This is a genomic window from Paenibacillus assamensis DSM 18201, assembly GCF_000422445.1.
Classification (GTDB): Bacteria; Bacillota; Bacilli; order Paenibacillales; family Paenibacillaceae; genus Paenibacillus_B; species Paenibacillus_B assamensis.
On sequence record NZ_AULU01000013.1, the window covers coordinates 1 to 115,343 of the forward strand.

General features: G+C 42.3%; 104 protein-coding genes, 1 tRNA gene, 1 pseudogene and 1 riboswitch. Of the genes and pseudogenes, 73 read left to right on the forward strand and 33 right to left on the reverse strand.

What is annotated here, in order from left to right; all coding sequences use genetic code 11:
* Positions 1–475: 475 nt before the first annotated feature.
* Entirely contained in the window at positions 476–1,621 is a 1,146-nt protein-coding gene (locus tag H580_RS0109190) for an HD-GYP domain-containing protein (protein WP_028594512.1), read from the reverse strand.
* Between the two features lie 178 nt (positions 1,622–1,799).
* Positions 1,800–4,307, reverse strand: coding sequence for a DNA gyrase subunit A (gene gyrA, locus H580_RS0109195; protein WP_028594513.1), 2,508 nt, complete (start codon positions 4,305–4,307; stop codon positions 1,800–1,802).
* A 414-nt stretch (positions 4,308–4,721) separates the two neighbouring features.
* On the opposite strand from gyrA, the gene H580_RS23835 reads away from it, so the two are divergent.
* The gene (locus H580_RS23835; RefSeq protein ID WP_051217362.1) at positions 4,722–5,624 is read left to right on the forward strand and encodes a YheC/YheD family protein; all 903 of its coding nucleotides are present in this window, start codon (positions 4,722–4,724) and stop codon (positions 5,622–5,624) included.
* Positions 5,625–5,703: 79 nt separating this feature from the next.
* On the opposite strand, the gene gyrB is transcribed toward H580_RS23835, so the two are convergent.
* From gyrB to dnaA, 6 genes are all read right to left on the reverse strand, one after another.
* Positions 5,704–7,614: a DNA topoisomerase (ATP-hydrolyzing) subunit B gene (gene gyrB / locus H580_RS0109205; RefSeq protein WP_028594514.1), complete on the reverse strand. Its 1,911-nt coding sequence runs from the start codon at positions 7,612–7,614 to the stop codon at positions 5,704–5,706.
* A 43-nt stretch (positions 7,615–7,657) separates the two neighbouring features.
* On the reverse strand, positions 7,658–7,915 hold the full coding sequence (gene remB / locus H580_RS0109210; RefSeq protein WP_028594515.1) for an extracellular matrix regulator RemB: 258 nt from the start codon (positions 7,913–7,915) through the stop codon (positions 7,658–7,660).
* A 12-nt stretch (positions 7,916–7,927) separates the two neighbouring features.
* Entirely contained in the window at positions 7,928–9,040 is a 1,113-nt protein-coding gene (gene recF / locus H580_RS0109215; protein ID WP_028594516.1) for a DNA replication/repair protein RecF, read from the reverse strand.
* Between the two features lie 3 nt (positions 9,041–9,043).
* The gene (gene yaaA, locus H580_RS0109220; protein WP_028594517.1) at positions 9,044–9,268 is read right to left on the reverse strand and encodes a S4 domain-containing protein YaaA; all 225 of its coding nucleotides are present in this window, start codon (positions 9,266–9,268) and stop codon (positions 9,044–9,046) included.
* Positions 9,269–9,298: 30 nt separating this feature from the next.
* The gene (gene dnaN / locus H580_RS0109225) at positions 9,299–10,438 is read right to left on the reverse strand and encodes a DNA polymerase III subunit beta (protein ID WP_028594518.1); all 1,140 of its coding nucleotides are present in this window, start codon (positions 10,436–10,438) and stop codon (positions 9,299–9,301) included.
* A 184-nt stretch (positions 10,439–10,622) separates the two neighbouring features.
* The gene (gene dnaA / locus H580_RS0109230) at positions 10,623–11,975 is read right to left on the reverse strand and encodes a chromosomal replication initiator protein DnaA (protein WP_028594519.1); all 1,353 of its coding nucleotides are present in this window, start codon (positions 11,973–11,975) and stop codon (positions 10,623–10,625) included.
* Between the two features lie 871 nt (positions 11,976–12,846).
* Between dnaA and rpmH the strand changes: the two genes are divergently transcribed.
* The 12 genes from rpmH to H580_RS0109290 all read left to right on the forward strand — a co-directional run bounded on the left by rpmH (position 12,847) and on the right by H580_RS0109290 (position 25,072).
* Positions 12,847–12,981, forward strand: a complete 135-nt coding sequence (gene rpmH / locus H580_RS0109235; protein ID WP_028594520.1) for a 50S ribosomal protein L34 — start codon at positions 12,847–12,849, stop codon at positions 12,979–12,981.
* 216 nt (positions 12,982–13,197) lie between these two features.
* Positions 13,198–13,536, forward strand: a complete 339-nt coding sequence (gene rnpA / locus H580_RS0109240) for a ribonuclease P protein component (RefSeq protein ID WP_028594521.1) — start codon at positions 13,198–13,200, stop codon at positions 13,534–13,536.
* Between the two features lie 92 nt (positions 13,537–13,628).
* Positions 13,629–14,402, forward strand: coding sequence for a YidC/Oxa1 family membrane protein insertase (locus H580_RS0109245; protein ID WP_051217363.1), 774 nt, complete (start codon positions 13,629–13,631; stop codon positions 14,400–14,402).
* A complete protein-coding gene (jag, locus tag H580_RS0109250; RefSeq protein ID WP_028594523.1) occupies positions 14,399–15,184 on the forward strand; it encodes an RNA-binding cell elongation regulator Jag/EloR in 786 nt (261 codons plus the stop codon). Before H580_RS0109245 ends, jag begins: the two co-directional genes overlap by 4 nt.
* 161 nt (positions 15,185–15,345) lie before the next feature.
* Positions 15,346–16,722 (forward strand): tRNA uridine-5-carboxymethylaminomethyl(34) synthesis GTPase MnmE, encoded by a 1,377-nt coding sequence (gene mnmE / locus H580_RS0109255; protein WP_028594524.1) that lies wholly within the window; start codon positions 15,346–15,348, stop codon positions 16,720–16,722.
* 170 nt (positions 16,723–16,892) lie between these two features.
* Complete coding sequence (gene mnmG, locus H580_RS0109260; protein ID WP_028594525.1) at positions 16,893–18,800, forward strand: tRNA uridine-5-carboxymethylaminomethyl(34) synthesis enzyme MnmG; 1,908 nt, start codon at positions 16,893–16,895, stop codon at positions 18,798–18,800.
* A gap of 76 nt (positions 18,801–18,876) precedes the next feature.
* Positions 18,877–19,599, forward strand: coding sequence for a 16S rRNA (guanine(527)-N(7))-methyltransferase RsmG (rsmG, locus tag H580_RS0109265; RefSeq protein ID WP_028594526.1), 723 nt, complete (start codon positions 18,877–18,879; stop codon positions 19,597–19,599).
* Between the two features lie 699 nt (positions 19,600–20,298).
* On the forward strand, positions 20,299–21,114 hold the full coding sequence (noc, locus tag H580_RS0109270; protein WP_028594527.1) for a nucleoid occlusion protein: 816 nt from the start codon (positions 20,299–20,301) through the stop codon (positions 21,112–21,114).
* A gap of 406 nt (positions 21,115–21,520) precedes the next feature.
* Positions 21,521–22,285, forward strand: a complete 765-nt coding sequence (locus H580_RS0109275) for a ParA family protein (RefSeq protein WP_036604983.1) — start codon at positions 21,521–21,523, stop codon at positions 22,283–22,285.
* A complete protein-coding gene (locus H580_RS0109280) occupies positions 22,278–23,123 on the forward strand; it encodes a ParB/RepB/Spo0J family partition protein (RefSeq protein WP_028594529.1) in 846 nt (281 codons plus the stop codon). Before H580_RS0109275 ends, H580_RS0109280 begins: the two co-directional genes overlap by 8 nt.
* Before the next feature lie 248 nt (positions 23,124–23,371).
* Positions 23,372–24,535 carry an aminotransferase class V-fold PLP-dependent enzyme gene (locus H580_RS0109285; RefSeq protein ID WP_028594530.1) on the forward strand — a complete coding sequence of 388 codons (1,164 nt, stop codon included), beginning with the start codon at positions 23,372–23,374 and terminating at the stop codon, positions 24,533–24,535.
* 39 nt (positions 24,536–24,574) lie between these two features.
* Positions 24,575–25,072 carry a DUF4446 family protein gene (locus H580_RS0109290; protein WP_028594531.1) on the forward strand — a complete coding sequence of 166 codons (498 nt, stop codon included), beginning with the start codon at positions 24,575–24,577 and terminating at the stop codon, positions 25,070–25,072.
* 28 nt (positions 25,073–25,100) lie between these two features.
* Here the strand turns inward: H580_RS0109290 and yyaC are convergent, their stop codons facing one another.
* Positions 25,101–25,694, reverse strand: a complete 594-nt coding sequence (gene yyaC, locus H580_RS0109295) for a spore protease YyaC (RefSeq protein WP_028594532.1) — start codon at positions 25,692–25,694, stop codon at positions 25,101–25,103.
* Positions 25,695–25,853: 159 nt separating this feature from the next.
* Between yyaC and H580_RS0109300 the strand changes: the two genes are divergently transcribed.
* The 4 genes from H580_RS0109300 to H580_RS0109315 all read left to right on the forward strand — a co-directional run bounded on the left by H580_RS0109300 (position 25,854) and on the right by H580_RS0109315 (position 27,470).
* Entirely contained in the window at positions 25,854–26,090 is a 237-nt protein-coding gene (locus H580_RS0109300) for a putative Se/S carrier protein (RefSeq protein ID WP_036605000.1), read from the forward strand.
* A gap of 10 nt (positions 26,091–26,100) precedes the next feature.
* A complete protein-coding gene (locus H580_RS0109305) occupies positions 26,101–27,045 on the forward strand; it encodes a mechanosensitive ion channel family protein (RefSeq protein WP_028594534.1) in 945 nt (314 codons plus the stop codon).
* Positions 27,035–27,247 (forward strand): DUF951 domain-containing protein, encoded by a 213-nt coding sequence (locus H580_RS0109310; protein WP_028594535.1) that lies wholly within the window; start codon positions 27,035–27,037, stop codon positions 27,245–27,247. The genes H580_RS0109305 and H580_RS0109310 overlap by 11 nt, the downstream gene beginning before the upstream one ends.
* A 132-nt stretch (positions 27,248–27,379) precedes the next feature.
* Positions 27,380–27,470 (forward strand) — tRNA-Ser (locus H580_RS0109315).
* 541 nt (positions 27,471–28,011) lie between these two features.
* Here H580_RS0109315 and H580_RS26995 read toward each other — a convergent pair.
* Both H580_RS26995 and H580_RS0109325 read right to left on the reverse strand, forming a co-directional pair.
* Positions 28,012–28,101, reverse strand: a complete 90-nt coding sequence (locus H580_RS26995; protein ID WP_425414124.1) for a putative holin-like toxin — start codon at positions 28,099–28,101, stop codon at positions 28,012–28,014.
* A 324-nt stretch (positions 28,102–28,425) separates the two neighbouring features.
* Positions 28,426–28,620, reverse strand: a complete 195-nt coding sequence (locus H580_RS0109325) for a YjzC family protein (protein WP_028594536.1) — start codon at positions 28,618–28,620, stop codon at positions 28,426–28,428.
* 228 nt (positions 28,621–28,848) lie between these two features.
* Here H580_RS0109325 and rpsF point away from each other — a divergent pair, with 228 nt between their 5' ends.
* From rpsF to rpsR, 3 genes are read left to right on the forward strand one after another with little or no spacing between them, the layout of a single operon-like run.
* A complete protein-coding gene (rpsF, locus tag H580_RS0109330; RefSeq protein WP_028594537.1) occupies positions 28,849–29,133 on the forward strand; it encodes a 30S ribosomal protein S6 in 285 nt (94 codons plus the stop codon).
* A gap of 44 nt (positions 29,134–29,177) precedes the next feature.
* On the forward strand, positions 29,178–29,675 hold the full coding sequence (gene ssb / locus H580_RS0109335) for a single-stranded DNA-binding protein (RefSeq protein WP_028594538.1): 498 nt from the start codon (positions 29,178–29,180) through the stop codon (positions 29,673–29,675).
* Positions 29,676–29,695: 20 nt separating this feature from the next.
* On the forward strand, positions 29,696–29,971 hold the full coding sequence (rpsR, locus tag H580_RS0109340; protein ID WP_028594539.1) for a 30S ribosomal protein S18: 276 nt from the start codon (positions 29,696–29,698) through the stop codon (positions 29,969–29,971).
* Positions 29,972–30,069: 98 nt separating this feature from the next.
* On the opposite strand, the gene H580_RS0109345 is transcribed toward rpsR, so the two are convergent.
* Complete coding sequence (locus H580_RS0109345; RefSeq protein WP_028594540.1) at positions 30,070–30,435, reverse strand: DnaJ family domain-containing protein; 366 nt, start codon at positions 30,433–30,435, stop codon at positions 30,070–30,072.
* A 343-nt stretch (positions 30,436–30,778) separates the two neighbouring features.
* On the opposite strand from H580_RS0109345, the gene H580_RS23840 reads away from it, so the two are divergent.
* The 16 genes from H580_RS23840 (at position 30,779) to H580_RS0109425 (ending at position 48,575) form a co-directional block, all read left to right on the forward strand.
* Positions 30,779–31,522 (forward strand): DUF421 domain-containing protein, encoded by a 744-nt coding sequence (locus tag H580_RS23840; RefSeq protein WP_051217364.1) that lies wholly within the window; start codon positions 30,779–30,781, stop codon positions 31,520–31,522.
* A gap of 129 nt (positions 31,523–31,651) precedes the next feature.
* Complete coding sequence (locus H580_RS0109355) at positions 31,652–32,641, forward strand: LCP family protein (protein WP_036604985.1); 990 nt, start codon at positions 31,652–31,654, stop codon at positions 32,639–32,641.
* 134 nt (positions 32,642–32,775) lie between these two features.
* Positions 32,776–33,195: a CBS domain-containing protein gene (locus H580_RS0109360; protein ID WP_028594542.1), complete on the forward strand. Its 420-nt coding sequence runs from the start codon at positions 32,776–32,778 to the stop codon at positions 33,193–33,195.
* 57 nt (positions 33,196–33,252) lie between these two features.
* Complete coding sequence (locus tag H580_RS0109365) at positions 33,253–33,555, forward strand: MazG-like family protein (RefSeq protein WP_028594543.1); 303 nt, start codon at positions 33,253–33,255, stop codon at positions 33,553–33,555.
* A gap of 5 nt (positions 33,556–33,560) precedes the next feature.
* Entirely contained in the window at positions 33,561–34,481 is a 921-nt protein-coding gene (locus tag H580_RS0109370) for a DUF2232 domain-containing protein (RefSeq protein WP_028594544.1), read from the forward strand.
* 11 nt (positions 34,482–34,492) lie between these two features.
* Positions 34,493–36,454 carry a DHH family phosphoesterase gene (locus H580_RS0109375; protein ID WP_028594545.1) on the forward strand — a complete coding sequence of 654 codons (1,962 nt, stop codon included), beginning with the start codon at positions 34,493–34,495 and terminating at the stop codon, positions 36,452–36,454.
* The gene (gene rplI, locus H580_RS0109380) at positions 36,451–36,894 is read left to right on the forward strand and encodes a 50S ribosomal protein L9 (protein ID WP_028594546.1); all 444 of its coding nucleotides are present in this window, start codon (positions 36,451–36,453) and stop codon (positions 36,892–36,894) included. The genes H580_RS0109375 and rplI overlap by 4 nt, the downstream gene beginning before the upstream one ends.
* A gap of 1 nt (position 36,895) precedes the next feature.
* Positions 36,896–38,251 carry a replicative DNA helicase gene (dnaB, locus tag H580_RS0109385; RefSeq protein ID WP_028594547.1) on the forward strand — a complete coding sequence of 452 codons (1,356 nt, stop codon included), beginning with the start codon at positions 36,896–36,898 and terminating at the stop codon, positions 38,249–38,251.
* 293 nt (positions 38,252–38,544) lie between these two features.
* Positions 38,545–39,828, forward strand: coding sequence for an adenylosuccinate synthase (locus tag H580_RS0109390; protein ID WP_028594548.1), 1,284 nt, complete (start codon positions 38,545–38,547; stop codon positions 39,826–39,828).
* 240 nt (positions 39,829–40,068) lie between these two features.
* The gene (locus H580_RS0109395; RefSeq protein WP_028594549.1) at positions 40,069–40,827 is read left to right on the forward strand and encodes a hypothetical protein; all 759 of its coding nucleotides are present in this window, start codon (positions 40,069–40,071) and stop codon (positions 40,825–40,827) included.
* 402 nt (positions 40,828–41,229) lie between these two features.
* Positions 41,230–42,765 carry a peptidoglycan DD-metalloendopeptidase family protein gene (locus H580_RS0109400; RefSeq protein ID WP_028594550.1) on the forward strand — a complete coding sequence of 512 codons (1,536 nt, stop codon included), beginning with the start codon at positions 41,230–41,232 and terminating at the stop codon, positions 42,763–42,765.
* Between the two features lie 232 nt (positions 42,766–42,997).
* Entirely contained in the window at positions 42,998–43,723 is a 726-nt protein-coding gene (gene yycF / locus H580_RS0109405; RefSeq protein WP_028594551.1) for a response regulator YycF, read from the forward strand.
* The gene (walK, locus tag H580_RS23845; RefSeq protein WP_084509104.1) at positions 43,723–45,657 is read left to right on the forward strand and encodes a cell wall metabolism sensor histidine kinase WalK; all 1,935 of its coding nucleotides are present in this window, start codon (positions 43,723–43,725) and stop codon (positions 45,655–45,657) included. Before yycF ends, walK begins: the two co-directional genes overlap by 1 nt.
* Before the next feature lies 1 nt (position 45,658).
* Positions 45,659–46,981 (forward strand): YycH family regulatory protein, encoded by a 1,323-nt coding sequence (locus H580_RS0109415; RefSeq protein ID WP_028594552.1) that lies wholly within the window; start codon positions 45,659–45,661, stop codon positions 46,979–46,981.
* 29 nt (positions 46,982–47,010) lie between these two features.
* Complete coding sequence (gene yycI, locus H580_RS0109420) at positions 47,011–47,757, forward strand: two-component system regulatory protein YycI (RefSeq protein WP_028594553.1); 747 nt, start codon at positions 47,011–47,013, stop codon at positions 47,755–47,757.
* Positions 47,754–48,575 (forward strand): MBL fold metallo-hydrolase, encoded by an 822-nt coding sequence (locus H580_RS0109425; protein ID WP_028594554.1) that lies wholly within the window; start codon positions 47,754–47,756, stop codon positions 48,573–48,575. The genes yycI and H580_RS0109425 overlap by 4 nt, the downstream gene beginning before the upstream one ends.
* Here H580_RS0109425 and H580_RS0109430 read toward each other — a convergent pair.
* Positions 48,562–48,813: a hypothetical protein gene (locus H580_RS0109430; protein WP_425414122.1), complete on the reverse strand. Its 252-nt coding sequence runs from the start codon at positions 48,811–48,813 to the stop codon at positions 48,562–48,564. The two genes, H580_RS0109425 and H580_RS0109430, sit on opposite strands and share 14 nt — an antisense overlap.
* Positions 48,814–49,070: 257 nt before the next feature.
* On the opposite strand from H580_RS0109430, the gene H580_RS0109435 reads away from it, so the two are divergent.
* From H580_RS0109435 to H580_RS0109475, 8 genes are all read left to right on the forward strand, one after another.
* Positions 49,071–50,333: a S1C family serine protease gene (locus H580_RS0109435; RefSeq protein WP_028594556.1), complete on the forward strand. Its 1,263-nt coding sequence runs from the start codon at positions 49,071–49,073 to the stop codon at positions 50,331–50,333.
* 157 nt (positions 50,334–50,490) lie between these two features.
* Positions 50,491–50,661, forward strand: coding sequence for a CxxH/CxxC protein (locus H580_RS25820; RefSeq protein ID WP_084509106.1), 171 nt, complete (start codon positions 50,491–50,493; stop codon positions 50,659–50,661).
* Positions 50,662–51,125: 464 nt separating this feature from the next.
* On the forward strand, positions 51,126–52,295 hold the full coding sequence (locus H580_RS0109450) for a MalY/PatB family protein (RefSeq protein WP_028594557.1): 1,170 nt from the start codon (positions 51,126–51,128) through the stop codon (positions 52,293–52,295).
* Between the two features lie 134 nt (positions 52,296–52,429).
* A complete protein-coding gene (gene rlmH, locus H580_RS0109455; protein WP_028594558.1) occupies positions 52,430–52,909 on the forward strand; it encodes a 23S rRNA (pseudouridine(1915)-N(3))-methyltransferase RlmH in 480 nt (159 codons plus the stop codon).
* Positions 52,910–53,161: 252 nt separating this feature from the next.
* Positions 53,162–53,503, forward strand: coding sequence for a helix-turn-helix domain-containing protein (locus H580_RS23850; protein WP_036604988.1), 342 nt, complete (start codon positions 53,162–53,164; stop codon positions 53,501–53,503).
* Positions 53,504–53,506: 3 nt separating this feature from the next.
* On the forward strand, positions 53,507–54,337 hold the full coding sequence (locus tag H580_RS0109465) for an ImmA/IrrE family metallo-endopeptidase (protein ID WP_028594559.1): 831 nt from the start codon (positions 53,507–53,509) through the stop codon (positions 54,335–54,337).
* A complete protein-coding gene (locus H580_RS0109470) occupies positions 54,334–54,912 on the forward strand; it encodes a PIN domain-containing protein (protein ID WP_028594560.1) in 579 nt (192 codons plus the stop codon). Before H580_RS0109465 ends, H580_RS0109470 begins: the two co-directional genes overlap by 4 nt.
* 340 nt (positions 54,913–55,252) lie before the next feature.
* Positions 55,253–55,458, forward strand: a riboswitch (cobalamin riboswitch).
* Positions 55,459–55,619: 161 nt separating this feature from the next.
* A complete protein-coding gene (locus tag H580_RS0109475; protein WP_028594561.1) occupies positions 55,620–56,561 on the forward strand; it encodes a LysR family transcriptional regulator in 942 nt (313 codons plus the stop codon).
* 20 nt (positions 56,562–56,581) lie between these two features.
* On the opposite strand, the gene metE is transcribed toward H580_RS0109475, so the two are convergent.
* Positions 56,582–58,921: a 5-methyltetrahydropteroyltriglutamate--homocysteine S-methyltransferase gene (gene metE / locus H580_RS0109480; protein WP_342663185.1), complete on the reverse strand. Its 2,340-nt coding sequence runs from the start codon at positions 58,919–58,921 to the stop codon at positions 56,582–56,584.
* 228 nt (positions 58,922–59,149) lie between these two features.
* On the opposite strand from metE, the gene H580_RS0109485 reads away from it, so the two are divergent.
* Complete coding sequence (locus H580_RS0109485; RefSeq protein ID WP_028594563.1) at positions 59,150–60,889, forward strand: ABC-F family ATP-binding cassette domain-containing protein; 1,740 nt, start codon at positions 59,150–59,152, stop codon at positions 60,887–60,889.
* 227 nt (positions 60,890–61,116) lie between these two features.
* Positions 61,117–61,587, forward strand: coding sequence for an HAD family hydrolase (locus H580_RS0109490; RefSeq protein WP_211224399.1), 471 nt, complete (start codon positions 61,117–61,119; stop codon positions 61,585–61,587).
* A gap of 213 nt (positions 61,588–61,800) precedes the next feature.
* On the opposite strand, the gene phnX is transcribed toward H580_RS0109490, so the two are convergent.
* The 6 genes from phnX to H580_RS0109520 form a co-directional block, all read right to left on the reverse strand.
* Positions 61,801–62,622 carry a phosphonoacetaldehyde hydrolase gene (gene phnX / locus H580_RS0109495; RefSeq protein WP_028594565.1) on the reverse strand — a complete coding sequence of 274 codons (822 nt, stop codon included), beginning with the start codon at positions 62,620–62,622 and terminating at the stop codon, positions 61,801–61,803.
* The gene (gene phnW / locus H580_RS0109500) at positions 62,622–63,719 is read right to left on the reverse strand and encodes a 2-aminoethylphosphonate--pyruvate transaminase (protein WP_028594566.1); all 1,098 of its coding nucleotides are present in this window, start codon (positions 63,717–63,719) and stop codon (positions 62,622–62,624) included. The genes phnX and phnW overlap by 1 nt, the downstream gene beginning before the upstream one ends.
* A gap of 12 nt (positions 63,720–63,731) precedes the next feature.
* Positions 63,732–64,730 (reverse strand): extracellular solute-binding protein, encoded by a 999-nt coding sequence (locus H580_RS26505; RefSeq protein ID WP_028594567.1) that lies wholly within the window; start codon positions 64,728–64,730, stop codon positions 63,732–63,734.
* 30 nt (positions 64,731–64,760) lie between these two features.
* A complete protein-coding gene (locus tag H580_RS26510) occupies positions 64,761–66,377 on the reverse strand; it encodes an ABC transporter permease (RefSeq protein ID WP_028594568.1) in 1,617 nt (538 codons plus the stop codon).
* Entirely contained in the window at positions 66,370–67,122 is a 753-nt protein-coding gene (locus tag H580_RS0109515) for an ABC transporter ATP-binding protein (protein ID WP_028594569.1), read from the reverse strand. The genes H580_RS26510 and H580_RS0109515 overlap by 8 nt, the downstream gene beginning before the upstream one ends.
* A 339-nt stretch (positions 67,123–67,461) precedes the next feature.
* Positions 67,462–67,794, reverse strand: coding sequence for a DUF1904 family protein (locus H580_RS0109520; RefSeq protein WP_028594570.1), 333 nt, complete (start codon positions 67,792–67,794; stop codon positions 67,462–67,464).
* 254 nt (positions 67,795–68,048) lie between these two features.
* On the opposite strand from H580_RS0109520, the gene H580_RS0109525 reads away from it, so the two are divergent.
* The 10 genes from H580_RS0109525 to H580_RS0109570 all read left to right on the forward strand — a co-directional run bounded on the left by H580_RS0109525 (position 68,049) and on the right by H580_RS0109570 (position 79,674).
* On the forward strand, positions 68,049–70,091 hold the full coding sequence (locus tag H580_RS0109525; RefSeq protein ID WP_028594571.1) for a methyl-accepting chemotaxis protein: 2,043 nt from the start codon (positions 68,049–68,051) through the stop codon (positions 70,089–70,091).
* A 542-nt stretch (positions 70,092–70,633) separates the two neighbouring features.
* A complete protein-coding gene (locus H580_RS0109530) occupies positions 70,634–71,398 on the forward strand; it encodes a hypothetical protein (RefSeq protein ID WP_157282822.1) in 765 nt (254 codons plus the stop codon).
* The gene (locus H580_RS0109535; protein WP_028594573.1) at positions 71,391–71,849 is read left to right on the forward strand and encodes an SMI1/KNR4 family protein; all 459 of its coding nucleotides are present in this window, start codon (positions 71,391–71,393) and stop codon (positions 71,847–71,849) included. Before H580_RS0109530 ends, H580_RS0109535 begins: the two co-directional genes overlap by 8 nt.
* Before the next feature lie 252 nt (positions 71,850–72,101).
* Positions 72,102–72,758 carry a response regulator transcription factor gene (locus H580_RS0109540; RefSeq protein ID WP_028594574.1) on the forward strand — a complete coding sequence of 219 codons (657 nt, stop codon included), beginning with the start codon at positions 72,102–72,104 and terminating at the stop codon, positions 72,756–72,758.
* 4 nt (positions 72,759–72,762) lie between these two features.
* On the forward strand, positions 72,763–74,202 hold the full coding sequence (locus H580_RS0109545; protein ID WP_028594575.1) for a sensor histidine kinase: 1,440 nt from the start codon (positions 72,763–72,765) through the stop codon (positions 74,200–74,202).
* Positions 74,199–74,978 (forward strand): hypothetical protein, encoded by a 780-nt coding sequence (locus H580_RS0109550; protein WP_028594576.1) that lies wholly within the window; start codon positions 74,199–74,201, stop codon positions 74,976–74,978. Before H580_RS0109545 ends, H580_RS0109550 begins: the two co-directional genes overlap by 4 nt.
* A gap of 229 nt (positions 74,979–75,207) precedes the next feature.
* Positions 75,208–76,653: an ABC transporter substrate-binding protein gene (locus tag H580_RS0109555; RefSeq protein WP_028594577.1), complete on the forward strand. Its 1,446-nt coding sequence runs from the start codon at positions 75,208–75,210 to the stop codon at positions 76,651–76,653.
* Between the two features lie 78 nt (positions 76,654–76,731).
* Complete coding sequence (locus tag H580_RS0109560; RefSeq protein ID WP_028594578.1) at positions 76,732–77,625, forward strand: carbohydrate ABC transporter permease; 894 nt, start codon at positions 76,732–76,734, stop codon at positions 77,623–77,625.
* A 19-nt stretch (positions 77,626–77,644) separates the two neighbouring features.
* Positions 77,645–78,514 (forward strand): carbohydrate ABC transporter permease, encoded by an 870-nt coding sequence (locus H580_RS0109565; RefSeq protein WP_245583527.1) that lies wholly within the window; start codon positions 77,645–77,647, stop codon positions 78,512–78,514.
* A 20-nt stretch (positions 78,515–78,534) separates the two neighbouring features.
* Positions 78,535–79,674 carry an efflux RND transporter periplasmic adaptor subunit gene (locus H580_RS0109570; protein WP_028594580.1) on the forward strand — a complete coding sequence of 380 codons (1,140 nt, stop codon included), beginning with the start codon at positions 78,535–78,537 and terminating at the stop codon, positions 79,672–79,674.
* Positions 79,675–79,875: 201 nt separating this feature from the next.
* On the opposite strand, the gene H580_RS0109575 is transcribed toward H580_RS0109570, so the two are convergent.
* Both H580_RS0109575 and H580_RS0109580 read right to left on the reverse strand, forming a co-directional pair.
* The gene (locus H580_RS0109575) at positions 79,876–81,045 is read right to left on the reverse strand and encodes a DUF418 domain-containing protein (protein ID WP_036604991.1); all 1,170 of its coding nucleotides are present in this window, start codon (positions 81,043–81,045) and stop codon (positions 79,876–79,878) included.
* A 263-nt stretch (positions 81,046–81,308) separates the two neighbouring features.
* A complete protein-coding gene (locus H580_RS0109580; protein WP_028594582.1) occupies positions 81,309–83,660 on the reverse strand; it encodes a M13-type metalloendopeptidase in 2,352 nt (783 codons plus the stop codon).
* Positions 83,661–83,806: 146 nt separating this feature from the next.
* Here H580_RS0109580 and H580_RS26185 point away from each other — a divergent pair, with 146 nt between their 5' ends.
* Positions 83,807–84,052, forward strand: a complete 246-nt coding sequence (locus H580_RS26185; protein ID WP_157282825.1) for a hypothetical protein — start codon at positions 83,807–83,809, stop codon at positions 84,050–84,052.
* A gap of 189 nt (positions 84,053–84,241) precedes the next feature.
* Here H580_RS26185 and H580_RS0109585 read toward each other — a convergent pair whose 3' ends face one another.
* The 3 genes from H580_RS0109585 to H580_RS0109595 all read right to left on the reverse strand — a co-directional run bounded on the left by H580_RS0109585 (position 84,242) and on the right by H580_RS0109595 (position 88,884).
* Positions 84,242–86,596, reverse strand: coding sequence for a M13-type metalloendopeptidase (locus H580_RS0109585; RefSeq protein ID WP_028594583.1), 2,355 nt, complete (start codon positions 86,594–86,596; stop codon positions 84,242–84,244).
* Positions 86,597–86,834: 238 nt separating this feature from the next.
* Positions 86,835–87,851, reverse strand: a complete 1,017-nt coding sequence (locus H580_RS0109590) for an agmatine deiminase family protein (RefSeq protein ID WP_425414125.1) — start codon at positions 87,849–87,851, stop codon at positions 86,835–86,837.
* Positions 87,852–88,053: 202 nt separating this feature from the next.
* Positions 88,054–88,884 carry a MerR family transcriptional regulator gene (locus tag H580_RS0109595; RefSeq protein WP_028594585.1) on the reverse strand — a complete coding sequence of 277 codons (831 nt, stop codon included), beginning with the start codon at positions 88,882–88,884 and terminating at the stop codon, positions 88,054–88,056.
* 622 nt (positions 88,885–89,506) lie between these two features.
* On the opposite strand from H580_RS0109595, the gene catA reads away from it, so the two are divergent.
* Positions 89,507–90,166 carry a type A chloramphenicol O-acetyltransferase gene (gene catA, locus H580_RS0109600; protein WP_028594586.1) on the forward strand — a complete coding sequence of 220 codons (660 nt, stop codon included), beginning with the start codon at positions 89,507–89,509 and terminating at the stop codon, positions 90,164–90,166.
* 196 nt (positions 90,167–90,362) lie between these two features.
* Here the strand turns inward: catA and H580_RS0109605 are convergent, their stop codons facing one another.
* The 3 genes from H580_RS0109605 to H580_RS0109615 all read right to left on the reverse strand — a co-directional run bounded on the left by H580_RS0109605 (position 90,363) and on the right by H580_RS0109615 (position 93,100).
* On the reverse strand, positions 90,363–90,794 hold the full coding sequence (locus H580_RS0109605) for a hypothetical protein (protein ID WP_051217365.1): 432 nt from the start codon (positions 90,792–90,794) through the stop codon (positions 90,363–90,365).
* Positions 90,795–91,102: 308 nt separating this feature from the next.
* Positions 91,103–92,311 (reverse strand): spr1629 family repressor/antitoxin, encoded by a 1,209-nt coding sequence (locus tag H580_RS0109610; protein WP_028594588.1) that lies wholly within the window; start codon positions 92,309–92,311, stop codon positions 91,103–91,105.
* A gap of 30 nt (positions 92,312–92,341) precedes the next feature.
* Complete coding sequence (locus tag H580_RS0109615; RefSeq protein ID WP_028594589.1) at positions 92,342–93,100, reverse strand: spr1630 family ClpXP-sensitive toxin; 759 nt, start codon at positions 93,098–93,100, stop codon at positions 92,342–92,344.
* 206 nt (positions 93,101–93,306) lie between these two features.
* Here H580_RS0109615 and H580_RS0109620 point away from each other — a divergent pair, with 206 nt between their 5' ends.
* Positions 93,307–94,050: a hypothetical protein gene (locus tag H580_RS0109620; protein WP_245583534.1), complete on the forward strand. Its 744-nt coding sequence runs from the start codon at positions 93,307–93,309 to the stop codon at positions 94,048–94,050.
* 160 nt (positions 94,051–94,210) lie between these two features.
* On the opposite strand, the gene H580_RS0109625 is transcribed toward H580_RS0109620, so the two are convergent.
* On the reverse strand, positions 94,211–95,218 hold the full coding sequence (locus tag H580_RS0109625) for a DUF4303 domain-containing protein (RefSeq protein WP_028594591.1): 1,008 nt from the start codon (positions 95,216–95,218) through the stop codon (positions 94,211–94,213).
* A gap of 238 nt (positions 95,219–95,456) precedes the next feature.
* On the opposite strand from H580_RS0109625, the gene H580_RS0109630 reads away from it, so the two are divergent.
* A complete protein-coding gene (locus H580_RS0109630) occupies positions 95,457–96,536 on the forward strand; it encodes an ankyrin repeat domain-containing protein (protein ID WP_028594592.1) in 1,080 nt (359 codons plus the stop codon).
* A 91-nt stretch (positions 96,537–96,627) separates the two neighbouring features.
* On the opposite strand, the gene H580_RS23855 is transcribed toward H580_RS0109630, so the two are convergent.
* Complete coding sequence (locus H580_RS23855) at positions 96,628–97,542, reverse strand: AraC family transcriptional regulator (protein ID WP_051217366.1); 915 nt, start codon at positions 97,540–97,542, stop codon at positions 96,628–96,630.
* 301 nt (positions 97,543–97,843) lie between these two features.
* Here H580_RS23855 and H580_RS0109640 point away from each other — a divergent pair, with 301 nt between their 5' ends.
* Positions 97,844–99,106 carry a glycosyltransferase family 2 protein gene (locus tag H580_RS0109640; protein WP_051217367.1) on the forward strand — a complete coding sequence of 421 codons (1,263 nt, stop codon included), beginning with the start codon at positions 97,844–97,846 and terminating at the stop codon, positions 99,104–99,106.
* A 39-nt stretch (positions 99,107–99,145) separates the two neighbouring features.
* Here H580_RS0109640 and H580_RS0109645 read toward each other — a convergent pair whose 3' ends face one another.
* Positions 99,146–99,961, reverse strand: coding sequence for a hypothetical protein (locus tag H580_RS0109645; protein WP_157282828.1), 816 nt, complete (start codon positions 99,959–99,961; stop codon positions 99,146–99,148).
* A gap of 701 nt (positions 99,962–100,662) precedes the next feature.
* On the opposite strand from H580_RS0109645, the gene H580_RS23860 reads away from it, so the two are divergent.
* The 8 genes and pseudogenes from H580_RS23860 (at position 100,663) to H580_RS0109685 (ending at position 108,250) form a co-directional block, all read left to right on the forward strand.
* Positions 100,663–101,904, forward strand: a complete 1,242-nt coding sequence (locus H580_RS23860; RefSeq protein ID WP_051217368.1) for a helix-turn-helix domain-containing protein — start codon at positions 100,663–100,665, stop codon at positions 101,902–101,904.
* 211 nt (positions 101,905–102,115) lie between these two features.
* Positions 102,116–102,298 (forward strand): Spo0E family sporulation regulatory protein-aspartic acid phosphatase, encoded by a 183-nt coding sequence (locus tag H580_RS27000; protein ID WP_028594595.1) that lies wholly within the window; start codon positions 102,116–102,118, stop codon positions 102,296–102,298.
* Positions 102,299–102,415: 117 nt separating this feature from the next.
* Positions 102,416–103,192: a hypothetical protein gene (locus tag H580_RS0109660; RefSeq protein ID WP_028594596.1), complete on the forward strand. Its 777-nt coding sequence runs from the start codon at positions 102,416–102,418 to the stop codon at positions 103,190–103,192.
* 75 nt (positions 103,193–103,267) lie between these two features.
* Positions 103,268–103,690, forward strand: a complete 423-nt coding sequence (locus tag H580_RS0109665; protein WP_028594597.1) for a hypothetical protein — start codon at positions 103,268–103,270, stop codon at positions 103,688–103,690.
* Positions 103,691–104,093: 403 nt separating this feature from the next.
* Positions 104,094–104,297 (forward strand): annotated as a pseudogene (locus H580_RS25830) (stalk domain-containing protein); the annotation flags it as partial.
* Positions 104,298–104,555: 258 nt separating this feature from the next.
* A complete protein-coding gene (locus H580_RS0109675) occupies positions 104,556–104,786 on the forward strand; it encodes a hypothetical protein (RefSeq protein WP_028594598.1) in 231 nt (76 codons plus the stop codon).
* A gap of 714 nt (positions 104,787–105,500) precedes the next feature.
* Complete coding sequence (locus H580_RS0109680) at positions 105,501–107,405, forward strand: endonuclease MutS2 (RefSeq protein WP_028594599.1); 1,905 nt, start codon at positions 105,501–105,503, stop codon at positions 107,403–107,405.
* Positions 107,406–107,485: 80 nt separating this feature from the next.
* Positions 107,486–108,250 carry an SDR family oxidoreductase gene (locus H580_RS0109685; protein ID WP_028594600.1) on the forward strand — a complete coding sequence of 255 codons (765 nt, stop codon included), beginning with the start codon at positions 107,486–107,488 and terminating at the stop codon, positions 108,248–108,250.
* 157 nt (positions 108,251–108,407) lie between these two features.
* On the opposite strand, the gene H580_RS0109690 is transcribed toward H580_RS0109685, so the two are convergent.
* Positions 108,408–109,337, reverse strand: coding sequence for a DNA-3-methyladenine glycosylase family protein (locus H580_RS0109690; protein WP_028594601.1), 930 nt, complete (start codon positions 109,335–109,337; stop codon positions 108,408–108,410).
* Positions 109,338–109,484: 147 nt separating this feature from the next.
* On the opposite strand from H580_RS0109690, the gene H580_RS0109695 reads away from it, so the two are divergent.
* The 3 genes from H580_RS0109695 to H580_RS0109705 all read left to right on the forward strand — a co-directional run bounded on the left by H580_RS0109695 (position 109,485) and on the right by H580_RS0109705 (position 112,289).
* On the forward strand, positions 109,485–110,093 hold the full coding sequence (locus H580_RS0109695) for a bifunctional transcriptional activator/DNA repair enzyme AdaA (protein WP_157282831.1): 609 nt from the start codon (positions 109,485–109,487) through the stop codon (positions 110,091–110,093).
* Positions 110,077–110,613, forward strand: a complete 537-nt coding sequence (locus tag H580_RS0109700; RefSeq protein WP_028594603.1) for a methylated-DNA--[protein]-cysteine S-methyltransferase — start codon at positions 110,077–110,079, stop codon at positions 110,611–110,613. Before H580_RS0109695 ends, H580_RS0109700 begins: the two co-directional genes overlap by 17 nt.
* A gap of 125 nt (positions 110,614–110,738) precedes the next feature.
* Positions 110,739–112,289 carry an SAM-dependent methyltransferase gene (locus H580_RS0109705; RefSeq protein ID WP_028594604.1) on the forward strand — a complete coding sequence of 517 codons (1,551 nt, stop codon included), beginning with the start codon at positions 110,739–110,741 and terminating at the stop codon, positions 112,287–112,289.
* 99 nt (positions 112,290–112,388) lie between these two features.
* On the opposite strand, the gene H580_RS0109710 is transcribed toward H580_RS0109705, so the two are convergent.
* Positions 112,389–113,963 carry an L-lactate permease gene (locus tag H580_RS0109710; RefSeq protein WP_028594605.1) on the reverse strand — a complete coding sequence of 525 codons (1,575 nt, stop codon included), beginning with the start codon at positions 113,961–113,963 and terminating at the stop codon, positions 112,389–112,391.
* 273 nt (positions 113,964–114,236) lie between these two features.
* On the opposite strand from H580_RS0109710, the gene H580_RS0109715 reads away from it, so the two are divergent.
* Positions 114,237–115,241, forward strand: coding sequence for a LacI family DNA-binding transcriptional regulator (locus H580_RS0109715; RefSeq protein WP_028594606.1), 1,005 nt, complete (start codon positions 114,237–114,239; stop codon positions 115,239–115,241).
* The last annotated feature ends 102 nt before the right edge of the window (positions 115,242–115,343 follow it).

Genomic DNA, 115,343 nt, shown 5'->3' on the forward strand with positions numbered 1-115,343 from the left:
GCTGAATTTCTTATATCAAACGTTTCACTCGTTGTTCAGTTTTCAAAGAACAATTTCGCTCCAGATCACTCGTCTTATCGACTCGTTTCTTTCGCTCTCGTTCGCCGTTTTTCTCAGTGGCGACCTTTATAATATAACATTTTGTTTCTTTCGAGTCAAGCTTTTTTTAAAACTTTATTTGAAGCATTTATTTTGAATGACTTCAAATAATTGATTTATTATGCTTGTCTCAGTTGCCCCTCTCGGTGGCGGAAATATAATATACCATGCTGATCTTAAAAACTCAACAGCACAGTTTACTCCAAATTATGGTCATTATATTTTTGAAATGTAAACTAGCTGTATATTTAATAAATCCGCTACTTGATTAGTCTACCAGTACATTTTTCAAATAGCGGTTTATTCAATATCTACTTCCATAGCCTTGCTGACATTAGTTATGTTTTAAAATGAGCTCATGATTGAGTTGGTATATCTAATCGGTCACTATCTTTTCAATATGGAGTTGTCTTTCCTCTGCTAGACGAATAATTGTACCTTCTACTGAAACCCAAGGTCTCGTTGGATATATACTATCTATAAATACAATTTCACCAGTTCGACCATCACTCAATTCAACAATGGTCCCTTGTGTAATTAGGGTGAGCTTTTGTATAAACAATTGAACCATCTGCGGATCAAGCTTACCAAACGCTTGGCGATGTAATTGTTCCAATACAACGTAAGGAGAAGCAGCTTTACGATAACTACGATTTTGCGTCATAGCATGGAACATATCTGCAATAGCTACCATTTTGGCATAAGGATGTATTTGATCACTCAAAATTCTTAATGGATAACCACTACCATCCAGCCTCTCATGATGCTGTAGAGCTGCTAGCTTCACTCCTTCGGTAATCATGTTAGCAGTGCGTAAAATTTCATAGCCGTATAGCGTATGACGACGTACCTCTGTTTGCTCCACTTCTGTGAGAGATTCTTTTTTGCGAAGAACATCTTCATCTACTTTTACTTTCCCTATATCATGGAGTAAACCTGCAAGGGCAATTTGCATGCCTTCTTTTTCAGAATAACCACTCCAATGGCCAATTAAGTATGTCGTAAGTGCGACTGCAATCGATTTATGTATTAAAAAATTTGTAGATAGATCTTGATCGACTTCCCTTATATACAGTTGAACAGCTAGAGGCTTATATTCCTTTATTTGATCGATTAGCGGTCTTAATAGCGTACGCAGTTCCATCGTTGGTACTTGATTAGCACGGGCCATATTTAATACTTGCGTCATTAATTTGGCTAAATCAGCCCATGCTACGTGAAAGGGTTGATCGCTATTTGTAGCTTTCGCATCCAATTCTGGAACTTCGCTCTCTGATAATTGTTCTCTTGGTTTAGACTGTTGTTCTTTAGAGATAGGGGATTTCGTAGAATTTGGTTTGGCTAACTCCACTTTCTTGTTAGGATTAATATGAACATGCTTGACCATAAAAGCATCCAACACTTCGATATCACGTTCCGTCAATACACGTCCTTTAGGCATGATGATACCACCAAGCTCGGAGCATACATCCTTACTCAAACAATCCCCCAGTTTCACCTGTGCGATTAGTAACTTAGACATAGCTTCCACACCCCCACGATCTAATTTAAGTACGTGCTGATTATTTGCATATTTATAATATAGGTAATAAAAAACGTGAAGACGATGTACCTTGCAGGTACGCCGCCTTCACGCGTAGGACGAAGCTAATACCGTGTCCTTATCTTTCGATTGAGCTATTTATTGTTAGTGGCATAGATTACTCTGTGCTACCGTCTTCTACTTCTGGTGCAGCTCCATCTACAGATATTTCTCCGTCTATATCTTCAGAAAGACTTTCCTCTTCATTCTTGCTGCAACGTGTTACGGTAGATACTGAATCCTCATCGCGAATGTTAATAACTTTAACACCTTGCGCATAACGACCCATTTGCGAAATACCAGCGATGCTTGTTCGAATAATTGTACCAGAAGCGGTAATGACCATGAGATCATCTTCATCTTGTACAATTTTCAGACCTACAACAGCGCCATTTTTCTCTGTCACGTTAATCGTCTTGATTCCTTTACCACCACGAGACTGAGAACGGTATTCCGTAGTTGGTGTCCGTTTGCCGTAACCTTTAGCTGTAACGATCAATACGTCGTTATTCTCATCTACGATATCCATATCGATGACATAATCGCCTTCATCAAGGGTAATCCCCTTAACACCAGTAGCACTACGTCCCATCGAACGAACATCTTTCTCAGAGAATCGGATCGACATACCTGTGTTCGTACCCATAATAACCTCTTGCTCACCATCTGTTAGACGTACACCGATAAGATCGTCGTCTTCACGCAAATTGATCGCAATTAGGCCACCTTTACGAATGTTCACATAGTCATCAAGCGGCGTCTTCTTCACGATACCCTGACGAGTAGCGAAGAATAGATACTGATTGCTATCGAACGTTTCGACTGGGATAACCGCGTTAATTGTTTCGCCTTGTTCAATCTGGATTAGATTGATAATCGGCGTTCCACGCGCAGTACGGCTTAGGTCAGGAATTTCATAGGCTTTGATCCGATACACTTTTCCTTTGTTCGTGAATATCATCAAATAATGATGAGAATCCGTTAGGAACAAGTGTTCAACAAAGTCATCTTCCTTCGTATCCATACCCATTACACCGCGTCCGCCCCGCTTCTGACTACGATAAGTCGTAGCAGGCAAGCGTTTAATATAACCGCTATGTGTAATCGTGATGATAACATCTTCGCGAGGAATCAAGTCCTCATCCAAGATGCTGTCTTCACCAATCGTAATCTCTGTACGGCGCTCATCACCGAACTTCTGCTTAATCTCTTCAAGCTCTTCATGAATTATTTGCAGAACAAGTTGTTCACTCGCTAGAATCTCCTTGTACTCTGCAATCTTCTTCATTAGTTCGTTAAACTCTTCTTCGAGCTTCTCTCGCTCCAAGCCAGTCAAACGACGCAAGCGCATATCGAGAATCGCTTGAGCTTGTTCATAGCTCAGTTCGAAACGCTCCATTAATCCATTACGCGCTACTTCATCAGAATGAGAAGCACGGATTAGAGCAATAACCTCGTCGATGTGATCCAATGCAATGATTAGACCCTGTAAAATATGAGCACGAGCTTCCGCTTTGCGAAGGTCATATTCCGTACGACGACGGATAACTTCAACTTGGTGCTGCAAATAATAGTACAGCATGTCACGCAAATTCAAAATGCGCGGCTCGTTATTAACGAGTGCAATCATGTTCACACCGAAGTTGGATTGCATCGGCGTCTGCTTGTACAAGTTATTCAAGACGACGCTTGGATTGACATCACGACGCAACTCGATAACAATGCGCATACCATTACGGTCAGATTCATCGCGCAAATCTGTTATTCCTTCGATCTTCTTCTCACGCACAAGCTCTGCAATTTTTTCAACTAGGCGAGCTTTGATAACTTGATATGGAAGCTCATGCACGATAATGCGTGCCTTGCCGCCATTCTCTTCAATCTCCGCACGCGCACGCATTGTCACCGAACCACGGCCGGTAGCATATGCTTGACGTATACCCGATCTGCCCAGTATTAGTCCTGATGTTGGGAAATCCGGCCCTTGTATATAATCCATTAGCTCAAGCGGTGTTAATTCTGGATTATGAATTAAGGCTTGAACCCCGTTAATAACTTCCGTTAGGTTATGCGGTGGGATGTTCGTTGCCATACCTACGGCAATACCAGACAATCCATTCACCAGTAGATTCGGGAATCTTGCTGGCAGCACAACCGGTTCTTTCTCTTCGCCGTCATAGTTCGGTGCAAAATCAACCGTTTCTTTATTCAAGTCTCGCAGCAATTCTGTTGCGATCTTGGATAAACGCGCCTCCGTATAACGCATCGCTGCAGCCATATCTCCATCGATGGAACCGAAGTTACCATGTCCATCAACTAGCATATAGCGCAGTGAGAAGTCCTGTGCCATACGAACCATCGTTTCGTATACAGCTGAATCACCATGAGGATGGTACTTACCGATGACCTCACCAACGATTCTCGCCGACTTCTTATAAGGCTTGTCCGGCGTCATGCCTAACTCTGACATCGCATACAGAATCCGGCGATGTACCGGTTTCAGTCCGTCACGCACATCAGGCAGTGCACGGCTGACGATGATGCTCATCGCATAATCGAGGAATGATTCGCGCATCTCTGTACCTATATCACGTTCCTTGATTTGCGATTGTTGTTCTTCCGCCATGCTGGACCTCCTTTAACAATATCGTCTGTAACGTCCGCTTCCTAGGGGCTACACTTGTTCACCTATCATCTATCCCCATGAACACATGAAACTTTAACGAGCTATTTCGTCTAATTACAACTCACAAAAAAACGGCCGCCGTTCCAAAATGGAAGCAGCACCGCATCTCCCAATGACATGAATTCAAAAAGCCTAATATATCGCTACTTGTATTATATTACTTTCACAAAAGGGAAACAATTAAACGTTTCCTTCCGCAGCGTCTATATCCGAACAATAATCTAGTGGAGTAAGGTGTTTGTTCTTGCCCTTAGCGGATGTCTTTTTAAACTACACACTATTATACCATGAATCCTTCCCTAATACGGAATAAAATCATCTCTTCGATGCCATCAACAAGAAAGGATGAACACGATGCGCATAAGACGTGTTCGCAGCAAACTTAAAAAAGCAGTAGCGATTGACAAACATGCTGGGCTTAAAATTTTTCAACCAGAAACTACATCCTTTTCGTCGGAACATTTATATCAAATGCTCTATAAGCATAGCATGCTATACATTAAGCCAGAGGGGGGAACTGGTGGTGCCGGTATTATTCGTGTTGGATTAACGAATCACTCCACATCTTATCTGCTGCAAAAAGATACGTTTAGCGAGAGATGGGATCAATTCGATCAGCTATATGCCCGTTTGTCACATTTTATTGGCAGCAAAAAATACCTAATTCAACAAGGGATTCATTTACTCACACATAATAAACGGCCTTTAGATCTCCGTATCATGGTACAGCGAAATAAAGGTGATGCTTGGGAAATGACAGGTATGCTAGCACGTGTTGCAGCTCCACGTAAAGTAGTTACCAACTACCATCGCGGCGGCACGCTGCATCAAGTAGATTCCGTTTTGAAACAATACGCTGATTCGAACCGTCTTCAGGAGCTCAAGAAGCAGCTTGAGAAAAATGCACTACTAACAGCCAAGCACCTTAATAAACATTTTCCCACCTTAATTGAGCTCGGTATTGATATTGGACTTGATAAACAGTTAAAGCCATGGATTTTAGAAGTGAATACACAGCCAGATAAAAATATTTTTCGATACCATACAAATAAAAAGCTATATTCCAAAATGATGAATTATGTTCGCTATCAAATTTTAAAACGCACACTCAAAAAAACACAGGCTAACCCCGTACCTCAACTGCTGTCTAAAACAAAACCTAAGCCTCTTGCTGCTAAAGAAGCAGCCCATGTCCGACCTACTTTAAGTCCCGCTCCCCCTGTGCCTACTCCTCTATTAATCCGTAAACAACCGTAAAGACTAAAAACGATCTACAACCACCAAGTATACAAATAAAAGCCCCAACCAATTACTGGCTGGGGCACTTAAACGTGTATTAAATATCTAAATTTTTAACAAACTTAGCATGTTGCTGAATGAAGTCACGTCTTGGTTCAACGTTGTCACCCATTAACGTATTGAATATTTCATCTGCTTGACGCGCATCGTCAATCGTTACTTGAAGCATTTTACGGCTCTCTGGGTCCATTGTCGTTTCCCACAACTGAGTAGCGTTCATTTCCCCAAGTCCTTTATATCGCTGTACGTTAATCTTCACACCTTGACCGAACTCTGCCATAATCTCATCACGCTGCTTCTCGCTATCTGCATAGCGAATCACTTTGTTGCGCTCGATTTTGAAGAGCGGAGGCTGAGCGATATAAATATAGCCAGAATCAACAAGCTTGCGCATGTAACGGTAGAAGAACGTTAATAACAACGTGCGAATATGAGCGCCGTCAACATCGGCATCTGTCATAATTACGATTTTGTGATAACGTGCCTTGGCTATATCAAAGTCTTCACCAATACCTGTTCCAAGTGCCGTAATGATGGCACGAATCTCGGCATTAGACAATATTTTATCAAGACGGGACTTCTCAACGTTCAAAATCTTACCCTTCAAAGGCAAGATCGCTTGGAAATGACGATCACGACCTTGCTTCGCTGAACCACCTGCAGAGTCACCCTCGACGATAAATATCTCAGAGTTAGACGGATCTTTAGAAGAGCAGTCTGCTAGCTTACCAGGCAAAGAGCTCACTTCTAACGCGCTCTTGCGGCGTGTAAGTTCACGTGCACGGCGCGCTGCTTCACGAGCGCGTGCTGCCTGCGTACCTTTTTCAACGATTTTACGAGATACGGCTGGGTTCTCTTCTAAAAACTCCATGAACTTCTCAGCAAACATGGATTCAACAATACCGCGAACTTCACTGTTACCAAGCTTCGTCTTCGTCTGCCCTTCAAACTGAGGTTCAGGAATTTTCACCGAAATGATCGTCGTCAATCCTTCACGAACATCATCACCGCTTAAGTTGGAGTCGTTATCCTTCACCAAATTCATTTTACGAGCATACTCGTTAATGACACGCGTCAAAGCACTCTTGAAGCCAAATTCATGCGTTCCGCCTTCATGGGTGTGAATATTATTCGCAAACGAATAAATATGCTCACTGTAGCTATCGTTATATTGCAAAGCAATCTCACAGGAGATATGGTCCTTCATGCCCTCTACGTAAATAGGAGGCTCATGAAGACTCTCACGATTGCGGTTCAAGTATTCTACAAACTCAATAATACCGCCATCGTACTTAAACGTATTGGACGTATCTGTACGCTCATCCTTAAGTACAATTTCGATGCCGCGATTCAGGAATGCCAATTCTCGAATACGAGACGCCAAAATGTCATACTCATAAACGAGCGTTTCAGTGAAAATCTCAGCGTCAGGCTTGAATTTGACTGTTGTTCCCGTTTCGCCAGTCTCGCCAATTACTTTTAGGTCATGTTGAGGAGTACCACGACGATATTCTTGCTGGTGAACATGGCCGTCCCGTCTTACGGTCACGATAAGCTGCTCAGATAAGGCATTTACGACCGAGACACCGACACCATGCAAACCGCCGGACACTTTGTATCCTTCACCGCCGAATTTACCGCCAGCATGAAGAACGGTCATAACGACTTCTACCGCAGGACGCTTCATCTTTGCATGTTCACCGACAGGGATACCACGTCCGTTATCCGCTACCGAGATGCTATTGTCTTCGTGCACCGTAACATCAATGCGCGTACAGTATCCAGCCAATGCTTCATCGATACTGTTGTCGACAACTTCCCATACTAGATGATGAAGCCCCTTGGAGCTGGTAGAGCCAATGTACATGCCGGGACGCTTGCGAACCGCCTCCAGCCCTTCCAACACCTGTATCTGATTCTCATCATACGTATGCTGATTCAAAGACATGCCCTTCACCCACTTCTCTATATTCAGATCCAAATCAATCCGTTTATGCTTCTTCTATGCGCATCCCGCTGCGGGAGCGCTTCTTCAATGTTGTAGACGATATTGGAGAATAATACACTTTTCCCTTTGTGACGACGATGGATTTGGCCTCTTCCTCACCAATCCATTCTACATTTTTAATTTTTTGAGAATGCGCGGCGAACTGCTTGGACAGCTTCGATGCTTTCTCAATTGTCACATCAAATATCGCGACCAGCTCAGAGGAGCGAATAACCCTTTCTCCACCTAAGTGAATATACATAGAACCCACTCCTTACCGTCTGACTTGCCCATTTTCCACGTGAAACACATTAGCATCCTGCAATCGGTGCGCATGAATACTCTCTATTCCTGTCGTTGTAATAAACGTCTGTACTTTCTCTTGGAAAGTTTCGATGAGCTGTGTCTGTCGATAAGAATCCAGTTCGGATAGTACGTCATCCAGTAATAATACAGGATATTCGCCAATCTCTTCATGCATGAATTCTATCTCGGCAAGCTTAAGTGACAATGCGGTTGTACGCTGCTGACCCTGTGAGCCATACGTTTGAACTTCTTTGCCGTTAATGGAAAAAGCGAGGTCATCACGGTGCGGCCCGACAAGAGTTATGCCGCGCCGTATTTCCTGATCGTTCATTTGTGATAACTTTATCATAAATTGCTCGAATAAAACAGCTTCGTTATCCTCATCCAGCGCAAGGGAAGGAACATAGGAAATGGCGAGTTGTTCTTGTCCATTTGTAATGCCTGCATGGATACGCTCAGCCCATACTTGCAGTTTCTTTAAATAGTGTTTCCGTTTCTTTACAATTTTAACACCATGTTCTACTAACTGCTCGTTCCACACTTCGAGCATTTGCATGTGGGCACTGCTGCGGTCATTCCACATTTGCTTGAGTAAGTTATTCCGCTGAACAAGCACCTTCTGATATTGCTGCAAATGATATAAATATCCTGGATGTACTTGTCCAATTTCCATGTCTAGAAAGCGTCGGCGCACACTAGGCCCACCCTTTACGATCTCCAAATCCTCTGGTGCGAACATAACTACGTTAAGCGAGCCGATAAAATTACTTAGTTTCTTCTGTTCCAATCCATTCAGCTTAGCCTTCTTGCCCTGTTTAGAAATGTTTAATTCTAGATTATAGGTGCCGTACTTGCGTTCAACGGCAGCCTGCAATAGCGTATGATCTTTGTCCCAAGCAATTAGTTCCCGATCCTTAGCTGTTCGATGTGACTTTGTCAGCGCAAGTACGAAGATCGATTCGAGCAAGTTCGTCTTCCCCTGGGCGTTGCGGCCGACGAAAATATTCACGTTGTTGTTCGTATCAAGCTCCATCGTCTCATAGTTGCGATAGTGTTGAAGAGATACTGACTTTACGAACACCGATTAAGCCTCTATTGTCTGCACAACACGAAATGTGCCGCAGTCCTTTACTTCTACTGTGTCCCCGTTGCGCAATTTACGCCCACGGCGGTCTTCTGGTTCTGCATTCACTCGAACCGCCTGCTCTGCGAGCATTACTTTGACATGCCCACCTGTAGAAACGCAGTCAGCCAGTTTTAAAAACTGGCCGAGCGTAATGTAGTCCGTCTGTATATGAATCGATTTCATGTGTATTCCTCCTGGCACAGCTGCCTTTAACTAATTCGTCGTACGGTAAGGCAAGATGAGATGTAAGCTGTTTACATGCTCTGTCGGCTTAATAATAATTGGGCTCATTGCGCCTGTGAAGCCGATGAAAATTTGCTCGCATTCGACAACTTTCAGTACATCAAGCATATATTTGGAGTTAAAAGCAATACGTAAAGGTTCACCATCAAATCGCTTCACTTCAAGCTGCTCCGTAACTCGCCCTAGTTCGCTAGAGCTGGACGAAATCTCGATCGTTCCATCCTCTTTTGTTTGCAAACGTACGATGTTTGTTTTCTCTTCACGAGACAACAAGTACGCACGATCGATAGCTTCCGTCAAATTTTTTGTATCCAAAACAAGTTCTGTTTTGTATTGGTTCGGAATAATCTTAGAAGTGTCAGGATAAGTCCCATCCAAAATTCTCGTAAAGAACAGGACATTGCCTACCTTGAACAGCACTTGATTGTCCGCAACGACAATATCAACCTTTGTTTGCTCCGGAATAACTTTGCTCAACTCATTTAACGTTTTGCCGGCAATAACAACGTTGTGGAAATAAAGGTCTGAATCAACCTCAATCGTTGCAGAACGGCTTGCTAAACGATGACGATCAGTAGCAACGAATTTCATTTCCCCATGATGCAACTGCCAAAGTACACCTGTTAAAATAGGCGTCGTTTCGTTTGAGGAAATAGAGAACACGGTTTGCTTAATCATCGTCTTAAGGAGATCACCATTAACCGTAAGGACTTGATTCTCTTCGATGCTAGGCAAGACTGGATACTCTTCTGGATCAAGGCCGACCATTTGAATATCTGTTGAACCTGCGCGAAGGAACGTTTGGAACTGTTCTTTCACTTCAATTTCGATATGCGAAGATGGAAGTTTCTTAATAATCTCGACAAAAAATTTAGCTGGCAAAACAACACTGCCTGGACGTTCGACTTGAACGATCGTTTGGCGGTCATCTTCAACAGGAATAAAACTTTGAATGGAAATATCCGTATCACTCGCTGTTAGAGTTACTCCTTGCATCGTAACGTCAACTTTAATACCACTCAAAATAGGAATCGTTGTCCGACTTGAAATAGCTTTCGAAACGTTTTGTATCGCTTCGTTGAGTTGTTGTTTCAAAATAGATAGCTTCATCATTTCACTCCTTAAACGGGATGTTTAGGTCTTAGTTGTTATTGTTTATTTATAAGATGATCTTATATTTAAAAAGATAGTAGTAATAGTAGGGGCAGTGAATATGTGGATAAGTGTTAAAAACCGCATAAAGTAAAGCCTATCCACATGTGTATAGATTGTGCATAGGCTCTTTGTATTTTGTTCACAATGTAGGGTTTTTAATTTTATCCATCAAGTTCTGAATGACCTTATATAACTCCTGATCACTGTCTAATGCTTGTGAAATTTTTTCATGGGCATGAATGACCGTTGTATGATCACGTCCACCGAATGCCTCACCAATCTTAGGCAAAGAATAGTCTGTCAATTCACGAGATAGATACATTGCAATTTGCCTCGGGAAAGCGACAGCTTTCGTCCGCTTACGAGCTTTGAAGTCTTCCAGACGTAGGCCATAGTATTCTCCAACTCGCTGCTGAATGTCTTGAATCGTAATCATCTTCGGACGGCTCGAAGGAATAATGTCTTTAAGTGCTTCAGCTGTTAGATGCGTCGTAATATCTTGATTCATCATCGTAGAGTAAGCTACAACGCGAGTTAAGGCACCTTCCAGCTCACGAATGTTCGTATTAATCTGATTCGCGATATAAACCATTGCTTCGTTCGGAATATCCAAATTCTCTGCTTTGGCTTTCTTACGAAGAATGGCGATACGTGTTTCGAGATCAGGCGGCTGAATATCCGTAATCAATCCCCATTCAAAACGAGAACGCAAACGTTCTTCTAAGGTTTCGATCTCTTTTGGCGGACGGTCACTAGAGATAATAATCTGCTTATTTTCCGTATGCAGCGCATTAAAAGTATGGAAAAACTCCTCCTGCGTCGACTCTTTACCCGCCAAAAATTGAATATCATCAATAAGCAAAATATCAATGTTGCGATATTTGTTGCGGAAACTTTCCCCGCGGTTATCACGGATTGCATTAATGAATTCATTCATAAACTTTTCCGACGTCGTGTAGACAACTTTGGCATTCGCATTATGTTCCATAATGTAATGACCAATGGCATGCATCAAGTGCGTTTTGCCAAGTCCTACGCCCCCATATAAAAAGAGGGGATTGTAAGCTTTGGCAGGTGCTTCTGCTACCGCGAGCGAAGCTGCATGAGCAAAGCGGTTGTTTGAACCGATAACGAACGTATCGAACGTATATTTGGGGTTCAATTGACTGGCAACCGGCTCTTCATTCGATGTACGAACGACTGGAGCTGGTAGAGGGACAACCTCCGGTTCCGGTTCGGCTGCTTCTTCAATAATAAACTTCACGTCTACTTGCTTGCCGTTCATCTCATAAATGGTTGAGCTAACAAGATTCGTATAGCGACTTTCCAGCCACTCGACAGCAAATGTATTCGGTGCCGTTATAATGATAATTTTGTCGGTGTACTTTACCGCATTCGTAGCTTTGAACCAAGTGTCAAAGCTCGGCTTGCTTAATTTGGATTGAATAACGGCTAGTACTTCCTGCCAATGCTCATTTACTTGGCGATCCACAGATGGTTTCACTCCTTCAAACCTGTTACGTCGTCAGGGACGCTTGTGCCGGCTACGAAGCCATAAGGACAAGTTCCCCGACAATTGGCGCAAACGGAGGGAAGGTTAAAACATGAAAAGCCCTCTAGTCGGATATCAAGCGCATTGTCGGGGTCTATGCTGATACGACATACATCGAGCATGTCGAAATTAATGAAATTGAGTTGTATCATTTATCCACAATACAAACAGATAAAAGAATAATAAAGTAAGGCTGAGGATAACTTGTTCACAACATTATCCACAGATTGTGCATAAGTCTGTAGCAAACGAAATTATTCACATCAGAAAAGCAATATAATCATAGCAGATGAGCCCTTATTTTTCAACGATAGGGCGTTTTTTATCCACAAATTCAATAACTTGTGTATAAAAATTATGTACACCACAAGATATTGTTTACAACCTGTGATTTTTCGACATAATCCTTACGATTGCCGTCGAAATTTATGCACAGGTTATTAGGGGAAAACCGATTAAAACGAAAAGGTTTTGCACATGTGAATAACTGTGTAGAACGTAAACAGGAGTTATTTTCGTACGATAAGCTGTGGATAGTTTATGTAGATCGCAAAGGATATATATTTATTAAGGAATGAAATGAGGAAGGACAGGATGAAGTGGTACATGGTGCTAGTAAGGAGGAGATGAAATACTAAAACCTCATTATTAAAGAAGAAAAAATCTTCAAATTGGCCAATGTGTACCGTTGAGAGGTGAATGAATTGACTTTTCGGCTAAATTCTGATTAAATATATAAAGGTATTTTTGCGAGACAAACAACAACATTCGTAACGAATAGATTGACTCTCAAGAGGAGGTGCAAGCAGAAATGAGACCTACTTTCAAACCGAACGTAAGCAAACGTAAAAAGAATCACGGTTTCCGTGCACGCATGAGCACGAAAAACGGCCGTAAGGTTCTAGCTGCTCGTCGTCAAAAAGGCAGAGCTAAGTTGAGCGCATAATTAAGTGTTTATGCAAGACCACGGGTAGTGGTCTTTTTTTCTACCTAAATTCATGGACATTCGTCATATGTTCAGAAGGTAACTTTTGAATAACTTCTTTTAAAAGGTTTATTCTGCGGTGCTCAGGTACATACTTGGAGCAAGATAGTTTCTGAAATGGAAGCCTGATCCCGTATGATCTTGAACCTGAATTCGATGAGTGAGAGGAATGCGAACGTGCAAAAACAATATCGTTTGAAAGACCGCAGAGATTTTGCTCGTGTATATCGCCATGGCCGATCAGCAGCGAATCGTCAGCTAGTTCTTTATGTCTTTCATCGTCCTGAGGTGGAGCGGTTCCGCGTCGGGATATCTGCAAGCAAAAAAATCGGAAATGCAGTGGTCCGTAATCGAATGAGACGTTTAATTAAGGAAATTATGCGTTTGCAGGCAGATAAAATTATCGATCATGTCGATCTCGTATTTATCGTTCGTAACGGTGCGACAGAGATGGATTATGAGCAATTGCGGAAGAGCGTTCAACATGTGTGTAAACGAGCTTCTGTATATAGATAAAAGTGCAGTACGATCAGATGATCAAGCGTTTCCATTGACTCGTAAAATATGATATATTTACAGTTGGAATCGGATGGTTTAGAGAGGAGTTAATGCTATTGTCACTTAAGAAGTTGCTTAACAATCGCAAATGGCTTCTGGTGGCGGGGTCTATCATGCTGCTTGCAGTACTGACAGGATGTACGTCCATGGAAACAATGACAGAAGACCAACTTCGCAGCGGGAACTTCTGGGAGCGCAATGTAGTCTTGTACTTTACATTGGCACTCAACACGTTTGCAGACTGGTTCAATGGCGAGTACGTATTAGCTATATTGCTATTGACGATTATCGTTCGAACAGCTATTTTGCCGCTGACGATCAAACAGATGCGCAGCTCTAAGGAAATGCAAAAGCTTCAACCGAAGCTGCTAGAATTGAAGAAGAAATACAAAGACAATCCGCAGAAACAACAGGAAGAAACGGTTAAGCTGTTCCAACAGCATAACGTTAATCCAATGGCGGGTTGCTTACCGATATTGATACAGATGCCGGTGTTCATTGCGTTGTACAACGCAATTTACTTGAACGAAGATATTCGACATCATACGTTCTTGTGGCTCCAGCTTGGTGAGCCAGATAAATGGGTACTGCCGATCCTCGCTGCTTTGACAACATTCATTCAATCCAAAATGATGATGTCTCAAGCACCGGCACAGCCAGCTATGCAGTTTATGACGTTAGTATTCCCAGTATTGATTTTCATCATGTCGATGCAGTTCCCGGCAGCGTTGCCACTTTACTGGGTATTCAGTAATATTTACACGATTGTTCAGAACTTTTTCCTTTATCGGAACAATGATAAGGAGGTTCAACCGGCGAAATGAAGACGTTAATTGTATCAGGAAAGACAATCGAACATGCAATTCAGAAAGGTTTGGCGGAACTGGGTGTGACGCAGGACCGTGTACAGGTTCGTATTTTGGAACAGCCTTCAAAGGGGTTCTTTGGCCTTATTGGTACAAAACCAGCTAAGGTAGAACTTACTGTCGAGGAAGCTGCTCAAACAGAAGACAAACCATTGGCAGCGAAGGGTCAATCAGAAGAGGGTAAGGCTTCTACCTCATCAGCTGTACAAGCAGTACCGGAAGAACAAGCGTTGTCAGATTCCGCACAGTCAGAAGAGAAAACAGTTCGTGCTAGCGTGCAAGATCAAACAGCAGGTGTCGAAGAGGCAAAACAGTTCATATTGGACGTTACTCAATCGATGGGGCTCGAAGTAGAGATTGCGATAGTGAAGCGTAAAGACACGGTTGTATTCGATATTTCCGGTTCCGACCTTGGCCTAATTATTGGTCGTCGCGGCCAGACATTAGATTCCCTTCAATACTTGGCGAATTTGGTGGCCAACCGCTATTCTGAGCAGCATGTGCGTCTTGTCCTTGATGCAGAACAATTCCGTGATCGCCGGAAACAAACCTTGGAATCGCTGGCTGAAAGGCTTGCGACCAAAACGGTTCGTACGCACAAGGAAATGATACTTGAGCCAATGACGCCGCAAGAACGCAAGATTATACATGCCAAGCTCCAGGATCATCCGAAGGTAAAGACGTACAGCAAGGGTGAAGAGCCTAATCGCCGTATCGTTATTGCCTTGAAATCACAATAACCTTATAAGAATGAACGTATAGTGATTGTTTATTAACAAGCTCTTATAGATGTTATCGTTGCAGGATGAGGAACGAATGTGCGCAATGATTGTCCCTCTGCCCCTAGTAGGCAGGTAAGGGACAGTCATTGCTTTTTTTCTAGAGGTGGAGGTAAACATATATGATGACGGAAACAATTGCTGCTATATCTACGCCGCTTGGTGAGGGCGGTATTGCGGTCATCCGTGTAAGCGGAGAGACAGCTGTGCAGGAAGTGGAACGCATCTTCCAATCAAAGACGAAGTTGACTGAGGCAGCAAGCCATACGGTTAACTATGGATACATTGTCGATCCGGATACAAATGAGCAAATTGAAGAAGTATTAGTTACAGTAATGCTCGCACCGCGTTCTTATACAATGGAAAACGTTGTTGAGATTAACGTTCATGGTGGCGTTGTGTCCATGCGTCGCGTCATGGAACTGCTGCTGAAGCTAGACATTCGTGTAGCGGAGCCAGGTGAATTTACGAAGCGTGCATTTTTAAATGGACGTATCGATTTATCTCAAGCTGAGGCAGTTATGGACTTAATCCGCTCCAAATCAGACCGTGCCTTTGATGTCGCGATGAAGCAGGCTCAAGGCCAGCTGTCGAAGCGAATCAAAGATTTGCGTTATACGTTAGTGGAGACGCTTGCCCATATTGAAGTAAATATTGATTACCCAGAGCATGATGTAGATGAGCTTACAAGTAATTTTATTCAAGATAAATGCGGACAGGTTATGGCCGAGATCGATAAGCTGCTTAAGACTGCATCTGAGGGCAAAATACTAAGGGAAGGCATTATGACTGCAATCGTTGGTCGTCCTAACGTAGGTAAGTCCTCGTTGCTTAATGCGCTTGCTCAAGACAATAAAGCGATTGTCACAGATATTCCAGGTACGACGCGTGATGTTATTGAGGAAATGATTACGATTAATGGGATTCCACTACGCTTGTTAGATACTGCCGGTATACGTGAAACCAATGATGTTGTAGAGCGTATCGGGGTAGAGCGTTCCCGTACAGCGCTGCAGGATGCAGACCTTGTCTTGTTCGTTGTGAACTATAATGAACCATTGCAAGCTGATGAACGTGAATGGCTGCAGCAAATTGAAGGTAGACAAGTTATCATCATTGTGAATAAAATGGACTTGCCTAATGAATTAGATGAACAGGAACTAGCTGCCCTAGCAGGCCGATTCCCAATCGTAAAAATGTCTGCGATGCTGCAAGATGGTATTGATGCGTTAGAATCCGCTATTTCTGAGCTATTTTTCAGTGGAAAAGTGGAATCCAATGATGCCACATATGTGAGTAATGTGCGTCATATTGGCTTGCTCCATAAGGCGCGTCGTTCCTTGCAAGATGCGGTTGAAGCGTCTCAAGCAGGCATCCCAATCGATATTATGCAAATTGATGTCCGTACAGGTTGGGAGCTGTTAGGTGAGATTGTTGGTGATTCGGTAGGCGAGTCCTTGATTGATCAAATCTTCTCACAATTCTGTTTAGGCAAATAAGGTAAGTTGGTTAAGTCGTTTTGGTAAGCGGATAAAGCCGCTTGTGTATAGGAAGAAGTTTATTTTAGTAAAATTGCTTTAAGGGAACTAGTTGTGGATAAAGGTGAAGTGTTCAGCTTCCCATTTAGACCGTAGTTCATGAGCTTAGAGCGATGAAGGAGGGACATTAGATGCCATTCGTTGCAGGTGAGTACGATGTTATCGTAGTAGGAGCAGGGCATGCAGGTTGTGAAGCTGCTTTGGCTTCCGCTCGTATGGGATGTAACACGCTTCTCTTGACGATTAACTTGGATATGGTCGCATTTATGCCGTGTAATCCATCAATTGGCGGACCTGCTAAAGGTCATGTCGTGCGTGAAATTGATGCGCTTGGCGGAGAAATGGGCCGTAATATTGATAAAACATACATTCAAATGCGTATGTTAAATACGGGTAAAGGACCTGCTGTTCACGCTTTGCGTGCGCAAGCAGATAAATTCCTTTATCAGCATCAAATGAAGGAAACGATTGAGAATACGCCGAACTTGACGCTTCGTCAAGGTATGGTTGAGGAACTAATCGTTGAAGATGGTCGCTGTGTTGGGGTTGAAGCAAAAGGTGGCGCACAATACTTTGCGAAGGCAGTCGTTGTTACGACAGGTACGTATTTACGCGGTAAAGTTATTGTTGGCGAACTTATTTATGAGAGTGGCCCGAACAACCAGCAGCCTTCTTTGAAGCTGTCTGAAAGTTTGAAAAACCTTGGACTTGAACTCGTACGATTCAAGACAGGAACACCACCTCGTGTTCATGGAGATACGATTGATTTTAGCAAGACCGAGATACAACCTGGTGATGATAAGCCCAAATTCTTCTCCTATGAGACGAAGCATGCGGACAATGAGCAACTTCCGTGCTGGTTGACGTATACATCAGCAGATACGCATCAGATTATTAACAGCAACTTGGATAGAGCACCTATGTTCTCTGGGGTTATTGAAGGCACAGGTCCACGCTATTGTCCATCTATTGAGGACAAAATCGTTCGTTTTGCTGATAAGCCAAAGCATCAAATTTTCTTAGAGCCAGAAGGAAAAAATACGCGTGAGTATTACGTACAAGGTCTTTCTACAAGCATGCCGGAAGATGTACAGCTTCGTATTCTTCGTTCCATCCCAGGTCTAGAGAACGTAGAAATGATGCGTACAGGCTACGCGATTGAATATGATGCTGTTGTACCGACACAGTTGTGGCCATCTCTTGAAACGAAAAAGGTAGATAGCCTATTTACAGCGGGACAAATTAACGGTACTTCTGGCTATGAAGAAGCAGCGGGTCAAGGTCTTATGGCTGGTATTAACGCAGCACGCAAAGTGCAGGGAAAAGAACCGGTTATTTTGACTCGTTCTCAAGGTTATATCGGGGTTCTTATTGATGACCTCGTAACTAAGGGAACGAATGAACCTTATCGCTTGCTTACTTCGCGTGCAGAATACCGTTTGCTGCTCCGTCATGATAATGCGGATCTCCGTCTAACACCGACGGGTCGTGAGATTGGATTGATTACGGATGAGCGCTTTGCTGCATTCGAAGAGAAAGTTTCTCTAATCGAGCAGGAGACGGCACGCTTGAAAGAAACTCGTGTTCGTCCAGATGAGACGGTTCAGGCGATGCTGCAGGAAGCTAATTCTGCGCCATTAGTGAACGGTATTGATGCATTAACATTGCTTCGTCGTCCTGAGCTTTCCTACGCTCATATCGAGAGTTTATATCCATCTCCACTACCATTGGATGAGGACATGAAGGAACAGGTTGAGATTCAAGTGAAGTATGCGGGCTATATTGATAAGCAGCTCATCCAAGTAGAACGTCTACAGAAAATGGAGAAGAAGCGTATTCCGGAAGATATCGATTACAGCCTTATTCATGGGCTTGCGATGGAAGCGAAGCAAAAGATGGATCGCATTCGTCCGCTATCTATCGGTCAAGCATCGCGTATTGCTGGGGTAACACCTGCTGATATTTCGATCTTGCTTGTTTATTTGGAGCATTATAACCGTGTAACGGCGAAAAAGCATGCGGAAACGGATGCTGGATAAATGATGATGACGGCTCAATGTTCACGTTACGTGTTCGTTGAGCCGTTATGCAGTCTTGACGAGGGAGAACGGAACTATGGATCAAATTCAACAACAGTTACTGGATTGGCTTGCTCCACACGGAATATCTGTTACAGAGCGCCAATTCGAACAACTTGATCAGTATGTGGACATATTGGCTGATTGGAATGAAAGAATGAACTTGACGGGAATTACGGAGCGTGCGGCCGTATATGAGAAGCATTTTTATGACTCATTAACGTTGGCATTCTATGTACCGATGGACAAGATCAATACTATGATCGACGTAGGATCCGGAGCGGGATTCCCAGGTATTCCACTGAAAATTTTATTTCCTCATGTAAAGCTTACGATTATCGATTCTCTGAATAAACGCATCGGTTTCTTGAAGCACCTTGCTGCAGAGTTAGGGCTTGAGGATGTGAACGGTGTGCATGCTCGTGCAGAGGAGGCAGCGCGTAAGCCTGAGCACCGTGATCAATATGATCTTGCTACAGCTCGTGCAGTTGCGCGTATGAACGTATTAAATGAGTTCTGTTTGCCATTTGTGCGCCCAGGTGGAACATTTGCTGCGATGAAAGGTAATAATCCAGCAGAAGAAATTGCAGAGGCTTCACGCAGCCTTCAGCTGCTTCTGGCGAAGCGTACAGCTGATCATAAGCTGCTGCTTCCATTGGAACAATCTGAGCGTCATATTGTTCTTGTGGAAAAGACGGGTAAAACGCCGAAAGCTTATCCACGTAAGCCGGGTACGCCAATGAAAGAACCACTCGTTTAGATTGAAAAAATTGAAAAATATAAGCTATACTGCATGGGTTATTGGATATGCATGAGTAAATACTGCATCGTTTCATGCACTCGATAGGAGGCTATCTTTCTACTTAGGAAAGATAGCTTTTTTGTTTCCCGATCAAGGTTACTCGTCATTAGAAGAAGTTCATTGCATTGGGGATGTACAATGAAGGTATTTAATAATGTGTGCTGCAATAAAAATGGAAAATAATTGGTTTTACAGCATGCTATATGCTAAAATAGCTGATTGATTATTTAAGTTCTAAAAATGATAGGGAAACTTCACGTGGAGTTGCATTTATTCTATCTATTTTGCTTGAAAATATGATACGATACAGATATAGGAATCTGGTAATGAGGCGGTAATGTTTCACGTGAAACATTAAGCGCTTGGTAGTGTCTCCAATTACTTGGAACTTAAGTAGTTGATAGAAATAAGCAGGAATATAATTCAAGTAAGTAGAATAGGTAACAAAGGCATTGCAGTAGTGTATGAAGATAAGCTGTGATGCAATGTAGGACAATGGTTGAACATGCTGAATTTACTAGTCCTAGTAGGAAATATATAAATCTCCACCGTTTGTTGGGAGATAGGATAGCTGAAGCTCGTCGTCGTTGCATTGATGCTAGTGAGAGCTTGGCGTTTGTCTGGCATTACTATGAAGTTAGGTGGTAGAACATACAGATGAAAGAACAACTTTCTCGGTTACTGGGGTTTGCGGATCGTCAGGCTCAAGATGAGGTAAAGATGCTTCCTGTAGGAGACATCGCAATGAGCCCATACCAACCGCGAACGGTGTTTGATGACGATCGTATTGATGAATTGGCACAAACGATTAAAACACATGGTGTTATTCAGCCAATCGTCGTTCGTCCTCGCAACGGTAAATATGAAATTATTGCAGGTGAGCGCCGCTATCGTGCTGTAACAAAGCTTGGTCACGCAACGATTCCTGCTATTATTCGTGAATTTAATGATTCTCAGGCTGCTTCGATTGCTTTAATCGAGAACTTGCAGCGGGAGGGATTAACTTCGATCGAGGAAGCTGTCGCCTATCAAAAACTGATTGATCTGCATGATTTGACGCAGGAAAGTCTGGCTCAACGGCTAGGCAAGAGTCAGTCGACGATAGCGAATAAAATACGTCTGCTTCAGTTACCTGAAGGAGTAAAGCAAGCATTGATGGAGCGTAAAGTATCTGAGCGTCATGCTAGAGCTTTACTCGGTCTTGAGTCTGAAGATCTTCAGCTTAAACTATTGGAAGAAATCATTTCAAAAGAGCTGAATGTAAAGCAGACAGAAGCTAGAGTTGCATTTTATAAGCAAATTCATACACCGAAGAAATCTAAGCGTGTTTCCTACACGAAGGACGTGCGGTTAGCCCTTAATACGATTCGTCAATCGGTAGATATGATTTCTGGCTCTGGTATGGCTATTAAGACAGACGAACGTGATCATGATGATCACTATGAAATCGTTATTCGCATACCAAAGCGATAATTTAACTTGCGATTGGATTGGATAGCCCGCCATTCATCATGAACCTATGGAGCAAGCGGCACATGCCGCTTTTTTTATTTAACGGGATGCAGTAGTGAATGCAGCAAGTTCGTTAAGGGTTCGTGCAGCAGATGGTAATGGAATATGTAATAAGCTCCACTAGCGGTAGTGTATACGTTATATAGGGCTATTCCACAATAGCGCCGCTGTATGACAACATAACTAGAAATGCTCAATTATTTTGTAATGAAGTATGTTATGTAAGCAAGGTTGATCGTTAATTACATGTACAATTAACTCATGGAATTAGTCTACCAAGGCAAAGGACAATACAGAATCTTCGTGAACAAATAGTTCTGTTTAGCAGCTAGATGGTACGACAAGAAAGGGCATTGGGGTGAGAGGAATGGCGGCTAAAATCATTGCCATTACCAACCAAAAAGGCGGAGTAGGGAAAACAACTACCACCGTCAACTTGGGTGCAGGGCTAGCGATATTAGGCAAAAGAGTGCTGCTCGTTGATATTGATCCACAAGGTAACACGACAAGCGGCGTAGGTGTAAACAAAGCGGATGTAGCAAATTGTATTTATGATGTCATTATTAATGATATTCATCCACAGGAAGCCGTTCTAAAAACCAATGTTGAAGGTATGGATATATTACCGGCGACGATCCAACTAGCTGGAGCTGAGATAGAACTTGTGCCAACGATATCACGTGAAGTTAGATTAAAGAAATCACTTCAGTTGGTGTCTCATCAGTACGACTATATCTTGATTGATTGTCCTCCTTCCTTAGGTATTTTGACGATTAATTCCCTTACGGCTGCTCAATCGGTTATCATTCCGATTCAGTGTGAGTATTATGCGCTTGAAGGGTTGAGCCAGCTTCTCAATACGGTACGTCTTGTACAGAAGCATTTAAACACGGCTCTTCAGATTGAAGGAGTTTTGCTAACGATGTTGGATGCCCGCACCAATCTTGGCCTTCAAGTCATCGAAGAAGTAAAAAAATACTTCCAGGCAAAAGTGTATCAAACCATTATTCCGCGTAACGTACGCTTAAGCGAGGCGCCATCGCATGGTCAATCGATTATGACCTATGATTCAAGATCAAAAGGTGCAGAAGTATATTTGGAACTGGCGAAGGAAGTGATAACGTATGAGTAAACGTTTAGGACGAGGGCTGGATGCGCTCATTCCATCGTTGGCGGTGCAGGAAGATGATCGAGTAATCGAGATAGCACTTCAGCAGCTCAGACCGAATCCCTATCAGCCTCGTAAGCACTTTGATGATCAGGCTATTCAAGAGCTGGCGGAATCCATTCGTCAGCATGGTGTTATACAACCTATTATTGTACGTAGTGTATTAAAAGGATATGAAATTATTGCAGGTGAGAGGCGTTATCGGGCTTCACAACTGCTTGGTCTAGAAAAGGTTCCAGCTGTTGTCCGTACATTTACGGATGAGCAGACGATGGAAATAGCGCTTATCGAGAACTTGCAGCGTGAAAATTTGAATGCGCTAGAATTAGCACAAGCGTACCATAACTTAATGGAACAGCTATCATTAACACAAGAAGAGCTTTCGGTTAAGGTAGGTAAGTCTCGTTCTCATATTGCTAACTTTTTACGACTTCTTCAGTTACCAGATGAAGTAAAAGAACATGTTTCACGTGGAACATTAACGATGGGACATGCCCGTGCATTGGCGGGTATTAAGGATCCAGTCAAGGCGATTCAACTGACGAAATCAGCTATTAGCAATGAGTGGAGTGTACGTCAGCTTGAAGAAGCCATTCAACTGATGAACCGTAAGGGAAAAACACAGGACAAGAAAAAAATGTCAGCAAAAGACCCGTATTTAGATGAGCTGGAAGAGACACTTCGTGAACGCTTCCGTACTACAGTAAAAATTAAGGCAAGCAAAAGTAAGGGCAGAATCGAGATTTCATATTACAATCAACAGGATCTGGAGCGCTTGTTAGAGATGTTAAATGCGTTATAGCTATTAGAGCTGAAGAGGCGTATGTAGTGACAACGATGATACATGAGTAACATAAGCGGATAGCACCTTTAGTTGTTGCGTTAAGCTAGCAGCATCTAAGGATGCTATCTTTTTTTACCAAATAAAATTGAAAAAAGTTAAGAGCCTGTCATCCAATTGGTTCAAACCTGTAATAAAGTAAAAGAACATGTTAAAGGGGTAACAGTAGATATAACCATTCTAGTGATCTGTAGAGGGGAGACTTAGTGATGTCACCACAGAACAGTGTCGTATATCTTGATCATGCGGCTACTTCTTGGCCGAAGCCTAAATGTGTGCAGGAAGCGATGTGGAAGGCAATGGAGGAAGAAGGAGCCAATCCAGGACGTGGCGGTCATGCAATGGCCCTGCAAGCTGGTAAGCGATTAATGAAAGCCAGAATGGCGATTGCTGAACTGTTCCATATCCAAAACCCACTTGATATTGCTTTTACATTAAATACAACAATGGCATTAAATATGGCGATTATGGGTGTGTTACATGCTGGCGATCATATTATTACTACCTCATTGGAACATAACTCAGTACGAAGGCCATTAGGATGGTTAAAGAAGGAACTAGGCATTTCGATTACCTATATAGATACGGATGTCCATGGTAATTTGGACATTAAGCAGGTTGAGGCTGCAATCAACAACAATACAAAGCTGCTTATTTGCAATCATAGTTCGAATCTGCTCGGTACTATATTGCCGGTGAAAGAGTTAGGGCTGCTAGCTAAGCATCATGGGCTGCTATTTCTAGTAGATGCGGCTCAATCTGCTGGTGTTGTACCCATCGATGTTCAAGCTATGGGAATTGATATGCTTGCATTTCCTGGACATAAGGGATTACTTGGGCCAACCGGTACGGGGGGATTATATATTCATCCGGAAGTGGATGTAAAGCCACTTTTATATGGAGGCACAGGCAGTCACTCAGAGGAAGTGGAGCAGCCAGAGACTAGACCAGATCGTTATGAAGCCGGGACGCCGAATACGATTGGGATAGCAGGGTTAGAGGCAGGTATCCGCTTCATTATGAAGCAGACCGTGAGCAAGCTGTATGAACATGAGTGGGGCTTAACTCAGCAGCTCATGAAGGGTCTTATGTCGATATCTGGAGTGCGTGTGCTTGGACCGAAACTGGGGGAAGCTAGGACAGGGATTGTCGCTTTTCAGGTACATACACTAAATAGCTCAGAGCTTGCTTTTCGCCTAGATCGGGAATTTGGCATTGCAGTACGGGCGGGCTATCACTGTACACCACTTGCACATGCGACAGCGGGTACGATTGGCGAAGGTGCAGTACGAGCAAGTGTAGGCTGGAATACGACGGTGGAAGATATCGAAAAATTAGTAGCAGCAGTAAAGCACTGTAGTGAATATTCATAGAAGCAAATGAATTGATTGAAGCAGGAGAGAGCGACGAACATGAGTATGGACATGACTAATGTAGGGCCGTGGTTAGTAATCGGTACGGCTGCAATAACGTTCCTTTTATTAATTACAATTATGATTCAAGGAAGCCAAATACGTAAATTGAAACGTCGCTTCCAAGCCGTAATGAGAGAATCAGGAGTAGATGATCTAGAGTCTTTGTTAGGACAGATGCAGATGGAAATAGAGCGTCTACATGTACTGAATGAAGAGCAGGCAAGCAAGCTCCAACAGTTGAGTCAAAAAGTTAAGGCGCATGCTGGTCATGTAGGTATTGTGCGTTACAATGCGTTTGATCAAGGTGGAGGGGAGCTTAGCTTCTCCGCGGCTGTCCTTGATGAACAAAGCAGCGGGTTTATTTTAACGGGAATTCACAGCAGAGATCATTCTTATGTGTATGCCAAGCCAGTAGAAATCGGTCAATCCATGTACACCTTGTCTCCTGAGGAACAAAAAGCAATGGAACAGGCATTGAGTAAACGTTTGTCCTAATTTTTTAATAACCTATTAAATAAATAGATTATGCTTCATAAGCACGTACTGAACGGATAATGGCTTGGTGCAAAGCATCGGCAATGATATCAGCCATGTTCATCACGAGATGCAGTCGTGTATTTTGCAGCACAAAATACTCCATAAAGCCTCCGATGTTGACGATGCCAGTAAGATGCATGTCACCTACCGGGGGCAATTGTTTATTTACCCCAGCTCCAGGCTTTACTGGCCCCGACTGAACTTGAATAAGACCAACACTAGTGCTTTGTCCTAAGCAGGCATCTACGGCGATGACAAACGCGTTAGGAAGCTGCTCATTCAACTGCTGAAGCTTTTGTTGTAGGTTTACCGCATGGACAGGTTCTGCTAGTGTTCCGTATAAATGATAGGGATACGAGTCCAGACGTTCTAATCGGCTTCCAACGAGAGGGCCTAAGCAATCGCCAGTGGAACGATCTGTCCCAATACATACGACAGCTATAGGTTGATGAAGGGCACGCATCTTGATATGCTCCATACAAGCATTAATAATAAGTGAAAACGATTCAGGCTGATCATAAGGTAGCTTAACCATTGTTGGTTCAGATGAGGAAGGACGTTGAAAGAAAGGGTAGGACATACGTTACAGCCTCCGTTTCTATAAATAGATAGTAATCAGTATATGGAAGAAAAGGGCGATTCATACGTATGTACAAGTAGATTTTCTTTCGCTAGACGATAAACGTGGATATGAGAGGGGATTGCTGTGACACAATCAGTTGAATCCGAGTGGCTTGTAATGGCGTTTGATTCTACTCAGCAAGCATTACGGGCAGAAATGCTAATGGAATATATGGATATGGACATAGATACATTTCCCACCCCGAAAGAGATTACAGCAGGTTGTGCCTTGTCGATTCGCTTTCCTTTTGCGATACTAGAAGAAGTGCGAGTATTGTTAATAGAGCAGCAGGTTGTTATTCGTGGTATTTTTAAGCCGGTGGATGATGATTATGAATGTGTATGGAATGGATAGGAGGGATACGATGCTGAATAGCTATTTGGTAGCAGAGCCGACGAATGTAGAGCCGGATATCCAGCAGACGTTTACCGTATTTGAACGGTGGAAAGATGACTTTGTGAATTGGGTTATGAACAGCCAGACTTGGGAAGTTATGCTGGTAGCATTGATTAAAATCGCCTTTATTACAATTGCTACGAGACTAGCAATCTTTGTGGTTCATCGAATGATTGATCATGCGATGAAGTCAAAGGATCATACTCGAATTAATGTGAATCCACGTCGTCTATTTACAGTGGGCAAGCTGCTTAAAAATATGATATCTCTAGTTATGAACTTTATTATGATTATGTTCATCTTGTCTGTGTTCAATGTTAATTTGGCGCCGCTACTAGCGGGTGCAGGGGTTATCGGCTTGGCCGTAGGTTTTGGAGCACAGAGTCTTGTTAAAGATGTCATGACAGGGTTCTTTATTATTTTCGAAGATCAGTTTGCAGTAGGGGATGTAGTTGCGATTAACCAATTCCAAGGTACTGTTGAAATGATAGGTCTTCGTTCGACGAGAATTCATAGCTGGACAGGTGAAGTTCATATTATACCGAACGGAAATATTACCGATGTAACGAACTTCTCTTTGAATAACTCAATTGCAGTTGTTGATGTATCGATTGCTTATGAAGAAAATATTGATAAAGCAACGGAAATTATGAAAGAAACGCTAGAGAAGCTGCCTGAACAAAATACGAATATGGTTAAAGTACCGCAAGTTCTAGGCGTGCAATCTCTTGCAGCTTCCGGAATAACCATCCGCATTATTGCAGAATGTAAGCCATTTACACAAGCCGTTGTATCACGCTTAATTAATCTTGAGGTGAAGAAGTCATTGGATGAGCATGGTATTGAAATACCGTACCCTAAAATGGTTACTTATCATCGACAAGAACAAGGAGGACCTACGCATGGAGCGTAAGGTATTTAACCTAGGCGATATCGTGCAAATGAAAAAACAGCATCCTTGTGGTACAAATGAAATGGAAATTATTCGTATGGGGATGGATATTCGGATCAAGTGTGTGGGATGCAAGCATAGCGTGCTTATTCCGCGAGCGAAGTTCGAGAAAAGTATGAAAAAAGTACTTCGCTCTAATCCTGATGCAACAGCTTCTGAATAAGTTCCTGATGGTAACATGGAAAATGCCCCTTAACCGGGGCATTTTTTTTATATGAGGTCAGTTATCCTTTATTAAATAATGGCAATCATTGTTGCAACCGTATTTTTGCTATGATATAATCATTAATACTGTGGAAAGGTACCCAAGAGGCCCAAGGGGGTTGACTCGAAATCAACTAGGCGTCGCGAGGCGTGCGTGGGTTCGAATCCCACCCTTTCCGCCACTATGAATTTTTTCATTTTATGATTGCATCAACGTTGTTCGGACGTTATGTGATTGCGAAAGCTTTCCGAGATATAGCTAAGCAAACAATATATAGATAAGTAATTAGGGTACTCTCGACGTTAATAATACGTTGGGGGTATTTTTGCATTATGGAAAAGCGAGTAAGAAAGAGGATGGTTGACACATGCCAATCGATTGCTAACGTTGGCTTACCGTCCTATTCGTTACAAGAGGAGATTGACTTTGTAATCAAAGTTAAGCATGCAGAACTTAAAAGAGGATAAGATGAAGGATTGCATGAAGAACAGCAGTGTAAATAAATTGATAATGCAGCACACATTGTTCTAGTTAGGTAATACTTACTTTTAAAAGCGTTGCTTCGATTAGTACGTGCGAGTAGACGTATAATATTACTCGTGGTAATATATAACTATAAAAGGAGCCGTGTTGGTAGCACGACTCCCGCAGTAGCCACTTTAAGAGCGGTCGGCTGCGAAATTACGGTGTAATAGACCGCTATCCTTTCGCGAGGGGGCGGTCTATTTGCGTTTAAACGACAGGATCGCAATGATTAACATTCCGAACGCAAGCATCAAAGTTAATGCTTCGAATACTGTCACGCGCATCATTGACAACAAAACGAAAGAACCCTGCCGAGGCAGGGTCCCTTTCTGGTTGACGGTACTTTTTTTGACTAGCTGCTTTACTTCAAATTCTGATCGCTTGGACTTTCTCAACAGAGGAAACTCTGTATTGATGGTGTGTTTCAGACTAAATGGCCTTTAGCACAACGCCTCGCTTCTCTTCATTTTTGTAAGAACATCATGTCGATTTCACTTGGTTCAAATGCTCCATTGTCCAATGGAACTCACCTCGCTACGTACCGTCAGTAACTATTATGACCACGGAGAAGTTTTATATACATCAGCCCTCAAAAAAATCTAAAATTATATTTAGTGCGTCAGTGCATGGGATTTCTTTTTCCACTTGCGATCTTTATTTGTCGTTTCAGGGAAATGATCTCCCTTTTTTAAACGGATTTGCTTCGGATTCATAATCTCCGTATGGAAGCTGTTTTCACCAACCTCCATATAAATAGCATCATTTGGAGCGCGGTCTCCTGGATTGTACTCTGTACGTTCACCCATATTGGATTCCTCCTTTGAAGTTAAAAAACAGATCGTTGCCTCATTTAGTGTGGGCGATATGAAGCTGATTCATCAGTTCCGTTTCTTAGAAGGAAAGGTGGAAACTACAATTGGACTGTAGTTGCGTTTAGTGTAGGTTTTTGTTATATTAATTTAGTGCGAGTTTTACTCGCTCCTTGCTCCTGGCATTGACTGGGGGCCTTAAGTCCATGAGGAGGTGAATCACAAATGCGCAAGTACGAATTGATGTACATTATTCGTCCTGACATCGAACAAGATGCTGTTCAAGCGGCAGTAGAAAAGTTCCAGGGCGTCATCTCTAACGGTGGTGAAATTACGAAGCATGATGTAATGGGTAAGCGCCGTCTTGCGTACGAGATTAAGAAATTCCGCGATGGTCACTATGTGTTGGTTAACTTCACAGCAGAACCTGCGGTTGTAGCAGAGTTGGATCGTCAATTGAAGATCTCCGACGATGTTATCCGTCATCTCGTAACGAACGACGTGGCTTAATTGCCATACCATGTAAGTAAACAAGCTGTCGAAGGAGGGATACCATGTTAAATCGCGTAATCTTAATTGGCCGACTCACTAAAGATCCAGAATTGCGTTATACACCTGCTGGCGTAGCTGTAACTCAATTTACCATTGCGGTAGATCGACCGTTCTCTGGTCAGGGTGGTGAGCGTGAAGCTGACTTTATACCTGTTGTGACATGGCGTCAGTTAGCGGAGACTTGTGCAAATTATTTGCGCAAAGGACGTTTAACGGCTGTAGAGGGACGCATACAAGTGCGTAACTACGATAACAACGAAGGTCGACGTGTCTACGTTACAGAAGTAATCGCAGACAATGTTCGCTTCTTGGAATCGAATCGTGACAGTGGAGGATCGAGAGATGATGCTGGCAGCTATGGCGGTTCTGCGCCAAGTTCCAACAATCAACCATCTCGCGGCGGCAACAACAATTCGGGTTATTCCCGCGGACCTGCAGCGGATCCTTTCTCTGACGACGGCAAGCCGATCGATATCTCAGATGACGATCTGCCATTTTAAAATGGAAAGGACTGAATGGAATGAGCTTCAATCGTAATGAAGGCGGAGAGCGCCCAGAGCGTAAGTTTGGTGGCCGTCGTGGTCGTAACAAACGCCGTAAAGTGTGCTTCTTTACTGCTAACAAAATTACTCACATTGATTATAAAGACACTGATCTTCTCAAAAAGTTCATCAGTGAGCGTGGTAAAATCTTGCCACGTCGTGTAACTGGTACAAGCGCGAAGTACCAACGCGCATTGACGATCGCTATTAAGCGTTCCCGTCAAGTAGCATTGTTGCCATACACTACTGAGTAGTACTCAGTGAAAGACAGCCGAATTCGTTCGGCTGTCTTTTTATTTGTATGAGCCTAGATCGTAAGCGTTGAAACCATTATGTCCCGTCCTGCTAATTCCTAAATCCACTGTTCAAGCTTTGTATGTATATTTTCCAAGGTAATAAATCCTCGCTGCATAATTGGTGGGCAGGTCTTATTGTACTGAGCGATATCGGCGTTGAGCTTATCAAGATGAATCTGCATATTAGAAGAGGACTCACCTGCAACTTCCAAGAGCTTAATGACCTCCATTATGCTTTTACGAATAAGCTGCTGCTGTTCAATCCAGCCAGGTAAATAATTAGCCTCCTTTAGTACTCCTTGCAGTGGATCACCGCATGAAGGTTCAATGGGTTTGCCCTTACCGTTTAGATCACTCATTTTGCCGCTTTTCTCATAATTGCCTACAATGTCATCCATAAAGTCTCCTCTATATAAGCTCATATGAAAGCTCCTTCCAATTGTTTTTAAATTACAAAATAATACATATAAATATGACTGAATTATATCTTTTTATTTTGCCTATGTACAGATAGTAATGTTTTTTCTAAAGGTTTTTAGGGCGGGTGTAGACAGTTGTAGCGCCGATTATTGGGGTAGTAATCCTGTGGAGGGGCTGTTCAAATCATTGCTGGATAAGGCTTTTTCTTGTCATGTATCTTTTACTATTTTATTTTTTAATTGTAAGGTAGTACAATAAGGCGTAGTCTGCTGTCATTAATAAGGTCCAATAAAAAGAAGCCCAATCGTTCATGCTATAGGTAATGAGCGAAAGGGGCGTGGCCGTATGCCGGAGTGGGTATTAGTTGTCGCTCGCACATGGATGTCAATGGTCGTATTGTTCATAATGACAAAATTACTCGGTAAGCGCCAAGTATCGCAGTTGTCTTTGTTTGAGTATATGACGGGCTTAACAATTGGCAGTTTGGTCGTCTACATTTCATTAAATACCGATGGATTATGGTATCTAGGGGTAGTATCGATGTCGGTATGGGTGTTGACGTCATTAGGCTTGGAATGGCTGCAATTGAAGAGCAAGAGGTTCCGTGACTTGATTGATTCTGGTGGGACGATTTTGATTCAGCAAGGGAGAATCATGGAACATCATATGCGCAAGGAACGTCTTACAATAGATGAAATGATGATTCAATTGCGAAACAAGAATGCCTTTCGCCTAGCTGATGTAGAATTCGCTATTATGGAGCCAAGCGGTGAAATTAACGTCATGCTTAAGAAACAAAAACAACCGCTAACACTTGAGCAGCTTGGTATCAAAGTGGAGCACTCCGAAAGAGCGCCTGTTATCGTATTGATGGACGGAACGATATTAGAGGATGAGCTGAAGATAATCGGCAAAGACAAAGGTTGGTTAAGTAAGGAACTAGAGAAAAGAGGGCTAAAGGAACAGGATGTATTCCTTGTTCAAGTAGATGCTGCGTTTCAATTGTATATTGATTTGTTTAATCAACGAAAGAATACAGCAGCCTATACATCTTATGAGAATCAATTCTGGAGAGGGTTGAAGCCATAAGTGGATTTCTGCAGGTTATGAATGAGGCAGTAAGTAGTGTTTGTGAATTTGCGTCATATGCAATCAGACGTATAGATGAAAATGATTAGGGATAAAGATTTAGAACAAATGGGGAAGAAGTGAATAGCAATGAAAAAGAAAAAGTCAGCCAAGAAGTGGTGGATTTTATTAGCTGTTATCGTTCTTGTGCTTGTTGGTGGATTTATGTTCCGCAAGCAATTAGCCTTACTTGGATTTGATTTGTTCCTGCAAGACAAGGTTGAGGAGTCACTAAATGGTTCGTATCAGCCTATTGATGGTAAACCGGAAGTATCGCGTGAAGTAACAGAGCCGTTCTCTGCATTGCTTTTGGGAGTGGATCAGCGCGATAAGGAAGTTGGACGTTCAGACACAATGATTTATAGTGTAGTCCGTCCGAAAGACAACAAGGTACTTTTAATTTCCATCCCACGTGACACGTACACAGAGATCGTTGGTTACAATGGTGGTGTGAAAACAAAAATAAATCATGCTTATGCTCATGGTGGCGTTAAAATGAGTATCGATACGGTAGAAAAATTGCTCGGTGAGAAAGTTGATCATTATGCTACTGTGAACTTCGAAGGGTTGAAGGATGTCGTTGATGCAATGGGCGGCGTGAAGCTCCCGATTACGGAAGATATCGTAAACAAAGATCCAAACCATGAGAAGTTCCGAATTGAGGGCAACAAGCCAATCTATAGTGGACAGGAAGCCTTGTACTATGTACGATACCGTGAAGATTCAGATATGAATCGAACGATGCGTCATCGTATTTTCCTTGAAGCAATGATGAATCGTGCGGTCGAATTGGACCAAATTCATAAAATCCCAGATCTTATTGGGATTATGGGCAAAAACTTTACAACAGACATGCGCCCAAGCTATATGATCGATTTAGCTAAAACGATGTTCCAAAATGCAGGCGCTCCGATTATTAGCAGTTATATGCTGCATGGTGAAGGTCAGCGTATGAATGGCGGATGGTACTACCTCCCACTTGAAGAAGATATCGAGTATGTTCAGCAGTTAATTCAGAACTGGATGGATCCAAATGCACAGCCAAGTGATTTGAAACCAAGACAGTTTACGATTGAGTAGGTTAACATTTGCTCTTATAAGCTTTATACAATAATAAGAAAGTCAGTTGCGATTGTGCGACTGACTTTTTTGTTTTTCTATACTAGAATGTGTTAATTTAAAGATATGGAAAGTTTGAGGAGGAGACTGAACGGATGAACATCGCATTTTTCTTACTGCCCAAGCATGAGGTTGTATGCGTAAGCAACCAATCAACATTAAGGCAGACGCTGGAGCGAATGGAATATCATCGCTACACGTCAGTTCCGATTATTAATGATGAAGGGGAATATGTAGGTACAGTCACAGAGGGTGATTTATTGTGGCATATGAAAAATTCAAACGGGGACATTACATTTGAAACGGCTTCTCATTTTTTACTGACTGAAGTTCCACTTAATAAGCAAATTAAAGCAGTACGTATAGATTCGAACATGGAAGATTTGGTTAAGTTGGCAAAGGTACAGAACTTTGTTCCAGTCGTTGATGACAGGCAAAGATTCATTGGTATTGTTCGTCGTAGTCAAATTATTGAATATTGCGAGCAGTTCATGACGAAAGCTATGGATGCCTAATAATTAATGATATAATGGAATGTAATGCTCGTATTGAAGGGGTGTGAATGTGTAACGATGCCCAAGGATATGGATGTGGCCAAACGGCTCAAAGTCATTGAGTGGCTTAAGACAGAAGTGATGGATTATACGGCACGCCTATTCAAGTCGTTGTGGGAAGGAAGCACAACGAAAGTGTTGGACAGTCTGGCAAGTCTTATCGTGAGCAGTTACATCCTAGGTCGTCGAGTTGGTATTTCTTATAAGGACCTCGACAACAGCATCTTAGACAAATTGCATCAATTCAAAAAGGAAGGTCATCAGTTGGAAGACTGGTATCAGGATATTTCAAAGTTGGAAGAACATTTACGCAAGAGGTGAACATCTTGAACAACCGCTGGACGGCGATCGGATGGGTAGTTGCTGCACTGGTGCTGCTGCTATCGTTCGGGACGCTGATGCAACCAATTACGATGAGTTTTGTTGCTATACCGTTTGTTGTATTATTTACGACGTTATCAACGGCAGCATTTATGGCATGTATAGCGGCAGTGCTGCTCATCGTATTTTTACTGTTACAGCCCATTGGCTCCATTGTCGTACTTATATCGCTGTATTTTATTATCCCTGCTATCGTTATGGGCTTTTTATTCAAGCGCCAGCGGCCGGGGTGGTCGGTATTTGTAGGCGGGACATTGGCTTTTTTGATTCAAACTTTGTTGGCATTAGGGCTAACAAGCTATTTGTTCCAAGTCGATATGACAACGTACTTACACGAGTATCTCACACAGTATCAGAAGCTGGCTGCTGATATGGGGGTTGTTATGCCGAATATGCCGTCTGTTGATGAACAAGTTGCATACATTAGTATGAGACTTCCGTCCTTGCTGATAGCAGGTGCGGTGTATATGGGCTCCATTACGTATGCACTTAGTCGCAGGCTACTGACAGCACAAGGTGTTTCGGTACAGCGTATGAAGCCAGTTAAGTATTGGATGCTGCCGAAGTCACTGCTATGGTATTACTTGGTTGCTATGATTCTTGAGCTGGTTATCTTGAAAGAGGCTGGTTCATTCCTTACTTTAGTCATTGTCAACTTGTATGAAATTTTGCAAGTAGCCTTTATTGTACAAGGTGTGTCTTTCTTGTTCTTCTACGCTGACTTCAAAGGGTGGAAACGAGCACTGCCTGTAACATTAACGATATTTGTTGTCCTTTTCCCGCCGTTTCAATATATTTGCCGACTTGTTGGCATTATAGATATGGCGTTTCCACTGCGCCAAGCAGTCTCTAGACCAAAGCAATAGGGTGAGCATCGATGCCGAAAATATGGTTTCAACGCTGGTTCGCAAGGCATAACAGCTGGTCAATGCTTTATGTGCTTGTACTAACTCTCGTTGTCGCTTATTACAATTGGATAATTGGATTTCTAGGATTTATCGGCTTTGCCGCACTGCTTCTTATTACGTTGGCTGCTGAACGCAATTTCCGGGCGGAGATGGAGGCATATTTGTCTACACTTGGATTGCGTGTGAAGCGTGCCGTAGATGATGCGGTAACAGAGCTGCCTTATGGCATTGTGCTATATAGTGATCAGCGGGTAATTGAATGGAGCAACCGATATGTAGAAGTGTTGAAGGGTGACGGCAGCCTCGTGGGAGAACGTCTCGAAGAGGTATTTCCGAAGCTCAATCTACAGAAAGATAAACATTTGCCGATTGAGTTTGAAATGGGCGGACGATTGCTTCAAGTTCAGGTTGTCACAGAAGAGCGTCTTATTTACTTTACAGACATATCTGAAATGGCGGCGCTTCGTGCTCGTTATGAAGGCGAGCGGATGGCTGTTGGCATCGTTGTGCTGGATAACTTGGAAGAGTCTATGCAAGGTTTAGATGATCAACAGCGTGCAGGTTTGTTAGCCAAGGTGGTTGCGCATCTTACAGAATGGGCCGCGGAGAACGGTATTCTGATGAAGCGCTTGTCTTCTGAGCGTCAGTTCATGGTGATGGACGTACAGACGCTGAAGGCACTTGAGCAGACGCGTTTCGTTGTATTGGACGAAGTGCGGGAACTGACGATGGAGAGCAAACTGCCAGTGACGCTTAGCATGGGCTTTGCTGCGGGGCTAGAGTCCATCGTAGAGCTTGGGCAATTGGCGCAATCGAGCTTGGACATTGCGCTGGGCCGCGGAGGCGACCAAGTAGCTGTGCGGGTCGGTCAGCGGCTGTCCTTCTACGGCGGGAAGTCCAACGCCGTAGAGAAGCGGACGCGCGTGCGTGCGCGCGTCATTGCACATGCTTTGCGCGATTTCATTCGCCAAAGCGATGCGGTGTTTATTATGGGACACCGCAATCCCGACACCGATTCGGTCGGGTCAGCGATTGGTGTGTTGAACGCGTGTCGCATGATGGAAACGGAAGCTTACATCGTGCTGGAGGAGAGCAATCCTTCCATTGACCGCTTAGTGGCGGAATTGAAGAAGGATGAGCTGTTGTGGTCTCGCTTCATTTCTAAGCAAGAGGCGTTGGAAATGGCGACCGATGACAGCTTGGTTATCGTGGTTGATACTCACAAAGCTTCCATGGTGGAAGAGCCAAGGCTGCTGCAAGCAACGGATCGAATTGTTATTATTGATCACCATCGCCGAGGCGAGGAGTTTATCTCTGATGCTGTGCTGGTTTATTTGGAGCCATATGCATCTTCAACAGCAGAGCTAGTCACGGAGTTGTTGCAGTATATTCATAATCGACTCCATCTTAGTGTGTTGGAATCAACAGCGTTGTTGGCTGGTATTACGGTAGATACGAAGCATTTCTCGCTTCGTACCGGTTCACGAACGTTCGATGCGGCTAGCTTTTTGCGCCGCCATGGTGCAGATACAGCGCTCATTCAGCGTATGCTGAAGGAAGACCTGAAAGAGTATATCGAAAAGGCAGAAGTTATTCGCCATGCAGAAATGTACTATGATCATATTGCGATCGCAGTAACGGAACCTGGCCGCAAATTTTCTCAGTTGCTGATCGCACAAGTAGCTGATACGCTGTTAAATATGACAGGTGTATTGGCATCGTTCGTTATTAGTGAGCGTCCAGATGGCTATATTGCTATAAGCGCTCGCTCGCTTGGCCAAATGAATGTGCAAGTAGTAATGGAACGACTTGGCGGGGGCGGACATCTGACGAATGCGGCCGTACAATTGCAATGTACCTTGGACGAAGCGGAGAAACAGTTGAAACAGGTACTAGCAGAAATCGAAGCAGAAGAGGGGTTGTTCGAATGAAGGTCATATTGCTGCAAGACGTCAAAGGACAAGGAAAAAAGGGACAAGTAAAGGAAGTATCTGAAGGGTACGCGCTGAACTTTCTTATTCCGCGAGGTTTAGGACGTCCAGCGACAGATGGCAATCTGAAGACGCTCGAACAGCAGAAGAAATCGGAAGATAAGCGCAAAGAGCAGGAGAAGTTGGATGCTGAGGCGCTTGCAGCGAAGCTGGGAGAGATGACAGTAGTCATTAAGACGAAAGCCGGTGAAGGTGGTCGTCTATTTGGAGCTATTACTTCTAAACAAATTGCGGAAGCGATGCAAAAGATGGACGTGAAAATCGACAAACGCAAAATCGAATTAGCAGAACCGATTCGCTCACTGGGATACAGCAATGTTACGGTGAAGCTGCATCCTGAAGTGCGTGGAACGTTGAAGGTTCATGTAACGGAGGAGTAAGATGAACGACTTTCAAGTCGATCGAGTTCCACCGCAGCATGCTGAAGCTGAGCAGGCCGTGCTCGGTGCAATCTTGTTGCAATCTGAGGCATTAATTACATCTATGGAGCGGGTGCAGGCTGAGGATTTCTATCAGCCTGCTCACCAAATTATATATGAGGCGATGATCGAGCTGGGCGAAGAAGGTCAGCCGATTGATATCGTCACGTTGGCTGCGAAGCTTCAATCGAAGAATCAGCTAGATGACATCGGGAATGTATCCTATTTGTCACAGCTGGCTAATGCAGTTCCAACAGCTGCGAATGTGGATTACTACGCGCAAATTATTGAAGAGAAGTCGATGCTACGTCGTCTTATTCGCACAGCAACACAGATTGCTAGTGAAGGGTATACAGGCGAAGACAATATTGGCGCGCTCTTAAGTGATGCGGAACGTCGCATTTTAGAAATATCGAATCGTCGCTCTTCCAGCGGCTTCATTGCGATTAAAGATGTACTTATGGACGTTTTTGAACGAGTGGAGTTGCTATCGGAGCAGACGGAAGGTACCACAGGGATTCCGTCTGGATTTACGGACTTGGACAAGATGACGTCCGGATTCCAGCGCAGTGACTTGATTATTGTAGCGGCTCGTCCATCCGTTGGTAAGACCGCGTTCGCACTGAATGTAGCGCAGAACGTCGGAGTCCGTGCCAAAGAGACAGTTGCTATTTTCAGTCTAGAGATGTCTGCCGCACAGCTTGTACAGCGTATGATTTGTGCGGAATCGAATGTAGACGCGACTCGTTTGCGTTCTGGTAAGCTCGAAGACGATGATTGGGAAAAGTTGACGATGTCGATTGCATCTTTATCCGAAGCGCAAATCTTCATTGATGATACGCCAGGGATTACAGTTGCAGACATTCGTGCGAAGTGCCGTCGTTTGAAGAAAGAGCATGGCCTTGGCATGATTCTGATCGATTACTTGCAGCTTATTCAAGGTCGCGGCAAGGCCGGGGAGAATCGACAGCAAGAAGTATCCGAGATTTCCCGTACCCTTAAAATGATTGCCCGTGAGTTGGAAGTTCCCGTTATTGCACTATCCCAGCTTAGTCGTGGGGTAGAGCAGCGGCAGGATAAGCGTCCAATGATGTCTGACCTTCGTGAATCGGGTTCCATTGAGCAGGATGCCGATATCGTTGCGTTCCTGTATCGTGACGATTACTATGACAAGGAATCCGAGAAGAAGAACATTATCGAAATCATTATTGCTAAACAGCGTAATGGACCTGTTGGTACGGTTGAACTGGTATTTCTCAAAAATTTCAATAAATTCGTAAGCTACGAGCGGAATCATGCTGATCCTTATGCGGGATAATAAAGCTGATAAATGCCGCTAAAGCTTCAGTTGGTTGGAAGACCGCTGTGCGTTCCTATACAAAGGCATTTGCTTTTTGTATAGAATGGCAGTGGTCTTCTTGTCTCATTTGACAATATTGGACAATATTCCGAACAATGATCATCGGTATATGTTTATTGTTCGCTTTTACGTTGACTTTGTTCGCTCAGACTGCTACACTTGGATTGCTGACTTTGATCTCTAACAAGCTATCATCATGGATTAAAGCAGCGAATATTGGTGTGTGAAACACCCGATGGGGGTATGGTTTTATGTCCACAGTTGTTGTTGTAGGAACCCAATGGGGCGATGAAGGTAAAGGGAAAATTACAGACTTTCTCGCGGAAAGCGCAGATGTTGTTGCGCGCTACCAAGGAGGTAACAACGCGGGCCACACAATACTTATCGATAACAAGAAATACAAGCTGCACTTGATTCCGTCCGGTATTTTCTACGGCGATAAGTTGTGCGTCATCGGTAATGGTATGGTTATCAATCCGAAGGCTTTAATTGAAGAGATTACTTACATTCATGATAATGGATTTACAACGGATAATCTTCGCATTAGTGATCGTGCGCATATCATCTTGCCATACCATATGGTTCAGGATGAGTTGGAAGAAGAGCGTAAAGGTCCTAATAAGATTGGTACGACACGTAAAGGTATCGGTCCTGCTTACATGGACAAGGCTGCGCGTATCGGTATTCGTATCTCTGATTTGCTTGATGAGGAAGAGTTCACGAAGAAATTCCGCCATATGGCAAATGAGAAAAACGAGTTAATCAAGATGTACGGCGGTGAGCCGCTAGATATCGAAGCTACGTTGAAAGAGTATTTGGAATATGCTGAATTCATTCGTCCTTATGTAACCGATACTTCTGTTGCATTGAACGATGCGATTGACACAGGCAAGAAAGTGCTCTTCGAAGGCGCACAAGGCGTTATGTTGGATATTGACCAAGGTACGTATCCATATGTTACATCCTCCAACCCAACTGCGGGCGGCGTTTGTATCGGTTCGGGCGTAGGTCCTTCCAAGATTCAAGAAGTTATTGGTGTTGCGAAGGCATACACAACTCGTGTTGGTGACGGTCCATTCCCAACGGAATTGGACGATGAAGTTGGTCACTTTATCCGTGAAGCGGGTCATGAGTATGGTACGACAACAGGTCGTCCGCGTCGTGTAGGCTGGTTCGATACGGTTGTTGTTCGTCATGCACGTCGTGTGAGCGGTATTACAGGGTTGTCCTTGAACTCCTTGGACGTTCTGTCTGGTCTTAAGACCGTTAAGATTTGTACAGCTTACAAGTACCGTGGTGAGATCATCGAGCATTATCCTGCGAACTTGAAAACACTTGGCGAATGCGAAGCGATTTATGAAGAAATGCCAGGTTGGTCTGAAGATATTACACAGTGCAAGTCTCTTGATGAATTGCCAGAGACGACTCGCAACTATGTGAAACGTGTATCTGAGCTTACAGGTATTCCGATTTCGATCTTCTCTGTAGGCCGTAACCGTGAGCAAACGAACCAAGTTCGTAACATTTATCGTTAATTGAATCATTATCATTAATTGTTCGTCTAGGGCGTTCTATTCTTACTGTATCTGCAGTAAGGATAGGCGCCTTTTTGCTTGGGCATGGCGCATAAATGCTAGGCTGATGGGCGATACTAAGAAGTATTGCTTCGTCTAGTCAGCACATCAGTACTAGTTGTTGTCACATCCAGATCTTCTTCCGAATGCAGCTGACAGTGACATTGTGAGCGTGAAGGATAAGGAAGGAGATTGAAACATATGCGATTTTTCATGCGCTGGCTAAGGATGTTGTCGGCATTTATCGTTATTAGTGTCATTACAAGTTTATTGACTATTGGGACAACCGCATTGGTTGTTGATCAGTATTTGCAAACGACGATTCAACAGTTTCAGCTGCCCATTGATAAAAAACCATTAACGGCCATGTCACTGTGGAGCAGTTTATGGAATGGGGCCAAGCTTGAACAGCCCATTGGTCGTACAGAAACACGTGTGAACGCTCAATCCAACGAGCAGTCCCCTAATCGGACAGAGTCGCAGCAAGGGATTACGCGTGAACAGCAGCTTCCAAGCGGCAGTAGCGGGAATGAAACAGAGGCACCTAATACATCAGGTGCAGGGACGCAGAATGGATCAACCTCTGATGCTGCTATGCCTGTCTGGGGTGGGAGCATTAATGAATCCGCTGAATCAGGAAATCGTGTATTAGTTACACCTGAAGCTATCGTTGAGGGTAAGGATAAACTGACGGAGCAGACGAAGGAGAAGCTGTTTAGTACGTTAATGAAGAAACTTCCTGCTGATGATTGGCAGCGTATATCCACGCTGATGGAAGAGGGATTAACAGCTGCTGAGCTTATCGAAATGGAACAAATATTAGCAAAACATTTAAATGATGAAGAGTATAAACAAATGCGGGAGATTTTGACCGGCAGCAGCAAGCAAACGCAGCAGACGCAGGCTAATGAGGGCAGTACGAATACTAGTACGAATAGCAGTACTAATAGCGGTAACTAATAGGAGCGAAAATGATGAGCTGTAGTAACTCCGCTGCACTAGCTTAGAATATCGATGGATTTACAATTACGAATTACGATCAAATAAACGAGAGAGTAGTAAGTGTGCTTTGGTATCGTATCGAAAGTGTTGATCCTATGCATAATTTGATCGAAAAATGGGCCTCCTTCTATATAGAAGGAGGTTATTTTTGATTCTAGTGCAGTATGGAAGAAGATCGTGGATATTTGGTGAACATATCATGTGATGAACTGCTGTCGGTTGCATCTCAACTTTGACCTATGTTACATTGTAAAAGGTGACAATTCGTTAACTATTTGCTAGTAGACAACATGTTATATTCGATCGCATTGTACGATAAAGATTCGGTCCATATTTTGAAGGAATAGTAAGGAGCTAAGCATGAAACCATCAAACAATCATTCTCAGCATGAGGGGACAACAGAAAAGGTCGATGTTCAACAACCCCATACTGGCTGGAAGCGATGGGCGACTGCACTGAGCAACAAGATGAAAGAGCAAGCATTGCTAGCGCGTCTGCAACAATCTCGCAAGCAGGTAGTAATGACGATTAGTGGTGCAGCCATCGTTGGAGCAGCTATTTGGGGAGGTACATCTTATGTACAAGCGAACCGATTGCCTTACCTTCATGTATATAGCGACAATCAATATATAGGTACGGTTGCTAGTCAATCAGACTTGAATAGCTACTATGATACGTATTTGAATAAGATTCAAGCCAAACATCCTGATGCAATTATGAAGCTCGATACGAGCAGCATCCGTACAGAAGAGCACATTGCATATAAGCCAGAAGTTGCAACAAGTGAAACACTTGGCAAATTGGACAAGCATCTTACCACTTACGCAGCAGGTGTTCAATTGAAAGTGAACAGCAAGCCTGTTGGTATTGTGAAAGATTACGATACAGCTGAGCAAATTTTGGCAAAGGTAAAAGGGAAGTATGAGGTTGGGCTTAATGAAGTTAAGCCTGTTACTGCCTTAACTTCTTCTTCGGAGAAGACAACGAAGGCGATGTCTCGCCTAGAGTCGGTTAGTCTCCGTGAGCGTGTCAGCATGCACGAAATTAAAACCGAGCCGGGTAAAATGCTGAATGAGCAAGAAGCATTGTCTCTATTAACGACAGGAACTGCTCAGCCGAGAAGCTATACGGTTAAGAAGGGCGATACGGTATCTTCTATTGCTAAAGCAAACGATGTCTCGATGGAATCGATTTATCGTAACAATCCCAATGTAGGGGAAGGCTTCCTTGAGGTTGGAGAGCAAGTAAACTTGATGGAGCCAGATCCGTTGCTTACGGTGAAGACGGTAGAGGCGTACAGCGAATATATCGTTACAGAACCGCAAGTCATTACGAGAGAAAATCCAGAAATGGCTGCTGGTGAAACGAAGGTCATTCGTGAAGGTACGGAAGGCTTAAAACGTATGTCGTATCGTCTTATTAAAGACAACGGTATGATGACCAAGGAAGAATGGCAAGGTCAAGAGATTATTAAGCCATCTGTCCCTAAAATTGTAGTTAAAGGTACAAAAGTCGTATCAGGAGAAGGGACGGGTAACTTTATTAATCCGGTCAATTCACCTGTATTGACGAGTGGTTTCGGCCAACGTTGGGGCCGATTGCACAAAGGCATTGATGTCGTGTCAGGCGACCATACGATTATGGCTTCTGATGAAGGTCGAGTATCTTTTGCTGGTGTAAAAAACGGCTACGGCAACGTGATCATGGTTGATCACGGGAATGGTTACGTTACGATGTATGCCCATTTGGACTCCATTAGCGTTGAATCAGGCGATATCGTTGAGCAAGGTCAAGCTATCGGTGTTATGGGGAACACGGGTAATTCTACAGGAACACATTTGCACTTTGAGATCCTGAAAGATGGCGAGCCGCAAAATCCACTTAAATATTTATAATCACGTATGCAGTGAATTGAATCATAAATTTTGACTGCTGTCGTATAACGAATGCAGGGGTTGTTCTATGTCATGGAGGTGACAAGAACAGCCCCTATTTAATTTGAGTACGTCGAGAAGAAAAATAGGCTGCTGGCTGCTTATACCCCCAACGTTTGCTATCGGGGGAATAAAGGAAGTATGCTACAATAGACGAATAAGATTCGATGGAATTTAAAGTGAGGTGGAGTTCATGTACGGCAAAATATTAGTCGTGGATGATGAACAGCCGATTGCGGATATTTTGAAATTCAACTTAGAGAAAGAGGGCTACGAAGTCGTCTGTGCTTTCGATGGCAACCAGGCAGTAGAGCTGGCATTGTCGGAGAAGCCAGATCTGATTTTGCTTGATCTGATGCTGCCCGGTAAAGACGGTATGGATGTTTGCCGTGAAGTACGCCAGCATCGTCATATGCCGATCATTATGCTGACCGCGAAGGATACGGAACTGGACAAAGTATTAGGTCTAGAATTGGGTGCTGATGACTATGTGACGAAACCATTCAGTACTCGTGAACTACTCGCACGGGTAAAGGCACACTTACGTCGCCAGAAGGCAGATCCGGCTGCTGAAGCAGCAGGTGCAGATGAACAGGACAAGCAGGGAATTCGTTTGCATGAGCTGTTGATCGACACAGATATGTATCTTGTATATAAAAATAAAAAAGCACTTGATCTCACACATCGTGAGTATGAATTGCTGTACTATTTAGTGAAAAATAATGGAAAGGTCATGACGCGTGAGCATTTATTGCAAGCGGTATGGGGCTATGAATACTTCGGAGATGTGCGCACGGTAGATGTAACGATACGTCGACTGCGCGAGAAGATCGAAGATGACCCGAGCAAGCCCGAATATATTATTACGCGCCGTGGTCTTGGTTATATGATGCGTAATCCGAATAACGGAGGACTGTAATGGTTGCATGGGTGAGTCGTTTCTTTCGTACGATTCAGGCAAAGCTGATTATTATTTATGTGCTGCTTATTCTTATTGCGATGCAGTTGATCGGCGTCTATTTCATCAGTACGATGAAGGATTTGTTTACGACGAATTTTACAGACGATCTCAATAAGACAGCAAGTATCGTACAGCTTCTCGCAGCTCCTAAGCTGGAAGAGAACGAGGGAACGCCCGATCAGAAATTGCGGGATGAACTCAATAATATTTTGCAGACGTTATTTACGATGAATGGTGTAGAGATACAGGTGCTCGATGATACAGGTCGAGTGTTGGCGACCTCTGTACAAGCTCATCGCAGCTATATCGGTCGTAAAAATACGGAAACCGTGGTCAGCCGCTCCTTGCAAGGGATACCGGAAAATGAAGAGGCTATTATTGACGAGCATAATGTTCGAAAAAAGGTTATGGCGAAGCCGATAATAGCTAACTCTGCTGATGGCGGAGTGGTCGGCGCCGTATATATCGTTGCTTCCATGGAAGATTTATATGAAACGATCGACTCGATCAATCAAATCTTTTTATCTGGCATGATCATTGCGCTCGGTCTAACGGCTGCTTTGGGCATTATACTTGCCCATACGATTACACAGCCGATTACCGAAGTGACTCGTCAGGCAGCCAAAGTAGCTGAAGGGAACTTTGAAGGAACTGTTCCGGTGCTTGGAAATGATGAAATTGGTCATTTGAGCGAGGCTTTTAACCATATGACAAGGCGCCTTCAAGAAGCGCTTAGTGTAAATGAAGAGGAAAATGAGAAGCTAGCCTCCATCTTGACGAATATGAGCGATGGCGTAATTGCTACGGATGAGCAAGGTAGGGTCATTCTTATGAACCGAGGAGCTAGCGAGCTTCTTGGGATGAAGGAATGCGATGCGGAAGGCAAAGATATCGCGAAAATGCTGAACATTTCGTTAGATGTGTTACAGAAGCAGATTGATGGGCAATTGAACTGGATGCTGCTGCCGTACAGCTCCTATATGGATGAAGGTAATGCAGTTGGGGAACATGAATCAATACTGCGAGTGACGTTTAGTCCTATTCATCGTCGTGGTGAAGGGACAACAGGTACCATCTTCGTTCTGCGTGATGTAACGGAGCAGGAGAAGTTGGATCAGTCACGTCGTGAGTTCGTAGCCAATGTATCTCATGAGCTTAGAACACCGCTTACGACGATTAAGAGCTACACCGAGGCACTGGATGATGGTGCATTGGATGAGCCAGAGCTAGCAGGACGCTTCGTTGGCGTAATTCGCAATGAGACAGAGCGAATGATTCGTCTAGTAACCGATTTGCTGCACTTATCACGCTTGGATTCCAAACAAGCTAGCTTGCGTATGCGGCTAACGGATGTGTCTGAACTGTTGGATGAAGCAATGGATCGATTCTCGTTCCAATTCCGTAAGAAGCGGATTGATGCTCGTCTAGAAATAGAGTCTGGTATTCAATCTCTTGTCATGGATCGTGATCAAATTGATCAGGTATTGGACAATGTATTGTCCAATGCGGTTAAATACACGCCTGAGCATGGAACGATCCGTTTGCGTGCATCTTGGCTAGAGGGTCGCAGCATGGTGGCTGTAACCGTAGAAGATAACGGTATGGGTATCCCCAAGAAGGATCTGGCTCGCATTTTTGAGCGATTTTACCGTGTGGATAAGGCTCGCTCTCGCGGTATGGGCGGTACAGGACTAGGCTTATCGATTGCCCGGGAAATTATAAGGGTGCATGGAGGAACGATTACGATCGACTCGGAGTGGGAGCAGGGTACGCAAGTTACGTTTACACTTCCTGTTATTGTTCAGACCCAAGAGGATGCTGCTGGCACTGGCCACGTAGAGTACAAGGACAATCAGTCTCAGCCTAAAATGATTGAAGAAGGAAGTGATTAGGGTGAAGGAGCAAGCAAAATCGATTCTGCTGGCAGTGCTTATTATAACAAGCCTGGCACAGAGCTTCTTCCTGACCTATAACATGCCGAACTTCAATGCAGTTATGAAGCGGGAGAATGAATACATGCCAGTAAGGCCTCTTGGCCAGGAGCAAAAGGTAGAAAATTTGATTTATCCCAATCAAATTATTCTTCATTTAGGGAATGACAAGCATGCGATGTTGTATCCAGACGTACCGTTTTACAATATTGTGCTCAATCGATTAAAAGGTAGATCGTTCGAGGCTTTCCAGGTGAAATCTGCGGAAACGATTGATTGGAAGCTGATTCGTCGTCAGTATGAGGGGATTGAATTGCAATTTGAATCTGCTATACCTGCCAAGCTGCTAGAAAAGGTTATTCCTATTAATGACGATGATTCTGCGTTCATGAATGAAAACATTCGTGAAATATGGATATATGCATTAGAAGATATGAATCAGGTGCGGGTTCTTTTCGTGACAGACAATAATGGACGTGTCTATGAGTCCACGAGAGCGGACTTAACTGTACAGGATGTAAAGGTACAAGTTGAGTTTGGACGAGGCGTGCCAGCCTTTAAGCGTGTAGATGACGCATTTTATATCCCTGTTGAGCCGTATGAAATGACGCAGCTTGTTATGCCTTATCAAATATTTACGCCTGAAGAGATGCAGAACAGTCTATTTTTCGATCCAACGCTAACGAAAATAATTACCGAAGCGAACGGATCTGTCATTTACACGGACAGTAAACGAGGACTGCAAGTAAATCAAGAGCATCATTGGGTAACTTATTCTGATCCAAGTGCACCGGCAGAAGGACAAAGTGATGCGACAAGCGATGTATTAAAAGCCATTTCCTTTGTGAATCAGCATGGAGGATGGAACGGTACGTATCGATTGTCCTTAATTAAGGATGGGACAGAGAACGATCAATCGAATCCCATGCTTCAATCGCTTCATGGTAAGCACAGTCGTGTTCGATTCCAACAATATTGGGGTTCTTATCCGATTATTATGAATTCAGCACTTAAGTTCGGCTATGTGCAGGTTACTTTGCAAAATGGTATGGTGACGACGTATGATCGTTCGCTTATTAAGTTAGGTGGCCATGCGACGCATAGAGAGCTGCGCAAGCTTCCTGCGGGCGACGCATTGTTAAAGAAGCTCAAGCAAATGGAGCGCTACTCAGAAATTAAAGACGTACAACCGGTGTATAAACCTGTTCTGATAGAAGAGGGAATGAAGCTAACCCCTGCTTGGCAAGTAACGTATGAGGATGGAACAACGGATTGGGTTATATAAATGAGCTCGAAATGAAAGGAGGAGCAGTTATGGATTGGGGTCGCGCTAAGAGCATATTAATTTATGCCTTTCTAGCCTTAAATATCGTACTCGGTTATCAGCTCTGGCAGGATATACGCGATCGGATGCACTCCGATAAGGACTGGAGGTCTTTGTCAGCGGAGACGATTCGTACGATGGAGGAGAAGCAGATTCAGATTAAGGGACCCATTCCTTCTGAGACTCCTTCATTACGAGAGATTACCTACCGTTACACGGTGAAGCAGGATCAACCTGTACCTTTAATAAGAGAAGAGCTTGGTAAAGTGGTGTTCTCCCACTCCGAGACTATAGCTGCTCTAGAAGATGAGATTCAGCATATTGAAGAGTATTGGTACGATGATTCCTATCGTGATAATATGTTCGTACTGCATCAGATGATGCCGACGGGATATCCTATATTCGATGTACGCTTGGATCTATTTTATGATAATCAGAAGATTACAGGCTATCGTCAGCAATATATGGAGTTAGTAGAATCGGATGAAGCCCCAGCTCAGACGGTTCTGCCTGCCTCTAAGGCATTGGGTAAGTTAATTGAAGATCATTTGCCTTCAGGCTCTGTTATTAAGAGTGTTAAGCTAGGCTATCACGGCCAACAGTTTGATACCGATATTCAAGTAGCCGCACCTGTATGGCGTGTTGTGTTAGAGAATGGAAATGATATTTTTTATGTGAGTGCCAATAATGCAGCTGTTGAGCATTATCAGGTGGACAAGAAGGAGAAGGAAGCATGAGCTTACGATTTACGGTGTTGTCGAGCGGCTCTACAGGCAATTGTACAGTCGTGAAGACAGACGATGCGACGCTCATGATCGATGTCGGTTTGAGCTGCAAGCGAACAGACGAGCTGCTCCATGAGCAGGGCTTGTCTGGTTCAAGTATTGACGGTATTCTCGTTACACATGAGCATTCCGATCATGTTAAGGGATTGGGCGCATTCGCTCGTAAATATGATGTGCCTGTATACGCGAATGAGAAGACATGGGAGGCACTGCAGAAGCATGTCGGCAAGCTGGCAGAGGATAAGCGAATTGTGATGGATACGGGTGAAGCGAAAAACTTTGGCGATCTTCGTGTCGAATCGATTGGTATTTCCCATGATGCGGCCGAGCCGGTAGCTTACAATTTCTACGAAAATGAGACGAAGCTGAGCGTGGCGACCGATCTCGGTTATATGTCGGACAAAGTTCGCGATGCGATCTCAGATGCAGATGTACTCGTGCTGGAGTCGAATCATGATATTCAGATGCTGCGCATGGGACGTTATCCATGGAATATTAAGCAGCGAATTCTTGGCGATAAGGGACATTTGTCCAATGAAGCGGCTGGTGAGGCGATGAGTGAAGTGGTGACAGGTAATACACGCCGAGTGTACCTAGCCCATTTAAGCCGTGAGCATAATCAGAAAGATATTGCCCGCATGACGGTACAGGATGTTATGGAGAGCAATGGGCATTTTTATAAAGAATCAGAGCTTCAAGTACTTGATACACACTATGATCGGCCAACCGCTTGGGATCATGTACGTGAGAAGTCGATTATTCGTCTGTAAGTTCGAGAAATTGATCGAGCTCTAATGCTTTACGGGAGATATCGTCCTGTTCTACGATGCCCTTTTCAACGAGTAATTCCATCAGGGTAGAGAGGGCAAGGGTGAGGCGATAATTGTCTTGCTTCAGGTCTGCGATCTGAGCGATTAGATCAATATTGGACCACATCGCTGATTGAGCATCGGTATTGGAATGAAATTGATGGTGATCACGATAATCGGAATAAGTTCGGAATGACATGTTTACAACCTCCTATTAATATAAATTTGATATAAGTATTACATGGATGGGTGGCTGCGGAATAAACCGCATTCATAGAACTTGGCTATGTTGAGATCAAGCTCTCCGTGCTGTCTAGCAATTCTATTTATATAAATGTTATGTAAGAGAATTAAAATCTATGATTATTCATAGCATGATAATAGAAGCAATTGCATTAAATATAGTATTGACCATATAAGCAGTTCGTAATCATGGTTACAGGGGAGTTGGAGCGGATGGGTTTGTTCGATGATGATTTCTATTCGTCAAAGGTATCGCGCAGGAGCAAGTTCAGCAGTAATCGTAAGCAGCATGTGGAAACATGGAACTGGAAGCGGGCAAGTCGGTCCCATCGGCGCATCAGTTTATCCACGCTGCAGGTTGCGATTGTTAGCTCAGTAACGAGTGCAGCCTTTGTTATTTTGGTGTATTCATGGCTCATTCATGCTCAAGCTCCAACAACTGTAGTCGCTGCAGCTGAACCATCTATAGATACGATTGCGAATGCATACGATGATTTACTTGTGCAGGCGGCAGATAAAGCTAGCCCGACCATAGTTAGCATCCTAAACAAGCAGAAGGCGATCGAGAAAGAGGAAAGCAAGCAAGGACTTGATGATGTTAGCTTGGGATCGGGCATTATTTTTGATAAAAAAGATAACGACGCATATATCCTTACAAATGAGCATGTAGTAAGCGGGGCTGATCAATTGGAAATTGTATTATCCAATGGACAGCGCAAGCATGCGGAGGTTGTGGGTAAAGATAAAATATCGGACTTGGCTGTGCTCAAGATCGATGGTGCTGGCGTAAATCAAATTGCGGAATTTGGCGATTCACGCAGTTTGCGTCGGGGTGAAACGGTTATTGCGATAGGCAATCCGTTCGGGCTCGGCGGTTCGCTTACGTCGGGTATTATCAGCTATACGAATCGAATGATTCCTATTTCTTTAAATGGGGATGGTGTATACGATTGGGAACAAACCGTCATCCAAACGGATGCAGCAATCAATGAGGGAAATAGCGGCGGTGCGCTAATTGATCTGCATGGACGTGTCATTGGTATTAATACGATGAAAATCGCCTCTACGGGAGCGGAAGGACTCGGATTTGCGATTCCCATGCACGAGGTAGGAAAAGTTGTCGATCAGCTGATGGAAAAGGGTAAGGTGATTCGCCCTTATCTAGGTGTGTACACGGTTGATTTGGAAAATGAGTATGCACCGATTACAGATGAACAGCGTAGTGATTTGAAGCTGCCGAAGTCAGTTACATCAGGTGTTATTGTCTTAGAGGCCTCAGGACCTGCCCAAGAGGCAGGGTTCAAGTTGAATGATGTCATTGTGAGATTCGACAAGCAGGATATTTCTACGACGCTGGAATTAAGAAGGTATTTGTATGAGCAGAAGCAGGTTGGCGACACCATGGAGATTACGTATTACCGAGACGGCAAGCAAATGAAGGTCACGGTTACGTTAGGAGATCGTCCTAATTCGTAATTAGGCGGGAATGTAGGATTGTCAGCTGATAAGTGTTAAGTTAGGTAAGTTTGCGTGTGTTTCTTATTGTATTTGGATTGTGGCTTGAAACGAAACAGAGCATGGAGTACATTAGAGATAAGACAAACAGCTGGTTAGGCAAGAAAGAGGGAACTTCATGTATGTAGTATGCAAAGAGCATGTAGAGCTAGCAATTGATAAGTTCGTTGATGAATTTGAAGATGCACCGGATATTGTAGACTTGGATGAGCAGCAATTCAGTGATTGGGAGCGCCCAATTCGTTGCTGTATGAATTGTGAGGAAGAGGCACAGTTCCTGGTCGTATAGCGAAGGACGTTAGTTGCATAGTTGCGGCATCGAGATTGCCTTTTAAAGTGATCGTGTCAGAAGTAAGATGAAGATGCCTACTGTATGAGATGTGTATAACTGCAACGTATGAAGAACAAGCAAGGGGAAAGCAGGCAGGAGTCTGTGAATACCCTTGTTTTTTGCTTGTTATGGGGACAGTATCATGAAAAATGGGGATAACTACGATGTTAGGTGAGATGATAAAGGTTATCCACATGTGGACAGGCGATTTTGAAGAGAAATGTAGGGCAGCTAACCTTGCTTATGATGGGGATAATTCGGATGCGGGATGTGAATAGGTGATAGTTGTCCTAGGGCCACTTGGTTCATATTTATTGAAAATGCTGTTGATACTTTTTTAACGCCGCTCTTATATAGCATGTTATACTTTGGTAAAATAAGAACAATTCATTTACATAGATTTAGGACGAGGTGGAGACTCCATGTACGAATTTGACCGAGTAATTGACCGCACTCATACAGATGCATCCAAAGTAATTCCACAGTCAGCGGCACATAAAGACTGTATTCCTCTCTGGGTTGCAGATATGGACTTTGCGGCTGCACCTGCGATTCAAGAAGCGATTGTGAAGCGTCTTCAAACGCCGATATACGGATATACGGAGCGTTCGGACCGCTATTATGATGCGGTAATCGGATGGATGGGCAAGCGTCATAACTGGCAGATTAAGAAGGACTGGATCGTGACGATGCCAGGGGTTGTCCCTGCGATGGCAGTTACTATGCGAACTTGGGTGAAGCCTGGCGAGAAAGCAATTATTATGCCGCCGCTATATCCTCCATTTGCGAGTATGATTGCTTCCAATGGCGGTACAGTCGTGACAAATCCGCTTGTGCTGCAAAATGGACACTATGAAATTGACTTCTATGACTTCGAGCAGAAGGCGAAGGACCCTGCGGTGAAAATGTTCTTCCTTTGCAATCCACATAACCCAGGTGGTCGTGTGTGGTCGCGTGAGGAATTACAGCGGATCGCGGATATTTGTCTCGCGAATGATGTGCTTATATTTTCGGACGATATCCATCATGACATTGTGTTCTCTGGGCATACGTATACGCCGATTGCGTCCTTGTCACCGGATGTTGCAGACATTACGATTACAGCTACGTCTGCGGGCAAGTCGTTTAATATCGCTGGTTTTAAGGCAGCGAATATTATGATTACGAACGCGAAGCTGCGCAACGCGTTCAGCAGAACGGTACAAGCGTTGGGTATGAATGATCTGGATGTGATGCCGATTGAGGCAACAATAGCTGCCTATACAGAAGGCGAAGCGTGGTTCGATGCGATGATGGCGTATATGCAGGGTAACAATAAACTTATCGAGGAGTTTATTACAGCACGCATTCCTGAGGTGAAGGTGTTCAAGCAGGAAGGCACATATTTGAAATGGCTCGATTTCCGCGAGCTTGGGCTGTCTCCTGTGGAGTTGAAGGACTTCTTGCAGTTGAAGGCGAAGGTATGGCTGAACCAAGGGATTTCGTTTGGTGATAATGGAGCGGGCTTTATGCGCTTGAATATGGCGTCACCGCGTTCTGTTATTCAAGAGGCGTTGGAGCGTATGGAGAAAGCCATTCAAGAGCGTCGTTAAGATACTTTCTATACATTTTACAAGGGAAGGGAGGGCTTAGGTCCTCTCTTTTATTGTGAGCATGCATCGGGTACACTAGTGGTGGCAAGCAGGACGGGATAACCGATTAGAGCAAAAGAATGGAGTTATTATAGATGTTGATTCAATTGATTAGTGTAGGAAAATTAAAAGAAAAGTACTTGGTACAAGGGATTGCGGAATATAGCAAACGATTGGCGCCTTATGTGAAGTTTCAAGTGACAGAGCTATCGGATGAACAGGCACCAGAGAAGATGAGCGATGCAGAAGTGGAACAGGTGAAAGATCGTGAAGGCGAGCGTATTTTAGCACAGGTGAAGCCAGATGCTCATGTTGTAGCGTTAGCGATAAATGGACAGCTGTGGTCCAGTGAGGATCTAGCAGCTCATATTGATAAGCTTGGCACGTATGGAACGAGCCATGTTGTGTTTATAATAGGCGGTTCGAATGGTTTGTCGGATGCTGTTCTACGCCGTGCACAGACGAAGCTGTCGTTTGGTCGGATGACGTTGCCGCATCAGTTGATGCGCTTGGTGTTAGTGGAGCAGATTTATCGCGCAGTGAAGATCAATCGTGGGGAACCGTATCATAAATAAGGAAAATATCTGAAAACAATAGTCAATGTAACTACATTTAAATTTTTAGTTGACTTTACATTTTGTGCGTTTTTTGTTCAAACTGTAATTGTAAAAATAAAAAGTAAACTAATGAACTGATTACTAAGTGTTAAAGGAGCAAAGTGGTTACAAATTTTGTTTCCCATAAGTAAAATGGTACTATTTAGGTGAAGTTATTATTGAGAAGCTATCTCTTTTATACTATAATAATTCTGTTAAGGAGGTGTAGATATGAATCGTGAACAATTTGGGAAAAATCTAACCGCTATATTAAAAGATAGGGGACTAACAACTATTCGTTTAGCTGATGAGTGCGGAATTAGTTACTCGTCGTTGGCCTCAATTGCATTTGGACAATCAGATATTTCGCAATCACAATTGGAATCGATATCCCATTATTTACAGATTTCCCCCTTAGAGTTGTTGAATCTTGATGAGGCTCAGCCTGCAATTCCTTTTGAAGCAAGATTACGTGTTCAAGGATATCAAACAGATCCTGAAATAAAAAAAGCACTTCAGTTTGCTTCTTCTTTCCTTACGCATATCGAGGAATTAAAACAATTAAGGGGATAGTGCATGATTCCTATAATATACTCTAATATATACAAAAATAATGAAAAATATCGATTAGCAAAGATGAGGGCTATATCGGCAAGAGAAAAGTATAGAATAAACAGCGGGCCTATTACTAGTCCCGTTTTTTCATATCTTGAAAAAGAAGATTGTTATGTTGTTACATATGGCTTTGATAAAAAAACTCAGCTACTAGGAATGTACATTAAGCAAGGAGATTTAAAAATAGTATTAATTCATAGACATAGAATTTTAGGTAATCAAAATTTCACAGCCGCTCATGAATTATCGCACGTTTTATTTGATGATGAGGATATGTTTGATATTTGTTTTCCGGAGGGTTTCAGTAAGGACGATAACGAAATCTTAGCAGACTTTTTTGCGTCGCATTTTTTAATGCCAGAAGAGGATATTTTAAAAGAGTATAATTGGGGGGAAATTGAAGTAAGAAAAGAGAACATACTCAAATTGAGCTCCAAATACAAAGTATCTTTTATCGCTATGGCACTAAGATTATATAACCTAGGTCTGATAACTTTCGATGTGTACCAAGAATATCTTCGTAAGAGTCGAAAAGGTAAGTTGAAGTTAAAGGAAACTTGTTTAATTGAGGGTATCGATTCCTTGGTTTTTGAAGCCCCCAAGGATGCTTACATTTCTGACAATTACATTAGTTTATTAATCAGTGCATACCATAATGCCAATATAAGTAAGTCCGTGATGGTAAATCATTTTATTGCTTTTTTAGAAGAGAATTTAGAGACTGACCTTAGCAAAGTAGTAGAACAAGCTGATGCAACATATCCAGATGAAGTTGGATGGGACGAGCTATGATTAATATTATAACTTCAGGTGACGTTGTTATTGACAATACTACGTTATCCAATTTCTCGTTAGCAGGGGTTTTTGATTTACTTAATGATATTTTCCATGGCGCTAAAATTATTACTATTTCTGTGAAAACGGAATCTTTTGTTATTACTTCAGTTAAACAGGACGTAGAGTTAGCTTTGAAATCGGGGTGGCTCGAGATTAAAGAACTGTACGGTATTGATATGCTATCCGAATATTATACCATTTCTAAGAATTATCCCACAAAAATATCTAATGTTCCCAAGCTTGGCGATGGGGAGGCTGCATCTTTAATCTATGCGAAATATCAAAAATGTATTTTAATTACAGATGATAATGGACCCAAAAAGCTAGCCAGGAAGTATGGGATTGTGACGATTGGCTCAATTGGGCTACTATACATGGCTAAAGAAATGGGCTTAATAAGCTTAGAGCGCTGTGATGAGCTGTTTAACTTAATGAGAAATAATGGCGCGTTTTTCCCAAAGAAATACAGGTCATTTAGTGATTGTATTTCTGACTTAGAGTTTAAGTTTATGACTGTAGAGAAAAGGTAGTAGCTCTTATTCACTGTGATTATTGCTTTAAAAATATATAGTATGGAGTTGCCTTACTAACAAATAAAGGCACCCAATTTGGGTGCCTTTCGAATTCTCTTTATAAATGATAGGGCTGAACCGTATCATAAGACGACGAAGTGAATCACTCCTTTTACAGTTGTTTTAATACAATTGTATCCTACCAAATCAGCATGATGTGTTTTTTATGCGCTATATCAGGCTGTGACTTATTTGAATCGTGTGATAACTGTTCAGATATGCTATCTTGAATATAAGGTAATTTTTAATCTTAAATGTAATATCGAGTAAGATGTAATTATAATAAAAATTCAACTTAATTGTATAAGCGAGAACAGGTGTCTGATCGGCGAGCGTGCTTGTCGATCTGACTTAAAAGGGAAGTTCGGTGCAATGCCGACGCGGTCCCGCCACTGTAACGGAGGAGCAGGCAGCTCAATCAGCCACTGATCTACATCGATCGGGAAGGTCGCTGCCGAGTGATGATTCCCGAGCCAGGAGACCTGCCTGTTCTGATAGCACTGCGTACCTACGGGAGATAGGGAGGCGTTAGATGATCCATCATAATGTAAGATTATGAAGGCGTCTTTCCCTATGTATTTTTCAGAGGGAGGACGCCTTTTCTAGTTGTTAGAAGAAGGCTATCTAGAGAAACGACACTGGGGTTGTAGAAAAGGGGTATTCTAATGACCTTACAGCAATTGAAATATATTCTGACCATCGTTAGTTGCGGCTCCATAAGCGAAGCGGCAAAGAAGCTGTATATTTCTCAGCCGAGCTTGTCCAACGCGGTGAAAGAGATTGAGATGGAAGCTGGTATAGAGATTTTCCTTCGATCGTCCAAGGGAATTGTGCTGTCAAGCGATGGAGCGGAGTTTTTATCTTACGCTAGGCAAGTCGTGGAGCAAGCTGAGCTGCTCGAGCAGCGGTACATGAATCGTAAGCCTTCGAAGAAGCTGTTCTCGATCTCAACGCAGCATTACGCCTTTTCTGTGCAGGCTTTCGTCGGACTGCTGAAGGAGCTTAATGTGGATGAGTATGAGTGTACGCTGCGTGAAACACGCACCTATGAGATTATTGAAGACGTAAGGAATATGAAAAGTGAGCTCGGAATCATCTATATGAGCGAATTCAACCGAAAGGTGATTCAGAAGATATTAAAGGACAATGAGTTGCGATTTTATCCGTTATTCCAAGCGGAAGCGCACGTATTCATCAGTAAGGAGCATCCACTTGCATCCAAGTCGCTACTGGACATCGAAGATTTGGATGACTTCCCGTGTTTGGCCTTTGAGCAAGGCGAATATAATTCCTTTTACTTTGCGGAGGAAATACTAAGTACACGAACATACAAGAAAAAAATATTGGTCAGTGACCGCGCGACGCTATTTAACCTGTTGATCGGGCTTAATGGCTATACGATTAGCTCGGGCGTATTGAATAAGGATCTGAACGGGGAACAAATCAAATCTGTACGACTTCGTACCGATGAGAGCATTCAGGTGGGTTACATCGTGAATCAGAAGGCCAGTTTGAGTCAGTTGGCTACCGCCTATGTGATGAAGCTCAAAAATATCATTATGGATTTTGGCTACCCGATTATAAAGCAAGAGGATGAACTCGACTGAGTCCATCCTCTTTTACGTTATTACAACGTTGCTCTAACTTCTTTAGCTGCTTGTACAAGGTTTTTCAAGCTGGCCCACGTTTCCGTGACACCGCGTGTTTTAAGTCCGCAATCCGGGTTAACCCATAGCTTGGAGACTTCGATCTTGTCGAGCATGCGGTCCAGCCCTTGTTTAAGCTCGTCCACGCTCGGAATTCGAGGCGAATGGATGTCATAGACGCCAGGACCGACTTCCGTACGGAAGCCGCATTCATTGAGAACGTCGATGAGGGCCAGATCCGAACGTGATGCTTCGAACGTAATGACATCGGCGTCCATCGCATCGATATCGCGAATGATGTCGCTGAATTGGCTGTAGCACATATGGGTATGAATTTGCGTTTCGGCTTTAACACCACTGTGTACAAGTCTGAAGGCAGGAATTGCCCAGCTCAAGTATTCGCTTTGCCAGTCGGAATGACGCAGTGGCAGCTTTTCTCTTAATGCAGCCTCGTCGATCTGAATAATTTCGATACCGTTCGCTTCCAGATCGAGTACTTCGTCACGAATGGCAAGACCGATCTGAAGAGCGCTCTCCTTCAGGCTGATATCCTCGCGAGGGAAGGACCAGTTCAGAATCGTTACCGGACCTGTCAGCATACCTTTGACCAGTTTGTTGGTACGGCTCTTCGCGAACGCCGAGTATTCTACTGTCATCGGCTTGCTGCGGCTAATGTCGCCCCATACGACCGGCGGTTTTACGCAGCGTGTTCCGTAAGACTGAACCCAGGCGTTCTCTGTGAAAATAAAGCCATCCAAGCATTCGCCAAAGTATTCTACCATGTCATTGCGCTCGTATTCGCCGTGAACAATGACGTCAATGCCGATCTCTTCCTGCTGTGCAATGCACTCTGCGATCCGGTCAAAGTTGAACTGCTTGTACTGTTCTTCGGTGATGTTGCCTTTCTTGAAAGCTGCGCGGTTTGCGCGGACTTCAGCCGTTTGCGGGAATGAGCCGATCGTCGTCGTAGGCAGCAGCGGCAGATTAAATTTTGCTTTTTGAATCGCTTCTCGCTCTTCAAACGCAGGCAATCTCGTGAAGTCGGCATCCGTCAACGCGGCCACTCTCTTCTGTACCGAGTTGTCGTTCGTAAGGCGCGACCCGTTGAACAGCTTCTCGTTCTCCGTATAAATAGCGGAGGCTTCCGGGTTTGCTTGCTCCAGAATCGATTTCAGATCAGCAAGCTCACGCAGCTTCTCTTCCGCGAAGGCGAAGTATTGCTTATTTGTCTCCGTCAGCTTCGTTTCATGCTTCAGTGAATAAGGAACGTGGAGCAGTGAGCAGGAAGTGCCGAGCACGACTTGGCTTGCATGCTTGCCGATCTCGCGAACGAGGGCAATCGTCTGTTTATATTGGTTCTTCCAGATGTTCTTACCGTTAAGTACGCCGGCGAACAGCACTTTGTCGCTTGCGAAGCCATGCTCACGCACGAGCTCCAAAGACTGCTTGCCTTCGACGAAGTCAATGCCGATTCCGTCAAACGGCAGTGCTTGAAGCGCCTGATAGCAGTCACGAACGTCTCCGAAATACGTTTGCACGACAACTTTTACGTTGCCTTTGGCGGAAAGAATTCCGTTGTAAAGCTCCGTAAACAGCGAGATATCTTCCGCAGTCAAATCCGTTACCAATGCAGGCTCATCCAGTTGAAGCCATGCTGCGCCAAGCGTGTTCAATTGGTTCAGGACAGCTTTATACGCTTCGACAACCGCAGGCACGAAGTCCTCTGCTTTTTTGGATCCAGTGAATCTTGCGAGTTTGAGCAGGGTGAATGCGCCAATCAGTACCGGTTTAGTTGTAATTCCCTGTTGTTTTGCTTCCGTAAATTCGTCGAACAACTTCGATCCAGCCACACGGATGCTTGTTGTATCGTCAATTTCGGGCACCATATAATGATAGTTCGTGTTGAACCATTTTTTCATCGCCAGTGCTTTCACGTCGCCTTTGTCGCCTTGATAGCCTCTCGCCATTGCGAAATACGTTTCTAGCGGGCTTAGACCGAGCGCTTGGTATCTTTGCGGAACGATCCCAAGCAAGCAAGCGGTGTCGAGCAGTCCATCGTAGAAGGAAAAATCATTGGATGGAATGAAGTCGACGCCATTTTCCTGCTGAAGCTTCCAGTTTGCCGCTCTAAGCTGCGCCGCAGTTTGTTGTAGTTCTTCGACGGGAAGTACACCTTTGAAGTATTTTTCGGATGCAAATTTAAGCTCTCTAAGTCCGCCTACTCGCGGATAACCAATGATGGATGTTTTCAATTGTAGCAGCTCCTTACGTGATATGTTGGATAGATTATAAGACGTGGAAGCTGCTATCGGGAAACACAAAAAAACTATGCAAAGGTATAGTTTTTTTATATGGGCTAATTTCATGAAGGAATGCCCTGAGGGTAGTTAAAGAGGTAGCAAGAAACGTTGGCCCCCAATGTATGGGATACAAAACGGATTGAAGTTGGTTGTAAACAGTGTTAATCTAAACAACGTTAAACGCTAATACTATACTCCACCATACAACTAAAAACAGTCACTATTTTAGTTATAAAGAAAGGTAATACGATGATAAAAGTAGACAACTTATCCTTCTCGTTTCCACAAAAAGAACTATATACAAACATTTCATTTACGCTTGAAGAGGGACAACATTGCGCCTTTATAGGAGCAAGTGGCAATGGAAAAAGTACATTAATCGATATACTGATGGATCCTGAAAAGTACATGTTCGAGGGCAAATTAGAAATAGAGCCGACTTGTACAATCGGGTACGTAAGTCAATTCCCTCAATTAGACGAAACGAAGGAAACAAGCGTTTTTGAGTATATAGGGGAACCATTTATTAAGATACAAAATGAAATAACATCTATTTGTACCGAAATGGAAACATCAGCGGATATTGAGCCTTTACTCGAAAAGTATCAATTGGCTTTAGACGCATTTGATGCAATCGGTGGGGAAGATTTTGAAAGCAACATTAATAAGAAACTAAATCAAGCAAACCTCATGAAGCTAAAAGATCTTAGCGTATCCGCCCTAAGTGGTGGGGAATTTAAACTTGTTCAAGTAATGAAGGAAATGCTTAATGGTCCAGACGTAATCATTATGGATGAACCAGATGTATTTTTAGACTTTGAAAACTTAAATGCGCTTAAAAATCTTATCAATGCTCACAAAGGAATACTGCTAGTTGTTACGCACAACCGATATTTATTGAATCATTGTTTCAACAAAATTATACACCTTGAAAACAAGGAGCTCCAAGAGTTTGATGGGCGATATATTGAGTATAATTTCTCCTTACTTCAGACAAAAATCGAATTACAAGAAATCGCAGTCGCTGAACAAGAAGAAATTGAGAGATACGATGGCATTATTGATAATCTTAGAGCGATCGCAACGCATAATTCAGAAGCATCTAGAGGACGAGCGTTAAAAGCTAGAGTTAAGTTTCAAGAAAGATTGGAAGCGCGTAGAATTAAAGCGCCATTTGTTGATATTAAGCAACCGAATATTAGTTTTGATATTGAGAATGAAATGGAAGACACTACGGTTATAAATGTCAGTAATTATCGCGTTGCCTTTGATGAGCTGCTTCTGGACAATGTTAGCTTTGAGATAAAATCTACGGATAAAGTGGCCATTATTGGCCCTAACGGTACAGGGAAAACGACTTTACTCCGAGATATTTTTAAAAACAATCATGATTCCATTGAAATAAATACGGATGCGAAAGTGGCTTATTTATCTCAGATGCAGGGCGAAGTGCTAAATGATTCAAATACCATACTAGAAGAATTTATCGATGCTGGGTTCGACACGTATGATGAGATTAGATCGTATATTTCGAACTATGGCTTTGAAGGAGAAATCGTTAATCAGAAAATAGGGTCTTTATCTGGTGGAGAAAAAAATATGCTTCAGTTGGCAAAAGTGTCTGCTAGTAAAGCCAATGTATTGCTTCTAGATGAACCGACAAGCCATTTAGACACTTATGCACAACTAGCACTAGAGAAAGCCATTGAGAGCTATAAAGGTGCGATTCTCATGATTTCTCATGATTTCTATTCGGTTGTAAATGGTATGGATTATGTGTTAATCATTGACGATAAGACGATTAGAAAAATGAAAATGAAAAAATTCAAACAGATGATCTATGCGAGTCACTTTAATAAAGATTATTTAGAAATGGAACAAAATAAAAAGTCAGTTGAAATGAAAATAGAAATGGCTTTAAAAAATACTGATTTTGAACTTGCTAAAGTATTGGTTGATGAGCTAGAAGAGCTGATTAAGTTGCTTTAAAAATTTGATGATTAGAAAGAAGAAGCTTGAAGCCCGCAGTCTGCACTCCTTGGGAACAGATGATGCTGGGTTTCGAGCTTCTTTTCTCTGCGTAATAGTAAAAATTACCGTTACGAACGGCCTTGTGAACCGTATCATAAGTAAGTGCAGTTCTTTGATTGAGTAATAAGGAAACGCCATTGACCAATTGGGTAGATCTATCAACTAGAGATAAGGAGATGCTTGAAGTGGAAATTAATATACCCGGAAGAGGAATTATAAACATTCGCAATCTTGTACTGGATTATAACGGAACGATAGCCTGTGACGGTAAAATTATTCCTTCAATAAAAGAAAAAATAGAGGCTATTCATAAAAAAGGTATACGAGTACATGTAGTAACGGCTGATACCCATGGTACTGCGAGAAATCAATGTGCTGACATGCCTATAGAAGTACAAATATTTGCTAACTCAAATGCAGCAGTACATAAAAGAGAAATTGTAGAAAAGCTTGGAGCAGAACAATGCGTATGTATTGGAAATGGGTACAATGATGGACAAATGTTTGAAGCTTGCGGCCTATCCATTATTGTGATCGGGGAAGAAGGTTGCTCCGCAAAATCTTTAATGAAAGCGGATATGGTATGTAAAAGCATTGAGGGAGCATTTGATCTGATATTGAAACCAAGTAGAATCATTGCGACTTTAAGAGGATAATATTTTTACCAATAGCTAACTTCTGAATACACTTTCTGAATTGGGTCAGCTGATCTCACTGAAGTTCCTTAACCAGTTCTCTAACTTGAACTGATTGAATTTTGAAGGAAAATTTCTCTTAGCCAGTCTGACCACCAGATTGGCCAGCGCATACTCGATGAGCTGGCTCAACGTTGGTTCGATGCTGCGCGCGAATATTAAATCAGATGAGAGCTATTTTATGATGAAGCCAGGTCTATAGCCCTTCGATAACAAGCTATTGATTTGCTCTATTAATGCAGGTAGCTCACTCATCGTATGAATCGTAAAGTCTGCGCCGTGTTGAAGGAAAACTTCTTTTGTATCTGCAATTATTTTTTCTTGTTCGGACGGCGCAAGGCTTTCGAATTGTTCTTGGTGAAGCCCCATTTCGGAGCTTCCAATTACAACACCGACAGACCATACACCTGCATTTACGCCTTCTTTAATATCGGATGTCGTATCGCCAACCTTTACGATACCCCAAGCTGCGGACAGCTTCAACTGCTCCATGTTGCGATAGATCATGTAAGGGTACGGTCTTCCGTAGGAGTCAGTATCATCTGGCGTAACATAACTATCGGGACTATATCCTTTTTGACGAGCATTCGAAACGACGACATCCATCATTGTGTTGGTATAGCCTGTTGTAGAACCAATTTTTAATCCTTGAGACCTCAGCTTGTCTACCGTTTCGATTACACCGGGAATGGGATCTGTATATTGAGACAAACAGTCCATGAGAGCCGGTTCGAACTCGGCATAAAGCTTTTCCACATCTTGTTCTTCAAACGGGCGTCCGTACTTATCTTCCCACAGTCCCGATAGCCTCGGCATGGAGAGCATTGCACGTATATGGTCAATCTTCAACATTCCCATGGGCGCTCTTGCTTCATCCATCGTAACGTCAATTCCGGCATTTTTAAAAATTGTGACAAATACATTGACGGGGGCGAAGCATCCGTAATCGACAGCCGTTCCCGCCCAATCTAAAATAACTCCTTCAATTTTGTTCATTATGCGATCACTCCCACTCCCATATATTCTTCAATTATTTCGCAAAGCTGCTCAATGTCCTTGTGATCAATGTCTCCAATGTTGCCGATTCGGAACGTATCCATCTCGGTTAATTTGCCAGGATAGATAACAAATCCTCTTGCTTTTGTATAAGCATAGAAATGCGGAAAGCTGAACGATTCACTTGGGAACAAAAAAGTAGTAATAATTGGAGATTGCTTGTCCGGTGCAATATAAGCATGGATGCCAAGCTGGGCAAGCCGCTCCCTCAACAAGGCATTATTGTCACGATAACGTATAAATCTTGCGGCAACGCCGCCTTCCTGTTCTAGCTCGTCCAAAGCTTTAGAGAAGGCCGCGACTACATGCGTCGGGGAAGTGAACCGCCATTTGCCGTCCTTGTCCATTCCCTGCCACTGATCATATAGGTCTAATGATAAGCTGCGTGCAATACCTTCGCAGGCTGTAAGCTTCTCTTTGTTAGCAATGATAAACCCGAAGCCCGGAACACCTTGAATACATTTGTTCGCGCTGCTGATCAAATAATCAATTCCAAGGCTGGGAACATCAATTTCGATACCGCCAAAGCTGCTCATGGCATCAATAATTAACGTTTTTCTATACGCAATGGAAAGCTTAGAAATCATATCGAGCGGGTTCAGTATCCCGGTTGTGGTCTCACAGTGAACCATAGCGATATGAGAAATACTTGGGTCTTTCTCCAAAATTGATCGTATGTCGCTTTCATTAGGCTGCTCATCAAAGCTCACACGGTACTCGGTGTGCTTCAATCCGATGCAATCGGCTATTTGCACGATGCGTTCACCATAAGCACCGTTTGTTATGATAAGCAATTTATCTTCGTTTCTAATCGTAGAGGTAAGAACGGATTCCACAGCAAACGTACCGCTTCCCTGCATGAGCACTGTCGTATACTCAACAGGGTTTGCTCTTGCTATATTCAGTAGTTGAGATCTAATCTGTTGAGTCATCGATTTGTATTCATCATCCCATGTGCATCGATCAAGCAGCATTTCCTCTTTTACAGTACGTGTCGTGGTCAAAGGTCCAGGTGTTAATAGTTTGTAGCTGTTCATCACGTAAACCCCCTAGTTGCCTGATTTGGATGTATTGAAAAATTGCTGATGCTCTTGGAGCAGCTCCACTGTGAGCGGCTTGGCAAAACCTTTTGGGTACGCAGGCTTGTCGACCTGATCGATGGTTTCTCCTTTATATAAGGCAACTGGATAGTTAACGATCAAATCTTTTCTTGCACCTTTGAGGATGGCTTCTGCCATTTTCATCGCAAGATCGGTAGTTTCATTGTCCTTGTTCACCACAGCAATGGACTCCGTCAATGAAAAATTGCCTTCAATAGGATCCACAAAGTCGATGGGAATACCCGTTGCTCTAGCAGCAACCGCTTGATGGCGAAGGCCAAAACCAGCGGCAACTTCTCCAGCCTGTATTTTTTTGATTGGACCGGATCCGGAGCTCTCCAGATGAGGGCCGGCATTGGTAATGAGATCATGCAAGATAGCCTTGCCCGATTCTTCCCCATATTCGGAAATGATGGCTTGAATCAGCAGCCATCCTGTAGAGGAATGCATAATGTCCGGAATGGAGACCAGACCTTTGAATTCTGGTTTTGTTAAATCCGCGATGGATGTGGGACGTGGAAGCCCTTTTTGTTCTAATAGTTCCGTATTTACAAAGGTTGTACCGGTAATTGATAATATGGGCGCATAAAAAGAGGGATGTGTTTCAAGCGCGTCCGTTTCAAACGACAGTTCTTTAAACATGGCGTGTTTATTTTGCGAGCTTTCGATAAAATAGGAGCTCATCGTAATTAGATCTGCTTCGATATTTTTACCTTCGGCAAGTAGTTTGCCACCCAGCTCTGAAGTTCCAAGTGAATGCAATACATATTGACCTTCAAAGCCGCTATTCGTAAGTGATGTTTTCATGGCCTGAACGGCTTCTTCATCGCCGTTTGTATAGATAACTACTTTTTTGGCGTCTGCCTCACTTTTGCCACAGCCTGTTGCAGCAATCGCTAGGCTTATCGTTAATAAGGTGAGTAGTACACATTTCAACGTTTTTTTCATCGTAATTTGCTCCTTTGGATTCGGCATAAGTTAGTTCACAGTGCGCCGTTTTTGCAAATAATCGCATAAAAGCTTGATGATCAAATTTGTAAAAAAGATAAGCAAGGATATTACAAAAATCTCGTTAAATTTCCCAAAATGTTGGAGCTCCTTAATCTTGCTGGCTACAACGGACGTTTGAGCGGAGACCAGAAAAATAATGCCGCTGACCGTCACCATCGCGTTGATGAAAAAATAACTTGCCATTTCGATTACGGTAGAAGCCGAGTTGGGGAGAATAACCCGCCAAACGGTATTGAACCAGCTGTCACCGAGCAGTTCTCCGGTTGTTTCCCAAGATGGATTCATTCTAGACAGGGCGTTCTTGGCCATCAGGTACGGCGTTGTAAAGAAATGCATCATATTGCAAATGACGAGAATGGCAAACGTTCCCTTTAGGCTACTGCCGTTGAAAAGCAATAGGTACGAGATTCCGAGCACCATACCAGGCACCGTATTAGAAATCATTGAAACGATGTCTAGAGCAGACCTGCCCATTAGGGAAGTTCGTACATTTAGGATGGCTGCGCTATACGCGATCAGCGTTCCGAATAGGGCTGTCAGTAGCGCTACAAACAAGGAGTTTACATATACTCTCGTCAAGTCGCTCGATTGAAACGTGCTGATTACATGTTTTAACGTAAAAGTGAGATCATAGGGAAAAGCAGTTAGCCACGGTGCTATAAACATCACGGCAAAGACGGACAACATCCCAAGAACGGTGGCAATAGAGATGAAGCCAAATGCTGCATCCCGGATGCGATGACGGGGCAGCTCGGTGTCCGCCAGCTTGTCATAGTGAAAATTTAGCCGCTCGAGACGTTTAAGCAGCCAGATGCCAAACATTGCAGGTACTAACATAAGGACGGCGATGACAGCACCTTGATTAAAGTCGGGAATAGAGCCGAGCATCACTTGATACAGCTGCGTTGCCACTACAGGGTAAGCTCCGCCTAACGAGGCAGGAATACCGAAATCTGTAAAACTGAGAATGAAGGAGAGCACGAAGGCTCCACCTAGCGTTCCTATCAATGGACGAAGGATTGTGTTCGCAAAGCTGCGCAATGTCCCGTCACCCATAAGTTTGGATACGATAATAAATTTTTTATCAACAGATTGAAATGCGTTATGGAGCAATAGAAATGCTGATGGAAGCGTGTAGATGACATATCCGATCAGCAAACCGTTGAATCCATAAATATCGAATAGACTTCGTCCTGCAAGCTTCGTAAGCAATCCCTGATTCCCAAGCGAGTAAATGATCGCAAAGCCGTAGGTGATCGTCGGAAGCAGCATAGGAACAACAATGGCCGTTTTCAGCACGCTTTTCAGCGGTCTGTACATATTGGTGCAGTGAATCGCATAGGCAAGCATAAATCCCAGAATGGTAGATATGAAGGCTGCAGCAGCCGATACTTTCAAGCTGTTAAAGGACGCTTCTATCATATTCCGGTCCGACCATATCGACATGTAATTGGCAATCGAAATCCCTTGTTCGTCCTCGAATGAACGAGCGAATAAAATTAGAAGCGGCAGAAACAGGAATGCTGCGAATAGTGAAAGAATGACTACAAAAATTACCCGCATTTCTGGTTTGACATTAGGCATACTGTTCTCCAAACAAGTTGTATATATTTTGTCTTTTGATGTGAAGCTGCTTAATAATAAATTGATCGACGAAGTCATTGCTAGGCTGATGAACAATTTCTTGGGGGGCACCAAATTGTGATATTTTCCCCTGATTAATAATAAGAATTTTGTCCGAAATCGTTAATGCTTCCTCTGGGTCATGCGTTACGATAATCGTCGTCAGCTTGAACTCCCGTGCAATCGACTGGATACGCTGCTTAATAGATTCTTTAATGACTCCATCTAGAGCGCTAAGTGGTTCGTCCAACAGCAAAATTTTCGGATTGGTGACGAGTGTTCGTGCCAATGCCACTCTTTGCTTCTGCCCCCCGGACAATTCCCCGATTTTTTTCTGTAGATGAGGCTTAAGTTCCAAAAATTCAATATATTCTTGAATCTGTTGAGGGCTTGCCGATTCTTTATTGTTGCGCTGACCATACACGATATTGTCATATGCGTTCAAATTCGGAAAAAGGGCATAATCCTGAAATACAATGTTGAAGCCGCGTTTTCTCATAGGCACATGAGTCAAATCGGACTGGTGAAATATAATCTTTCCTTGATCCATTTGAGTCAATCCCAAAATGATGTTCAGCAGCGTAGTTTTTCCGCTTCCGCTTGGTCCTAGCAGCGATACAATTTCCCCTGTACCGATCTCGAAGCTAATATTATCGAGAATCGTCTTGCCATCAAAATGTTTGCTTATATTTTGTAATTTGAGAATATGACTCACCTCCTTGATTACAAGCCTAGTATAAAAGTACTCTGTAAATTTTGTTCGAAGTCTGAGTAAAACGTGCGTAAATTATGATGCACTATTCATACAATTTGTAAATATTGCGACTGTTACTGTGATATTATGGGTGAATTTATACAAAACCCCTATATTGAGGTGGTAATTTGGTAAGTGGTTGGTTTGGCTGGGATTATAGGCGGGTTTGCGAGGGCATTTTCCAATAATAGAATGGGGTACCTGCTGAGAGGTTTTGTTTGTGGAAAGTAAAAACCCCTTCACCATTTTGGTAGAAGGGTCCATTTTCTATGACGGTATAAATTCCAACAGCTAGGAAGTATAACGTCTTCCGTTCATATAAAAGTTGTCCTCGCGTCCAACTCGGAAGGAAATCTCTAGATCCGGTATCCCAAGCAACCGAACATGCCTATCAATTGCCTCTGCCATCTTATCACGCACTTCGTCCCCACGCTCAAACCACCATACGTCAATGAAAGGGTACGAATCAGTATATTTTCCGTCAAATATAGCGGTAACGTGAAGACACTCTAAGGTAAAATTATCTGTTCCGCATTGGCATATTTCTGCCATCTCCGCTACGAGCGGTATGCTAATTGCACGTATGCCCTCGGCTGGAATTCCTCTAAAAATTAATTGTGGCATGTAACATCCTCCTGTCGATATGACTTTAGCCTTTGTCCTTCTTTTATTGTATATGTACATTTGTATTGGATGCAATTGGATAGTTAATTGCGAATATAATCCACCCGTAACCGTTAAAGTTGCTAAACAATATACCGATTATATTTATATTGGATAATGTTACTTTTTTTTAAAGAGTAATAAAGAAAGCCCAATGATATCGAAATGGTATGGAACGGTTACTATTTTCAGTCAGAAAAGGTGTGAAGACAGCTATGAATACAATTAAAGGTCAAATGCTACGTCTATTATTACCCGTCATGATTGTGACGGTATTGGTTATGTCAGGGGTATCCTATTTTAAAAGTAATTCGATGGTGACATCACAGGTTGATCAGATGATGCAAGCCAATTTAACTAGTGGAATAGAGACAATTAATCTATCTTTTCTCGCTCATGAAAAGACGCTGCAAACGTTTTTAATGAGTGTTAACGATAACCCCAAGCTGACAAGAGAAGAGTACTTGAACAGAATGAAAAAAGTACTGTCAACGAATGATGAAACCTTTGGTGTAGGTGTCTTTTTTGCACCAAATAAGCTGGACCCGCAAGTTGGAAGAAGAGCTTATTATGTGAGTCAAAAAGATGGTGTTATGTCTATCGACGATTCTTACAATAAAATCGATTACACAAAAGAATATTATTACACCGATGCAAAAGCGTTAAAGGAGGGAGAAATGACCTGGACGGAGCCCTATATCGATTCCAATTCTGGTGTGTCCATGGTTACAACGATATCTCCGCTATATTATAAAAATGAATTTGTAGGCACGGTTACAGCAGACTTGAGTCTTGATGAGATTATGGATATGGTATCCGGCATTAAAGTTGGTGAAACAGGCTTGCCTTTGCTCTTGAGCAAGCAGGGCTTAATTCTACATGATATTGTTTCAGAAAATATTATGAAAAATAATATTCAAGACAGCCCGAGGGAGTCGTTGAAAACACTCGGGGGAGAAATGCTGCAAACGGAAAGTGGCCAATCCTTTATTAAGGGAGAAGGTGATTTTGGCGATGCTAAAGTATACTATGATACGGTTACAGCAGCAGGTTGGAAGCTAGCATTCTTTATTTCCAATGATGAAATAGAAGCTCCCTCAAGAGAATTAGTAAGAACTCTCTCCGTAATAGGCGTTATCGCTATACTTATCGTTAGTTTGACTATATTTATGTATACGAAACAGCTAACAAATCGTTTGAAACGATTAGAAGAAATGAGTCGAGTAATGGGAGAGGGAGATTTTACTGGGGTCATTGAAGTATCGGGGAAAGATGAGTTAAGTAATATTGGGCATGCTTTCAACAAAATGTCGGAGACATTAAGAGGAGTTGTGCGCGATATTGCTAGAGACGCCGAACAAGTTAGTGTGACTAGTCAGGAATTAAGTGCGACCTTTGAGGAAGTTACGGGTCAGATAGAATTGATTAACTCCTCTTCTGAAGAAATTGCGATGGGTTCACAAGATACAAGCGCTAGCAGTGAAGAGATAAGTGCTTCGGTAGAAGAAGTGGCAGCTCATGTAGAAGTACTAGCGAAGACCGCACAAAATAGCAACCAGGAAGCGATCAAAATTAAAGAAAGAGCTGTCCACATTAGCCACACAGCAGAACAATCGATTGAGCATGCAAAAAGACTTTATGAAGAAAAGGAAAAGGCGATCCTTACGGCTATTGAAAATGGAAAAGTCGTTAGTGAAGTGAAGCTAATGGCAGACGCAATTGCCAATATTGCTAGCCAAACGAATCTACTTTCTTTAAATGCAGCCATTGAGGCAGCAAGAGCTGGAGATAGTGGAAAAGGATTTGCTGTAGTTGCTCAGGAAGTACGAAAATTAGCCGAGCAATCTGAGCGTACTGCCTTACAAATCCATGAAACGATTGAAAAGACACAGAAAGCTTTTAATGATCTAACTGATGATGCGAATGGAATATTGGAGTTTATTAATAAGCAAGTCATGGCAGATTATGATCTGTTACATGATACAGGTAGCCAGTACAATAAAGATGCTGATAATGTAAGATTAATATCCGATGATATTGCAAACATGTCCGATAATGTTTCCCATACCATTAAAGAAATTACTGCCGCCATTGAAAATATGGCGAGCATTGCACAAAGAACCTCAGAAAATACAGAAGAAATACAAGGCAGTATATCGGATACGAATAGCGGTATGAGACATATTGCGCAAACGGCGCAGGATCAAGCCGAAGTAGCGCAATCCCTAAATGATGTGGTACAGCGATTTAAGGTATAGAGGCTAATTATAATGAATGATTGCTATTCACAATTGTAGATAAAGCGTGTAGAGCTTGTACAGGTTAGGTACAGTTCTACACGCTTTTTCTTGTATGCTCAATTGTAGGTTGAGGAGGAACTTACGATTATTAATGCAGGGGGCCATTCCCTTGTTAATCATGGAGATCAAATAAGGAAGTTCCTCAATCAGCAGTAAAAGTTTACTGGTATTTTGTCCATCTCAACTATTATCGAAACTTAGTCTATGATGAATGAGTTCGGGTTGTAAGGGAATTCCTTACTCCATAAGTTGGTTAACTAAGGAGCATGCCACGGCAGCTCCTTTCGTAATTTTATCGTATGACGAAATAAGTTTATATACAGTCGACTTGTTCACTATTGGAATTAACAATCTACTTGAGGAAGGAATAATTTGATATGTATAAAAGGAAAGTAGCTATGCTAAGAAGGCTCTATCATACATCAAATGCAATATTTGACCCTCAGCATGGGGTGAGACTGTACAACGTTTGTTCACTAATAAAAGAAGAGAGAGAACTGGTGAAAAAAATGGATTGGATGGTCAATCGTCTAGAGATCATTTCCCACCAATCTTGCCTTAAGCAGCTCATTCAATTAAGGGAAGACAAGCGTTTATATCGAGAACGCATTATAGATGGATTTATTGCTGGAGTTGGTGGGAGCTATCCTCGTGGGATATCCTCGTTGACGAGCTACTACACCATGATGAACATACCGGATCACGAATTTGTGGAGGCAGACGGCTATACTGCATGCAAAATTTGCTCCTTTTCAAAAAGTAGAAAAGATGGTTATTGGGAAAATACTTCAGAAATTCATTACGCCCTCTACTTAGGCAATACGTATGGTTTAAGTCTGTGGGGAGCACTCCTGGATTTAAAGGAATTGGTGGAGCAGCGTCCAGTCAAGCCGACGTCGAAAGATATTAAGGTATTTCGAAGCTTATTGGACAGTCTGGACCGTTCGGAGCCAGGCGAGACGCCGAGTGAATTCGAGAAGCGGCTTGCAGCAGAAAAAAATATGCCAAAAAATAAGTACGTACGGCGGGGCATATTGAATTCACTAGCTGTGGTAGGAGTTATTCCAAATGCATGTATCAAAACGGATTTTGATACGTGGATAGAATATGAACATAGGGTGAGCCAAGAGGTAAAGCTTCCAAATACAAAAGGCAGATCGGATATGGAAATGCCGTGGGCAGGTTGGAACGGGCAGCTTAAAGTCAACTGGGACGTGGTTAAGGAGCTTTTTGGTCAAGTAGAGAGGAATGAAGCCAATGTATGAACGTTTAGTTGAGAAGCTGAACACGACTACCGCTATTAAATGGTTTCCTGGTCATAAAGTGGAAGAGAGTTGGATTGTAGAAGTGGAGGAAGAACTAGGCTTCCGCCTACCACCCTCTTACCGCTGGTGGTTAACTGAATACGGTAATGCTAGGTTAGGAGACGGAAGTATTCAGACAATTGTTGCTTCGGAACATAGGGAATATACGGATGTGGATATTCTTTATATACATCGATTGAATATGGAAGAGGATTGGCTAGTAGAGAGGTTTCCAAATAGATTAGATTTGTTTATTCCCGATAGCGATGAGCTTTACTATTTTGATACGTCTTCTAGAGACGAGCAGGGTGAATTTCCGATTATGTGCTACGATTTGATGAATAATTTGATCGATACGTACGCTTCGACTTTTGCAGAGTTTATAGAGCGGTTGATCGATCAACGCAGCTGAGAGGTGTTAACGAGTCCTTCGTTTTTGTCGCTAGGACGTAATATAAATAACGCGACATAGTTAGTCAGGGAAGAATCCTATACAAATAGGATTCTTCCCTTTTTGGCGTGCCTAGCTTGGTTGATCATTTCATGTGCGCGTTACGTGGTTTAACATACCTATACCTATTATTTGCCCTATCATGCTAGTATAGATGGTGTATCTGACCATCCGAATATGGTATACCCATCATTTGTGTTAGGAGATTCAGTGATGAACAAAAAGGTATTGATCGTTGAAGATGATATTCATATTTCTAAAATTATTAAAATGAACCTCAATATCGTAAACTACGATACGACCGAGGTCTATGATGGCTTGGCGGCTTTGGAATTGCTGCAGCGGGAGAAGTTTGATCTTATTTTGCTAGATGTTATGATTCCGAAACTGGACGGTTTTGCGCTAATGGAACATATTAGACCTTATCGTATTCCTGTTATTTTTTTGACGGCGAAGAACTCGGTTTATGATAAAGTGGACGGGCTAAGGCTGGGAGCAGACGATTACATGGTCAAGCCATTCGAAGCGATTGAACTGCTAGCTCGTATCGAAACGGTATTGCGTAGGTATGGCAAAGAAGAACGAATATTGGGCTTCCAATCCCTTCTCATTGATCTGGACAAGCGGGAGGTAACCAAGCAAGGAGAAGTCGTTGAGCTAACACCAAAAGAATATGATTTGCTGGTCGTTCTCCTAAAAAATAAAAACATCGCCCTATCAAGGGAGCAGTTTATCGATAAAGTATGGGGTGATGACTATTATGGAGAAACAAGAACGGTTGATATGCATATAAAATCATTACGCAAAAAGCTAGATTTGCAAGACCATATTAAGACCATTTATAAACTTGGCTATCGGCTGGAGGATTGAGGAGATGAAATTTTGGAAGAAAATTTACATCTTCTCAATTCTAGTCTTTGTCATTATCTTTAACGCTGCCTCTATTATGGTTATCGAGCGCAGCCACAATAGAATGCTTGAACAGGAAATAGATAGTGCGCTAAGCCAATACATGAGTATTCATTCCAGTGTAAATGCGATTGTACCGATTGTTCGTATTTACGATTCCATCGATTATGAGAAAACAGTGCTAACGAGAATTGCTAATGAATTTGTTAGAACCAATAAGGAACAGCATGTGTATTTGGATATTAGGGATGAAAAAAATCAGGCAATCTTCAGTAATATCGATTTTCAGATGCCGACACAACGTGAGGAACTGAGTAAGTTGAGCTTGGATGAAGTCCGTTATATGTTACGGGATATAGATGAGCGAACGATCCTTTTCATCTCGAATATGGTGGATGTTAGCCAAACGAGCTATCTATTCACCTATATGGTAGATGTCAGTTCCGTCTATCAGGACCGTGTGGATCAATATAAGTTCTTTATAAAAGTAGATGTGGTAGCCTGCATTCTCTATATGTTGATTATGTTTTTTGTAAGTAGAGGATTGACGAGATCAATTGATCGGCTGGGTCGAACAGCTCAGGTTATTGCACAGGGCAAATTCTCTGAACGGGTCCAATTACAATCTAAGGACGAAATTGGCGTGCTGGCCGACAATTTTAACAATATGGCCGCTGTTGTGGAGGACAAAATTACTGAACTTGAGCGAATCAATCAAGAAAAACAGCGGTTTATTAATAATTTTACACATGAGTTAAAAACACCGCTGACCTCCATTATTGCCTATGCAAGCTTTATGAGGACTACCAAATACGATGAAGAAACGTTTCTAGATGGTCTTAATGTCATTTATTCGGAAGGCAAACGTTTAGAGATGTTGTCATTGAAGCTGATGAACCTGATTGTGCTGCAAGAGGATGACTTCGAGTTAGAAATGCACGATTTGGGGGCAGTTATAGCTGAATTGAAGCCTGCACTAGACATGCTGGCTCAAGAAAAGCAGGTGAAAATTATCACGGTTTTTGAACCGGGCGAACTAAGACTGGAAAAGGATTTAATTAAAGTTTTAGTATCCAATCTGGTGGACAATGCAATTAAAGCTTCCGAGGAACAGCAGACTATTACGATTCAAATCGTATGGAAAGATGGACAATGTGTGTTGGCAGTACTGGATCAGGGTATCGGAATTGCTAAGGAGCATCAGGATAAAATTTTTGAGCCTTTTTACATGGTGGATAAATCGAGGACAAGAAGCGGAAAAGGGGCAGGACTCGGTCTTGCCATATGTAAAAACGTAGCCAAGGTCCACAATGCCATCATCCAAGTAACCAGTAATGAAGATCAAGGCACAAAGGTGGAAGTTGTATTCACACCTACCCTTCAGAGAGGAGGGATGCAGGAATGAACAAGCTTAATTTGGTTATGATGTGCGTGCTGCTCATGATTGTCGGGACGGGCTGCGAAGGTGTATTCGATACGATACCGAAAGAGACAGTCATGGTAAAATCAATCGATAGAGCAAGTGAGGCCAATGGAGCAGAGTATGAGGGTGTTTTATCCCAGGATACGGTGAAAACACTTAGTCTAAATGCGGTAAATAAATATTTCGATGAGAACGTAACGTTGAAAGAGATTCAATTCGAGATGGAATTTATTAATAAAAATAAATTTAAAGCTTTGATAAGTGAGGCAGAATATGGTCTCATTCCGGCAGTTATACCGGCTCCAGGTTCGGTAGTAAAGCCAACAGAAGTCCCAAAATTTCTCATTAACGTGCAAACGGAGCTGGATTCGTATTCCGGAGGCTTGTATTATACGACTTTGACTACATTGAGCGATTCTAGTAAAGCCTATGATATCGTGTTGAATGCGAGGAACGGTGATATCGTTAAAGTCACAAGAGCAGACACGTTGCGAAATATTTCCGGAGCTAGACAGAAAGACAAAAAGGAAATTATCGCTCTCGCAGAAGCATTTATTCAGGAAAAAGAGAGCTACCCGTTGTCTGAGCTATCGCTGAATGAGGATATAACCCGTTGGGGTAGTGTGGTGGAATTGTATTACATGAGCAAGGATGATAAGAAGTTAATTTACACGATCTCGGTGAATTTACGACGAAATGAAGTTATTGGGTTCAGTAAGGATGTCATGGCACTGCTCAGCTACTATTCAAGGATCTAAGTGAGACCAAGCACCTAACCGAAAAGTTGTGGCAAAACCATATTTACAATTGCATAGCTATGCTCAAACGAAGAACCATCAGGGAACGATTTAACCCTGATGGTTCTTTTTTTTTAATTTTTACAACTTCAATATAAGTGCATCTCATTCCTCATATATTTCCACCCTATACTGATGCTGTAACGATACGAGATGATCGCGGAGACATAGATTAAGGGAGGAAAAAATAATGAAAAAAGTGATGCTAGTCATGTTGACGTTTATCATGGTTATCATTTCAGCTTGCGGCACTACTACTGGCGGCAATGCGAGAGGAACGGAGTCATCGAACGAAGGGCTGATAAACATTGAGCGGAAGAACGGGACAGATATAACGCCCTCTAAAGTTGGCAAATTGAACAACAAGGAGAAAAAAACGATTGTTCTTTCTACCTTTTCGCACAAAGATTACTTTCTTGAAGCTAAGAAGAGATATGAAGCAAGGTATCCCCACATTACAATCGATGTACAATATACCGAATTTACGGATGCAGATGCTGAAGCGAAGCTGGAGAAGTATAAGAAGACGATAGGAACGGCAATGTTATCCGGCAAAGGGCCTGATCTGATTGAGATGGATGAATTGCCCACAGAGAGCTACGTCAATAAGAAACTGCTCGTTAATTTGGGCAGCATGATGGACCAAGACGATACTTTTAATAAAAATGACTATTTCAATCCTATTTTTGAAGGAATCAAAGTAAATGGTGGATTATACGGAATGCCAATGGGCTTTTTCGTGTACGGGCTTATTGGCAATGAAACGATGATCGAAAAGAGTAATGTAAAAATCGACGATAGGAATTGGAACTGGAGCCAATTCGCCACTATAACGAAGGAAATTAGCAAGACTGTGGATGGTGGTACCTCAGGGCTAGGTGTAGGTGGAGCGGCAGGTATCATGACAGCCGATTTTAAAGTCAGTCAATTTGTTAGTGAGTTTGTTAACGATCAGTATGCTGCATTTGTAGATCAGGAAAGTGGGAAGGCAAACTTTGAATCGACTGCTTTTATTAATTTGCTTAAGGAAGTCAAACATTTGGTGGATGAGAAAGTGATTGATCCAGCAGCGAGCAACAGTATTTTTCGAGAAACGTTAATACGCACCCCAGAAGATTATGTACATGCGTTGAAACAGAGTCAATTTTACCCCAACAACCTTGATTTCAAGGCTAAGCTTTACTTGAGACCCAATGGAAGCGGACAAGAAGCAGGGGGCTATTTTAGAACATACCAAACGGTAGGTCTTAATGCGAAGTCTGAAGTTAAGGAAGAGGCATGGCACTTCTTGAAATTTATGATGTCGGAAGAGATGAAGGATGCAGCCGGCAGTTGGGGGTTTCCACTAAATAAAGAGTCCTACGCCTTGCTGGTGAAAAAGGCACTGGAAAAAGGAAAAGTGGAGTCTGATCAGACGATCGGATCGTTAAAAGGAGTCGTATATGACATTACACAAGCGGATATCGACGAGTTGGACAAGTTTCTAGTCAACGCGAAGTACCCCGTACAATTCAAGGAATCTAAAATTAATGAAATTATAACGGAAGAGTCCCATGCTTATCTTACCGGGCAGAAATCGGCTGAAGCGGTTGCAAGTCTTATTCAAAACAGAGTGACTACGGTATTAAACGAATAGGCAAGCAAATAGGGATGGATCTGATCAATTGTTGCCGGGTCTATTTACTCTTTTAGAGAGGATGAGGGAGGTATAAAGGTGAAGGGCAATCTTTTCTGGAGAAAAGTAAGGAGGAAGCTAGGTCAAGACTGGATCGTTGCAGCACTCTTTCTGGCACCAAGCTTGATTGGCTTTGCCTTGTTTTATCTGATTCCGTTTGCGATGGGAGTTGTTTATTCGTTTCAGGATCAAGTGGTCGACGGCTCATTTGTTGGTCTAGATAATTATAAAGCATTGCAAACTAGTAATTCCTTTCACAAAGCAGCTTCGAATACGTTACTGTTTACGAGTATAAGTGTACCTCTCCTTATAGTTTTGTCTTTGCTGTTTGCGCAGATCCTGAATCAAAAGCTGTTTATTCGGAATTGGCTGCAGACTGCATTTGTAATGCCGCTCGTAGTACCTGTCGCATCTATTGTAATGCTGTGGCAAGTCTTGTTCGATTGGAATGGCACACTAAACGAATGGTTGCACAATTTGAATATGGAGCGAGTCGATTGGATGAAATCGGAGTGGTCCATTGGTGTGCTAACCATACTCTATATATGGAAAAACATAGGCTATAACATTATCTTGTTTTTAGCTGGTTTACAAAGTATTCCGAGAGACTACTACGAGACGGCAGATATCGAAGGGGCTGGAAAATTTCATAAATGGGTTCATATCACACTTGTTTACTTAACTCCGACGATGTTTTTTGTCATCCTCATATCGATTATTAATTCGTTTAAAGTGTTCCGTGAAACGTATCTGATCGCTGGCGAATATCCGCATGATCGGATTTATATGCTGCAGCATTATATGAACAACATGTTTACTTCACTCGATGTTCAGAAGCTGACGGCCGCTGCCGTCTTAATGGTAGGCTGTATTCTTATTTTTGTAATGGGTATGTTTTCGATCGAACGTCGCTTTCGAAATTTCATGGAATAAAAAAGTGGTGGTGAGGGAATTGGCTGTATTCCGCAAGCTTGTGCTGACGCTTGTCATGGGTGTGTTAGCTGTGGTGATGCTGTTTCCCATAGTATTCATATTTACTAACTCCTTAATGACAGAAGCAGAAATTAATCATAACTATCATCTCATTGGTAAAATGGTGGATATCGCCACAGGGGAACAGGAGCAATTTATCAATTTGAAGCTGATTCCTGACTGGGTGTCACTTAGCAGATATATGGAGGTGCTGTTTGATAAGCCAGTATTTCTCCAAATGTTTTGGAATTCTGTGTTTATGGTCGTACCGATTATTGTAGGGCAGGTGCTAGTCGCGTCACTAGCTGCGTATGCGTTTGCCAAGCTGCGCTTTTGGGGAAGGGACAAATTGTTTTTCCTGTATGTAATGACCATGCTTATGCCATTTCAGGTTACGCTGGTACCCAACTATATTATCGTAGATAAGCTGGGGCTCATGAACACGACGTCTGCCATCATATTGCCTGGGATATTCAGCGCCTTTGGCGTCTTTATGCTTAGACAGTTCATGCTGCACATTCCGAGTTCCTATATCGAAGCGGCCAAAATAGACGGTGCAGGACAACTGAGAATTTTTTATCAAATTGTGCTTCCGCTTGTTCAGCCTGGGATCGCAGCGCTTGTCGTGCTTCTATTCGTTGACAATTGGAATATGGTCGAGCAGCCGCTCATCTTTTTGGAGGACACATTCAAGCAGCCGTTATCTTTGTATTTATCGAGCATTATTGAAGGGGCGAGGGGTGCCGCATTTGCTGCTTCTGCTTTGTATATGACTCCGATGGTATTGTTATTTTTATATGCGGAATCTTATTTTGTTGAAGGTATTCAATTATCAGGAATTAAAGGATAGTCAATTACGGGGGGATTGTAATGAAAACTCAACCTGCCGATCAAACGTTAATGGGACGCAAACGAAAAATTCGCATCCTTTTCGGGTTGTTTATCGGACTGTTGATCGGATTTACCCTGTTCAGTAATACACTGAAGTCATTAACTTTACCGAAGGTGGCGTTAGCAACAGTGGAACGAGGCGAGCTTGTTCAAACCTTTCAAGGCGGAGGTACGGTGAAATGGCGTATGGAATCGGCCTTATCGGGTGCTGGGGGAGGGAAAGTTAAGAAGGTCGACGTCAAGGTGGGGCAGCTTGTTAAGAAAGGAAAGGTACTGGTCGTATACGATACGAAGGCTCTTGAAGATGAGATTCTAGATGAAAAAGCCGCTCTTGAGAAGTTAACCATTTCTATGAAGGAACAGGAGCGTCGTTATGTTGAGGTTTATCGCAGCGGGGATGTGATGGGCATCGAAAGTGCTAAAAATGATTTAAAAGTTAGCTCCATCGATAAGGATGTTTTACAGCGTAAAATTCAAAAACTGCAAGAGAGTATATCGGAAAATGGTAAACTGACAGCGGCTTTCGACGGAATCGTAACGCGAGTCGGAGCGGTGGAGGGGCTTCGTTCAACGGGAGAAGTACCTGATATCGTCATTGCTAACAAGAGCCTCGGCTTTAACTTTGAGCTTCTTGCTCCTGCTAATGCTATTGGTGTTCTAGAAAAAGGAGCAAAGCTGAATGTTCAATTGAAGGGCAGCAATGCTCGGCAAGTGGAGGGTCGTATTGAAGAAGTTAAAGATGCAGAGCCCCTCACTCAATCTGGAGAAGGCGTCAATCAAACGGAATACATTGCAATGAAGCGTTTGACGATTGCCATTCAGGATGATGCATTGCGAGGAGGAGAGCGGGCTGAAGCAGAGCTAACCAAGACGATAAACGATGTAATTTTGGTAGACAATAAAGCAATTCATAATGAGGGAGATAAAAGGTATATATTTAGCTTCGAGGAGAGAAATGGGCCTCTTGGCAATGCTTTTTATGCACGTAAAAGATACATTACCATTACAGACTCGAATGAAACGCAATCAGCTGTAACCGAGGGTTTGTTCGATCAGGAACAAATCATAGTTGAGAGCAGCGCTCCATTGCAGGAGGGAGACAAGATTCGCATCCATTAGTGCTTCATTAATGCTGTCATAAAAAGCGCTGTTAGATGAATCATAAGAGTACAGTCGAAGTGTTTTATTTTTCCTAGGGTATTTCGGTTGAAAAGTAGGTGAGCAAGAGTTTCCATTAAGTTAGACTTGCTCACCTTATTTTTTGGGAATCAATGATTGATTTTGAATAGGGCAGGTAAATATATTCCGTTGTCTTATCGTTTACTTCTTTCTATACACCAATTTCCTCATTAGTACTTCCAACGGCCCTACTTTATTCTTTTTCTCCAATACTGTGGCTAGTACAACGGATAGAACCCAAATACCCACTGCGATTAAGCCAGCAAGACCATTTCCTATCTGTCCTCCTAAATTAAGTGCCACAGGGGATAAGAAGAGAACAAGTAATGCTTCATTGAACACATAAAAAGTTAAGGAACGCTTGCCTAAAGCCATTAAGGAAGAAGTGAGACGACCGGGCTCTTTTATTTTGGCCCCAATGATGCCAAACAGCATGGCATAAGCTAATCCTCCAGCAATTCCAGTAATAATGTGTAAGCCGTTTATGAGTCCAGCTGTGAAATAACTAGGGTTCCACCCATTTCCAATTAGGGATAAAGGAATGGCTCCTAATATAGAAACAATCAATCCCGCAATCGTTATGCGACGCATTTTTCCTAAATGTTGTTCAGGTTTCGTTAACAGCTCGTATCTGGCAATCCAAATGCCGAGTAGTACGGAAGGAAGAACGGGAAACATTATATGAATAAAAATAGGGATGAAAGGAACGGTAATCAGCTTGATTAAAATAGTACTAAAATAGGTGTCTGTAGCTGAAACGTCTGGAGCGAAGCCATAACTTCCGCTCTCCAGTATAGTAAAGCCCCAAAATAGCGGGGTAAAAAGAACATAGAATACGGTGAGTCCTATGAAGGTTCGAATCAATGTTTTGTTGGTTCGTGTTAATAGCCGGCTGACTAGCAGCCCGGCGACACCGTAGGCCATGAGAATATCCTGGCCCCCAATAAGGACACCTAAAAACATCCCGAACATAATTAAATACCATGATCGGCGTCGGATCGTCTTTACGGCTTCTTTCTCGGTTATACCTTTAGATAATAGGCTTTTGAATGCAAGCACTAGACCATACCCGAATAAGACGGCAAACATGGCTCTTGCACGATTATCAATCACGAACTGGCCAAAAAAGTTTACGGCTTGATCGAGGAACGTGATCCCTTCGACCCTGTGCATGATTCCGGGATCAGAGGCGTACAAATAGAGCGGCGCATGTGCAAGAGCAATTAACAGCAGCATGGTACCTCTTGCTAGATCCAGTGAAACGGCACGCTTTTTTCCTGTGGCGATGCTATTGCTTAATGGAACGGACATGCTTATTTCCTCCTTTGTTACTGCAACTATGTTGAAGTTGTTTAAGCGATACTGCTGCCTATTTTTTGATTTTTTGTTTAAAAAATTGATCGAATGTTCAGTTTTATTCTAGTGATCATTTAGCGATTTGTCAATGAGGGATGGTGACGGGATATGTGGAGTCAAAAAAAAAAGCCACTCCATGTGATTGGAGTGGCTCCCTTGCCTTTATATAGAGGAACAGATACGAGATCAATTGGATTGATATCTATGCGCCTTTTATTTTACCAGATCGAAACTCGATCTTGGGGTGCTACATACATGCCATCACCAGGTTTAATTCCATACGTATCGTAGAACTCTTGGAAGTTCACAACGGTGCGGTTTACCCGAACTTTGTTGGCTGAATGTGTATCATTTTTGCTTAGAAGCGCTGCGAACTCCTTTGTTGTTGTGGATTTCCACAGCTTCGCGTTGCTTTCGAAGAACGCTTTATAATCGGGATTGCTCTTTTCAGATACCACTTGTAGAGCAGCTGCCATTCCACCTAGATCAGCGACATTTTCGCTTAGTGTAAGCAGACCATCGTTCAACACACCTGGAACAATCTCGATTCCGTTATAGAACTCGATTAGTTCTTCGTTTTTCTGTTTGAATTTTTTGAAGTCCTCGTCTGTCCACCAATTGTTCGCATTTCCATTTTCGTCATATGCGGAGCCTTTGTTATCGAAAGCATGACTGATCTCATGACCTATAACCATACCGATAGCGCCAAGGTTAGCTTCAGGCTTAGCTTTTGTATCATAGAATGGCGCTTGGAGAATGCCAGCAGGGAACGTAATTTCGTTATTTAGCGGATTGTAGAATGCATTTACGGTATACACGCTAGTTAACCATTTCGCTCTATCAACTGGTTTACCCAGCATTGCCTTCTGATCATCGCTATATGCTTTGGTTACTGCGAAGGAATTAGAGAACAACGAACCGCCTTCACCGTAAGTCTTAATCGTTACTTTATCTAAGGTTGTATCCCACTTATCTGGGTAGCCGATTTTAACCATCATCGTATCGAGTTTCTTCATTGCTTTCGCCTTTGTCGTTTCGGACATCCAGTCGAGCGCTTTGATTCGTTTCTCATACGTAGCGATCAATTGATCAACCATTTGTTCAACATCTTTTTTGGCTTCCGGCGAAAAATGTTTCTCGATAAACATTTGCTCCAAGTATCCGCTCATCGTGGATGTTGTAATAGCTGCTGCGATTTCCTTATCCGTTTTTTCTCCTGTAACGCCATAAATAGCTGCGAATTCATTTGCTGCGTCTCTGAAACCATCGGACAACAAGCCGCCTGTTGCTGTGAGCAAATGTACTTTGGAGTAAGCTTTAAGCGTTTCAAGATTAGCTCCTGTTAATAGCTCTGCACCTTTTTGCGCAAGATTCACATCGAATACGATCACTTTATCAGCACTGTCGACCTTCATCGATTTCAAAGCCTGTTTGATATCGACCTCTTTATGCATGTCATCGAATTTCTCGATGGTGTAAGGATTATAGTATTTATTTACGTCGCCTTTCTCATGGGGGTCAAGTGATATGGAAGCTAAGCTTTTCTCCATCTCATAAACTTTCTCCGCGCGGGCTTTGGCAGCAGCTTCTTTCTCGCCTGACAGCATGAGCACCTTGGTCATATATTGAATATGGGCTCTTTTTACTTTTGGGTCTTCGTTTACAAAGCTGCTCTTGTCTAGACCAGTGCTTAGTCCAGTAAAGTACAAAGCGTTTGCACTGCTGTTCTTGGCATCGCTCATAATGCCAAACTTGAATAGCGTGCTCATACCTAGTTCTTTCTCCAAGGTAAGATCGGCTTGAACAAGTTCGTCGAGCGTCTTAGCTTCATCGATAGCTTGTATATACTTTTGAATAGGCTCGATCCCTTGTTTATTTCTAGCTTCCGTATCTAATGCTGTTGCATAGAAGTCGGCAAGCTTCTGTTCTTTTGTCCCTTTTGCGAATGTTTTGCCGGAAAGGTCATCAATTATTTTTGTGATCTTATTATCGTTTTGTTTTTGCAGCTCGGAGAATCCCCCACCCATAATTTCTCCTGCTGGGATGGTTGATTTATTGAGCCACTGCTTATTGATTGCTTCATAAAAGTCATCATTTACATGAGAGCCTTCAAGCGCCCACACTCTCGCGATAATCGTGTGGAACTCTGCAAGTGTAATCGTATCATTTGCACCTAATGTACCGTCAGCTTTCCCTGTTAGTACACCTGCTTTAGTTAATTTATCAATATCTTTCTTGGCCCAAGCTGGTATATCGGTAAACGGTACGCCAAATGTTCCTGTGCGCAAATCATTTCCTACAGGCTCCGGCAATTCACCGAATGCTCTGCTCAGCATGACTAAAGCTTCGACCTTCTTAACGGGCTGATTCTCTTTTAGTGATCCATTTCCATTCCCTTTAATAATAGCGTCTTTTTTAAGTCCCGATTGGTAAGCATCAGCTGTTGTCAACAAGTTGTTGACGATCTCTCCTCTGGTCGCTGGCTTCGGCTGTTCAGCAGCATACACGGATACGCTTAATGAGAGGGTCATTGTCATGGCCATAAGTAAGGAAACGAACTTCTTTTTCATCGTCGATCTCCTCCAGAGTGTAATTTATGTATAAATAAAGGGGAGTAAACTGAAAAAATTTCCAGTCACCTTTTTCATTATAGCTATTATCGACCGATTTGAAAATGTTGTCAGCTGCATGTTCGGGAAGGCAGTTTAGTGAACAGTTGCAGTCGGTATTCATTGAGCCGAGGCTGCGGTTGCCTCTTTCTGCGATATCTCGTCAGTTAACTCGTATTATGGCATGTCGTGGAGCAAATGATGTGCCACTGCTTGTTTTAGAGTGGAGCGTGGGGGTTGGAGCTTACTCTAACGATTGCTATGGAGGTTATTTGGGCAAAATCGTACCTATTAGAATTGTAACGGTCGCCATAGCGCTTAATTTCGCGATTTTGGTGTATTTACTTGCTTAATTGGGAAATAAGCTCCCTGACGACCGTTACATGTTAAAATAAGCAAATAGGAGCAAAATAGCCTCTGTGGCAACCGTTAACCGTTAATGATGTAATTCAAGCTGCCGAAACCGCTGATTTGGTGCTTGTTAATTCAATTACCAGTGTTGTCGACAGATATCTTGGAACGATCTCTATCCGATTCTATTTCTACCAGATCGTGATTCGATTCTCTGGAGCTACATACATCCCATCTCCAGGCGTAATTCCATACGTATCATAAAACTCTTGAAAGTTCACAACCGTGCGGTTTACTCGAATTTTATCGAGTGAATGGGAGGCAGCCGAGCTAAGGTATGCAGCAACCTCTTTCGTTATTGTGCTTCTCGCATTTATCGCATGGCTTTCAAAAAAGGCCTTGTAATCAGGCTTGCTCATCTCGGATACTACTTGCAGTGCAACAGCCATTCCGCCTAAATCCGCCACATTTTCACCCAATGTCAGCTGACCGTTGCTTACGACCCCAGGGATCGCTTCGATTCCATTATAAAAGGCAATGGCTTCCTTGCATTTCTCTTGAAACTTTTTCAAATCTTCTTCAGTCCACCAGTTTTTCTCATTTCCATGCTCATCGAATGCTGCCCCTTGGTCATCGAATGCATGGCTGATCTCATGGCCGATTAGCGTACCTATTGCTCCAAGATTTTGTTCAGGCTTGGCATTAACATCATAAAATGGGGCTTGAAGAATACCAGCTGGGAATGTCATCTCATTACTAAATACATTGTAGAACGCATTTGCCGTATGGACACTGGTCGTCCATTTTTGTTTATCGACTGGTTGTCCAACACTAGCTTTCTTTTGATCCATGATTGCTTTGGTAGCTGCATAGTAGTTGAAGAACAGGGAGCCGCCTTCGTCGTATGTCTTGAACGTTACATTATCTAAAGTTGTATCCCACTTATCTGGATATCCAACCTTAACGTTTATCGCTTTCAACTTCTTAATGGCCTGCACCTTTGTTGTTTTGGACATCCATTTCAGCGCGTTGATTCTTTTCTCATATACAGCAACCATTTTTTCTACCATTTGTTCAACATCTTGTTTTGCTTTAAGGGAGAAATGTTTCTCGGCGAACATCTGCTCCAAATAGGAACCCATCGCCGCTGATGTTAAGTTCAGTGCAGTTTCCTTATCGGTATTCTGCTTAGAGACACCGTACATCGCTGCATAGAAATCGGTCGATACATTTCTAATTTCATCGGATAGCAGCTGGCCTGCTTCTCCTAGCAGTTGTGCTTTGGCATACGCCTTCAGTACATCAAGATTAGCTTCCGTCATGAACGCCGCGCTTTTTTGCGCCAGTTTCTCATCCATGACAATGATTTTATCAGCATGACCCAATTTCATCGACGTGAGCACTTGTTTCATATCGACTTTTTTGTACAAGTCATCAAATTGTTCAATGGTATACGGGTTGTAGATTTTATCGACATCGCCCTGCTCATAGCGTTCAAGCGAGACGGCAGCCAAGCCCTTCTCGAATTCATACACTTTCTCTGCACGAGCTTTGGCTGCCGTTTCTTTCTCACCCGTTAACACGAGATATTTCGTTATCTGCTCGATGTATGCTTGCTTTACTTTTGCATCTTCGGTTACAAAGCTATCTTTATCCAAACCTGTTTTTAACCCAAGGTAATACAAGTCATTTGTATTGCTGTTTTTGATATCCCCAATAACATCAAATTTGAACAGCGTACTAAAACCTAACTCCTTATCGATAGCAAGGTCAGCCTGAACAAGCTCGTTAATCGTTTTAGCACCGTCAATCGCCGTGATGTATTTTTTTATGGGTTCAATGCCAAGCTTATTCTGTTTTTCTTTATCTAACGCCATGTTATAAAAGTCGGAAAGCTTACGCTCTTTTGTACCTGAAGCGGACTGCTTACCAGTGAGATCTTCCATAATGGCAGCTATTTTTTTCTTATTCGAATGATGTAGATCGGAGTATGCACCGCCCATCATTTCCCCTGAAGGAATGGTGGATTGATTGAGCCACTTTTTATTGACAGCTTCGTAAAAATCATCATTTAGATGAGTACCTTTAAGCGTCCATACTCTGTTAATAATCGTTTGGAACTCAGCACTCGTAATAGGATCGTTTGCACCAAGTGTGCCGTCGGGTTTGGCTGTCAGCACGCCTGCGTTCGCGAGTTTATCGATATCATTTTTAGCCCAAGCTGGTACGTCAGTGAATGTTAGACCAAATGTTCCGATACGTAAATCATTCCCGACAGGCTCCGGCAATTGTCCAAACGCCCTGCTTAACATGACTAGAGCTTCTATTTTTTTAACGGGTGCGTTCTCATTCAGTTTGTTGTTCTTATAACCTTGAATAATTGCTTTTTTAGAAATACCCGGTTGGTAAGCGTCAGCTGCTGTTAATAAGGAGTTAACGATATCTCCTCTTGTTGCTGGCTGTGTTGTCTTATCCGCATATACGGATGCACTGAAAGATAATGCCATTGAGAGAGCTAAGAGTAAGGAAACGATTTTCTTTTTCATCGTGATGCTCCTTCATGATAGATTGGTATGTATACATATAAATTATAAAAGGAATTTTATCCCAAATATATTTTTATTATTATAGCGTAACTTATGTAGTTTGAAAATGATGGAATTAAGGTTAACCAGCTGGTCGTTGAATATAAACAAAGAGAGCAGCCGTCATGACTCCTCTCTTAATGTGTAGCTGTGTATTTTATTTTTTTACATATTGCCTAGAAGATTTATGGTAACACGATTACTTTAAATCGATGGGCTGCTGCTGCGTTACACAATGGATCATACCACCATCTTTATAAAGTTCACGTACATCAATACCTACTACTTCACGGTCGGGGTACAATTTTTGAATCCTATCATTTGCTACTTTGTCATTAGGATCGTTATAGTTCGGAACGAGTACCACGTTATTCCCGATATAATAATTGATGTAAGACCCTTTGTATCCCAAGTTCTTTCCACTATCTAGTTTGACATTTTTCTTAGTAAGTGGAAGCTTTACATACTGATACGGCTGGTTGGATACGTTCTTAGCATTCATTAGGGTTTTAATATCCTTTTTAGTGACACCCCATTCTTCTAAATCGTATTCATTCATCGTTACAATGGTGGATTTGTCATGGAATTTCGCGAATCCATCAATGTGGAAGTCAGTAATGTCTAGCCCTGGCACTCCATCTAACCAAACAAAATTAGTAGCGCCAAGATACTCTGTCATATACTCTTCTATTTCTTTCTCTGTGAATCCCGCATTTCGATTTTTATTGGTAACTGCGCTGCGTGTGGATAAGAAAGTACCATTACCATCAAGCTCAAATGCGCCACCTTCGAGTACGACTTCATTGAGGTCAATGTTCTCCATGCCAAGCTGTTTGCTCAGTTTTTTGGAAATGGCAGCATCTTTTTTAAATGGTGTTTTCTTGCCCCAACCATTAAAGCCCCAGTCCATCATTTTAAGATTGTTATCTTTATCGTATACAAAAATAGGTGCCGTATCTCTTGCCCATACATCGTCCGTAGGCACAATATAGAAATCGATCTTATCCATATTTACGCCCTCTTCATACAGAAGATCATAAATATATTCTTTTTCGTATTTGTCATAAGCGATAATATGAACATTCTCTCCTTCACTTAGGGCGCTGGTCATCTCGATCCAAATGTCCTCAAGATTTTCTTTGTGACCTTTACCATACGTATAGTTATGAGGCCATTGCAGCCACGTACCTTCATGTTTGCTTCTCTCATCAGGCATTGTATACTTGCCTACGCTTTTTGCTTTGGCGCTATGACTTTCCGCAGGTGAACTGTGAAAGCATCCTACTAATATTCCTGCTGTTACTAATACCCCTGAACATAATACCATCATCTTATTCATCTCATTTTCTCCTTTACAGGTGGATGTTCTCTCTTGGTTGTAGAATAAGCTTTGACATAGTGTTAAGGTCAAGCGGGTATTATTCTGCTGTTTTGATGACCGGGAAAAAAACTTGCGTTACATATTCACGGACATCGCATTCACATTCATAACCCTTCAAGTATGTTTCATAGGGAGGGCTGGCTAATTGATATCCGTTGCTTTCCATCCATTCTTCAAGCGCAATATGTGCGTATCCGATATCGTCATAGCTTCCGATATGCAAGGTTGTAGCCACGTACGTTTCAGGCCATATTTTGATATGCCATTCTTTTGATGCGGCTTCGTCTTTGTCATTGCCATGCATGATCGGGACAATCAATTCAATATCGCTATGGTCAGGGATGAACTCTTCATCAAAAAACACGGTGGACGGAGTACTAAGTAACGGCAGCTGATGTTGTCCCGCATTTTCGTATAAGGCATCTATGTACTTGTCCATGTCCTTTATATGTATCTGCAATCTTTGGCTCAAAATACGGATCTCGTTTCTCATCCCAAGCCATATATCATATGGTCTTCTTTCCCCTTGAATGATATCCAAGTTTGTGTCCATCATTTCTTGCATTTCTGCAATGATCTGTCGATAGCGATTCACTTCGCTGGATAATTCATTAATTTTCGATTGTACCAATTTAGGAAATAAGGCTCGGTCTGATGCCTGAACGATCGTTTTGATCTCCGGTAAGGAAAACTCATATTCTTTCAGCTTTTTGATCAATAATGCCGTTTCCAATTGGTCCTTCTCGTAATATCTGTACCCGTTTGTGATATCTACATGGACGGGCTTTAAAAGCTCTTCTTTATCATAGTGCCGTAACATACGCGCACTCATTTTGCAAAGCTGCGAAAATCTGCTGATCGTGTACATGTCTCTCATCCTTAGCGTGTGAAAGTGAAAAACGTAAATAATTTCATGGAGCGTTCTGCCGACATAGGTTCAGTATAAGCTTAATGCTGACTGTAGTTGTTTCACTTTCTTATGGTTTGCGATCTTACTTTGATTTATTTTGTACTATGAAGCAAAGAAATAAGTTGCGACCAAACGTGAATAAGTTCCCTCGTCAGCTCTGAGTTGCGATATACGGTGGGCAATTTGCGTGAAGTCGCTGTAGTAGCGTATGGTTACTCTAAAGGTCCTCTAACGGTTGCCACTGACGTTATTTTCACAAAATATCACTTCATAATAAGCTAACGGTTCTACGAGAGCTTATTTTAGCAAAAGTCATAAATTTCAACGCTTTTCTGATAAATAGGCTCTCTGACATCCGTTACATTTCAATATGAGCAATTGTAAGCAGAATAGCCTCTGTGGCGACCGTTAATGGAACTGAATCTGCCGATAGTGTTGGTTAAGTGCTGATTAGATGGATTGAATAGAATATAATTAATAGGTGTTAAAAATATGATCAGGATCGTGATGAGGATATGGTTAAGTCGGTGGATCAAGCCTCCTAAATCAGAGCGCAAAATGATTTTAGGAGGGTATAACGATGATATTTAAACCATTGAATGTTGATGATTGGAGCCGACAACCTTATTTTGAGCACTATTTCCACAATGTCAGATGTACGTTCAGTATGACAGCTAATCTTGATATTAGTGGCTTGCATGCAGAAGTTAAGAACAAAAGTATTAAGCTGTATCCAGCATTAATCTATATGATAACGACTATGGTAAACCGACATCGCGAATTTCGCATCTGTTTGAATGCCGAAGGTCAGCTGGGATATTGGGAGAGTTTGTCGCCCAGCTTTACTATTTTTCATGATGATGATAAGACATTTTCAACGATTTGGACTGCTTGGAGTAAAGATTTTGGCGAGTTCTATCAAGGTTATCTGGATGATGTAGAGAAGTTTGGCAGTCGTAAAGGATTAATCGCTAAGCCTAATGAGCCGCCAGCTACCTTTCCGATTTCCAGCATTCCGTGGGTTCATTTTACGGGCTTTAACTTGAACATTTATACGGATGGCAGTTATCTTCAGCCTATATTTACGATGGGAAAATACGATAAGCAAGGTGAAAAAATGCTGTTACCTCTGTCTGTGCAGCTTCACCATGCTGTGTGTGATGGCTATCATGCAGGTATGTTGTTCAAAGAGATGCAACTGATGGCAGATAACTGTAGGAATTGGGTGCCTAACGATTGACTGTCACAGTAAGCTGGTTATCCCTACATTAATGGATAATAAGGCTGCTTAGGATGAGCAGCCTTATTACTGATTTTATCAACAATGCGAAATATGAAAAAGCGATAATATATAAGTTGGTTCGAAGCTCCTGTTATTATAACGGTTTCATGTCGATAAGCTCTATTAGGCTCTAAATTTCCCTCAACATCTATTGCTACCTTGCATTGTCATAAGAGCGGTTGTGGTTGTAATAAACCGCCTCAAGCACCGCGAATACGCCGACGACCACAGTAATAAAAATGACCGCAGCTGTACCGATAGCTGTTAGGAAGGGACTGCTTGCTCCCAGCAGTACGACGCCTTTGACAACCCAAAGGAAATCAATTACGGATAAAGTAAGCACGGCTTTAGGAGCAACGATTTTTCTGCTCGCTATTATAAATGTAAAAGCTACGACAAGGAGTAGGTAAGCGCCAGCCCCCATCAGGGCCGCCTGATTATCCAGACCGGTAAGTTCGCCAACGAACCCGGGAAATAAAAGGAGCAGCAGAGCAGTCCCACCGGAAGAAACGCCATTCACCATTAAAACTTTCCTAATCCATGATTGTCCTATTAGTTGTCTTGTTGGGTTTTGTTGTTGTGTCATCCTAAGCACGCTCCTCGTTAAAATTGAACTTCATGAGATCAATGTAGCCGGGAGAAGAATGCCATCACCACACAAAGTACTGCTTAAAGGTGCCACTTTCATTGAAATAAGCAAAAAACCTGCCCAATTACACCCGCTAATCGTATTTATCGTTAGCGAGCATTCAAAAAGAGGCTGCCTATGATAGGTAGCCTCTTTATATTGAAGAGTTAAGCTTTTAAAGTAAGGCCATCCCTAAGGGATGGCCTTACAACTTGACCGGAATACAACTCTAACAACTTTGCATGCCATGCCTAGAGCTGTCTTACTTACATGCTATCACCAGAATTACGTTCTGGAATCTTCGTCACATTATCGATGCCGAAGTCTAAAGTTCTCGTCATATACTTATGGAAAAAGTCAGAATTAATCCCTGTCATATGATGAAAGAAGGGTACTTCCGCTTTCCAATCGTTTTCGATCATGTGCGTTACATCCACTAGGCCTTTTTTTGAAACGAAATCAATAATGGACTTCATTTTCATCGGCTTTTGGATCGGGATTGCTTCATCGAGCGGCTCCATTTTCAAATAATCTTTTCGATGCAATGCCGCATAAAAATTCCGATGATCTTTTGCGCTCATAATTCCAAGATGAGCTGCCCTATACCCCATTACTTGCAGGGAAGTTTTCCATTTCTTCTTCAAATCCAAGTAATCATCGGGATTGGTTATATAGGAAATATCCTGCATATCCAATGAGAATTCATCTTCTGGCAACAATAATGCTCCAGCAAATAAATGGGCTTCATTTTCGATCTGTTTGTGCTCTTTTCGGTCAAGATTCGTAAATTCTAGACGATAATGGAGCAGCAGATGCCCTAATTCATGTGCGATATCAAAGTTTCTCCGAACCGCAGAACGTTTCATATTGCCTAAAATAATATACGCTCGATCATTACGTGTCCAAAGACTATAGGCATCTATCTCTTCACCAATTGCCTTTTCAAAAATGAACACACCGCTCTTTTCGATTAGGAACATGAGATCATCGTTATTGGATTGTCCCAAATCGAGTCGCTGACGCGCTAAATGAGCAACATGATAGATCTGAGCAGTCCTATCATCCTCTGTGTGATTTAAATATTCAATGACCTCATCCCGTAATTTAATAATCTTAAGGGTCGGGAGACTGACTTTGGCCGTTATATAGTTTACAAACGTATCTACAAACTCAACATGCTTTGCTTCTGTCTGTGTCTTGGATATCACATTCAATACTTTTGAACGATAGGCAATATTCATGACGTCGACATTAGCGGGCGTTGCAAGCCGTGCTAGCATGTCCTCTGAGTAAAAGTATTTACTTTTCACACTAAAAATCTGTTTTAACTCGTTCACGATCTGCATTTTCGGAGATGTATAAGCGTTCTCGTACTGCCAGACGGCCTGTTCTGTAACACCTAACTTTTCAGAGAGCTGCTTTCGTGAATATCCGTGCATGATTCGCAAATTGGTGATGTTTTCACCAATAAACATGCTTGCTCCCTCCTTACTTCTTAAAACCATCTATTTATGAATATGTTGTTCATCTTCAAATATCCCGATATCGAAGGCTGCTGGGTCCATAATATCTTCATTCATTTCTGGTGCAATCAATTCGCGTTCCTCATCGGTCAGTTCAGCTCCTAAAATAAAGTCTGACAAATCGTCGACGAGATAAGCGATGTTATCATGGGGATTAGGCAAATAGTGCATAATCTCCGACACTTGATAGGCATCATCAAGTGAATAGGTGAGTATATGGAATTGAGTGTAAGACGATTTGAATGTCTCCAGATCCATTCTTACCTGATCATTGGAAACCCATAAGGCAAGTTGTTCCACTCTCTCGCTCTCTTTCCTTATTCTCGATGAGCGCTGTGATGGAGAAAAGGTTAAATCTCCATTAATTTTAGAGAGTTCATGAAGATAGGTTCGACGTGGACCGTGCTTTTCGCTATGGTTAGGCAGCTTGGCTTGAGAAAAGCAATCTTCGTTAAAATAAGCGGCATTTTTAATGAGAAACACAAGTTTGGAGTCTTCATGGATGAATTGGAGATAATCCCACGTCAATCCAGCCTTAGCTTTCTTATATGTAAAGCCATGAGCCATACATTCCTCAGCAATTTTGCTTTCAATAAAATTACCTTTCGTCCAGGAGAAAGCCGAACTTATTTTCATTTTTACCTTTCGATCCTTACGATGCTCAATATAGTCACGATAACCATCTACAATTGCATTAACAATCATCTTATTGCGTTCAGCATTAAATTTGTATTGGTCCATATTAAACACTCCATTTCGATAGGATGAAGTCAGCTTTAATTCTAATCGAAATAGGTGTGGGTGAAAATGATTTTTTTTGTTTTTATTAAAGTAGTTTCCCAAAGTGGTATTCTTCATACAAAAGGCCGATGCTAGTCCCTTCTGCTATTTAGTAATATAGGGTTAAAGGAAATGCTGATTCAGGAAAAGGGGGAGTATTCGTGTATATGGTATCTCGGCCAAGGCCTTTAACAGATGAAAAAATGCAAGCCATCCCGTATAAAGAGGGTGACTCTTTTCCGTCTGGATACTTACATCTTTTACGACAGCTTGGAGAAGGCACTTACAGAGGGTGGATGAACGTTCAATTCCCTGATACGGAAGTGCTTAAGCCTTTTGCTGAGTACGATATTTGGGAGCACGATGAAGACAGCCCAATTACGCAGCAGCAGATCGCAGAGTGCGTCGCTATCGGCACAACGGTGGACGGTGATTTTCTCGCGATCCATCCTCAGACGGAACAATTAATTTGGCTGCCCAGGCATGATGAGCAAGTCAAGGCACTTACTTTGCAGGAGAGAGAATTACAAGACGAAGGAATTTACGCAATGGTGCTGGATGAAATTTATCGTCTAGTGTATGGAAATGAACAAGAAGGAGCTATTTACTACGAGCCGTGGTCCAACGCCCAGAGCCATCTCTTTTTGCGATTGCCACCGGACAAGGGTCGACTGTCATTAGAGGAACTAGCTGCTATGTGTCGAATGGATTTTCCAGCTGATCAAATTGTAGAGAACGAATATACGTGTCTCTTGTTCTATCAGGAAATGGGTGGCTATATAAGGTTTAACTATGCTTATGGGCAAGAGGTGGGACTTTTCTATAATCATGATGCGCAGCAGCTGCTTACTTTAATGGAGCAATGGCTGTTGTCAAAAGGATGCGAAAGGTATGCAGAGCATACACGATGATCTCAGAATTTTTGAGGGTGAGACAATAATTAGTGGTCATAGGAGTCGTGCCTAATTAATCGCATCTAATAGAGAGAGGTATCCCATGCTACTAGCAGCAAAAACAATTTCAAGGATACCTCGACCTCGTTACATTCTCGCTAAATATACGTAGGACATCTTACCCCTTAGGCTGATCTTGCAGTACCGTTTCTAAAATCCATTTGGTTCCTTCTTTGAGTTCACCATTTACATGCTCCTGAATGTATGGGACAGCCGCTTCACCGAGTTCCATTAACTGCTCATATACTTCATAGTCAGTTTTCGAGAAGTTATAGGGGCTGTTCTTTCCGAACTCCCCTTTCTCAACGACCGCAACCCAATGCTGAACCTGTTCAGGGAGGGGCTTCTGCTGTACTGCATATACAGCTTGCTCGAACGCATCATCCATTTCCTTTACGTCAGGCATTGCCTTATACAGTTGTTCCTTACTGACACATTTTCGAATCAATTGGCTCGTAGTTAGGTAATCACCACCTACCCCATCTGCTGCGGATACGTAGGCGATGAAATCATCTGTGCGATTCAACTTCTGAAACGCTTGCTGCAAACGTTGAATAACATCAATAGCGATCAAAAACAGTTGGGAGTCGAAGAGTGTTTTCTCGAACAAATAGTTTTGGTCAATCTCAAGATGCTGGGGTTCTTCTACGCTGATACACCAAAATACACTCAGCCAATTTTCAAGCCGTTCTGGCATGTCTTCATACATAAAAGAGTAGTCGGCTTCTGCGTATTTATATTCATGATAGAGCTGTTCACGAGTTGGATGATTCAGGCGATTTTTCTGTTGAAGAGATTGACTAAGAGTCTGCTCTACGCTTTGGTTCAGACTTTCTAAATTGTTGATGTATATCATGTAGCTACCATGATACGTATCCGTATGAATGGAAAAAGTATAAACGTCTCTATTGTTTCCCCCTGCGATATAATCTTCTAACGCAGCTGTACAGTATTCATATAAAGCGTCTTCTATATCTTTAGCGCTAACTACAATGCCATCAATAGCAGTACTTGAGTCGATTTCGGCTATCGTTAAATCAGGAGTACAGCGCATATATTTCCCTATGCCCTCCAACGCTCGTCTCCCATTGATTAGCTTGCCGATATGTACATCATAACCACTCATGCTGGAACTCCGCCCTTTCGAATTGAACTTGTAAGCAATATTCAACGCCTATGAAAGCATACCTTCTCCATCAAATTTTACCCTTTTATAAAATGGAATGAAAGATGAAGCAAGCTAGAATATGGCTGAATACGTGTTTGCCTAAGTTGCCCAGCCCTGTAGGCCCTAAGCCTCGTGTATTTTGCTGCACAGTTTTCTATACTTTTCCTAAACCTTCAAGGGTAGGAGTGGTTATGGAATGATTAAGCTGAAAGATATCGGGACATTCGAGGAGCTGCCAGAAATGGCGGAACACATCTATAACGGAAATATTCCGGCCTTGCAGGCTGCTATTGCAGCAGGTTGGGATATCGAAGCAGGCATTGTACTTAGCGAGCATACTATACTTAGCCCATTGGATGTGGCGTTACTATTGGAGAGGCTGGACGTTGTACAACTATTGACTGAGCACGGTGTGAACTTGAATGTCGATTTGAATCCATCTTTTTTACGAGCAGTTCGTTACTGCAATGAAAATATTATTCGTTATGTTGCAGCACAAGGTGCCAAGCTCGATCTGCTCAATCAGGTAGGGTCAGGTGCTTACTCACAGGCCTACTATGGCAAAAAGAAAAACATTCCGCTCATTCAGGAGCTTGGATTGGATATGAAGCAGCATGGTGGAGATGTATTACGCCAGGCCGTGTCCGATCATGACTTGAAGACCGTATCGTATTTGCTCGACCATGGAGTGGACATTAACTATAATGAACCGAATATGGTCTATCCTTATCAAGCGACTCCATTAACGGTTGCAACAAGAATGGGCAATGTATCAATGGTAAAATATTTGATTGAACGCGGCGCAGATGTTACTTTAGCGGAAAAGGATGGCGAGCGCCCCTATACCATTGCGGTCAGCAATAAAAATAAAGATCTGGCTGAATATTTAAAATCGTTGGAGCCAGAAGAGTTGCATCAACTAGAGAACAAAAAGTATGCTTTGAGAGCTTATAAACTGCCCAACGATTTAGTTCAGTTCCTTACGGGGGACAAGCTGCGCCTTGAGCTAGCTCAAAATGAATATGAGATTAGATATATCGACTTTTTCACCTTGACCGATACGATTGAGTTGAAAGTGGGTCGGCAAAAGCTGCTGCGTCTATCAGCTGCTATTGATAATTACTCCAGTTTGCAGCTGGTATGGAACCCGAAGAAAAAGGGTCAATTAGGTTGTTATGACGTGGAACATCAGACCTATGCGGATTTGTGCAGCTTCGCTGCATTCTTCGAACAGCCCGAAGGATACCTCTTTAAGTTTCTTGAGGGGGACTTATAAGCGACTAGATCACACTAGTTATTGACGCAAAACACCTCCAAGAGCGCCCCCTATCTTAGGATACAGGAGCTTTTTTTGAAGGTGTTTTCATTTATTTTTCGTAATTGAGGCAATGAGTTGCTTGATTAGTCAGCTCATTATTCAACTTTTTCGTAACAGGTATCCAAACTTCCATCTCATACATGTTGTTGCCTCTACTGTAGGTCATTTCTAACTCGGGGCCACTTGCAGGTTCGTAACTACAGGTCGGAAACCATTCTGCCCAAATGCGCTTCCATAGTTCTTGAATTTTACTTTGCCCATCGGGATATAGACCTGTTGGGAAGATAGCAAAGGTTTGCTGAGGGATCGATAGCTGTTCAAATCCTTCTGGAAGAACGCTTTGAGGCATAAAGTATCCAATCATATACGAAAACACATGGCCTTGGTGGTTGTACAATACCGCATGAATTTGGCCATTTTCACCTAAACCTGCAGCATCTCGAATTCGAGCAACCGTACCGTCAGAAATACATTTGCTCCAAAAAGCAGGAACTTCAATAAACGGATGATCGCCGTTAGCCTGAATTGTAGTTGAAACGCCAAACATTTCAAAAGCTTGCTTATCCTCAATTCTATAGTCCATCTCCACATCTCCTTTAATTGAAATATGAAAAGAGAGCCGAGGATAGGCTTTCAGTGACACACCCTTATTACGTGCTGAAACAGGCATAATACCATGCATTTTTTTGAATGCTCTGGAAAAAGCCTCCGGTGATTCGTAACCATACTTCAAATCCATATCGATAACCTTAACGCTTCCCCTCTGAAGCTCAAAGGCGGCAAGAGTAAGTCGCCTACGCCTTATATATTCAGAAAGCGGTACATCCGTTATGAATGAGAACATTCGTTGAAAATGATAAGTTGAACAACAGGCGATCTTAGCCACCTGATCGTAATCAATGGTCTCGGTTAGATGTGTTTCTATATACTCCATTGCAAGGTGCATACGATTCAGCCAATCCATACAGGACCTCCTTTCAATATAAATTATAGGAGACAGTATTAAGTGGAGCCTTGCAGTTCATGCACGTAAATATCATGGTGGTGGCTTATCTTAAGGCCGTAGTTTGAAGAATAAACGTTGTATTCTGATGTAACGTACCATTCGATTGCTCCCGGATGCAAGGAATAGCTTGTTTACCAATTTGCTTGTTATATGCAAACAAAGCTTTAATGGATATTTTTAACTTCTTTATGCTAAGATGGTTGTTGTTCTCGCACTACTGAATCGTATTTAGAAAATAAAATAAAAGGGTGGAACAGTAATGAGTGTTGAGTATGTATTGGGTATTGGATTAACCTTTATTCAATATCTACTACTCTTCTTCTGGGTTTATTGGTTGTTTATCAGCCTATTTGGCTTTGGGAAACCAAAGAGACAGGAAGACCATGCACCATATAAAAGATTTATTATTATGGTTCCCGCACATAACGAAGAAGCAGTGATCGGTAATCTTGTAGAAAATCTTCATAAAATGGATTACCCAAAGGAGCTCTATGAAGTGTGTGTGATTGCCGACGGATGTAGTGATCGCACAGGTGACATTGCTAGAAAACTTGGGGCTACTGTTATTGAACATACCTATCTGCCAGGAGAGCGAAAAGGAAAACCATATGGGATCAAATACGCGATTGAGCAGTATGGTGATAGGATGGACAATGATTTTGACGGGATTGCCTTTTTCGACGCAGATAACTTAGTTTCTTTGAACTACTTAAAAGAAATGAACAACCATTTATTGAACGGAGATAAATTGATTCAGTGTTACCTTGACTCCAAAAATCCGAATGACAATTGGGTGACCATGGGCTATTCGGTAAGTTACATTTTCATGAATCGATCTTGGCAGCTTGCGAAGTCCAGATTAGGCTTGGGAAATGCAATTGGTGGAACAGGATTTTGCGTAGACACAGCTCTATTCCGAAAAATTGGCTGGACCGCTCGTTCCTTGACGGAGGATCTTGAATTTACAATACAGTGTTTGCTTGAAGGGGTACCTGCTAAATGGTGTCATTTTGCTCGTGTGTATGATGAGAAGCCAGAAAGTTTCAAATCTTCTTGCATCCAACGTCTTCGTTGGGCAAGGGGTCACTGGGATGTTTGCTTCAAATATTCTCATAGATTGATTTGGCGGTTTATTAGTAAGCTAGATGTGAAAGCATTTGATGGTTTTATGTATCTCATCAATCCCGGAAAAATTGTTTTGAGTGCGATGACAGGTATTCTTGTGTTGGTATCTATTGCTACGAACTTATCAGATATGCATCCTTTAATTCCTTGGCAAGTTTGGATGTCATGTCTGTTGTTCCAATTCGTCTATGTAGGATACGCACAGCTTCTCGATTCAAATCATAAAGTAAGTATCTTCCGAAGCTATGTATACCTATATTTCTTCAACTTTACTTATGTACCCTTATTTATTTGGTCTTTAATCACAATGAAGAACGTGAACTGGAATCCAACAAAGCATACGAGAGCCATTCATTTGAATGATATTGAATTAGAAGAAAAGAATAAAGCAACCTAAAAACCCGTTAGTAAAAACTAACGGGTTTCATTTTAGTGCTTACACACCTACAATGTGTGTCCAGCTTCCGAATCCGGTTAGCGGGGCGGTGTAGGCGTAGTTGCCTCCCGCATCAAGCCGAGCCGTAGCGCCATTGCCCGTTAGACCATTGTAGAACAGGATGCCTCCATTAGGAGTTCCAACAATATGCGTCCAACTGCTAAATCCAGAGAGCGAGCTGACGAATGTGTATTTTCCGTTGCCATCCAGCAAGGCGGTAGCGCCGGCACCAGTGATCGTATTAACAAAGAGAAGGCCGTTCTTGTTGGCGGAGGTGATGTGTGTCCAATTGCCGAAGCCAGATAGAGGAGCAACATACGTGTAATTGCCAGCGGCATCTAGTTTAGCGGTAGCGCCATTTCCTGTGGTGGCATCATAGAAGAGTATGCCGCCGCTAGGAGTTCCAACGACATGCGTCCATTTGGAGAACCCAGAGAGCGAGCTAACGAATGTGTATTTGCCATTGGCATCAAGCAAAGCGGTAGCTCCGGCCCCGGTTATGGCATTATAGAAAAGGAGACCATTCTCATTGGCAGAGGTGATGTGTGTCCAATTGCCGAACCCAGATAGAGAACCAACAAACGTATAGTTGCCAGCGGCATCGAGCTTCGCTGTAGCGCCATTGCCGGTATTGGCGTCATAGAAGAGTATGCCACCACTAGGTGCTCCAACGACATGTGTCCATCTTGAAAATCCAGAGAGTGATCCAACGTATGTGTAGTTACCAGCGGCGTCTAATCGAGCAGTAGCCCCAGCGCCAGTAAATGAATTGATGAAGAGTAAAGAGCCGGGAACGGTTCGGGTGAATCCTTTCACAGATTTATGCTTTTGTGAGGTGGGGGGAAAGGCATACTCTACATTTTTGGTTTTGGCGCGGGGCGCTTTTTGAGAGCGTAATTGATCTTGTTTGGCTTTCTTTTTCAAAGTGACTCCTCCTGTTGACGATGGGATTGAGGTTGTTGAATACTTACCATAGTCTATGGGCAATTGTGTAATAGGCAACAATGGAATTGAAAAATCCACACTTGCCCACAAATCATAAGAGCCTGCTCAAGACAGAAGGAGACCTAACAATCTTTATGTAAATTGTCAACTGAAAAATCTTAATTTCTGATAAGCTATACTTTAACTTGTGTAAAAATAGTCCAGAGTTGTGGAATCAGTTAGTTACAATTACATTAGTATTTATGATCAGGGGTTTCTACATTTTGCATAAAATCTGTTTTTACATAAAGATGAATTTTTTAGCAAAGAAGCAGACGCATGTATAAGTTTTAAAAATGAATCGCCCTCTAGTTACCGATAATACCCGGATTGGAACAGTTCAAATTTTAATTGTCAGCGTTGCTTTCGAACAGTGTTTAATATTAATTTGACAACATAGAACGATAAGTTATAATCTAACATATCAAATAAAACATAAATTCCCTCTAATTTTCAGACCTCATAATGTACTTCATTACGAACTTCTCATGTGTTCGGTACGTTTTAAAAATTGTAAAGGACGTGAATGTAAGATGGTAGTAACTACGATACTTACATTCGGAGATTTAATAAGACAGCACAGGATCAAGGCGAAGTTATCTCTGAATGACTTGGCAAGTTTGTCAAACGTGCATAAAGGAACTATTTCAAAAATCGAAAATGGTGAGGTAAAGAAGCCCGAATTTAAGACGTTACGGGCACTGTCTGAAGCATTAAACATCCCTTATGACGAATATACATCACTATATATCGATGTTGAGCGAAGCCCTGAATTTCTTATTCTCATGCTAAATGAAACTATTGAAGCAAAAGGATCAATTCCTCTCATTTCTAAGATCGCTAATAAATTTCTTGAGGCTGAACGAGCAGACAGTTATGAATCCACTTCACAACTTTTTAAATCCACTTGTAACTTAGAAGACACCGATATTAAGTTGGCTCTATTTAAAACCATCATACGCTATTCCAGAGGACATGGAGTCGTGACCTTTTTAGCGCGTTCTTTGTACCAGGAATACCTCATTGAGCGAAACGATTTTAGCAAGTTAAAAGCTACCTATGAATCGGGTGTTTACGTATTAAAATATACGGAGCAGCTTCCCCCAGAAGAGCGTACCGGCCTTTACTATCGCTTAGCAGCCCATGCATATTCATTGCGAAAATATAGCGATTGTATTCAACATTCCAAGGCGCTTTTAGAGGACGAATATGCGTCAAAAGGAACAAATGAGCTAAGAGCGCATGTTACCCATGTTTTACGGGGGTCTTACTATCACCTTGGCGAATATGTTCTTGCTGAAAAATACGCAGAAGAATACAAGAAATGCTTCCCTTCCATTGAGGGAGACAATGACCGCTTAATCATGGCTTTGTTAAATGTAAAAAACGGCAACAAAGCTCTTGCAGTTGAACAGTTCGAAAAATGTCTTCAGCTTTGTAGCGCCTCTTTTACTGTTCACATCGTTATTGAATACATGGCATTCTGTTTCGAGCACGATCATATAGATAAAATTAAAAATCTCCTTTTAACCTACGAGGGAAGGATTCACGAGCAAATATATTCGACGCCTCTAGAAAAAGCAGGACTTGCTCGATTCTACAAACTCAAAGGTGATTATTATACCGAGGTTAATGATGTTATACATGCGATAAGCAGCTATATCAAAGGAGCTTATGCATATGCGAGTATAAATAACATTGAAAGTAAACGAAGTTGCTTGCAGTTGTTTTCTCAACTAAGTTGCTTTAGTTGGGTTTATTCTCGTCAATCCTAGTTTAATAAAGGTTTTGATTTAATATTAATTAACTATGACACACGTACGTAGAGACGCCTATTATAATTAGGTGTCTTTTTTGTGTTAGGTTGCCCACAACATACTTTCACACGTTCACCTGAAAACCCAATATATGATAATAGTGGGGAACCGATTCAATGGTGAGTGAATGGGGAGATTCACTCACCAACGTATAAAAAAGGTGATTTCTATGCTTGATAAAATTGAACTCCTACGAAAACAAATGCACGCAGCATACGAAGAAGGCTTACTGTTGACAGATGCTCGAATGATCCACATAAGCCAAGACCTCGATAGACTACTAACCGAGTATCACATCCTACACAAATTTGAAAGTAAATCATTTCACTTAAATTTAATTACTGGAAGATAAAGCATTATTATGTTAGGAGGTGAAATCTCTCATAAATAAAATAGCGACATCCTACATCAATCGCAGCAAATACCGGATGAAGGCAGGCTGTGAAATCGATTATAGGAGATGAATGAAATGAAGAAGTTTAAGTCACTTTTGTTGTTAGTTTTTGTTCTAGTTCTTTCTGTTAGTTCATCAGTCTTAGCTAAAGGAGTTGACATCAGTACACCGCAAATTACTAATATATCGACAGAGAAATTCAGGAAATTAAGTGGACAAGAAATAGACCGCTATTTTCAAATGCTAACCCCTTATTTTATTTACAAAGATCATAATGTGATAGAACTGGATGTCCAAAGAGCTAGGAAGGATAACATTAGTAATGAGGCAATAGGATTGATTAGTAAATTACTAGATAATCAAAATAGGATACTTAAAGCTACATTAAGAGGCGGAACTTTCAATGATGTCAAAATTGATTCCGATTTTAATGAAGTATTCGATGATTACTTTACACATTTATCAGCAACGAAGATTAGTCTATTGAGTAGTAGTTGTAAAGTAGGTGGAACGAAGAATCCAGATCCTTGTCCAGCAAGAGAAACTTTAATCGATAGCATATCGCTTGCGGGTGGTCAGAAATTTGCTATTGACAGTGGATATCATAGAACTGCAAGGTATGCAGGAGGTGGAGATGAATCAAATCCAGCACGAGATTTTACAAAAGAAGTAGTGCATAATGATTGTTCTCAAGGAGTTTTTAGAAATCAAATTGTTTTATCTGATAATAAAGATGGTACTTTTAAAGTTATGCGACAACAAAATGAGCCGAATCCTGAATTACATGAGTATACTCATCCTTATGCATTGTGGTCAATTTATGTGTATTGGTGGCATCAATCTTATTGCTAGTATATGATAAACAATAAAAATCCCTGGCTACATCGGGGGATTTTTATTGTTTAAATATGAAGGAGGAATAGCTCTGTGAAAAAAATGAGATATTCAGTTCTTATGTTAGCATTGTTAATTATGGGATGTAGTTCATCTCCTTTGAAGTCTGATATTGAGATAAAGATGAATACTGCTTACAACACTAATTTCGATTATATTGATACCATTAAATTAGTGGATGATGTAAAGAAAGAACAAATTACAATAGATGATCCTAAAAAAATAGAGGAGATTATCAATAAATTGACAATAGTAACAAAACTTAATGAACATAAATCTAATAATAGCCAGCTTGGAGAAGTAATAGTTATGACCTCCAAAGAAGGAGAAAAATATAATTCTAAGCAAAAAATTGCTAATCTTTCACTTCTTGAAGTCGATGCAAGTTCGACAATAGTTCAATATGAGAGTGATGTTTATCTAGTTCCTATTAATATTATAAAGTTATTTCATTAAGTATTTAGTAGGCGTTCCGTCAACTCTAGTTTGGTAGCTGGAATTAAAAGAACCGCTCAAATGGATTTACCTCAATTTATAAGCCTTAAATTTATAAGAAATGAGGTTATTTCTGAATGAGAAGGCAATTTAAGTTTCTCATATGTTTAAGTCTCCTTAACACTATTTTTTATTCCAACATTGGTACAACTTCAGTAAACGCTACTCAACATTTAAAGACACAATCCATTCATTTGAAAATCAATAAGTATTTCATCCTGTATTCGCAACCATACCCGCCCTTCATTGATAACAAATATAGGTTATTAATTCCTTTACGCTCTATTCAAGGCTTGATGGGTGGAACTGTCACATACGATGAGACTACAAAAAGGCGTGGGTTAAGTGGTTAGATCGTGAATTTGAGTTAGTTATAGGTTCCACACAAGCAAAAGTTAACGGCGTGCCTATACAGATGAACACGGTTTCTATTTTGAAGGATGGTGCGATGTTTTTGCCTATGCGTCTATTTTTAGACCATACAGACATTAGTTATAAGTGGGATCAGAAGAAGCAATTACTGCATATTACTGATGAACGAGCTGAAAAAGGCTTACCCTTTGAATAGAAGAAGCCCAACTCCTTTTGAAACAAAATTACATGTGATTCAATGTTGCTTAGATTGTAAGTCCAATCCAAACTATAAAGCAAACAGCTAGGGGTAAGCAGAACACAGTTAAAAAATGAATAAGAAAATATAGGGTAGATGGTTTGGAGGGGCTACAGGAATCGAATACGTGGAGAACATATTCAAGGGACTTGAAGTTTGTTACCATTCACGATGTATAATTTGGTTATAATTGTAACAAAAAAGGAGGTGTTCACATTGAAAAAAAGAGTTTTTTTCGCAATCTCGTTTCTTTTAGGCCTATTCATTTGTTATCAAGGTTTTGACATTCTTACCTTCCCTGCAAGAGGAGAATCTATTTACCGATTGGGATTATTAATACCGGCTAACGATACTCAATTAAATCTATACGGTGGTCTTTTCTTGCTTATTGGAGTTTTATTTATTGTAGCACCAGTAATGTTCAGGAAAAAAATGATAGCTGATTAGTTTTCTATAAACATCACTGAACTCATTGATATAGACCTATTAGAGACTTTTTCTGTGTAAACCTCATCAAAGAAAGTAGCGCAAAGGTCACAGCAATTGACTAGAGGGCTATATCAGCCCTCTGATTATTTTTTAAATTGAACTTCTTCGCATTTTCTTTTCAGCAATACAAACATATTGAATATTCCTTATCTAATAATGAATTATCCCTCTTTTTGTTCTTTTCTATTTTTAGTCATTGTAACGAACCAGCTCGGGAAGCCCATCTCGCTGCTGCTCCTTTACTTTTGCCAGACTGCATAGTAAGATGATGTCAGCAATTTAGATTTCAATGAATGATCTTGATAACTATAAAGAGGTGCATTTTGTGAGTGCGGTAGGTTCTAAATAGGATAAATTGAATGAAGTAAATTCGATGGCAGTAGGGGATTGGTCTATTTTCAGCACCCCTAGCTTTGTCATGAATTTATTTCGACCTATGAAGATACCTACGACACTTTATAATGCGTGCATAATGCAGGGAGATGACTATACGTAAGCGATAGTTTTTTTCTACCTGTCCAGTTTGCACATGCCTTATAAATACAAGCAGAGCTGCGGGTATCCCCGCAGCTTTTTTGTGTTCAGGCATATGTACTACCTACGTTCATTGAAATCTAATCGTAGGTATCTTCCTTGTATGATCACAACCCATCATAGTGAGGAGAATCAACATTGAATAAACAAACACTAGAAAAATTACAATATAACGAATTGAAAGAGCACGTAAAAACGTACTGTGTAAGCGGACTAGGGAAGCAATTATTAGATACGTTGCAGCCTAACTCCAACTTAACGGTCGTCAAAAAGCGTCTAAATGAAACGACAGAGGCGCGAGCGCTGCTTGATGCGGGTGCTCATATTCCTTTTTTAGGAGTCACGAACATCGAACTTAGTATCGAAAAGCTTGAAAAAGGCTTACTGTTAACACCAATTGAGCTAGTGAGTATATCGGATTTCTTGCGAGGCTGCCGAAAGATTAAACAATTTATGCTGGCTAAGGAGTTCTATGCACCTGTGCTGTCCTCTTATGCGAACTCCATGTCCGAGTTCCTAAGCATCGAAGAAGAGATCAATAATTCGATTAAAGGTAGCAAGGTCGATTCTGCTGCTAGCAAAGAACTGAAGCGAATTCGCAGCAACATCGAAGCAACAGAGGAAAAGATTAAAGATCGACTGCAAAAGTTTCTTAAAAACAGTGAGTACAAAAAGTATATTCAAGAGTTTTTTATTAGCCAGAAAAACGATCGGTACACGATCCCGATTATTGCATCTTATAAAAATCATGTACCAGGAACCATTGTTGAAGTCTCTTCCACAGGGTCCACGGTCTTTATTGAACCGCATAACGTAGCCAAGCTAAGTGGCGAGCTATCAGGACTAAGAGCAGAAGAAGCGGTAGAGGAATATCAGATTTTAGCCGCTTTATCTGGTTTGATTACGGAAAATATGCATGAAATTAAGATTAATATGGATCTCATTAGCCAATACGATATGGTGTTTGCCAAGGCAAAGTTCAGTAAGCAAATTGACGGTATCGAGCCTAAGCTGAACGATGTCGGTTATGTAAAGCTTGTAAATTGCAAGCACCCTCTTCTCACGGGAAAAGTTGTGCCGCTTAATTTTGAGATTGGGGAGCAGTATCGCAGTCTTATCATTACAGGACCTAACGCTGGCGGGAAAACGATTGTGCTAAAGACGATTGGCCTAGCTGCATTAGCGACCATGTCAGGCTTCCATATCCAAGCGGATAAGGAGACGGAGATTGCTGTATTCGATAACATTTTCATCGATATTGGCGATAATCAAAGTATTGAAAATGCACTAAGTACGTTCTCCTCTCATATGAAAAACCTTTCGGAAATTATGAGGTTGGCGAACAACAACACGCTCTTGCTCTTTGACGAAATTGGCAGCGGAACGGAACCAAATGAAGGAGCTGCGCTAGCCATTTCGATCTTAGAAGAGTTTTATCATATGGGTTGTATGACGGTTGCGACTACCCACTATGGTGAAATTAAGCGTTATTCGGAAATGCACGACGATTTTATGAATGCAGCTATGCAGTTCAATCATGAGACGTTGGAGCCGATGTATAAACTTCTTACAGGCAGGTCCGGGGAGAGCAATGCCTTGTGGATTTCACGCAAGATGGATGTTCGGGAAAAAGTATTGCAACGAGCTCAAGCGTATATGGATAACAAGGAATATCATTTGGAGCGAGTGCATGAAAGTAAAATACGGAAGGCTAAGGTTGCTGCTGTGGAGAAAGAAGGCAAACAGATCGAATTTGCAAAAGGCGACCGTGTGAAACTACTCGATTATGATGATTTCGGACTCATTTATGAGGGAAGAGATTCGTTCTCCAATGTAGTCGTTTTCTATAATAACGAGTTCATAAAAGTAAATGCTAGACGAATAACGCTAGAGATACCTGCGCAGGAACTGTATCCAGAAGGATATGATTTGAACACACTGTTTGTAGATTTTAAGACGAGAAAGATGCAGCATGATATTGAGCGTGGTTCCAAGAAGGCTTTGCGTGCGATTCAAAAGGAAATAAGGAAAAATAGAGAATAGACTACTGAGTGAGAGCGCAACATTTCAAATAGTGCCCTGTGATACAACTAATCATGAATTTGATAAGGGGAGATGAGAACATGGGCAAATTAAAAGGAAAAGTTGCGCTCGTCACGGGTGCAAGTCGTGGAATCGGTCGCAATATCGCGCTGCGTTTAGCACAGGAAGGTGCATTTGTGGCTGTGCATTATGGAAGAAGACGAGAGGATGCAGAGGCAGTCGTTCATCAGATCGAGCAAGCAGGAGGAAGTGCATGCGCGATTGGAGCAGATCTAAGCACGCTTGATGGGATCCATGATCTATTTTCAGCATGGGATAAAGTTCTTCAAGAACGTACGGGTACAAATGGCTTTGATATTTTAGTAAACAACGCAGGAATTGGGCAAATATTGACACTGGAAGAGGCGACAGAGGAATCGTTCGACGAGGTGATGCGTATAAATGTGAAAGCACCGCTGTTTGTTACGCAGCAAGCTCTATCACGGCTCAAAGACGGAGGGCGTATTATCAACACTTCATCTTTTGTTACGCGAGTGGCCTCGCCAAGTGTATTCACATACAGCATGTCTAAGGGCGCGATAGATACGTTTACGCTGGCGTTAGCGAAGCAGTTGGGAAGCCGTCATATTACGGTAAATGCGATTCAACCAGGTATTATTAATACAGAGATGAACGCAGGGACCCTACAAGATGTAAATGGTCAGAAATATGCAGCAGGGCTTTCCGCCTTCAACCGCTGGGGGGAGCCTGATGATATCGCAGATATTGCAGCTTTCCTTGCTTCATCGGACAGCCGTTGGATAACTGGCCAGTTGATTGATGCCAGCGGTGGCTCTCGCTTGTAGTAAATGGCTGGTTAGCAGATTGGAACAGAGCATAGAGAGATGCGCAAAGTGTTTTAGAAATGTGACTTAGATAATAAAAACCCGGACTCCCTTGTGAAATAAGGGGGTCCGGATTTTTACAAGGGGACAAATAATGAGTAGGTAGCAAGAAGAACAATCAGTAAAGGAATCTCCATAAATAAAAGGTGGCATAGGACTCCCAATTTTTCCACCCTTCCGCTAGCTGCCCGATTTCTACTTTCGTCGGCTTTGCCTCAGCCCCAGTCACATACTTGATGGCATTATGGAGCCCTACATCATCGATTGGAAAGGCGGTAGGAATGCGCAAGCAGCGCATAAGCACATAATTAGCTGTCCATGGCCCAATGCCGCGAATTTGGACTAGCAGCTTCTCTATTTTTTTATGGTCGCCGATGTCCAATAGATGCTCTTTAGACAGCTTTCCTTCTACCATGAGCTGAGCAACGCCAATTAAATATTCACTCTTCTTCGTACTCATTTTAAGCTTCGTCATATCTTCTACTTGCAACGACGCAATATCAACAGGGGTAGGAAAGAGCCAATAACGTTCGCCATCATGTTCTACATACTGTCCAAATGCTTCAACAAAACGTCGTTTCAGCGTGTAGGCAAAGGCCAAATTAATTTGCTGACCGATAATGCCCCAGCACAGAGCTTCGAATAAATCAGGAATGCCCATATTACGAAGTCCATAGAAGGAATCTACCGCGCCATTCAGCAGTTTATCCGTCTTAGCTAGTTGATAAAATGGCTTCAAGTCAGTGTCTAAGTCAAACCAATCACGTACATAACGCACAGCGGCATTTCGCATGGATTCACACAACGATGCCTCATCATTTCCTAGAAGTCGTACAAATAGGCCATTCTCCGGTTCATATCCTACACTTACCTCAACAATAATTGGTACTTGTTCAAGCGATATCGCCTTGTAAACACGCCCTTCTTCGATCCGTATTAAGCATTCATTCGGGGCGTTGGATAGATAGTTCCTATTTTCTGAAAAGCTGAATTCTGTCGGTACGGGCAGTGTAATTACTTGCTTGTTGCTATCCCAACGATTTGTCATACAAGAACCTCCATTGGATTCAAGATCACTGCTCCTGTAGTTGTATCATATAATCACACGCAACAGTTTCGATATCTTGCGATCCTATTTTGAAATGCGTACAGAAGACCATTTTCGGAGATATACTAGAGGTGGAGATGATCGAACATGATGAATAGCGATGAGCAGGAACTGATAGTAGATGAGCAATGGCAGGCGATTATAAGCAACGATGCGTCTTATGATGGTACGTTTTTCTATGCGGTCAAGACGACCGGAATTTTTTGCAGGCCATCTTGTAAATCTAGAATTCCTAAAAAGGATAATGTACGTGTATTTCAACATGCCGAACAAGCTCTTTCTGAGCAGTTCCGTCCTTGTAAACGGTGCAAGCCTACAGGTCAGCGGATGCCTGATCAGGAATGGGTCGATCAAATTGTACATTGTATCGAGCTCAACTATAGTGAAACGCTGACGCTAGAGAAATTAGCGGATATGTGCCATGGTAGCCCTTATCATTTACAGCGTGTATTTAAACGAGTGAAAGGGATGGCTCCAGCGGAATATATTCAGCATACGCGGATCGCTGCAGCTATGCAGCTATTGGACCGCTCAAATAAAACGATTTCGGAAATCGCTATAAAAGTAGGCATTCCCAATACTTCGTATTTTATAACCTTGTTCAAAGCTAAAACAGGCTATACGCCGGCAGATTACCGCGCGATAAATAGAACCAAGCAAACGGAGGAGGTGGCGGAATATGAAGGTGCAAACTAAGCAGACTGTGTATTGGACGTGGTTGAACGAAGAAGGATGGCCTATTTATTTAGCAGCTACAACTAAAGGGCTGTGTTATGTAGGTTCACCAGACAAACCGTATGAAGAGCTATCTACTTGGGTGCAAGCTCGATATCCTGATAGTACGTTCATTCGTGATGATGAAAAGATGCAAGTATATGTAGTTGAGCTGATAGAGTATCTTCAAGGGGATAGACATAGCTTCAGCCTCCCATTTGACTTGCAAGGCACACCATTTCAGCTTGCGGTATGGGATGCCCTATGCCAAGTTCCGTATGGGCAAACCCAGACGTACACTCATATTGCGGATTATATTAAGAAGCCAAGTGCAGTGCGCGCAGTTGGTGCTGCGATTGGTGCCAATCCTTTGTTGATCACAGTGCCCTGCCATCGTATTATTGGGAAAAATGGTTCTCTTACAGGCTATCGAGGCGGACTAGAGATGAAAACGAAGCTCTTACAACTGGAGCAAGAACAAGTGCCGCGTCAATGGAGTTAGCTGTTTTCTTGCGTGTTGGATGTCTAAGGATTAGGGATTACACGTAAAATAGGTTATGATTGCAGGTAGGAAGACTAATGTATTCTACATGTAGTCAATAACTAGCAGAAACGAGATATGAGTGAATGACAGAAAATAAACAGCAGCGTTACCGATTTAGCGAAGCACCTATTTGGGATTTGCAGCGCATGTATTACGAAGAATTGGGCACAAAAGCTTGGAATAATGATCAAGTTCCACAATATATAACGAGTAATCCGATGATTGGTACTTCCTATGCGGAGATGATATTTGGATTTCTTCAAGATCGGGCTAGTAAGGGACATCTCTCTGAGCCTGTGATAATTGTGGAGCTTGGAGCCGGAGCGGGTCGTCTAGCTTATCATGTGTTACATGAATTATGTAAGTTGAGAGACTATGCGGGGATATCCTTGCCTCCTTTCCGTTATATTATGACAGACTTGGCGATGAACAACGTGTTAGCGTGGAAGGAACATCCCGCGCTGCAGTCCTTTATTGCCGAGGGATTACTCGATGTTGCACAATTTGATGCGGTTCATGGTACCGAGTTGAACCTCGTAGTAGCGGGTACAACGATTCGTACGGGGGATTTGCAACAACCTTTACTTATCGTTGCCAATTACTTTTTCGATGGTATTCCACAAGAGTTACTTTATATAAGTGAAGGTCAAATTTATGAAGCGGATGTCATTGTCGAGAGCCCTGCCAATATGGATTCTCTTACACCATCCGAAGCACTGCAGCAATTGTCTTTGCATTATGAGCATCGACGGGCACCGGAGTATGAGCAACAATCTTTTCCTTATCGTAATGTTATCGCTGTTTATCAGGAACAATTAGAAGACTCGCATATTTTATTTCCCGTTGCCGGATTGACTTGTTTAGAGCGCTTGAATAAGTTGTCTCAGGCAGGATTCCTATTAATAACGGCAGACAAAGGTGACCACTTACTCGATAATTGGGAATTTTCAGATCCACCCGAATTGGTTCTACATGGCTGTTTTTCTTTGACGGCGAACTACCATGCGCTTCAATACTTTTTTGAACAGCAAGGAGCGTTATCGCTATTCCCTCCACACCATTATGAAAATATAAATGTGGGCTGCATTTTCAATTTGGATACGCCGATGGAGTATACGAATGCAAGATTAGCGTATCGTCGATTTGTAGAGCGCTTTGGTCCTGACGACTTCTTTAGCCTGAAGGTATGGGTGGATCGCAATATAGAGAGCATGAAGCTGAAGCCTATATTAAGTTTCTGGCGTTTGGGCGGATATGATGCAGAATTTTTCATTCAGAGTGCGAGGCAGATTTCGAGTCTGCTGTCAGAGGCTAACGATGAAGAGCTAGAGGATATTTTGAGAGGCATCGAGATTATGTGGTCATCGTACTATGTCATGGAGCAGCGTTATGATTTAGCACTCGATGCTGGGCTGATCTTGTTTGAGATGGGAATGTATGAACATTCCAAGCGCTTCTTAGAATTATCCGTAGATGCTGACGATGATGAGATCGTATCAACCGTGTACTATTGTCTTGCCATTTGCTGCTTTGAGTTGGAGCTGGAAGAAGCTGCGGTTCAATACTTGCGACTGCTAGTAGAGCTTGAGCCTGATCATGAAGAAGCTATTGCTCTGTTGAGTAAATTTGAGTAGGTTCATCTCTCGAGGTATGGAACAAGGTAGTGTCTAAACTTAGAAGCGTTAAAGGACAGCAGATGTCTTTTAACGCTTCTTCTGTGTTCTGTGTAAAGTTTACAACCATAGTGACAATAGAAAGGTCCAGCAGCAAACAAAGACAAGCAGCCCAATGCTGTATCGGATCGTCATTTTCGTCAATCCAGATTCTGCCCCTGTGGCAGATACAGCTGCTGTCGCAATAGCAATGGATTGCGGAGAAATAAGCTTGGCCATAACTCCACCAGTCGTGTTGGCAGTTACGAGCAAAGTTGGATTCGTACCAACAATGGATGCCGCTGTAGATTGTATAGCTGCAAATAAGGTGTTGCTATTGACGACTGACCCTGTCATAAATACGCCAATCCATCCTAGGATAGGTGACAATAGTGGAAACGCAGCCCCCGTTTTTGCCACAGACTCACCGAGCGCACTTGTTAACCCGGCATACGTCATCAGTTTCGCAATACTAAGAACAGCACAGATCATGACAATGGAGATCCAGAATTCAGACAACGTCTTGGCGAGAAGCTTCAACCCTGTTTGCATACTGATGGATTTGGTCGTTAGTATGGTGATCAAGCATGCCAATAAGATGGCAGTTCCCGTTGCACTGATGAGATCAATACTAGATGTTAACGAAGACCCTGGGATGTGAAAGGTCAGTTTTGTAAAAGCAAGCGGCCCATTTGCAGCAAATAATTGCTTAAAGGATGGCAGGCTCCAAGCTAAGACGAACAGGCTTAATAAGTAAAAAGGCGACCATGCTTTAACAATATCGATCCCTGTATGTGCTGTACGTTCAACGTTAGAATCGCCAAGTTTGAAAATATGATTGGGCGTCCACTTTTTTGAAAACAAAGCGAGTGTCCCCATTGTAAATAGAGATGGGATAATGTCGGCCAATTCAGGTCCTAAAAATAGCGTAACAACGAGCTGGGACGCGGTGTAGGCAGTAGACACCACCAATATAGCTGGCAGCACTTCTTTTACCCCTTTGAACCCATCAAGGATAAGGATCAATAGAAAAGGAATGGTGAAATTGATAAAGGGCAGCGTCAATGCTGTCATCTTAGAGACATTCATAGCAGTAATAGAACCCTCTAAACTGAGCGTATCCAAAATGGTAATCGGAATACCAACGGCACCAAATGCCCCTGAAGCAGCATTCGCGATAAGGCAAAGCATGGCAGCCTGCAGAGGTTGGAATCCTAATGCAACTAATAACACGGAGCATATAGCGATAGGCACACCGAAGCCAGCAGCACCTTCAAGAAAAGCGTTAAAGCAAAATCCGATTAATAAAAGTTGAATGCGCTGATCCTCGGATATCCCTGCAATGCTTGCACGCAATACGTCAAATTTCCCTGATGCGACTGAAATTTTGTACAGCCAGACAGCCATAATAATGATGTAGCCGATGGGCCAAATCCCTTGAATGCTTCCTTGAATGACGCTTGCAACTGACTCGATAACAGGCAAATGAAAGAGGAGTACGGCAATCAAAAAGGTAATGACCAAATTGAGTAAAGCCGCATAGAAGCCTTTCATTTTCAAAATGGTTAAACATAAAAGAAACAGTACGATCGGAATAGCCGCAACCATAGAGGAAATGAGTAGATTTTGAAAGGGATCATAAGTATGTACTAGCATGCTCGATAGCTCCTTTGTCGATATCCATTACGTTCAATTTTTATTGAAACAAAGCATTCATAAGCTAATTATCAATTCACGGAGTATTATGTACGTCATGATTAGAAATATACGGGGAAATGTAGAAATCCAAGCACACGCTGCGACATTGACAGAGTGCTTATCGCGTACTAAAATAATTTACGTAAACGTTTAACCAATAACATTTGTAAAGAGATAAATTAGGCTGTTATTAATAAGTAAACGTTTACTTAAGAGAGGTGGATTCATGGCATGGCAGCTACCATTAAAGATATTGCAAGAGTTGCTGGTGTCTCCACCGCGACTGTTTCGAGAGTCATTAACAATCTTGGCGGGTACAACGAAGAAACCGAGAAGAAAGTGATGGCTGTCTCGAAGGAATTAGGATATCGCAAAAATGAAAATGCGCGCAGCTTGGTGCAGAAATCAACGAATACAATCGGTGTCATCATGCCGGATGTCACGACTGCTTTTTATGGCGACATTATAAAAGGGATTGAGGATACTTCCTATGAATATGGGTATAGTGTCATTTTGACGCATGCTGGTAGCCACGGTTCTCGTATTCATGAAAGTATGAATCTGATGGGTGAACGGCGGGTAGACGGACTTATTATCGTTTCTGTTGAACTGCACGAATCAGCGATACAATCGCTAACTTCACTTGGCATCCCATATATTTTGATTTCAACCAAGACCGATCGTGAAGATACGCCTTATATGAAGGTCGATGATTACAGTGCTGCATATACTGCTGTTAAGTACCTTATTGAGCATAACCATCGTACTATTGGCATGGCAGGGGCTAATCCGCATGATCCGATAGCGGGTGAGCCAAGAATGAATGGGTATAAGCAAGCCTTGCAGGATTACGGGATAAAGGTAGATTTGAATCTGATTAAATCCGGTGGCTTTAACTTTGAATCCGGAAAAAGTGCTATGCAGGCATTTATCGAGGATGAGGCAGCGGTTACGGCTGTCTTTTGTGCGAGTGATGAAGTTGCGTTAGGGATCATTTCGACTTGTTATGAAAATGAGATCCATGTACCGAACGATATTTCTGTAGTTGGCTATGATAATTCGAAGGTTTCTCATATGTCGGTTCCTCCTTTGACTACAGTGGCACAGCCCTTATATGACATGGGTAGAGAAGGCTGCTTTGAAGTAATAGCTGCTATTCAAAATAAAAGTAAGATTGAATCCAAAGTGATTCCACATGAGCTAGTTGTACGTAAATCAGTAAAAACGGTAGTGTAATCGAAGTTGTTCTTAAAGTCCGCTGTTCATCATGCATGTGAGCGGCATCCTTTTTGAGTATTACGTAAACGTTTACGTTACGCATATAACCTACAAATTTTA

Bases quoted from the DNA above. Each gene is read 5' to 3' on its own strand.
- H580_RS0109190 (WP_028594512.1), bottom strand. From the start codon at position 1,621: ATGTCTAAGTTACTAATCGCACAGGTGAAACTGGGGGATTGTTTGAGT.
- gyrA (WP_028594513.1), bottom strand. From the start codon at position 4,307: ATGGCGGAAGAACAACAATCGCAAATCAAGGAACGTGATATAGGTACA.
- H580_RS23835 (WP_051217362.1), top strand. From the start codon at position 4,722: ATGCGCATAAGACGTGTTCGCAGCAAACTTAAAAAAGCAGTAGCGATT.
- gyrB (WP_028594514.1), bottom strand. From the start codon at position 7,614: ATGTCTTTGAATCAGCATACGTATGATGAGAATCAGATACAGGTGTTG.
- remB (WP_028594515.1), bottom strand. From the start codon at position 7,915: ATGTATATTCACTTAGGTGGAGAAAGGGTTATTCGCTCCTCTGAGCTG.
- yaaA (WP_028594517.1), bottom strand. From the start codon at position 9,268: ATGAAATCGATTCATATACAGACGGACTACATTACGCTCGGCCAGTTT.
- dnaN (WP_028594518.1), bottom strand. From the start codon at position 10,438: ATGAAGCTATCTATTTTGAAACAACAACTCAACGAAGCGATACAAAAC.
- rpmH (WP_028594520.1), top strand. From the start codon at position 12,847: ATGAGACCTACTTTCAAACCGAACGTAAGCAAACGTAAAAAGAATCAC.
- H580_RS0109245 (WP_051217363.1), top strand. From the start codon at position 13,629: ATGCTATTGTCACTTAAGAAGTTGCTTAACAATCGCAAATGGCTTCTG.
- jag (WP_028594523.1), top strand. From the start codon at position 14,399: ATGAAGACGTTAATTGTATCAGGAAAGACAATCGAACATGCAATTCAG.
- mnmE (WP_028594524.1), top strand. From the start codon at position 15,346: ATGATGACGGAAACAATTGCTGCTATATCTACGCCGCTTGGTGAGGGC.
- mnmG (WP_028594525.1), top strand. From the start codon at position 16,893: ATGCCATTCGTTGCAGGTGAGTACGATGTTATCGTAGTAGGAGCAGGG.
- rsmG (WP_028594526.1), top strand. From the start codon at position 18,877: ATGGATCAAATTCAACAACAGTTACTGGATTGGCTTGCTCCACACGGA.
- noc (WP_028594527.1), top strand. From the start codon at position 20,299: ATGAAAGAACAACTTTCTCGGTTACTGGGGTTTGCGGATCGTCAGGCT.
- H580_RS0109275 (WP_036604983.1), top strand. From the start codon at position 21,521: ATGGCGGCTAAAATCATTGCCATTACCAACCAAAAAGGCGGAGTAGGG.
- H580_RS0109280 (WP_028594529.1), top strand. From the start codon at position 22,278: ATGAGTAAACGTTTAGGACGAGGGCTGGATGCGCTCATTCCATCGTTG.
- H580_RS0109285 (WP_028594530.1), top strand. From the start codon at position 23,372: ATGTCACCACAGAACAGTGTCGTATATCTTGATCATGCGGCTACTTCT.
- H580_RS0109290 (WP_028594531.1), top strand. From the start codon at position 24,575: ATGAGTATGGACATGACTAATGTAGGGCCGTGGTTAGTAATCGGTACG.
- yyaC (WP_028594532.1), bottom strand. From the start codon at position 25,694: ATGTCCTACCCTTTCTTTCAACGTCCTTCCTCATCTGAACCAACAATG.
- H580_RS0109300 (WP_036605000.1), top strand. From the start codon at position 25,854: ATGGCGTTTGATTCTACTCAGCAAGCATTACGGGCAGAAATGCTAATG.
- H580_RS0109305 (WP_028594534.1), top strand. From the start codon at position 26,101: ATGCTGAATAGCTATTTGGTAGCAGAGCCGACGAATGTAGAGCCGGAT.
- H580_RS0109310 (WP_028594535.1), top strand. From the start codon at position 27,035: ATGGAGCGTAAGGTATTTAACCTAGGCGATATCGTGCAAATGAAAAAA.
- H580_RS26995 (WP_425414124.1), bottom strand. From the start codon at position 28,101: ATGATGCGCGTGACAGTATTCGAAGCATTAACTTTGATGCTTGCGTTC.
- H580_RS0109325 (WP_028594536.1), bottom strand. From the start codon at position 28,620: ATGGGTGAACGTACAGAGTACAATCCAGGAGACCGCGCTCCAAATGAT.
- rpsF (WP_028594537.1), top strand. From the start codon at position 28,849: ATGCGCAAGTACGAATTGATGTACATTATTCGTCCTGACATCGAACAA.
- ssb (WP_028594538.1), top strand. From the start codon at position 29,178: ATGTTAAATCGCGTAATCTTAATTGGCCGACTCACTAAAGATCCAGAA.
- rpsR (WP_028594539.1), top strand. From the start codon at position 29,696: ATGAGCTTCAATCGTAATGAAGGCGGAGAGCGCCCAGAGCGTAAGTTT.
- H580_RS0109345 (WP_028594540.1), bottom strand. From the start codon at position 30,435: ATGAGCTTATATAGAGGAGACTTTATGGATGACATTGTAGGCAATTAT.
- H580_RS23840 (WP_051217364.1), top strand. From the start codon at position 30,779: ATGCCGGAGTGGGTATTAGTTGTCGCTCGCACATGGATGTCAATGGTC.
- H580_RS0109355 (WP_036604985.1), top strand. From the start codon at position 31,652: ATGAAAAAGAAAAAGTCAGCCAAGAAGTGGTGGATTTTATTAGCTGTT.
- H580_RS0109360 (WP_028594542.1), top strand. From the start codon at position 32,776: ATGAACATCGCATTTTTCTTACTGCCCAAGCATGAGGTTGTATGCGTA.
- H580_RS0109365 (WP_028594543.1), top strand. From the start codon at position 33,253: ATGCCCAAGGATATGGATGTGGCCAAACGGCTCAAAGTCATTGAGTGG.
- H580_RS0109375 (WP_028594545.1), top strand. From the start codon at position 34,493: ATGCCGAAAATATGGTTTCAACGCTGGTTCGCAAGGCATAACAGCTGG.
- rplI (WP_028594546.1), top strand. From the start codon at position 36,451: ATGAAGGTCATATTGCTGCAAGACGTCAAAGGACAAGGAAAAAAGGGA.
- dnaB (WP_028594547.1), top strand. From the start codon at position 36,896: ATGAACGACTTTCAAGTCGATCGAGTTCCACCGCAGCATGCTGAAGCT.
- H580_RS0109390 (WP_028594548.1), top strand. From the start codon at position 38,545: ATGTCCACAGTTGTTGTTGTAGGAACCCAATGGGGCGATGAAGGTAAA.
- H580_RS0109395 (WP_028594549.1), top strand. From the start codon at position 40,069: ATGCGATTTTTCATGCGCTGGCTAAGGATGTTGTCGGCATTTATCGTT.
- H580_RS0109400 (WP_028594550.1), top strand. From the start codon at position 41,230: ATGAAACCATCAAACAATCATTCTCAGCATGAGGGGACAACAGAAAAG.
- yycF (WP_028594551.1), top strand. From the start codon at position 42,998: ATGTACGGCAAAATATTAGTCGTGGATGATGAACAGCCGATTGCGGAT.
- walK (WP_084509104.1), top strand. From the start codon at position 43,723: ATGGTTGCATGGGTGAGTCGTTTCTTTCGTACGATTCAGGCAAAGCTG.
- yycI (WP_028594553.1), top strand. From the start codon at position 47,011: ATGGATTGGGGTCGCGCTAAGAGCATATTAATTTATGCCTTTCTAGCC.
- H580_RS0109425 (WP_028594554.1), top strand. From the start codon at position 47,754: ATGAGCTTACGATTTACGGTGTTGTCGAGCGGCTCTACAGGCAATTGT.
- H580_RS0109430 (WP_425414122.1), bottom strand. From the start codon at position 48,813: ATGTCATTCCGAACTTATTCCGATTATCGTGATCACCATCAATTTCAT.
- H580_RS0109435 (WP_028594556.1), top strand. From the start codon at position 49,071: ATGGGTTTGTTCGATGATGATTTCTATTCGTCAAAGGTATCGCGCAGG.
- H580_RS25820 (WP_084509106.1), top strand. From the start codon at position 50,491: ATGTATGTAGTATGCAAAGAGCATGTAGAGCTAGCAATTGATAAGTTC.
- H580_RS0109450 (WP_028594557.1), top strand. From the start codon at position 51,126: ATGTACGAATTTGACCGAGTAATTGACCGCACTCATACAGATGCATCC.
- rlmH (WP_028594558.1), top strand. From the start codon at position 52,430: ATGTTGATTCAATTGATTAGTGTAGGAAAATTAAAAGAAAAGTACTTG.
- H580_RS23850 (WP_036604988.1), top strand. From the start codon at position 53,162: ATGAATCGTGAACAATTTGGGAAAAATCTAACCGCTATATTAAAAGAT.
- H580_RS0109465 (WP_028594559.1), top strand. From the start codon at position 53,507: ATGATTCCTATAATATACTCTAATATATACAAAAATAATGAAAAATAT.
- H580_RS0109470 (WP_028594560.1), top strand. From the start codon at position 54,334: ATGATTAATATTATAACTTCAGGTGACGTTGTTATTGACAATACTACG.
- H580_RS0109475 (WP_028594561.1), top strand. From the start codon at position 55,620: ATGACCTTACAGCAATTGAAATATATTCTGACCATCGTTAGTTGCGGC.
- H580_RS0109485 (WP_028594563.1), top strand. From the start codon at position 59,150: ATGATAAAAGTAGACAACTTATCCTTCTCGTTTCCACAAAAAGAACTA.
- phnX (WP_028594565.1), bottom strand. From the start codon at position 62,622: ATGAACAAAATTGAAGGAGTTATTTTAGATTGGGCGGGAACGGCTGTC.
- phnW (WP_028594566.1), bottom strand. From the start codon at position 63,719: ATGAACAGCTACAAACTATTAACACCTGGACCTTTGACCACGACACGT.
- H580_RS26505 (WP_028594567.1), bottom strand. From the start codon at position 64,730: ATGAAAAAAACGTTGAAATGTGTACTACTCACCTTATTAACGATAAGC.
- H580_RS26510 (WP_028594568.1), bottom strand. From the start codon at position 66,377: ATGCCTAATGTCAAACCAGAAATGCGGGTAATTTTTGTAGTCATTCTT.
- H580_RS0109520 (WP_028594570.1), bottom strand. From the start codon at position 67,794: ATGCCACAATTAATTTTTAGAGGAATTCCAGCCGAGGGCATACGTGCA.
- H580_RS0109525 (WP_028594571.1), top strand. From the start codon at position 68,049: ATGAATACAATTAAAGGTCAAATGCTACGTCTATTATTACCCGTCATG.
- H580_RS0109535 (WP_028594573.1), top strand. From the start codon at position 71,391: ATGTATGAACGTTTAGTTGAGAAGCTGAACACGACTACCGCTATTAAA.
- H580_RS0109540 (WP_028594574.1), top strand. From the start codon at position 72,102: ATGAACAAAAAGGTATTGATCGTTGAAGATGATATTCATATTTCTAAA.
- H580_RS0109545 (WP_028594575.1), top strand. From the start codon at position 72,763: ATGAAATTTTGGAAGAAAATTTACATCTTCTCAATTCTAGTCTTTGTC.
- H580_RS0109550 (WP_028594576.1), top strand. From the start codon at position 74,199: ATGAACAAGCTTAATTTGGTTATGATGTGCGTGCTGCTCATGATTGTC.
- H580_RS0109555 (WP_028594577.1), top strand. From the start codon at position 75,208: ATGAAAAAAGTGATGCTAGTCATGTTGACGTTTATCATGGTTATCATT.
- H580_RS0109570 (WP_028594580.1), top strand. From the start codon at position 78,535: ATGAAAACTCAACCTGCCGATCAAACGTTAATGGGACGCAAACGAAAA.
- H580_RS0109575 (WP_036604991.1), bottom strand. From the start codon at position 81,045: ATGTCCGTTCCATTAAGCAATAGCATCGCCACAGGAAAAAAGCGTGCC.
- H580_RS0109580 (WP_028594582.1), bottom strand. From the start codon at position 83,660: ATGAAAAAGAAGTTCGTTTCCTTACTTATGGCCATGACAATGACCCTC.
- H580_RS0109585 (WP_028594583.1), bottom strand. From the start codon at position 86,596: ATGAAAAAGAAAATCGTTTCCTTACTCTTAGCTCTCTCAATGGCATTA.
- H580_RS0109590 (WP_425414125.1), bottom strand. From the start codon at position 87,851: ATGCCTGATGAGAGAAGCAAACATGAAGGTACGTGGCTGCAATGGCCT.
- H580_RS0109595 (WP_028594585.1), bottom strand. From the start codon at position 88,884: ATGTACACGATCAGCAGATTTTCGCAGCTTTGCAAAATGAGTGCGCGT.
- catA (WP_028594586.1), top strand. From the start codon at position 89,507: ATGATATTTAAACCATTGAATGTTGATGATTGGAGCCGACAACCTTAT.
- H580_RS0109605 (WP_051217365.1), bottom strand. From the start codon at position 90,794: ATGACACAACAACAAAACCCAACAAGACAACTAATAGGACAATCATGG.
- H580_RS0109610 (WP_028594588.1), bottom strand. From the start codon at position 92,311: ATGTTTATTGGTGAAAACATCACCAATTTGCGAATCATGCACGGATAT.
- H580_RS0109615 (WP_028594589.1), bottom strand. From the start codon at position 93,100: ATGGACCAATACAAATTTAATGCTGAACGCAATAAGATGATTGTTAAT.
- H580_RS0109620 (WP_245583534.1), top strand. From the start codon at position 93,307: ATGGTATCTCGGCCAAGGCCTTTAACAGATGAAAAAATGCAAGCCATC.
- H580_RS0109625 (WP_028594591.1), bottom strand. From the start codon at position 95,218: ATGAGTGGTTATGATGTACATATCGGCAAGCTAATCAATGGGAGACGA.
- H580_RS0109630 (WP_028594592.1), top strand. From the start codon at position 95,457: ATGATTAAGCTGAAAGATATCGGGACATTCGAGGAGCTGCCAGAAATG.
- H580_RS23855 (WP_051217366.1), bottom strand. From the start codon at position 97,542: ATGGATTGGCTGAATCGTATGCACCTTGCAATGGAGTATATAGAAACA.
- H580_RS0109640 (WP_051217367.1), top strand. From the start codon at position 97,844: ATGAGTGTTGAGTATGTATTGGGTATTGGATTAACCTTTATTCAATAT.
- H580_RS23860 (WP_051217368.1), top strand. From the start codon at position 100,663: ATGGTAGTAACTACGATACTTACATTCGGAGATTTAATAAGACAGCAC.
- H580_RS27000 (WP_028594595.1), top strand. From the start codon at position 102,116: ATGCTTGATAAAATTGAACTCCTACGAAAACAAATGCACGCAGCATAC.
- H580_RS0109660 (WP_028594596.1), top strand. From the start codon at position 102,416: ATGAAGAAGTTTAAGTCACTTTTGTTGTTAGTTTTTGTTCTAGTTCTT.
- H580_RS0109685 (WP_028594600.1), top strand. From the start codon at position 107,486: ATGGGCAAATTAAAAGGAAAAGTTGCGCTCGTCACGGGTGCAAGTCGT.
- H580_RS0109690 (WP_028594601.1), bottom strand. From the start codon at position 109,337: ATGACAAATCGTTGGGATAGCAACAAGCAAGTAATTACACTGCCCGTA.
- H580_RS0109695 (WP_157282831.1), top strand. From the start codon at position 109,485: ATGATGAATAGCGATGAGCAGGAACTGATAGTAGATGAGCAATGGCAG.
- H580_RS0109700 (WP_028594603.1), top strand. From the start codon at position 110,077: ATGAAGGTGCAAACTAAGCAGACTGTGTATTGGACGTGGTTGAACGAA.
- H580_RS0109705 (WP_028594604.1), top strand. From the start codon at position 110,739: ATGACAGAAAATAAACAGCAGCGTTACCGATTTAGCGAAGCACCTATT.
- H580_RS0109710 (WP_028594605.1), bottom strand. From the start codon at position 113,963: ATGCTAGTACATACTTATGATCCCTTTCAAAATCTACTCATTTCCTCT.
- H580_RS0109715 (WP_028594606.1), top strand. From the start codon at position 114,237: ATGGCAGCTACCATTAAAGATATTGCAAGAGTTGCTGGTGTCTCCACC.